The organism is Nitrospirota bacterium (assembly GCA_035516965.1).
Taxonomy (GTDB): Bacteria; Nitrospirota; UBA9217; order UBA9217; family UBA9217; genus MHEA01.
Map to the genome: position 1 here is coordinate 1 of DATIZR010000041.1, position 101,307 is coordinate 101,307.

Here is a 101,307-nt window from a genome sequence, read left to right on the forward strand (position 1 = left end):
TCAATGGTCTCGGCATGACCCTTACCTTCTTCATTCTCGCATCCGTGACGGTGCTCAAATTCCACGAGGGAGGATGGATCACGCTGCTGCTTACCGGGGCTTTGGTCGTCATCGCCCTGCTCACGCAGCGCCACTACCGGAATACCTTCAAGATGCTCCACAGGCTCGACGAGCTCGTGAAGGTGGCCGAGGCCTCCTGCCCCATCAACCCGGAGAAAGCCCCCACCGAACAGGAGCAGAAGGTGAAATATGATCCCCAGGACAAGACGGCCATCCTGCTCGTGAACGGGTTCAACGGCCTGGGCCTCCATACCCTGTTCAGCATCATCCGTCTGTTCGGGGGGACCTTCAAGAACTTCGTGTTCATCCAGGTCGGCGTCGTGGACGCGGGCAACTTCAAGGGAACCGATGAAATGACCCATATGAAGGCCACGGTGAAGAAGGAGCTGGACCGCTACGTGCACTATATGCGGTGCCACGGTTATTACGCCGCCGGCTATTATTCCTTCGGCAACGACGTCGTCGATGAGATCGCACGGCTCGTCCCCGAGATCCTGGAGCGCTTCCCCAATGCCATCCTGTTCGGAGGACAGCTGGTGTTCCCGAAGACCGGCTTCCTATCCGGCGTGTTCCACAACTACACGATCTTCTCGGTGCAGAGGCGGTTCTACAGCCAGGGCCTGCCGGTCGTGGTCCTCCCGATCCGCGTCTGAAGCGTGCCGTGCCCGATCATCACCGCGAACAAGGCTGCGACCACTTTTTTCATTGACCCTCCTTCCTGCCTGGTATAGTATGAAAATCCTATGCTTCCCTGGCGGCTCCACACCAAGTTCCTGTTCCTGGTCCTCGGCAGCCTCGTCCTTTTCCTGGGCACCCTCTCCGTGTACCTCGTGAACCGGGAGGCCCGTCTCCTCCAGCGAAAGGCGGAGGAGAAGCAGCATCTGCTTGCCTTTACCATCTATTCCGATCTGCGGGAAAACATGATCCAGGGGACCCCGCGCAGCACGCTGAAGCTCATGGACAGTCTCCGCGGGACCTACGGGCTCGTTCAGCTCGAAGTGCTCAGAAAGGACGGCACTCCGGCCTTCGGGGTCAAGGGCAGGGACATCGCGCTCCCCCAGCTGGCGCAGGCGTTCGAGACGGGGTCGGAATTCTCGTTCCGGCACTATGAAGGTCAGCCGCTGCATACCATTCTCTATCCGTTGAAGAACGAACGGGTATGCAGCCCGTGCCACGGCAGCAGTCAGCCGGTCCTCGGCGTCCTTCTCGTGTCCCTGTCCTGGGAGGATTCGCTCCGGGAGATCGTCAACAGCAGGCGTACGCTCACCCTTTTGTTCGCGGCGCTCATCCTTGCGATCGGCGGCATTCTGTATTTCCTGGTCCGCAGGGTCGTGCTGCAGCCTCTCGCCATCCTGCATGACGGGGCCAGGCGGATCGGCAGGGGCGAGATGACGCACCGGATCAGCCTGGCGACTGGCGACGAGATGCAGGACCTGTCACGGTCCTTGAACGAAATGGCCGGCCGCCTCGAGGGATCCTACTCGGTGCTGGAACAGCGGATCCGCGAGCGGACTGCGGAAGTCGAAGAGCGGATGATCCGCCTCTACGAGTACAGCCGCGACATGGCCACGATCTCGCGGCTTTCCACCAGGGTTTTCAGCGTCGGGCAGCCCCTCGACGGGATGCTGGACCGTTTCATGTGGGCGGTATCGCGCGGGCTCGGGTATCGAAGATCGTTCCTCTGCCTGGTCGACCGCAGGCGGGCCTGGCTCGAAGTGAAGCGCGATTCGGGACTCGGAGAACTGCTGGGGATCACGAGCCGGCCGCTTTCCGGAGACGATCCTTTCGCCGCGCTCGTCCGCACGGGAAAAGAGCGGCTCATCGAGGACGGCTCACGGGACGAGGTCTTCGGCAGGCGCCAGGCTGGCGGCGAAGGCAGGGGAGAGCAACTCCTCATGGTGCCCATCCGGACCGGCGGTCAGGACAAATTCTGCTGGGAAGCGAACAACTGCATCCGCGCCGACTGCCCGGCATATAAGCGGGAGGATGAATCATGCTGGCTCGTCCCGGACACGAGTTGCGGCAATGATCTCATCGAGTCCTACGGTGACAAGCTGGCCTACTGCATGACCTGCAGCGTCTTCCCGGTTCTCGGCGTCCTGGTGGTCGCCGCGCGCGGGGGCAGGCCCTTCCGGCGAAGGGACATAAGCGTTCTCCGCATTCTGGCCGCTGATATGGGGGCGGCGCTCGAGAACCTCCGGCTCCATGACGACAACCGGCAGATGGTGAGGGAACTTCTCGAACTCCACAAGAGCACCGCTTCAGCGCTCGCCGAGCTCTCCCTGGAAAAGGCGCTCGAGACATTCACCGATGCGGCCCTGAAGTTCTCCGGTCTCGATGCCTGCAATTTCTGGCTTCTTTCCCAGGACCGTCTCGGCCTCGTCCATCGCGCGGGGGGGTGCCCCGGTCCCGGAGACCACGATGCGTGCCCAAAGAGCCTTCCGCTCGATCAGGGCGCCGTGGGACGGGCCTTCCGGGAAAACCGGATCATCACGGAGTATAATCTGCCCTTGCACGATACGACGGAGCTTGGCAGGACCGCCGGTGCACAGGGAATGCCCGCGCTGCTTGCCCTGCCGCTCAAGAGCGAGGGCCGGCCGATCGGCGTGTTCACCGTTCACAAGCGGAGCAGCACGCCATTCCTCGAGAGCGAGATCGCGGCTTTCATGCTGCTGGCCAACCATGCCGCCATGGCCATCAATGTCTGCCAGCTGAACGATGCATTGAAAGCGCAGAACCGGGAGCTGGCAAGCAGCGGCAGCCTGATGAGCGGGATCCTGGGGAGCATGACGAGCGGGATCATGCTGCTCGGCTACGATGGAAGCGTCAAGCTCATAAACGAGGCGGGCGCGGCGCTCCTGGGCAGCCGCCCCGGAGACCTGATCGACCAGCGGTTGGCCGATCTGTTCCCCGATGCCGAAGTGTTCCTGTCGGCGTCCCCGGGGCCCTATCAGGAAACGGAGATCAGGAGACGCGACGGCACGAGCCTCCCCATCGGCTTCACGGCCACGTCTTTCCAGGGAGGAGACAAGCGGGAAGGCACCATCGTGGCCTGGCGCGACCTGACAGAGATCAAGGCGCTCCAGGCAGCAGTGCTCAGCAAGGAACGGTTTGCGGCCGTGGGACAGGTGGTCGCGGGCGTGGCCCATGAGATCAGGAACCCGTTGTTCGGGATCAGCTCCATCGGCCAGATCTTCGAGCGGCAACTGACCAGTCCTGCGCACGTGGAACTGGCCCAAGCCCTTCTCTCGGAAACGAAGCGGCTCAACCAGCTCGTCGAGGAGCTCCTGATCTACGGCCGGCCGATCAAGCTGTCGCTCGTCGAATGTGACCTTGTTGATCTTTGGGAAGAGGTCATCGGTATGCACCGGGAAGAGCTTGTCCGGAAGGGAATTACCGTGCGGGGAGACCAGGACCGTCCGCACGCCCTTGCCTACGTGGACCCGCACCAGATCAGGCAGGTGATCCTGAACCTTCTCAGGAACGCCATCGACGCCTGCGCAACGGGCGGGACGATCAGTATCAGGTTTCTGCTGGAAGACCGGTTCATCATCTTTGTGCTGGCGGACTCGGGAGCGGGGATACCCGCAGAACATCTGGCCCGGGTATTCGATCTCTTCTTTACGACGAAAGCCCGGGGGACGGGCCTTGGGCTCGCGATCTGCAAGAAGATCGTCGAGGACCACGGCGGGTCGATATTCGTGGAGAGCCGGGACGGGAAGAATCCCGGGGAGCAACCGGGAACGACGGTGACCGTCAAGCTTCTCCACCGGGTGATTACCGGCAACCTCGGCACGACAGGCGCGAATTCCTGACGCTCCGGGAAGCAGGCAGAGCCCGAGCGTGTCGATGTCGTCCCCGGGGTGGAGCAAGGCGCGATGCAGGCAGCGTAACCCTCACCTCGCGCTCAACGGGGTCTGACCAGTTGAAGCGATGCGGGATGGTGTGACAGGAGGGCGCCAATGACGGCGCGGGAGTCTCTTTCTTCCGGAGGATGCGGAACATGATGACGCGGACCATAGCCAGTCTGAAGCGATTGAACCCCTGGCATTTCATCTGGGTGTCCGCCGTGATTTCCGAAATATTCACGGCGCTGCTCAATGTCGTCCAGAGCTATCTTTGGTTCGGCAGTGTATCCGGGGACCTGATGCTGATAGGCGCCATCGACGCGCTGTTCGTGCCGTTGATCGCGGCCCCCATTGCCATTTATTTTGTGAAGGAGACTCGTCTCCAGAAGGAAATCAACGCAGGGCTGGCGCGGGAAATTACGGAGCGCAGGCGCGCGGAAGAGGCGCTGGCGCGGAACGAAGCCCGGTACCGCGCCATGATCGACGCTTTTGACGGGTTCATCTATATCTGTTCTGCAGACTACCGGATCGAGTTCATGAACGACCGGCTCAAGGTGCGGACCGGTCGTGACGCCACCGGAGAGTCCTGCTTTACCGCGCTGCATGAGAGGGACTCGGTCTGCCCCTGGTGCGTCAACGAGAGGGTCCTCAAGGGAGAGACGGTCCGGTGGGAGGTGAAAAGTCCCAAGGATGACCGCTGGTACTTCATCACCAACACGCCCATCAGCAACGCTGATGGAACGGTATCCAAACAGGCCATGATCATTGACATCACGGAGCGCAAGATCATGGAAGAAGAGCTGCTGAACGCGCGAAAGCTCGAATCCGTCGGCATGCTGGCCGGCGGGATCGCCCATGATTTCAACAACCTGTTGTCGGGGATCCTGAGCAATATCGAGCTGGCAAAGATGCATTCAGTTCACCTGAACAAGGTCTATGAGCGGCTGGAGGAGGCGGAGCAGGCGACGATCATGGCAAAGGACCTGACCCAGCAGCTGCTGACGTTTGCGAAGGGAGGAGCTCCCGTCAAGAGGACCCTCGCACTGGGAGCACTCATCAGGGAATCGGCCCGGCTTGCCGTGCGGCGGAGAGAGATAAAATGCGAATGTTCGGTCCCGGAAGATTTGTGGCCCATTGACGCCGACGAAGGGCAAATGAATCAGGTCTTCAGCAACATGATCATGAATGCGGACCACGCCATGCCCGAGGGCGGCACGATCAGCGTTCTCTGCGAGAACCTGATGCTCGGCGAGTCCGATGTCCCTCCCCTGCCGGGAGGGAGCTACGTGAGGATTTCCATACGGGACCAGGGCATCGGCATCGCACAGGATTTTCTTTCCCGGATATTCGATCCTTACTTCACGACCAAGAACCGGGGGAGCGGTCTCGGCCTGGCGACGTCATACTCCATCATCAGCAAGCATCAGGGACATATTACCGTTGAGTCGGAACTGGGGAAGGGCACCGTCTTCCACATCTATCTTCCGGCTTCCGAGGCAAAGAACCGGAAAAGCGGGGAGGAACAGGAGTGGCTGACGCCCGGCGAGGGGCGCATCCTGGTCATGGATGACGACGACATCATTCGGGATGCGATCGAGAAGATCCTCCAGGCGCTGGGATACGAGGCGGTCCTCACCCGCGAGGGAAACGAGGCGCTCGCGGTCTACCGGGAGGAGCGGGAATCGGGGCGCGCCTTCGAAGCCATCATTCTGGATTTGACGGTGCCCGGCGGCATGGGCGGCAGGGAAACTGGTGAAAAGCTGCTCGCCCTCGATCCCGCAGCCAGGATCATCATCTCGAGCGGCTATTCAAGCGACCCCGTGATGGCAAACTACCGGAGCCACGGCTTTCACGGCGTGGTGGCAAAACCGTACCGGATCAAGGACCTGGGCGAGGTTCTGCACCAGGTCATCCAGGAAGAGCGGTAGCGTTCGCAGGTCGCATTTTTTCTTGATTTTTTCCCCTGTTCATACGATAATGTCCGACTTGAAACACCCATTCCAATTCATGCTGATGAGGAGGTTAGTTCCATGCGTATCATCTTATTAGGCGCTCCGGGCGCAGGCAAGGGAACGGTCGCGAAGCTTTTGACGGCGCTGGACGGCTCGGTTCAGATATCCACCGGCGACATCCTGCGCGGGGCGGTCAAGGCGGGAACGCCGCTCGGCAGGGAGGCGCAGGGCTACATGGACCGGGGCGACCTCGTCCCCGATTCCCTGATCATGGGCATCATGGAACAGCGGCTCCAGGAGAAGGACTGCCAGAAGGGGTTCCTGCTCGACGGATTCCCGCGCACGATCCCGCAGGCCGACGCGCTTGGCGAGCTGCTGAAGAAGATCAACATCAAGCTTGACCTCGTGGCGAGCATCGAAGTGCCGCGCGATGTGATCCTCGACCGTCTGACGACCCGCCGCACCTGCTCCAACCCCGCCTGCCAGGAGATCTACAACGTCAAGAGCAACCCGCCGGCCCCCGGCGACAAGTGCAAGAAGTGCGGCAGCCCCGTGGTCCAGCGCGCCGACGAGACCGTGGAGGCCATCAGCAAGCGGCTTGACGTGTACAACGAAAAGACCGCACCGCTCATCGGCTACTACGACAAGAAGGGCATGCTCCTGACGATCCGGGAGACGAGCAGCGACGGCGTGGTCAACGCGATCAAGAAGGGCATTGCTGCGAAGAAGTAGCGCCTCTCCGGCGCGGTCCTGAGCCGACAGGATCTTCAGCAGGCATTCGTTGCGTCACCCAGATTGGAATCAGACAGGCGGGATGAAGCCATCCCGCCTGCGTCATCTCGACGCCCGCCGGGATGCTAAACTTGGTTAAACGAGGTTGAAGGAATCGGATCATTATGTTTGGTTTTCCCGGCAAGTCGATACTCGTCGTCGATGATTCGGCGATCATGCGCATGTTCCTCGTCATGAACCTGAAGCGGATGGTGAAGGTGAATATCGTCGAGGCCGTGAACGGGCTGGATGCGCTGGTAAAATTGAAGAGCGGAACCTTCGATCTGCTCCTCACGGACATGAACATGCCCGGGATGGACGGCGCGCAGCTGGTCAGGCATGTGCGGATCGGCTTGAAAAGCGACATGCCCATCGTGATCATCACGACCAAAGGCGAGCGGGGGGACCGGGAGCGGGGGATGTCGATGGGCGCGAACAGTTATCTCACGAAACCGGTCAATCCCGCGGATTTGATCAAAACGGTGCTGAAGCATCTCGGAGGGTACCAGCTGTAGATAGGACGGCGCGGCAGCACGATGAACGGACGCGCTGGATCCTGAAGTCGGTATTCTTTCTGCCTAACCCAGACAAGCCGGATCAAAACCAGAAGCTAAAGGCGTCTCTCGCGGAGCACGCGGAGGACCCGGAGTTTAAAACCAAAACCCGAAAGTCTTTCATGGCGAATTATTTTTTGATTTTCTCTGCGAGCTCTGCGCCTCTGCGAGATATTTTCTTGCCGTTTTGTAAAGAATTTTATTTGTAAGTAACTACGTTACAATCTCACGGGCACTCCCCGCTCCTTTAAATAATCCTTTGCCTGCCTGATAGTATACTCCCGGAAGTGAAAGATCGATGCCGCGAGCGCGGCGTCCGCCTTGCCCGCGGTCAACCCCTGATAGATATGCTCCAGGTTCCCGACGCCGCCCGACGCGATGACCGGGACCGACACCGCCTCCGCGACGGCCCGCGTGAGTGAAAGGTCATAGCCGTTCTTCTGGCCGTCCTGGTCCATGCTCGTAAGCAGGATCTCGCCGGCTCCGTACTCCTCCATCATCCGCGCCCACGCAACCGCATCGATGCCCATGGGCTTTCTGCCGCCGTGGGTGTAGACCTCCCATTTACGTTCGGCGCCTGGAGTTTCGAGTTCTGAGTGTGAGAGGAAGAGCTGCCTGTATTTCGGATCGTCTGCCCACGCAAGCGGGGGCTTGAAGTCCCGGTCATGGGCAACGACCTGCTTTGCGTCGATGGCGACCACGATGCACTGGCTGCCGAAGCGCATGGAGGCCGCCTTGATGAACTCGGGGTCGTGGACCGCGGTGGTATTGATCGAGACCTTGTCGCAGCCGGCGAGGAGGAGGTTCCTGATGTCGTCGAGGGTCCTGATACCGCCGCCGACCGTGAGCGGCATGAAGACCTGCTCCGCGGTGCGGCGGACGATGTCGAGTATGATGCCGCGTTCCTCATGGGACGCCGTGATGTCCAGGAACGTGAGTTCGTCGGCGCCCTGCTCGTCGTAGACCTTCGCGATCTCAACCGGGTCGCCGGCATCTCGCAGGTTCACGAAGCTCACGCCCTTGACGACCCTTCCCGCCTTCACATCGAGGCAGGGTATGATTCGTTTTGTCAGCATGATGAGTTCTACTCCAGAAAAGTAAAATCCCGTTTCTCGCGGAGGCGCGGAGGACGCCGAGAACTGCAAGAACCTTTTCGAGCTTTCAACACAAAGGATTCTTGACGGTCTTCGCCTTGCTTTTCTCTGCGAGCTCTGCGTCTCTGCGAGAAAAAAGGTTTATCTCACGCACCGGTTATCGTTCATCTTGATGAAGAGGATCGCCTCCCGCAGGTCGAGCGAGCCGCTGTAGATGGCCTTGCCGGTGATCACCCCGCTCACGCCGGAATAGCGCACGGTCAGCAGGTTTTCGATGTCCTTCATCGTATGGACGCCGCCGGACGCGATGACCGGGATGTGGAGCGCTTTTGCCAGGGCCTGCGTGGCCTCGATGTTCGGACCCGAGAGCATGCCGTCCCGCCTGATGTCCGTGTAGATGATGGCGATGACCCCGTAGTCCTGCATCTTCTGCGCGAGTTCCACGGCTTTCACCTTCGTGACCTCCGCCCAGCCCTTGATCGCGACCAGGCCGTCCTTTGCATCGATCCCGACGATGATCCTGCCCGGGAATCTTTTGCAGGCATCCCGGACGAAGTCCGGATTTTCGATCGCGGCCGTGCCGAGGATGATCCGGTCGATCCCGATCGACACCAGGGTCTCGATAGTCGCGATATCGCGGATGCCGCCGCCGACCTCGATCGGCATCCTGACCGCGGAGCGGATGGCCTTGATCGCCTCGAGGTTCTTCGGAATGCCGGCGAATGCTCCGTTCAGGTCCACCACGTGCAGGATCTCGGCGCCCTGGGACTCCCAGTGCTTCGCCGTGGTCGCCGGGTCGTCGGAGTAGACCGTGGCCTTGTCCATGAGCCCCTGTTCGAGCCGGACGCACTTGCCTTCTTTCAGATCGATAGCCGGGATAATTAGCATGAAGACCTTTATTTACCACGGAGGCACGGAGGACACAGAGAAGAGCGAGAGACAATTCTATCTTATCCGTGAAAATCCGTGTTCATCCGTGGCGAAGAAGAGATTTGGTTCTCTCCGTGTCCCTGTGTCTCCGTGGTGGATGTTACGCCTTTTGCTCTCCGAAATGCTTCAGGATCGACAGCCCCAGCGCCTGGCTCTTCTCGGGATGGAACTGGACCGCGAAGATGTTGTCCTTCCAGACGCTGGACACGAAGTCGATGCCGTAGCCTGTCGTGGTCGCGATCACGGATTTGTCCTCGGGCACCACATGAAAGGAGTGGACGAAGTAGACGTAGCTGTTCTCGGGCACATCCGCGAGCGCCGGCGGACGCCGCTTGACCGTTATCGAGTTCCAGCCCATGTGAGGAATCTTGAGGTCGGAGAACTCCGGACCCTTGAAGCGGATGACCCGGCCCTTGATGATGTCCAGTCCCTTCGACAGCCCGAACTCCTCGCTCTCGGTAAAGAGCAGCTGCAGTCCCAGGCAGATGCCGAGGAAAGGCTTGCCGGAGCCGATGGATTTGAGGACAGCCTCGATCAGCCCGTACTCCTGCAGGTTGCGCATGCAGTCCGGGAAGGCGCCCACGCCGGGCAGGACGACCTTGGAGGCGCTCAGGATCGTCTTGGCATCGCTCGTGACCACTGCCTCGCGGCCCACGCGTTCGAAGCCCTTCTGGACGCTCCGCAGGTTACCCATTCCGTAATCGATGATCGCTATCATTGATAGACCTTAACCACAGAGGGCACCGAGGTGAGGCCGGCAAACAGCTGCTCTGTGAACTCCGTTAAACCTCCGAGTCCTCTGTGGTGAATAATTAAATTTTCCCCTTGGTCGAGAGCACGCCCCTGATCCGCGGATCGATGCTCGTCGCCTGATCGAGGGCGCGGCCGAAGGCCTTGAAAATGGCCTCGAGCATGTGGTGGACATCGCGGCCGTAGTGGAGGCGGACATGGAGGTTCATCCCTGCATGGTTCACCACGGACTGGAAGAAATCTTCCGCGAGCCCGGGGTCGAAGTCCTTCAGCTTGTATTTCTTCGGCAGTTCCACCTGGTAGGCGAGATAAGGCCTGCCGGAAAGGTCCATGACGACCTGCGCCAGTGTCTCGTCCATGGGAACCGTCACATCCCCGTAGCGGCGGATGCCGCGGCTCTCGCCGAGCGCCTTCTTGAGCGCCTGGCCGAAGGCGATGCCCAGATCTTCCACCGTATGATGATCGTCGATCTCCGTATCGCCCGTTGCCTTGACGGTCAGGTCGAAGAAGCCGTGTTTCGCGATATGCGAGAACATGTGGTCCATGAAAGGGACCGACGTCTTGATCTTGTATGCGCCGGTGCCGTCGAGGTCCAGCGATATCTTGATGTCCGTTTCCTTGGTTTTGCGTTCGATCGTCGCTCTGCGTTTCATAGAAAATCCTCTTTATTAACCACGGATGAACAGGGTAAAAAGAATAGCCACGGAGAGGTTCTCAATCTGCGCTCATCTGCGCAAATCTGCGGCCAAAATGGTTTTCAGTTTATTTAAAAACTCCCGATTCTCTTCCGGCGTGCCGATGGTCACGCGCAGGCAGTTTTTGAGCGGACCCGGCCTGTCCAAGTTCTTGACCAGTATTCCGGACCGCTTTAATTTCTTATGGATGGCCGTAGCGTCCGATTTGCTTCGTATCAGGATGAAGTTGGTCTCAGACGGGTAGGCAACGACCCCCGGCATACGCGAGAGTGCATTATAGAGCTTTTGACGCTCTGAAATCAACAGGCCTATCTGGCGGTCGATGACATCCCTGTGCTCCAGGGCCGCAACCGCGACCGCCTGGGACAGGCTGTTGATGTTGTAGGGCAACCGGATTTTGTTCAGCTCGTTTACGATCTCTTCGGACGCGGTCAATACGCCAATCCGGAGCCCGGCGAACCCGATCTTGGAGAGCGTCCGGAGAATGATCAGGTTCGGATACTTCTTCATCTGCGCCAGCCACGTCCTGCCCGAAAAACTGTAATAGGCTTCATCAATGACGACAGCGGCTCCGCTTCTCTCCATGATCGCTCGGACCGCCCTGTCAGAGAACCGGTTTCCCGTGGGATTGTTCGGGACGGCAAGGAAGATCAGCCTGGCCCGGCTCTTCTTCGCCGCCCGGATCATTGCGTCGGCGTCAAGGTCGAAGTTTTCATCCAGGGGGGCCGTGACGACGCCTTGTGCCAGTGCCCGCGAGGTGATGTCGTACATTGCGAAGGTCGGAACCGGGACCAGCACCGGACCGCCGAAAGCGAGGATAATGGTCTGGATCAGCTCATCGGACCCGTTGCCGAGGATCATCTGTTCCGGCTTCATACGCCAGAGCGACGCGATGGCCTTTTTCAGATCCTTTGCCGAAGGGTCGGGGTACAGGTTGATCCGCGCGTTTCCGGCAACAGCGGCGATCTGTTTCCGCACGGTATGCGGCAGAACGTAGGGGTTCTCCATCGCGTCGAGCTTGATTCGGACCGGCGTTTCATCCACGTGGTATGCTGCGAGCTTCCTGACCGCTGGCCTCACGAGCCTCAGGATATTGCCTGTTCTTGTCGATTTTGTGCTCATTTTCCGATAATATACAGTAAACATGCAGCAGGTACAAGGAGAAAAAATGGCGAAACGCCTGTTATCGCACGCCATTATGCTCGGGATCTTCATCATCGTGCTTGCTCATCAGACGTCCTTTGCCTCGGATTTCCGGTTCTCGCCAAGACCTAACACGGCTCATCTGGTCCAGTGGAGAACCTGGGGCAAGGAAGCACTGGGCGAAGCGCGGAACAGGAACAGGCCGATCCTGCTCTCCCTCAGCGCGGTCTGGTGCCACTGGTGCCACGTGATGGATGAGACAACGTACTCCGATGAGGCGGTTATTCGGTATATCAACGACCACTTCATACCCATCAGGGTCGATGCGGACCTGCGGCCCGACATCGACGGCCTGTACAACCAGGGAGGCTGGCCGAGCACGGTCTTCCTCACGCCTGAGGGCGAGGTGATCTCGGGCGGCAATTACATCCCTGTCGATGCAATGAGGACGCGCATGGAACAGGTGGTGGAGGTCTTCACGAATGACAAGGGGAGGATCTCGAAGAGGATCGAAGCCTTCCGGGAGAGGCGATCGTCGCCGGTATTCAGCGAAGGAGAATTCCGGAGCGCCGATGTCATCGACAATATCATCCAGAAAACGAAGAACTCCTTCGATGAAGAGCACGGCGGTTTCGGTTCAGGCCAGAAGTTCCCAAGCCCCCCGACGCTGGACCTGTTGCTTTCGATCTTCGTGAAGACCAACGATCGGGAAGTCAAAAAAGTAATGACAGCGACCCTGGATCACATGGCTGCGGGAGAGATCCATGACCGCGTAGAGGGCGGGTTCTTCCGGTATGCAACGGAGCCGGATTGGAGCAAGCCTCACTATGAGAAGATGCTCGACGTGAACGCCGGGCTCATCAGGAACTACGCGGATGCAGGGCGTGTCTTTGGCCGGGAGGATTACCGCCGCATCGCGGACCAGACCATTCGCTATGTCAGGGCCAGCCTCTTTGACCGGAGATCAGGGGCTTTCTATGGCAGTCAGGACGCCGATGAGGAATACTACCGGCGCCATGACCGGAAGGGCCTGAAAATTCCCGGGATAGACAGGACCGTATATGCTGATTCCTCTGCGCTTATGATCACCTCGCTAGCAGCGGCCTCGTCATCGACGGGGAATGGCGACTATCTGGCAATGGCGAAGCAGGGCGCTGACTTCCTGCTCGACAGGCTGTATTCCGTTGACCAGGGGGTCTTTCACTCGTACCATGACGGTCACCGGGCATTGTCCGGACAGCTTCTGGACAATGCTCTCGTCGGTTCCGCACTGCTCGACCTGTACGAACTGACCGCGGAAAAACGATATCGTGCGATTGCGACCGCGCTGGGAGTCCTGATCCTGCGGAAATTTTTCGATCCCAAGGCAGGGGCATTCAAACCGAACCTCGGGACGACGGGCGCGGAGCCGGTCACTGCAGGCATCATGGCGGACGTGAGCCGGCCGGCCGCCAATTACCGCGCCCTCCAGTTCCTCGGCAGGCTGCACCATCTGAACAGGGACAAAGAAATGAAGCTCGTGGTCGAAAAGGTTGCCGCGATCTTTTCCGGCGAATACAAGCGGTATCCTCCATACTCCGCGCTCTACGGCAACGCGGTCCTGTGGGTGAATGAAGACATCCCGGAGATCACCATCATGGCGGAGAAGCCACATTTCGGGCCCTACCTGAGGGCATTACAAGGGGTGTTTTTCCCGCTCAAGACTGTTCGGTATCTGTCGCTCTCCGATGATGAGCAGGAGATAAAGGCACTGGGATATCCTATGCAGGAAGCGGCCTATGTCTGCCGGGGAAAACGATGCTCTGCTCCCGTCAGGAAACCCGGGAGGCTCAAGGATGAGCTGGGGCTGGTCGTGCAGCAGGGGGGCGTACCGTGAAGAGCATTCACGTGGCCTGCGCGATCATAGAGCATGACGGAAGGGTACTCTGCACCCAGCGAAGCGAGATCATGAGCCTGCCCCTGAAATGGGAGTTCCCGGGCGGAAAGATCAAGGAAGGAGAAACGCCCGAGGAATGCCTCAAGCGGGAATTGCGCGAAGAACTGGATGTGGAGATCACTGTCGGCCGGGCGCTCACCCTGACGACTCATCGGTATCCGGAGTTCACGGTCACGCTCTATCCCTTCCTCTGCACGATCATCTCGGGAACGATCACGCTGCATGAGCACGCGGCGCTCGCCTGGATGCGCCCGGAGGAAATGCCTAAGCTGGACTGGGCTGAAGCGGACTGGCCGGTGATCGAGGAATACCGGAAAAGAAACCTGACATAGACGGGCGGCGACGGAAGAACTGAGAAGAAAAAAGGCGGCCGTTGGGGCCGCCTTTCTGATTTACGGGATGACTTTGTTCAGGGGATACTCGATGATCCCCGAGGCTCCCCGGCGCTTGAGCCGGGGGATGAGGTTCCGGGCCTGCTTCTCGTCAAGCATGACCTCGAGGCTCACCCACTCGGGGTCGGCCTGGTGGGAGATCGTCGGCGAGTGCATCGCCGGGAGGATGCCGCATATCTCCTTGAGCGCCTTCTTCGGCACGTTCATCTTGAGGCCGACCTTCTCCTCGGCAGCGAGCGCTCCCTGGAGCAGCATGGCCATGTTCTCGATCTTTTTCCGCTTCCAGGGATCCGCCCAGGCCTTCCTGTTCGCGATGAGCCGCGTGGTGGACTCGAGCATCGTCTCCACGATCCTGAGCTTGTTCGCCTTGAGCGAGCTGCCGGTCTCGGTCAGCTCCACGATGGCGTCGGCGAGCTTCGGCGGCTTCACTTCCGTGGCGCCCCAGGAGAACTCGATATCGGCGGTCACGCCCTTGGATTTGAGGTAGCGCTTCGTATACCCCACGAGCTCGGTGGCGATACGCTTGCCCTTCAGCTCCTTGATGGTCTTGATAGGCGAGTCCTCGGGCACGGCCACGACCCAGCGCACCGGGTTCAGCCCGCCTTTGGCGTAGCGCAGCTCGGCGACTTCGACAACGTCGGCGTTCTGCTCCAGGATCCAGTCCTTGCCGGTGAGGCCCACGTCGAAGATCCCGTTGTCCACGTACCGGGCCATCTCCTGGGCGCGGACCATGATGCATTCTATGTCCGCGTCGTCGATGCTCGGGTAGTAGCTCCGCGAGCTCACCTGGATGCGGTAGCCGGCCTTGCCGAAGAGCTTGAACGTCGATTCCTGGAGGCTCCCCTTGGGGAGGCCGAGCTTGAGCTTGGGAGCAACTGGCGCAACCACGGTTTTCGGTGATATTACTTTCGCTTTTTTCGGCATGCAATGCTCCTTCAACCGCTGCTAAAAAGTGACTTCATTTAACCACAGATGAACACGGTAAAGCAAGAAGCTTTTGAATTTTTAAACCGTGTTTATCCGTGGTTACAATCTATTTTTTCGCCATCCGCACCCGGATCGTGTTCCCGTGCGCTTCGAGGCCCTCCACGTCGGCGATCTGCATGACCGCCTCGCTCACCTTGTCCAGCCCGTCCCGCGTATAGAAGATGAGGCTGGACTTCTTCATGAAGCTGTCCGTGGACAGGGGAGAGAAGAACCTTGCCGTTCCCCCGGTGGGCAACACGTGGTTCGGTCCGGCAACGTAATCGCCGACCGACTCAGGCGTGTAGTGGCCGAGGAAGATGGCCCCCGCATTCCTGATCAGTCCGAGCAGCTCAAAGGGCTTTTCAACGGCGAGTTCGAGGTGTTCCGGAGCGATGGAGTTCGAGACTTCGGCGGCCTGCTGCAGGTCCTCGACCAGCACGATGGCGCCGAACCGGTCGATGGCCTTGCGGGCGATCTCTTTCCGGGACAGATTCGCGAGCTGGCGTTCGACTTCGGCGTTGACCTTCTCCGCGAGCTCCCGCGAGGTCGTGATCAGGATCGACGAGGCAAGCTCGTCGTGCTCGGCCTGTGAAAGCAGGTCCGAGGCGACGAACGCGGGGTCTGCGCTCAGGTCCGCGATGACCAGGATCTCGCTGGGTCCCGCGATCATATCGATGTCGACCTGGCCGAAGACGTAGCGCTTTGCGGTAGCAACGTAGATGTTCCCGGGTCCCACGATCTTGTCCACCTTGGGGATTGTGGCGGTCCCGTAAGCCATGGCCGCGATGGCCTGAGCGCCCCCGATCTTGTAGATCTCGGAGACGCCGGCGATGTCCGCCGCCACCAGGATGTAGGGGTTCAAGGTGCCGCCCGGCACCGGCGAGCACATCACGAGCTGATCAACACCGGCCACCTTCGCGGGGATAACGTTCATGAGGACCGACGACGGATAGCAGGCCTTTCCGCCGGGCACGTACACCCCGGCGCTCCGGATGGGGCGCGCGAGCTGGCCGAGGATCACGCCGTCCGCCTCCTGGCTGACCCAGGAGCTGAGCTTCTGCTTCTCATGGAAGGCGCGTATATTCCGGGCCGCGAGCTTGAGCGCCTCAACTTTGGTCGCGTCAACCTTCGTGTAGGCGTCCCTGACATCCTCGGCGGAGACCCGGATATCCTTCAGCGTGAGCCTGACCTTGTCGAACTTCTCCGTATATTCAAGGACAGCGGGGTCGCCCTCCTTGCGCACGCGCTCCACGACCTCTTTCACAGTGACGGCCACTTCCTCGGTCGCGGTCTCGCCGCGGTTCACGATGCGCTTGAGCTCCGCCCCGATGTCCTTCTGCTGCGAGTCAATGATCTTCATGATAATACCTCAAATCAGTATGAACCACGGATGAACACGGATAAACCTAAACTTCTTGTCTTGTCATGAACCGTGAGAATCGGTGGTTGACTAAACTCTCTTAATATCCGCTCCCAGCGCTGACAGCTTTTCCTCGATGCTCTCGTAGCCCCGGTCGAGGTGGTAGATGCGCGATATCTCGGTCTGGCCTTCCGCCGCGAGCCCGGCGAGGATGAGCGATGCGCTCGCGCGGAGGTCCGTTGCCATCACCGGGGCCCCGGACAGTTTTGCGACGCCCTTGACCACGGCGCTCCGCCCCTCGATCACGATGTTCGCCCCCATGCGCCTGAGCTCCGCCACATGGGTGAACCGGTTCTCGAAAATGGTCTCGTTGATCACGCTCGTTCCGCCCGCCAGTGCCATGAGGCTCATGAACTGGGCCTGCATGTCCGTCGGAAACCCCGGATAGGGAAGGGTCTTGACGTCCACCGGTCTGATATCCCTGTTGCCGTGGACCGTGATCGTACCATTGCCCGGCCTGATCTCCGCGCCCGTTTCGCTCACTTTCGTCAGCAGTGCGTCCAGGTGCCCGGCATTGCAGTCCCTGATGGTAACAGCCCCGCCCGTGATGGCTGCCGCGATCACGAAGGTCCCCGTCTCGATCCGGTCCGGCAGGACCCGGTAGTTCATGGGCTTCAGCGTTTCGACGCCCGTGATCCTGATGACATCGGTCCCGGCTCCCTCGATCTTCGCCCCCATCTGGACCAGCGCGTGCGCAAGGTCCACGACCTCGGGCTCCCGCGCCGCGTTCTCGAGGATCGTTTCACCCTCGGCCAGCGTTGCCGCCATCATCAGGTTCTCGGTGCCCGTTACGGTCACGATATCGAAGTAGATATGCGCGCCCTTGAGCCGTTTTGCCCGGGCAACGACGTAGCCATGCTCGATATCGACAACGGCACCCATCTTCTGGAGGCCCATGATATGCAGATTGACGGGCCTGGCGCCGATGGCGCAGCCGCCGGGGAGCGAGACGCGGGCTTTGCCGAAGCGGGCCACGAGCGGGCCGAGAACGAGTACGGACGCCCTCATGGTCCTGACGAGGTCATAGGGCGCCTCCGGGCTCGCGAGCCTGGAGGAGTCGAGGACCGCAGCGTGATCCGTGAGCTCAATGTCCACGCCCATGTTCCGCAGGATCCTTGCGAGCGTTTTCACATCCACCAGCGAGGGCACGTTCGCTATCCGGTGCTCGCCCTCGCACAGCAGGGATGCCGTGATGATCGGCAGCGCCGCGTTCTTGGCCCCGCTGATCGTGACTTCGCCTTCCAGTTTTTTGCCGCCGTTGATGATGATAGATTTCATGGTTTAACCGCAGGGACGCGCGGATGAGTACAGGAATGCTCAAAACCTGTTGATCCGTGCTTCCTACTTCTTTTGCATTCTCATGACCCGGTCAATGCCGGCCAGGTCCTTCAGTATCTCCGTCCCGGCATATGCTCCGGATCGGGCAGCCATGGCGATCAGCGTCTCGGCCTGCCCGATACCCATTTCCATGATCAGCGAGCCATGCCTCTTCAAAAAGGGAGAAGCTTCCGAGATGATCCGTTCATGAAATTCGGTACCATCGGGGCCGGCGATCAGCGCCTGCTCCGGTTCGAAATCCCTGACCTCGGGCTGCAGTGCAGGCATATCCTTTGTCGGTATGTAAGGCGGATTCGCTGTTATCAGGTCAACCTGTCCCCGGATATCGAGCTCTTCGAGAGGTTGGAACAGATCTCCCTCCAGGAAGCGGATCCGTTCTGTTACACCGTGCATCCGGGCATTCTCCCTCGCGATGCCGAGGGCTCGATCTGATGTATCGCTTGCGAAGATGCGCGACGCCGGAAATTCTTTTGCCAGGCTGACCGCAATGCATCCCGATCCCGTGCAGAGATCGATGATTGCCGGCTTGGGAATGTCCTGCAGCGAACGAATCGCCGTTTCCACCACGAGTTCCGTTTCGGGCCGCGGGATCAGGACATCGCGGGTAACAATGAATTCCAGCCTCCAGAACTCCTGTCTGCCGACGATATACTGGAGCGGCTCCCTCTGCGCCCTGCGATCAACGAGCTCCTGATACAGCCTTTCCTCCCCGGCATCCAGGACGTCGTCAATGTGAGTAAAGACCCAGGCCCGGTCCTTGACCAGGATATGGGAAAGAAGGAGCTCTGCGTCGAGCCGGGCTGTACTTATGCCGCTCTTCAAGAAGACCTGTGATGCGTGATGGAGTGCGTCAGCGACTGTCAAAGGATTAAAGGGGACACGGATTCATGCGGACAAGGCGAATAAAAAATGCCTGAAAAAATCAGTTCTGCTCTGCCCGAATGTTCAGACCTGATCCGTGTCCAAAGGGTTCTTACAGGTTCTTCAGCCGTTCCGCATTGTCCGCGGCTGTCAGGGCGTCGATGAACTCGTCGATGTCACCGTCCATGACCGCGTCTATCTTGTACAGCGATACGCCGACGCGGTGGTCCGTCACCCTGCTCTGCGGAAAATTGTAGGTCCTGATCTTCTCGCTGCGGTCGCCGGTGCCGACCTGCAGTTTGCGCGCTGCAGCCTCTTCGGCATCCTGCTTTTCGCGCTCCTTTTCGAGCAGCCGGGACTTCAGGATCTTCATGGCCTTCTCGCGGTTTTTGAGCTGAGACCGCTCGTCCTGGCAGGCCACGACCTCGCCGGTCGGGATGTGGGTGATGCGGACCGCGGAGTAGGTGGTGTTTACGCTCTGGCCTCCCGGGCCGGAGGAGCAGTACGTATCGATGCGAAGGTCCTTCTGCTCGATCTGGACGTCAACATCCTCGGCCTCGGGGATCACGGCAACGGTGACCGTCGACGTATGGATCCTGCCGCTGGCCTCCGTCGCCGGCACGCGCTGCACGCGGTGCACGCCGCTCTCGTACTTGAGCTTGCTGAACACGCCCTTGCCCTGGATCTGGGCGATGACTTCCTTTGCGCCGCCCACGCCGGTCGTGCTCATGTCAAGCAGCGTCACCTTCCAGCGCTTCTTCTCGGCATAGCGGGAATACAGGCGGAAGAGCTCAGCCGCGAACAGGGCGGCCTCGTCGCCGCCCGCGCCCGCGCGGATCTCGAGGAAGATGTTCTTGTCGTCCCGCGGGTCCTTGGGCACGAGCATGAGCCTGAGCTCATGCTCCATGGGTTCGACCTTCGCGCGGAGCTCCTTGAGCTCGGTATCCGCCATGGCGCGGAACTCGGGGTCGGCCTGTTTGTCCTGGACGATCTCCTCGGCATCCCTGATCTGCTTCAGGACGCTCCGGTAGGACCGGTAGTGGGTTACCACGTCCTCGATCTCCGACCGCTCCCTCGAATACTTCTGGTACTGCTGGTGGTCGGCGGCGACGCCGGGATCGGAGAGGAGCCTCGTCAGCTCGTCGAATTTTTCTGCGACAGCGTCAAGTTTGCTCAGCATAATTACGAGAGTTAACCACAGATGAACACGGATGAACACAGATTGAGGCAATAAATAGACTGTTTGGTTTAAACCGTGCTAATCCGGGGTTCAATTGATCTGAACTGTTATTGTTTCCCCAACAAAAAACCCCGCCTCAGCGGGGTTCCATCGCAATGGCTTCTTCGAGGGCCTTGAGGGCTACCTCGATCTGGTCGTCCGACGGTTCCCGCGTTGTCAGCCGCTGGAGCCAGAGCCCCGGCAGCATCAATCCTCTTATGGCCGGGCTGGCGCAGTGCTTCGCGCTGTACTTGATGAACTCGTATCCCAGTCCCGCGATGACCGGCAGCAGGGCGATCCGGGAAAGGGCCTTTGCCCAGAGCGGCCAGGTCCCCGGGATGAGCGAGAAGAGCAGGATCGAGAGCACGACGACGGTCAGCAGAAAACTCGTGCCGCACCGGGGGTGAATGCGGGAATAGGGGCGCGCGTTCTGCACCGTGAGATCCACTCCGGCCTCGAATGCCGCGATGGCCTTGTGCTCGGCACCGTGGTACTCAAAGACCCTGCGGATGTCCTTCATGAAGGAGATGCCGGATACGTAGCCCAGAAAGAGGGCGACCCGGAACGCGCCGTCGGTAAGGTTGAACAACAGGCCGTTCGTACCCACGGCGCCGTACTTCGATCCCAGGAGATTGGTGAGCAGGAGGGGGAGCGCCAGGAAAAGACCGAGGGCGAAGGCGAGGGCGACGACCATGGTGCCTGCCATGGCGAGCGGGCTGATCTCCTCCTTCTTGCCATCCGTTTCCTCCAGCGCCTCGTTCGCCGAGAAATTGAGCGCCCGCATGCCGAGCCACAGCGCCTCGAAAAGCGCGGCCGAGCCACGGATGATCCTTTTCTTGAGCAGCGGGAACCGCTCCCCCAAGGGCTGGAGCGGCTGCGTGTACAGGGCGATGCCGGCTTCGGGCTTTCCGCCTTTTCGTACGGCGACCGTGAAAGCCCGCGGAGAGCGCATCATCACGCCCTCGAGCACGGCCTGGCCGCCTATGGTCAATTTCTCGGACAAGACAACAACCTCTTGTTCAGCCGGAACGCAAATGTCGGATGGTCAGATGACGGACTGGATTCAGAGCCGCGGTCTGCGATCGGGCATCCGTATCCGGTCTGCTCTCGTTTGTCTTACGCCTTGTTGTATTTCTTCCGGAACTTGTCCACGCGGCCTTCGGTGTCGATGAGCTTCTGCTTGCCCGTGAAGAAGGGGTGGCAGACCGAGCAGATATCGAGCCTGATGTCCTGCTTGGTAGAGCGCGTCTCGAACGCTTCCCCGCAGGCGCAGTGAACTTTTGTTACCTTGTAGCCGGGATGAATATCCTGTTTCATGGTCCTGTCTCCTTAGTCCGGTCATTCTCGAATAGAAAAGCCAAGCCACAGCATTCAGCTGTGGCTTGCGCGGTCGAGGCCGAAATAATATACCAAAGGCTCTTAAATTACAAGAGAAAAATTTACCGATGGGACGCAGGGCAGCCACAAGGGACTGCCCCTTGCTCATGGAATCGAGGATGCAGGGCAGCCGCAAGGGACTGCCCCTACTTGTTCATGGAATCGAGAAAATCGCGGTTGGTCTTGGCCTGTTTGAGCTTCTCGAGCAGGAACTCCATGCTTTCCACGGTGGAGAGGGGGTTCAGGACCTTCCGGAGAACCCACATGCGGTTCAGATCGTCCTTGTCCACCAGCAGCTCTTCCTTCCGCGTGCCGGACGCGTTGATGTCGATGGCCGGGAACACGCGCTTGTCCACGAGTTTCCGGTCGAGATGGAGCTCCATGTTGCCGGTGCCCTTGAACTCTTCGAAGATCACATCGTCCATGCGGCTTCCCGTGTCCACGAGAGCCGTTGCCAGGATGGTCAGGCTGCCGCCGCTCTCGATGCTGCGCGCCGCGCCGAAGAATCGCTTTGGCCGCTGGAGCGCGTTGGCGTCGAGGCCGCCGGACAGCACCTTGCCCGAGGCCGGGATGATGGCGTTATGTGCGCGAGCGAGCCGGGTTATGCTGTCGAGCAGGATGACCACGTCTTTCTTGTGCTCGACGAGGCGTTTTGCCCGCTCGCTCACCATGTCGGCCACCTGCACATGCCGCTGCGGGGGCTCGTCAAAGGTGGAGCTTATGATCTCGGCCTTGACCTGGCGCTGCCAGTCGGTGACCTCTTCGGGGCGCTCGTCGATGAGCAGCACGATGAGCTTGATGTCCGGGTGGTTCTTGATGACCGCCTTGGCAATGGCCTGGAGGAGCATGGTCTTTCCGGTCCGGGGAGGCGCCACGATCATGCCGCGCTGGCCCATGCCGATCGGCGTGATCAGGTCCATGGCGCGGGTCGTGTAGTCCGTGGGGGCATGCTCGAGCTTGATCTTTTTTTCGGGATAGTAGGGAGTGAGGTTGTCGAAGAGGATCTTTGACCGTGAGATCTCCGGGTCTTCATAGTTGATCGCGTCCACTTTCAGCAGCGCAAAGTAGCGCTCGCCTTCCTTCGGCGGGCGGATCTGGCCGGACACGGTGTCCCCGGTCCGGATGTTGAAACGCCTGATCTGCGAAGGCGATACATAGATGTCGTCAGGGCCGGGCAGGTAGTTGTAGTCCGGAGCCCTCAGAAAACCGAAGCCGTCGGGGAGAATCTCCAGCACGCCCTCGCCGAAGATCATCCCGTTCTTTTCGGTCTGCGCCTGAAGGATGGCGAAGATGAGCTCCTGCTTTCGCATCCCGCTGACGCCTTCGACCTTCAGATCGTCAGCCATGGATGTCAGCTCGGCAATGCTTTTGCCCTTCAGTTCTACGAGATTCATGAGATTTGCTCCTTGGCCCGCGGTGTTCATGGGCGGATGAGGTCACTACCGTCCAGGGGAGGGGTGATCCGTCTTCAACTCCTGTAGTAATGGCGCAGTAAGATTAAGATAGTGTTTGATAGGCGAGTAGGTTCCTTGACGATGTCCTGTCGCGTGATTGTTAACCGTGGCGCTGCCTAAGGTCGTGATTTATTCCGGAGATCGATGTCCTTCTATAATTCGGTGTCAGTTACGGTATGTTTTCAACCTGGTTGCGTACGCTGGGTTTGACGATAACAGGAGTTGTGTGGTCAGGGTTTACTGAATATGATTCATTTATACCCGAGAAGAGGGGGTTTGTCAACATTTTCTTTCGCGCCCGTGCGCGCTGACCCATTCCCCGATGGCCGCCGCACCGTCTCCGGCGCAGCGACGCCAGACAAATACCGTTGACACTCCCCTGTCCGCTGGCGTACTATGGCGTTCCATGGAAACGAGCAGACGGAAGTTCGTGAAGAGATCGCTGTACGCCGTGCTTGCGCTCTTCGGAATCGGCTATCTGGTCCCGGCCGTGTCCCTCTTCGTTCCCGCGGAGCGCCGGGCCCGGGAGCTTGCTTACTTCCCGCTGTTATCCGAGGACGAAGTTCCCCGGTCGGGAGTGAAGAAAGCCGAACTGGTCTATACGGTATCGGGCAAGGAGCGGAAAGCCCGGGTCTTCATCGTTTCCTCACAGGAAGGCATGATTGTGCTGTCTGCCGTCTGTTCCCACCTCGGCTGTCTCGTGAACTACAATAAAGAGAAGGGGGAGTTCATCTGCCCCTGCCACGGCGGCCGCTACGACCGTACCGGGGCCAACATTGCCGGTCCGCCGCCGGCGCCCCTGAGCCGGCTGCCCGTAAGGACCGTTGCGGGTATGGTCATGGTCGGGATCAAGGCATAGCGCGGATCCGGCACTAACCCATGATGCGCCTATTCGACTATATCAATGTCCGTCTCGGGTTGACGAGGCGGCACCGAAGGATCATTGACCGACCGCTGCCTGCGGGACTCAATTATTTCTTTTGTCTGGGCGGTATAACCTTTACGCTGTTCCTTCTTCAGGTGCTGACCGGACTCCTGCTCTCTATCCACTATACCCCCTCCGAAGCCGAGGCATACCAAAGTATCCAGCGGCTGCACCACGCGGTGCCGCTCGGCGAGACGCTCCGTTCCCTCCATCATTGGGCTGCAAACCTCATGGTCGTCATGGTCGTGCTCCACATGCTGAGAGTGTTCGTCACCGGGTCGTACAAGAATCCCCGGGAATTGAACTGGATCGCGGGAGCGGCCCTTTTGCTGCTCACCCTCGCGTTCGGGTTCACCGGCTACCTTCTGCCCTGGGACCAGAAGGCGTACTGGGCAACGGTCGTGGGGACCAACATGCTGGGGTCCGTGCCGTTCGCCGGTCCCGCTCTCTCCGGGCTCATCAGGGGCGGCGCCGACGTGAGCGGTCAGACCCTTCTCCGGTTCTACAGCATACATGTCCTCTGGCTCCCGCTCCTGACGGGCCTCTTCCTCTGGGTGCACTTTCACATCCTGCGGAGGGTCGGGATCTCGGGAGGGCTGTGATGAGGGCGGAACGAAGAAGAAAGCGCTATAACAGCGAGAAGCTCCTGGCCCCCTCTTGCAATGAATTATGTTGCGCCGCGGACGCCTGATGGCTACTACCGAAAAAAATCAGAAAAAGTTCTTTCCCGATTTCCTGCTCGAGATCTCGGTGATCTCGCTCTTCACCCTGGAGGCGGTCCTGATCCTTGCCGTTCTGTTCCCGTCGTCGCCAGGCAGGGAGATCGATTTCTCGGCGCCATACCAGCCGCGGCCTGAATGGTACTTTCTGTTCCTGTATCAGTTGACCAAGTATTTCCCCGGGCAATGGACCTTCGTGGGCGCCGTGCTCCTGCCCGGTCTTGCCTTCAGCCTGATGCTCCTTGCGCCGTTCCTCGATACCGGACCCGGCACCGAGCTTCGGCAGAGAAAGGCCGCGGCTCTCACCGGCTTCGGCCTGCTCATGGTGGTGATCGTGCTGACGGTCCTCTCGCTGCTATAAGTTCATCGGATGTGCCTATAATGAACGTAAATAGCCGTGTTTCCTGATTTCTAATCTGCGAAATCGCAAAAGGAGTATTGACAGGGAACCGGGATTTTGATAAGGTAACTCACCTTTTCCTCAGGTTAAGGTTGCATCCGCTTTTTGTTCCTCATTGTTACGAACTTACTCACTGGAGGTGATGCTCCGGCACAGTACGTGAGTGAATCTTTTTCGTCATCCCCGATGCAAAGAGGCGGGCTCTTCAGCCCGAATTTGTAGCTATCATATTCCCAAGGAGGATTAACCATGTCAGTCAAGACCGCATCGCCCGATCAGACCCTGGACACGCTCGGAAGAGTTTGCCCCTATCCGTTGCTCCTCACGAAGAAGGCCCTCGAGAAACTTGCGAGCGGTCAGACCCTCAAGGTCCTCTGCGATGCTCCGGCATCGGCCGAGGACAGCATTCCCCGGTATGCCGAAAAGCAGGGCTACAGCTTTGAATCAGTGAAGCTCGACGACAAGGGCTACTGGGAGCTCTTCATCAAAAAATCGTAATACCGGAACACCTGTGCTCAGAAGCCAGATCGTACTTGCAGGAAACCACTGAGGGGGGAAATTTCAAGGAGGGAGAATGGTTTCTACAATTGCGTATATTGTGTCCGGCCTGCTGATCGGAGCGGCCTTCGGGTTCGTTCTGCAGCGCGGACGGTTCTGCGTGAACTCGGCGTTTCGTGAGGTGCTCTTCGAGGATTACACGATGTTCCGTGCGTATCTGCTCGCGGTCGCTGTCGCTATGATCGGTGCCAACCTGATCGAAGACATGGGCTGGCTTGGACATTACGAGAGCGGTGCCTTTGTCGCGGGCCAGCTTTACCGCCAGGGCTTTGCGCCCTTCGCGAACGTCATCGGCGGATTCATCTTCGGCATGGGCATTGTGCTTGCCGGTGGCTGCGGCAGCGGCATCCTGTACCGCGTGGGTGAGGGCAACCTGGCCTATGTGCTGGCGGTATGCGGTTTCTTTTTCGGCATCGCCATGACGAAGTTCGGCATCCTGAAGCCCGTGTACGATGCGCTCACCTCCTACCAGGTGTTCGTGGGCGAGGATACGGTCCCGACGCTCAACAACATCATCGGCATCAACAAGTGGATCGTGATCGCGGTCGCAGCTGCGATTATGCTGTACTTTGTGTTCCAGGGGAAACCGTTCCAGAAGGCAAAAAAGGGATATTCCTGGTCCCTTGCCGGCCTCCTGGTCGGCATCCTTGCCGTCGCCGCCTTCTGGGCCTCGGACTATTTCGGCGGCAGGGCGCGCGGCCTTTCCTTTACCGGTCCGGTCCGTGAGTTCTTTCTTGCCGTGTTCTTCGGAAATTCCCAGGCCGGTGCATCGGACAGGACCATGACGCTCCTCGGGATCACGTTCTCCTGGAGCTCGCTCTATGTGCTGGCCGTGCCGATTGGCGCTTTTATCAGCGGCAAGCTCTTGAACGAAGTGAAGCTCAAGGTGCCGCCGGCCGACGAGCTTCTGAAGGTCTTCCTCGGCGGGGCGGTCATGGGAATCGGCGCGCAGATCGGCGGCGGCTGCAACATCGGCCACAGCCTTACCGGCGTGTCCACGCTCGCGGTTTCGAGCTGGGTGGCGAACCTCTTCATCATCCTGGGGAACTGGACCATGGTTTATTTCCTGCTCATCAGACCCATGCGGGAATTGGAAGCATAGAGAAAGATGTTCGGGGGAGCCGGGCGGGACATCCCGTTCGGCTCTCTTTTTCGGCCAAGGCGCCAGTAAAACAACTGTTAGAAAACCAACAAGGCCGGATTCAGTTGTCCGATCACATTGCGAAAGGAGGTGAGGAGAATGGCTGAGACATTGGGAATCATGATCACCCGTTATGATAACCTGGACCACATTGCCGGAACCGTCAAGGCCGCACGTGCGGCAGGGAAGTCCGTGATGATATTTATGACCGACGAGGGAGTCCGTTTCACGCAAGACCCCAAGTTCCTGGAACTGCTCAAGGTGGAGGGCGTTGATTTCTCGTGCTGCGACCACAGCTGCGAGCGGGTCGGGCTCCATGAAAAGACCGACGGCATTTCGTATGGCAGTCAGTACAATAATGCCGGCATGCTGCATGACAGCGCGCGCGTGCTGGTGTTCTAATCTCATCGGAAAGGAACAAGGGGCTACATAATGGGAGATACGAAAAAAATCGCTGTTATCGTGCGGGACCGTCAGGGCGAGGCGCTCCGCGTAGCCGGCGGATTGACGCTCGCCGACGATACGATCGAAGTCTTCGTGCTGGACAACAAGCTCGACAAGGGCAATCCCGAGATCGCACAGCCGCTCGAACTCGTCACCGAACTGGACCTGAAGGTCTATTCCAACAATCCGGACAATGGCTTCACGATGATCACGCTCGAGGATATGGCGAAGAAGCTGCTTGAGTATGATATCGTGGTGCCTTACTAGCAGGGAGGACATGGTATGAAAATTCTGTACCTGTTAAAAAAAGCGCCTGACGCGAGCACGAAGAAGATCATCGAGGTCCAGGCCGCGGGGAATCAGGTTAAGACAATAGAGCTGTACAAGGGCGGCGTGGCCTATGACGCGCTGGTGGCGGACGTGTTCAGCCACGATAAGGTGTTCTGCTGGTAAGCGGAGCAGCTCCGGCGGCTCCTGAGGGCGGGGCTGTCTCGGAGCGATGAGGGGACCGCTGTTTGCGGGGGATGGAGAGCGGTCCCGTCTTTTTTTTCAATAGGATTGTCTGAACATAACTAGACCTCTGCAGAGCAGTTTCAAGGTGGGCATTGCATGCTGCGACCGTGCTCTCCATGATCGCCTTCAGGCAGTTTGGCGGACGGGCGCACGTGCAGGTGCAGGTGGACCAGGTCAGCCGCGCCTTGTCGGGCCGCTGCTGCGACTGAACCGGACGAAGATCATCGTGATATCTTCTGCGCGTTTCGAGGCCTCTGTCTTTTCTCCTGTCCCGTCTGTATCAAATGACACAGCCTGCTCTACGGGCAACATTTCATCTCTTTGTTTTTCCTCATGATGCTTATCTGGCAGGGTAATTGCAAACTATAATAAATAATTATCGAATTATCGAGCCCTGCAGAAGATGTCCTGCCTGGCATGAGGAGGGAATCTAATGCTTTGCCCACAGTGCAAAATTGAGAACGAACCTGATGCCCGGTTCTGCAGTGAGTGCGGCTCCGCCATGCAGGAAGGACCGCAGGCGCCGTCAACGCTCAAGACGCGGAGAGTCTATCTCTATGCTCTCCTGCTCGTCCCTGTTCTCGCCATTGCGGGCTGGATTGGCTACTATAAATATATTCTGCCCGGCGGAGTCGCGGCCGTTGTGAACGGAGAGACGATCAGCCTCCGCGAACTCGATGCCGAGGCGGCCCGCACAGCAGGCAGCCGCGAAGCGGTGGATGCCAGGCTCAGATACGCGGTCCTGAACTCGCTGATCACCCAGCGGCTGGTCCTGCAGGAAGCGCGCAAGGCAGGGGTCTCCGTCTCGCGCGAGGAGATCGCATCAACAGCGGCCCGAGCGCGGTCGGCGTCGGGTTTCGATGAGGCAGTGTTCAACCAGCGCGTGGTATCGCAGTACGGCAGCATGAAGGACTTCGAGCAGGCGGTCGAGCGAGGTCTGCTGGTCAACAAGTTCATCGAAGAAAAGGTTATCCCGGTGAGCGCCGATCCCCGCACGGGCCGGGCAGCCCTGGACCAGTGGCTGCAGGATCATACTGCTGCGGCTTCGGTCCGCGTCACGCTGGCCGAGCAGTGGTCCGGAGCAGGGTGCGGATGCTGCGGCAGCGGGGCCGGGGCTTCAACAGCCCCCCGGGCAGGGAGCGGCGGATGCCGGACAGCGAGGAGCGGGTGCGGCATGGCGAACCGGGGAGCGGCCCGTTCAACGGACCCGTTGAACGCGGGCGAGGCCGCGGACGCAGCGCTCCGGTACTGGCATGAAAAGCACGGGGCGGAGGCCGTATCCGCGAAGGTCATTGATTTCGGCTGTCATATGCAGGTGGACATCATCAAGGACACCAGAATCATCAGCTCCCTCCGGTATCAGGGGGGAAGCATATCTGAACTGTAGGGGAGGAAATGAAGCATGAGCACGTGTGGAAAATGTGGTGCAGAATTAAAGGAGAGCGCCAGGTTCTGCAAGTCCTGCGGGACCGGTCAGTCGGGCGCATCGTTGCATGATAAAAAGGCCCGCGTCATGGGCCGGGAAAAGACCTGGGTGAAGCCCACCGTGATCGCGGCAGCCGTGGTCGCGGTCGTCGCGGGTGGCATCCTGTTCCAGCAGTTCCGTGCGGCGCGCATGGGAGGTCATCCCCTGTTCCCGCCCCATCGCGATGCATCGGCAAGGCTGACAAAGGCCGTGATGGTCACTCCCCAGAACGGCGACGTGCGCATCCCGATCGCGAGCGTCGAGGACGGCAGTGCCCATTTCTTCGCCTATGCGACGGGAGGCAAGACCGTCACCTTCTTCGTGATGAAGGCCTCCGACGGGAGCATCAGGACCGCCTTCGACGCCTGCGTGGCCTGCAATCATGCCAAGCTCGGCTACCGGCAGGAGGGGGACCTCGTGGTCTGCAACAACTGCGGCATGGGATTCACGCCCGCGGACATCGGCAAGCTGACCGGAGGCTGCAACCCTATCCCGGTTGAAAAGGCCGCAGACGGCCCGATGCTGGTGCTGAAGGCGAAGGATCTCGACTCCGGCGTGCAGTATTTTTAAATGGAACGAGTCAAGGCAAGCTCTTAAAGAGACTGAAACCTGCCACAGAGCACACCGAACGCACAGAGTAAAGAATAATAAAATTATCTCTGTGTCCTCTGTGGTTAATAAAGTGGAGGCTTATCAAGGATAGCATATGAAGCTAATCGACATCTCGCTGAACAACCTCCTCCGCAAGAAAGGCCGCACCTTTTTCCTGGTCTCGGGACTCGCCATCGGCATCGGTGCCGCCGTTGCCATGACCTCGGTCGGCGACGCCATGAACCGCGAGGTGATGCATGCCTTGGACGAGTTCGGGGCGAACATCCTCGTGCTTCCGGCATCGGAGGGCCTGCCGCTCTCCTACGGCGGCCTTACGGTCTCGGCAGTGAATACCGGCGGCAGGGAACTGACCACGATCGACGTGGACAAGATCCGGACGATCAAGAACCGGGAAAACATCAGCACCATTGCGCCGAAGCTCCTGGTCCAGACCGAGGTGAAGGGCACGAAGGTGCTGCTTGCGGGCGTCGATTTCAAGGCCGAGCGGAGGCTCAAGAAATGGTGGCGCATCGCGGCGGGCTTGAATCCCCAGGAGAGCGGCGAGGCGCTGATCGGCAAGGACGCGGCAGCACGGCTGCAGCTCGCACCCGGCGACCGGATCGCTCTCGGCCGGAATGGGTCCCTTCGCGTGGCGGGCGTGCTCGGCGCGACCGGCTCGCAGGACGACGGCCTGATATTCGCGGACATGCAGTGGGTCCAGAAGCAGTTCAACAAGGGCAATTCCGTCAGCCTTATCGAGCTTTCGGCGCTCTGCAGCGGCTGTCCCATCGAGGACATGGTGACGCAGGTGAACAACGTTCTGCCCGGCGCCCGGGCCGTGGCGGTCAAGGAGACCGTCGAGCTCAAGATGCAGGCCATGCATTACTTCCACAAGTTTTCGCTCGGGATCTCGGTGCTGCTCCTGATCGTGGCGGGCATGATCATCTTCTTCGCCATGACGGCGTCCGTGAAGGAGCGCGTGCAGGAGATCGGCCTGTTCCGCGCCATCGGGTTCCGCACCGGGCATATCATCCAGGTGCTGCTGATCGAGGCTTTTATCGTGAGCCTGCTGGCCGGCTTCGCGGGCTCCGTCATCGGGATCATCAGCCCCCGGTTCGTCGCGCCCTACCTCATGAACGCGTACAACCTGAAATTCGAGTTCGACCCGATGCTGGCCGTGGCCGCCCTTGCCGCATCGGTCTCGGTCGGGATCGTTGCGAGCGTTTACCCGGCGGTCCGCGCAGGCCGGCTTGATCCGGTCGAGGCGCTCAAAACGCTCTAAGAACGCGCCAGTTCAGGGCACAGAGTAAAGGAACCGTCATGCCATTCATAGATCTGAACAATGTGAAGAAAATTTTCCACGCCGGCGACGAGGAATACGCTGCGCTCAAGGGCATCTCGCTCGGCATCGATACGGGCGAGTTCGTGGCCGTGATGGGGCCGTCGGGTTCGGGCAAGAGCACCCTGCTTTCGATCATGGGCGGCTTGAGCCACCCGACGTCGGGGTCCATTATTGTCGACGGGATCAGCCTTGGCAGCCTCGGGCAGAACAAGCTTTCAGACTTCCGCCGGGAGTACCTGGGTTTCGTGTTCCAGTCGTTCTATCTCGTGCCCTATCTTACGGCCGCCGAGAACGTGATGCTGCCGCTGGCGATCCAGCCGGGCCTGAACGGGGCCGCAAAGGCGAGGGCGATCGAAGCCCTCTCCCGGGTCGGTCTGGAAAGCAAGGCGGGACGGCTTCCGTCCCAGCTCTCGGGCGGCGAACAGGAACGCGTGGCGATCGCCCGGGCCATCGTGAACAATCCGGCGCTCATCCTTGCCGATGAACCCACGGGCAACCTCGATACGAAGACCGGCGACAAGGTGCTGGAGATGCTGGAGGGCCTTCACGCGGAAGGTCACACCATCGTCATGGTGACGCACAGCAGAGAGAATGCGAAGAGGGCGGGAAGGACCATCGAGATCAGGGATGGGGAAGTGGTGGATGGAACGTGAAGGGGAAGCAGGATGATTTCTTGCTCAGTGGAGCCCCCACCGGCAGGAGCCGGGCGATTGCGAGTCGCGGGATTCGCGCAGCATGAAGCCTGAATTACATATCGTCGTCTAAAACTCGAACAAAAATCCCGCGAGCAGGCTCTTCCCCCCGATATTGACCGACTGGCCTGGCGTGCTCGCCGTACCGGCAGTATCGACCATCACCCGCGTATATTTCGCCTCGAAGAACAGGTAGGTGTGATAGATCCCGTAGTCGCGGACCATGTTATTCGCCGCTTGCGGATCGAGGCCGTCCAACAGCAGCTGAAGCCCGCCCCTGACGTGATAGCCGTTCTCGGCCCCCCGGATAATTTCCTGATCCGTGATATCTTCCCGGTAGAATATCCTCGTCCAGCCTCCTCCTGCATACGGCACCAGCCACTGCTGCTCACTCAAAACGCCGCGGGCGAGCACAAACACATTCAGCGGGTAGAGGTCATACTTCACATTGCCGGAAAGAATGCCATGCACGGGAGCAAAGCCCTGCCCCGAGCCATGAACGAACGAGCCCTCAACACCTGCTTCCACCTGCCTAATTATTTTGTATGCAAGGGTGCCGCCGAATTCGGTCATATTCCTGCTGCCGTAAAACAGGGACCAGTTGTCAAGAGCGGGAATGAACCACCCGCCTTTCATCTCGAGAGACCAATGGGGCCGTTCGTTCAGTTCATCTGCTGCGAAGGCGGCCGCGGGCAGAGCAACGAGGATCAGGACCAATACGAGCTTTTTCAACGCGCGCCTCCGCTTCGTAACGAATTTCTCCTCCGAATGATAAAGACCGGCAGCAGAACCAGACAGAACAGCGTCGCCATCTGGATTGGCAGCGGCGTATAGAGGAGGAAGTAGGCGCCTCCGAGCAGCGGCAACAGTGCGGCCCGGACCACAGGTTTGAGCCAGGGATGATTCGTTATGAAGGAAGCCGCTCCGGGACCGACGCGGTAATACCACTGGACAAAGGCCCTGCCCGGGCCGTTCGTCATCAGGAACCGGTCCCGGAACTCGCGCAACACCTGCACCTGGGGAGCCGAATAGTAACCATAGGCCGCCGTCGCGATGAAACAGCCCTTGTTCGGCAGGTTCGGATAGGGATTAATGCCTTCGGGAAACTCGCTCAGAACGTTTGATATTAAGCTTTCCAGGGGCGAACCGACGGTAAACGGAATATCCGTAGAAAAAACACTCTCGTAGCTGATTCCCGGAACGGGTGATCCGCCGCTGTTGGTCGACGTCATCGCGATATGGTAAGTCGTCTGAGCAACGGCCGACACAGCCACATAATAGGTTTGTAAATTTGTCAGGCCCGGCAAGGTAAAGGGGCTGACGGTAGCGGGGAAAAACGGGGTCGTCGACGTGGGCGCGGAAAACGGCGCGGTATCGTAATAAATTTTATACCCCGATGCTCCCGACGACATAACCCAACTGACCAGGAGGCTGTTGTTCATCGGGCTGAGCGCGAGAATCGTCGGTGGATCAGGCGTCGTCACTGCCAGGGAAACCAGGTTGCTTAAGGTCTGCGATGTCGTAGTAGCGCCGGAAACGGTGATGGGAGACGTGCCTTCCGCGGCGTTGGTGCCAGTGTAAGTGGTGTCCGTTCCATAATACACATGATAGCCGCTGACCAAGTAGCTGTTATTCTGGATCCAGTTCAGAGAGACGGAAAACGATCCCGTCGTTTCCGATTTAAGACCTGCCACGGGGAGCGGCACCGTATCCGTGTCCGGACCGCCAAAGGCGCCCATGTCGAAGGTGCTGCTGTCAAAGAAGTTGGGGTAGCTGGGATTCCCACTGGGATTCCCCGAATTTTTGATGCAAGGTGATGCGGCCAGGAGATGGAAATCGCCGTTCAAGGCATCGACAAAAAGAGGGTCCGTATTCTGCACCTGGGTGTTCGGAAATGAATGAGCATCCAGCAATACCCCGTCAGTCGTATTATTGAAATAATCATTGTACGTGACATTGGCAGTCGGGACACCGGCCGGATTCGATATTGCCAACTGATTGCCGGAAAAAATATTATTCGTGACGATGATATCCTGGTCCCTGGTGATGGCCGAGCCGGCTTGATAAAAAACGTTATTAATGATTGAAGAATTCGGCGAGGCTGAAACCTGAACGCCTGTCGTTAGTCCGGTCCCAAATACATTGTTCGCAACTTTTACCTGGGAATTGTTCAATAAGCTGATGCCTGTATTTGCATTCTTGAACGTGAAATTCTTGATGGTGATGTTGCCCGTCACTCCACTGGCCGTAATGATAGGCCCGCTGCTGGTTCCGATCAGGATCGTCCGCGATGTTTCGCGTCCAATGAGAGGAACATTGCTGATGAGCGTGATTGGGCCGCTGTAAGGAGTAGAGTTATTCGATTCAACGATGACTCGAAACGTGGTTGTCGTGGGGGTCGGACCGGTCAGCAGGTTGTTTGCGTAAGTGATCGCCGATTGAATCGTCGAAAAGTGGGTATTATCAGTCGTGACGTTAGGATCAACGAAGAGGTCAAGGGCCAGTGCTGTGACCGGAGTGAATGCGGCAAGAATAAGGACTGTAATTAACGACCGCCTGAATAGAGTCATCTTCATGAGCCCATCCCTTTTGTGCCAAATTTCCCTCACGATATCACAACATATGATAGAAAGTCAAAAAATTCCCCTTGGAAAGCCGACTATAAACATAAAATTATGTTAAGAAAAATAATTTGGGTATTTGGTACTTTTGTGGTACAATGAATGTGCTTATAACTTATCGAATGTCTCCGGCAGGAGGAGTGACCGGTCGTCACGGTTCTTTTCCCTCTGTCACTTCGGAGGAGCACATGAAGTGGACCACATTCAAGCGCAGCATTCCCATTTTTCTCATCCTGTTCCTTTCCTCACGATCATACGCCTACCAGCAGATCGAGTTTATCCGTGAGGGCGGCGAGCTCGATAAAAAGACAAGGCAGCACCAGCTGAATGAGCCCCGGGCCGTAGCAATTTCCGGAGACAGGCTGTACGTGGCGGACTCCGACGCCCATCGCGTGGTTGTCATGGACCAGGCCGGGAAGACTGTCCTTTCCTGGGGCGCGAAAGGCGACAAGCCGGGCCAGTTCAAATCGCCGGCTGGCATCGCGATCGACGAACAGGGACTCGTCTACATTGCTGACACCGGGAACCACCGGATCCAGGTGTTCGATGCTGAAGGCAGATCCATCCGCAGTTTCGGCGCAAAGGGGAGCGCTCCCCGCGAGTTCAACAGCCCTGCAGGGCTTTTCGCGCAGCGCGGCCTCCTGTACGTCGCTGACCGGGGGAACGGCCGCGTGCAGGTCCTGACCACCAACGGCATATTCGTGAGGCTGATCGAGGTGAAGAACAAGAACGAGATGAAGGCTCCGGTGGCAGTCGCAGCGGATGTCCAGAACAAGATCTACGTGCTCGACCGGGACGGAAATTCGGTCAGGATCTTCGACCATGACGGCGTGCAGCTGGAGCAGTTCGGCACGAAGGGCAAGGGAAGTGAGGGCTTTAACTATCCCCAGGGGCTCGCCGTGGACCAGACCGGCAGCATCTTTGTGGCAGACACCGGGAACTATAAACTGAAGAAGTTCGATCCCCAGGGCAGGCTCGTGGCCTCCCTCGGCTCCGAGGGCAGCGGCCCGGGCCAGTTCCGCGAGGCGGCCGGCCTCGCCGTGGACAAGGACGGCAAAGTCTTTGTGCTCGACGCGGAAAAGCACACGTTCCAGGTGTTCACCTGCGAGATCGAGGGCAAGCCGGTCGTGCCTGCCTCTCCGCCGGCGATCGTTGAATTCGCCCGGGAGATCCCGGGAGAGGTGGCCGCCTTTGGCATGGACAAACGCGTGTATGGCCTGGCCGCCGATTCGATCATCGCGGTCGGGGTGAGCGCGGGGCGCAGGATCGGGTCGCGGGGCAGCGAGCCGGGCATGTTCAACAATCCCCGCGGGCTTGCCCTGGACGCATCGGGAAAGTTCTGGGTCGTCGATACGGGCAATGGCCGCCTGCAGAAGTTCAGCATCGAGGGGAACCTCCTGCAGGTGATCGGGAAGCCGGGTTCAGGGGAGGGAGAGTTCGATTCTCCCGGCAGCGTCGCCATCAGCCGCAAGGGTAATCTTTTTGTGGCTGACACGGGCAACAAGCGCGTGCAGGTGTTCAACGCCAGGGGCATGTTCCTCGGCATGTTCGGCAAGCCGGGCAAGCTCTCCGGCCAGTTCTCGGAACCCGCGGACATCACCGTCGACGCCGGCGAGCATGTCTACATCGCAGACCGCGGCAACAACAGGATCGCGAAATACGACAGCAACGGGACCCTCGTCTGGGAGGCGGGAAGGGCCGGGAAACAGGACGGCGAGTTCAGCAGCCCGTCGAATATCCTGGTCTCCCAGGACAACGAGGTCTTCGTGCTCGACGCCGGGAACGCGCGCGTCCAGGTATTCGACACGGACGGCAAGTTCCTTCGCGCCTTCGGCAGCGAGGGGAAGGGGCCGGGCGAGTTCAAGTCGCCCCAGGGCCTCGCCCTGGAGGGCGGCCTACGGCTCTACGTGGGCGACCGGGGCAACAACAGAGTGCAGGTCTTCACACTCCGCCAGACCCCGTCCGTGCCGCAGGACTTGATGACCCAGGCGCGCGTCAATGAGATACAGCTGGGCTGGAAGGGCGGCGGCGAGAGCTATCTCGAGCAGTATCATATCTACCGGGGCGAGTCGGCCGGGGGTCCGTTCCAGCTCGTTGGTACGGCCACGGACCCCTTCTTTGTAGACAGGGGCCTGCCCAGCGATAAGACCTTTTACTATCGCATCGCGAGCAAGGCAAAGGAGGGACATGAGAGCGCGGCTTCGACGATCGTCTCGGCCGTAACACCGAAGCTCATTCCCGCAGCTCCGAAAAAAGTTCGGATCGAGGCGCTCGAAAAGCAGGCAACGCTTTCCTGGCTCCCGAACCTCGAACCCTTTGTCGCCCACTACCGAATCTACCGGACCAAGCAGCTGGCGTCGGGCTTCGAGCTGCTCGCTCAGGCTGACAGCACCCTGTTCATCGACAGCCCCCTCGCGGACGAGACCGTTTACTACTACCAGGTCACGGCCGTCGGAAAAGAAGGCGATGAAAGCCCGGCAGGCGAGGTCGTGTTCGCGTCCACTCCGAAAGCGTCGCTGACCGTGCCGCCGCTCGAGATCGCAACCATCGAGGTGGGCGCGATCTTCTCATCATCCTACAAGTACTACGAGTCCCATCCCGCGGGCAGGGTCGTCGTCAGGAACAATACGGACAGCGCCTATCCCAAGGTCAAGCTGAGCTTCTCCATCAAGGATTTCATGGATTATCCGAGCGAGATCGAGATCGAACAGGTCCCCGCCAGGGAGCAGGTGGCGGTGCAGCTCAAGCCGGTGTTCAGCAACAGGATACTGGAGGTGACCGAAAACACGCCGGTCCAGAGCGAGATAGCTCTCACGTACTACATAGCGGGAGAAGCAAAACAAGTGACCCGGAGCTTCCCGGTGATGCTGTACGAACGGCATGCGATGGTCTGGGACCAGAAGGCCAAGCTGGGCGCCTTTGTGACGCCCAAGGACCCGCCGGTCGTTGACTTCAGCCGCGCCGTCATACGGCCCTACGTGGACACGAACCCCAATCTGCATCAGTCGCTGGTCTATGCGCGCGCCCTGTATGACGCGCTCGGCGTGCTCGGCCTCAAGTACATTGTGGACCCGACCAGTCCGTTCCAGGAATTCTCCGAGAAGCCGGCGAGCGTCGACTATCTCGCGTACCCGCGCGACACGCTTTCGCGGAAAAGCGGGGACTGCGACGATCTCTCGATCCTGTTCGCGGCGTGCATGGAGGACATCGGGATCTCCACGGCGTTCATTGATGTTCCGGGGCACGTGTTCGTCATGTTCAACACGGGCGTGACGGAAAAGGACAAGGCAACACTGGGCTTTGACGACCAGATGATCGTATCGTACCAGGGAACGATCTGGATCCCCGTTGAGATGACCATGGTCGGGTCGTCGTTCACCCGGGCCTGGCAGAAGGGCGCCGAGGAATACCGGGACTGGTCGGCCAGGGGCAAGATCGACCTCATCGAAACGCAAAAGGCATGGGACGTGTTCAAGCCGGTCACGCTGCCGAACGGGGACTCGAAATCGGCCAGGGTGCCCCGGGAAGCGATCGAGGCCGCGTTCCCCGAGGAGCTCGAAGCGCTCGGAAGCCAGCGGCTTGCCCTCCTGTCAGCAGCATATGTCGCGCAGCTCAAGAAGGATCCGAACGATGTTGCGGCCCTTGCCCAGCTCGGCATCCTGTACGGCGAGAACGGCCTCTATGCCGAGTCTCTCGTACAGTTCCAGAAGGTCCTTGCCCTTGATAAGAACAGCGCGCTCGCGTACAACAATATCGGCAACGTCAGCTTCCTGCAGGAGCGGTATGAGGACGCCAGAAAGGCCTATGAAGCATCCCTTGCGGACTGTCCCGATGACACGGGCATCATGGCAAACCTGACCCGCGTCCTGCTGCGGCTTGGCAGGAAAGAGGAGGCGAAGAAGCTGTTCCAGAACGCCGCGGCTCTGGATCCGCGTGTGCTGCGTCAGTGCGGCGATCTTGTCGCGAGTCTGGGGATCGTGCAATAGAAAAGTAGTGAGTTCGGAGCGTGGAACGAATCGGATGAAAAAGGAGCACTTTGCGGATTATTTTCTCCGGACCTCGAACTCCGAACCTTATGCAAAAAAACGGGAGGCTACTATGAAAAAAGTGTTTTTTGTCATTCTGATGCTCATCCTGTCCGGCAGCATGGTCCTCGCCCTTGAACAGGAAAAGAGATCGGGGTCTGTTATGACCGACTGGCTCAAGAGCCTGCAGCAGAAGATCGCCCAGCTTGTGCCGAAGAAGTCAATGCCGATGAGCACCAGCGTCGCCGGAGTGCGCGGCGGCAGGGAAAACAGCCAGGCGGCGCTCTACTGGAAGGGGAAAAAGGGCGACGAGGCCGTGAGCGAGGAGGAGCTGACCGAGTTTAAGGATGGGCTTGAAGCCATCGAGAAGGGCGATGGCCCAAAGGCCATCCATGAGCTGGAAGAATTTATGAAGCTGTACCCGGACAGCGTGCTGATCCCCGATGTCAAGAAGACGCTGGACCTGGTGAAGGCGGAGCCACTAAAACCGGAAGAGAAGAGGGAAGAGCAGAAGGAAGAGCAGAAGTAATAGAATTGCTTATGGGGAAGAATTCAAAAGGCAGGGACGTCATCCCTGCCTTTTTCTATGGAACTTTGCCGATCATTCTGCTACTCTTACGCCCATGACACGACAGCCCGCCTCCCGCAACCCCTGGACCTTCCTGCCCACGCTCTATTTCGCCGAAGGCCTGCCCTACGTGCTCATCAACACCGTGTCGGTCATCCTGTACAAGCGAATGGGCATCGACAACGCGCACATCGCCTTCTGGACGAGCTGGCTCTACCTCCCGTGGGTCATCAAGATGTTCTGGGGCCCCCTCGTGGACATCACCTCCACGAAGCGGACCTGGATCCTCTCGACCCAGCTCGCCATGGGGCTTTCGCTCTTCGTTGTCGCCTGGTCGCTGCAGACCTCCGGCTTCTTCGTTCTTTCCCTTGCGGCCTTCGTCCTCGGCGCCTTCATTTCCGCTACCTATGACATCGCCACCGACGGGTTCTACATGCTTGCCCTGTCGGAAAAGGACCAGGCGTTGTTCGTGGGGCTTCGGGCGGCCTTCTACCGGCTCGCGATGATCTTCGGGTCGGGGTTCCTGGTCTATCTCGCGGGAAGGTTCGAAACCTCGACGGGGAACATTCCCTTGAGCTGGTCGATCGTGTTCTCGATCGCGGGAGCGCTGTTCCTGATCGCTTTCGGCTACCACCGGCTCATGCTGCCTTATCCACCGGCAGACGGGCGGCGGACCGCTCAGGACCGTTCCTCCGGGGCTTCCTTTGGCGAGGTCTTTGCCGCCTATTTCAGGCAGGAGCGGGTCGGCGTGGTCATCGCGTTCATCCTTTGCTACCGGCTGGGCGAGGCCATGCTGCTCAAACTGGTCCCGCCGTTCCTGCTGGACAAGGCGGGCTCGGGCGGGCTCGGTCTGTCCACATCGGACGTTGGCCTTGTGTACGGTACCGTAGGCGTTCTCTCTCTCGTTACCGGCGGCATCCTGGGGGGATGGGTCCTCTCGCGCTTCGGGTTCCGGCGTGCCGTGTGGCCCATGGTCGCTGCCATGCATCTGCCAGATATCTTCTTCGTGTATTTGGCGTCTTCTCAGCCTTCGATCGCACTGGTGTATCCGCTCGTGGCGCTCGAGCAGTTCGGGTACGGGATGGGCTTTACTGTTTTCACGGTCTACCTCATGTACTCAGCGCAGGGAAACTATAAGACGTCCCACTATGCCATCTCGACGGGGATCATGGCCCTCGGCATGATGGTGCCGGGACTCGTGAGCGGCTATTTGCAGCAAATGGTCGGTTACCGGACGTTCTTCATCATCGTTTGTTTCCTCACCATCCCGGGCATGCTGACCATTCCGTTCCTGCCGAAGAAGGGGATGGAAAAGAACGGCTGAACCGGGAAAGGATAACGGAGGGGTTCTGTTGATCAGGGCGCTCCCCGCTTCATGATGTTCCGCGGTCCATCACGTTCCGTGGCATCGGCCTTCCCGCACAAGAAGGGACAACAAAAAAGGCAGGCCATGGCAGGCCTGCCTTTTTCCAGTAATACCGTCTGAAATCAGCCCTGCGACTCCCTGCCGAAACCCGTCAAGACGAAGCCGATAATGACGCCGATCACCGTACCGATGGTCTCCGCGTGCAGGATCCCGAACAGGCCGAGGACCATCATGAGCGGAAGGATCAGGACGATCGCCGCGAAATGAATGGTCTTGATGCCGAGTGTCGCGTTCTGCTTGATGATAAGGTAATAGATGCCTGCCAGCCCTCCCAGCATGATGAGCGCTCCGATTAATCCGATCCATAATTGCATGTGATATCCTCCCTGGTATTGGATTCATTCCCGGGATGTATGAAGTCCGGGACAGGCGTCATTATAGACAAGGCGGAAGTTTTTGTCAAAGGGATCAAAAAAAATCTTGGAAACTTTTATTGAAAGCGGCTACAATTGTCGGTAGACAGCTACCTTCGGAAGGGGCAGCGCGATCCGGCATCATGATCTCGGGGAGAACGTATCAATAAGGTCCTCTATTCATTCGGCCTGATCATCGCGGCCGGATACGCCTGGCGTTTCTTCGACCCCGGCGGCATCGACCGGCACCGCGTGCGCCACGCCCTGAGCGTAAGCGTGCTGCATTTTTTCCTGCCCGCGCTCGCCTTCGGCCTTGTGGCAACGGCACACGCCGACCGGAGCTTCATCGCCGTGCCCGTGACTGCTGCGCTCGTGACCCTTGCGTCGATCGGCGCCGGCTTCGCGTTGTATGCGCTGCTCCCCCGGTTCAGATCGATGGATCGCCGTGCCCTCGGCGTGCTGATCCTCTCGTCGTCCTTCGGCAACGTCACCTATCTCGGGCTGCCGGTCATCACGCAGATGATGGGGTCCCGCTTCGGCTATGTGGCGATCCTGTACGATCTCCTGGCGACGACACCGGTCCTGCTCACGCTCGGGGTGTTCATCGCCGCGCGGTACGGAAGCGGGGCGTCGGCCTCCCTGGGAGATTCCCTGGGCAGGGTGCTCAGGCTCCCGCCGCTCTGGGCCGTAGCCGGGGGGCTCGTCGTCAACCTCGGCGGCGTACCGGTGCCGGAGATCGTGCTTGATGCGGCGCAATTGATGGGCAGGGCGGTCATCCCGGTCATGACATTCACGGTCGGGCTGGCGCTCGACTTTCAGGACGTGAAACGGCTGCCGTTAGCGGCCCCGGCCCTTGGCGTCAAACTGCTCGCGTCTCCGGTCCTGGCATGGTGGATCGGCTCGCGGGCCGGTCTTTCCGGGGACGCCCTCAGGGCGGTCGTGATCGAAGGTGCGATGCCGGTCATGGTGCTCTCACTCGTGATAGCCGATGAGTTCGATCTCGACGTGCCCCTGGCCGCCGTCTGTGTCGCCGCATCGACCGTTGCGCTGTTCTTCACCCTGCCGGTGATGATGAAAATGCTCTTTTAGCCGCAGAGGCCACGGAGAGAATCAGAACAGGCTGCCGCCGATTTCACCCTTCGGCGGCGGTGCGGTCATCTTCCTTCGATCCGGCCTTTTTCCGTGCACCCTGTGGCAGAAGGAATCCGAGGTATACTATGAACGACAAACACGGTCATTCCCATGAGCACAACGAGCACTGCGGCCATAACGGCCACGATCATCATGATCACAGCGAACACGAGCACGGCCTCGTGGAGGTCACGATCGAGCTCGAGGACGAACACATCCCCGCGCTGGACGAGGTGGCGGCGGAGCTCACGAAAGAGCTGAAACAGCCCTGGGACCGGGGCGCCGTCATCCGCCTCGCGCTGAGCGAGTTCTTTTCGAGGCGCGGGAAGATCACGTAAAGCAAACGCGGAGATGGGAAGACGGGGGGACGCGGTGAGAAGTATGTTGGCCATGTCTCCGAGTCGTTTTTCTGCAGGAGTTAAGTATGGCCTATGTAAAGACGGTGGGGAAACACTATCTGATCGACATCCATGTGCACGGCGCCGATGACTGTGATACGCGCACGAGGAGACAGGACGACATCCTGAGGATGGCGGTCCGCCACGCCGAGCGCGGCACGGCGGCGGTCCTGCCCACGGTCTACCCCAATGCGCTCGAGCTCATGCGCGAGAATATGGGCGCGGTCCGGCGCGCCATGGAATCGCGGCGTCAGGGGGCCGAGATCCTCGGCGTCCACCTGGAGGGCCCGTTCCTGAACCCCGAGCGGGCGGGTTCCCTTGACGGAAAAAGCTTCGCCGACCCTTCGCTGGATGCATTGACGCGGCTGATCGAGGGGTTCGAAGACATCATCAGGGTCATCACCATAGCACCGGAGCTGCCGGGGGCGCTCAAGCTGATCGAGGCATGCCGGGCGAAGGGGATACTCGTCCACATGGGGCACAGCGACGCGTCCTTCGAGCAGGCGGAGGAGGGAAAGCGCGCCGGCGCAACGGGCATCACGCACATCTTCAACGCCATGCGCGGGTTCCATCACCGGGAGCCGGGTCTGGCCGGATTCGGGCTCATGGACGAGGACATCCACGTCGAGGTCATCGCCGACCTGGCCCATCTCCATCCCCAGAGCATAAAAATGCTATTAGAGATGAAGCCGCCCGGGAAGATCATCCTCATCTCCGACGCGATCAAGGGTGCCGGGTGGGGCAGCGGGCCCGTGCGGGGACCGGGAGGGACGCTTCTGGGCAGCGGGATCGCCCTAGCCGATGCGGTCAAGAACCTCATCACCCTCGGTGTTCCTCAGGAGCGGGCGTTCCAGTTCGCTTCTGACAATCCCCGAAAGTATCTGGGCCTGCCGACCGTGGTCTGATCAGGCTCCTTGCGTTCAATCCGTGATTTCAGATTCACCGAAACAGGCTGTTTCCGGCGCATCCGGTGGGAGCGTCTGCCTGGCCCCGGGACCTGTCTTTCTATGCTCTCCGTCAGCCTCTTCATATTCGACCTCGACGGCACGCTCGTGAACACCCTCGAGGACATCACCGCGTCGCTCAACTACACCCTGACAGCGCTCGGCAGGCCGCAGCTGCCTCCGGACACGGTGCGGCAGTACGTCGGGGACGGCCTCACGATGCTCCTGTCCCGGGCCCTCGGCGGCTCGCAGGAGTTGCTCGGCGAGGCCAGGGGCATCTACGCGGCCCATCACGGCCGGAACCTTCTGGCCCGCTCGCAGCTCTATCCGGGCGTGCGCGAGACGCTTGAGCATTTCAAAGCAGTACCGATGGCGGTGATCAGCAACAAGGCAACAGAATTCGTCGAGCCGCTGCTCCGGGGGCTCGGCATTGCGCACTATTTCAGGAGCGTGGTCGGCGCGGACCGCGGTCTCCCGCTCAAGCCCGCCCCCGATGCGGTGCTCACCATTATGGCCGCGTTCGGCGCGCCCCGGGAGCGGACGGTGATGGTGGGCGACGGCACCACCGACGTCAAGGCAGGCAAGGCAGCGGGCGTCATCACGTGCGCCGTGACCTATGGTTTCCGGTCCGAAGCGGAACTGCGGCAGGCCGGCCCTGACCATATTCTCCATGATTTTGCGGGGCTGATGGATTTGTTCCGGCCAGCAACGGGCTGAACGCATGAGACGGGCCGCTTCGCGATGAGTCCGGGAAAAATCCGGCGCCGGGATATTCAGGGAATGTGCCTGTTCTGCGTGTTTCCGGGCGGGTGCTGATGAGGTCGCCGCGCCAGGATCAGCGCCTGGCAGAGAAAGAGCGGTCGCCCCGTGGTCCAATCGGCAGGGTGAATGAAAAAATGCTTCCTTTGCCATAGGCGCTCGTAGCCCAGATCCTGCCGCCATGGTGTTCGACGATCTGCCGGGCTATGGCGAGGCCGAGTCCCGAGCCTTCTACTGTATTGACGAACCGGTCGCCCGACCTTTGAAATTTCTCGAATATCAGCTCAAGATCCGCAGCCCCGATCCCCACACCGTTGTCCGAGATCTCCACGACGATCTGCGAAAGGGGTGCCCGCTCTTCCCTGGCCGTGACATGGATCAAGCCGCCCGCTGGCGTAAACTTGACGGCATTGGAAAGGATGTTCGTCACAACCTGGACGAGACGGTCGCGGTCTCCGGTTACCGTGGGAAGGAGCGGGCTGATTGACGAGGTCACCTGGAGAACCTTGTTCTCAAACAGCGGCCCCATGCTCTCGATCGAGCCCTGGATGATGTCATCGACGGCGATCTCCTCGATCCGCCAGAGCAGGTCGCCTGATTCTATCCTTGCCAGGTCGAGGAGGTCGTTGATCAGCCGCGTGAGGCGGTCGGATTCGATCTTGATGGAACCCATCAGCTTGTCCTTCCTCTGCTGGGCCATTCCCGGCTTCATGATAAGAAGCTCGTTGAACGCTTTGATCGTTGTCAGGGGTGTACGGAGCTCGTGGGAAACGACGGAAATGAAGTCCGATTTGAGCTGGTCGATCTCCTGCAGCTTCCGGTTCGCTTCCTGCAGCTGCTCGTTGACCCGCTGCAATTCCGCGGTCCGCTTCACGGAATAAATGACGACCGAGGCGACGATCAGCGGCACCACGAGAGCGTCCACGGCGCCTATGATCAGGGTCTCGCGGGAAACACCGCCCCACCAGACGCGTCCCTGCGCGAAGCTCAGGACCAGCGTGATTACTTCCGAGCTCACGATCGATATCCAGATGAAATGCCAGGGGCTGACCTGCTTCAGTTTGTCGATCAATCCGGTCGTCATCGTCGAAACGTCCCGTCCTTAGTCGCGAGCGTCCATTCCCGAGAGGAGCCATATAGCCGTGCCTGCCGGGAGAATGGTTCATTATAGCAAAGTAGCACTGGTAAGGAAATGGAGATTGCAGGGAACGGTGGCGCGGCAGGGGACCGGGCGGGCCGTCAATCCCATTTTTCTTTGTCTTCAAAGTGGTCCGGGCGTGTACGCCGCCAGTCATGCCGGACCTCTCCTATTATGAACAAATTCCCCTCGGTGAGGAAGGGAGGCCGGGAAATGTGTTCGAACGTGATGGCTGGTTTTTACGACATCATTTCGGATGCGCTCCTTGCCGCTCCTGGGCAAACCCCGCCGGATATTTGTTGCGCGAACGCAGTTGACTATTCACGCCTGATTGGTTAATATGGTCCGATTCTGACCCCTGTCCTGTTCCGGCAAAGGAGCCCCCATGTCTCATCCTCATACCATGAAAGCGCCCCATGGCCAAGGCCATCCCGGCGGCGAAAAGAAATATCTTCCCCGGCTGATCGCCTGGGAGGTGACCAGGAGCTGCGTGCTGAACTGCGTGCACTGCCGCGCGGCCGCAAAATACGGTCCCTACCGGGGAGAACTCGATACCGAGGCGTGTTACCGGTTCCTGGACGATGTCAAGTCCTTCAGCGACCCCATCATCATCCTGACCGGTGGCGAGCCCATGATGCGGCCCGACATCTACGACATCGCTAAGTACGGCACGAAGCTCGGCCTCCGCATGGTCATGGCGCCCTGCGGCCTGCTCGTGACCGAGGAACTGGCCCGGAAGATCAAGGACGCGGGCATCATGCGCGTGTCGCTCTCGATCGACGGCCTGACCGCCGAGAGCCACAACGCGTTCCGGCGCGTCGAAGGCGCCTTCGAGGGCGTCATGAAAGCCATCGAGAACTTCAAGAAGGTCGGCGTGGAGTTCCAGGTGAACACGACCATCACCAAGCACAACGTGAAGGACCTTCCCAAGCTCCTCGAGATGGTGATCAAACTCGGCGCCGTGGCGTACCATCCCTTCCTGCTCGTGCCCACGGGCCGCGGCAAGGACCTCGCGGACCAGGAGATCCCTCCGGAAGAGTACGAAAGCACCCTGAAATGGTTCTATGAAATGCGCGACAAGGTGCCGATCCAGTTCAAGCCCACGTGCGCCCCGCACTACTACCGCATCTTCCGGCAGGGAGAGAAGGAGAAGGGAAAGACCGTGACCCCCGAGTCCCACGGGTTCGATGCCATGACCAAGGGCTGCATGGGAGGCCAAAGCTTTGCCTTCGTGTCCCACGTGGGCAAGGTCCAGATCTGCGGTTTCCTCGAGGAGGAGGCTGGCGACGTCAAGAAAGAGCCCTTCTCGAAGATCTGGGAGCACTCGACGCTCTTCAAGCAGATGCGCGACCTCGACCACTACCACGGCAAGTGCGGCATCTGCGAGTACCGGAGGGTGTGCGGCGGTTGCCGCGCCCGGGCCTTCGCCATCTCGGGCGACTACCTCGCGGCCGAGCCGTTCTGCACCTACGAACCGGTGAAAGCCCGCTTATAATCTGACCGCCCATGACAGGGGATGATGCAGTTCATCATCCCTTTCTGTGTGCTCGTGCGGGAACAACTGCCCACTACTCGGGATTGTCCGAGTTCATCTCCGCCAATCCGCGTCTCATTCCCGGAAAAGGACGTGTCTCATGATGGAAAGACCCAGGATCGGACATCTCCTCGTCAAGCTCGACAGGCTGCTCGACCGCTACGTGGACGGCGGGCCGGAGGCGCCCGCATTCCCGAAGAACCGGGCCTATGTCTGGGACGGCAAGCGGAAGAGCCTGAAGCCCGTCAAGCGGCCGGCCACCATCTGCCACGATGACCTGCTCGGGATTGACTCGATCAAGCAGGAGATCGTCAGGAATACGAAGAACTTCATCAAGGGGCTGCGCGCCAACAATATACTGCTCTGGGGCGAGCGGGGCACAGGCAAGTCATCGGTCGTCAAGTCGCTCCTCACGACCTTTGCCGGAACGAACCTGCGGCTGATCCAGGTCTACAAGCACGACATCCTGACGATCCAGGACATGTACGACATGATCGTCGGGAGCCGGGACTTCCGGTTCATCATCTTCATCGACGACCTGTCCTTCGAGGAGAACCAGACCGACTACAAGGAAATGAAGACGATCATGGACGGCGGGCTGGAGGAAATACCGGAGAACGTCCTGTTCTATGCCACCTCGAACCGGAAGCACCTGATCCCCACGAAATTTTCGGACAACGACAGCGACGAGATCAGGCCGTCGGACACGGTCGAGGAAAAGGTGTCGCTCGTGGACCGGTTCGGGCTGAGACTCGGATTCTACCATTTTTCCCAGGACACCTACCTCGAGATCGTCGCCTCCTACGCGAAGAAATACGGCGTCCGGCTGGAGGAGGGGAAACTGAACAGCCTCGCAATCCAGTGGGCCACCGCTGCGGGCGGCAGGAACGGACGCATCGCCGAGCAGTTCGTGCGGGCCGTGCTGGACGGCACGGTCTGATGCTTCCCCCGCCTTGCATTTTCCGCTTTCTTTATGCTATTCTATTTCCAGAGGCTGTTCTTGACGAGACGCGAATTCTGGCGTGAACTGAGGGAAAGGGGCTTGAGAATCATGAAAAAACTGCTTATAGCACTGGATGACTCCGCGAGCGCGATGAAGGCCGCTGAATATGCCGCGGCCCAATTGTCCGGCGACAACCTGCAGGTCGGGCTCGTGCATGTGCTTCCGAACCTGCCGGCCATCTTCTGGGACGAGGGGCATATTCTGAGCGACGCGGAGAAGAAGGAGCGGAAGAACGTGGTCGACAAATGGGTCGCTGACCGGAAGGCGAAGATGGATCCGATATTCAAAAAAGCCGTTGAGGTCCTGGCCAGAGCGGGCATCAAGGCGCAGAGCATCACGACGAAATCCATATCCGATTCAACGGACGTGTCGGACAGCATCCTGGAAGAGGCAAAGGACGGAGGATATCAGACGATCCTCGTCGGCCGGTGCAACCGGTCGGCGCGGCATTTGCTCGGGAGCGTCTCGGGCAAGATCGTGAACCACGCCGAGGGCATTGCCGTGACCGTGGTCGGGTAGCGATTGTAAGAACAGATGAGCTTCAAAAGGCTGGTGCTGTCATGACCTGCCTTTTTTTGTGCCTTCAGGCCCCTGTCCCCGTATTGTATGAGGTCGTACATTCTCGATATGGCGGATGTGCTGCGGACAACGGGCAGTACGAGAGGCGAAGAGGTCGACGAACATCCGGACTAAGCGAGCAGCCCGGCGTCGACGATGGGCTTATCAGACCAACTCAGGCGCCTGGAGATGCAAGTGCGGCTTCCACTGCGTCATGCGCTACTTCCGGACAGATCGATCGGACAAGCAACTCGTTCAGATGGTAGACCTTCATGCCGGAAGCCGCCTCCTTGGTGCCGTTCAACAGCCCCTGATAGCATGTCTGACAGGGGGTCACGATCGCTTCAGCCCCGGTTGCTTCGGCTTCGCGGATGCGCGCGGCTGCCATCTTGTGCTGGATCTCCGGACTGACCGCCTTCAGGCCTCCTCCCATGCCGCAGCAGGATGAAAAAGCCCGGTGCCTGGGCATTTCTACGAGATCGATGCCGGGAACGGACCGGAGCACACGCCGCGGCTGGTCGTAGACCTGGTTGTGACGGCCTAAATGGCAGGGGTCGTGATAGGTGACGAGGAGAGGCGTTTCTCTTCTGAAGCGCAGGCGCCCCTCCAGGATCAATTGATCGAGGTACTGGCTGAGATGCACGACCTTCTGCGCTCCCGGCCATAACCGGGCATAGTCCGAATGGAACCCCTTGAAACAGCCGGCGCAGGAGACGATGACCGTGTCGATGCCCATACGGGTAAACTGGTCGGCCCGCTTCCGCGCCTCGTCCGAAAAGGCGCCGTCGCCCATTCTCCTCAACTTGCTCATGCAGCACGGCTCATCCTCGCCCAGGATGGAAAAATCAACGCCTGCCTCCTGCAGCAACCGCGCCGTCTGGACGGCGACCGGCTGGAGCGAAGGCTCAAAGCTTGCCATGCAGCCCGCAAAATAGACGACCGGGGTCTGCCGCTCATGCCAGAGCCGCAGAGGGGATTTCAGCAGCCCTGCCTCCCAGGCCGAACGGGCCCAGCGGGACCGTTCTGCCTGGGGCTTGCCGAAGGGGTTGTTAAACTCCTTGATCGCGGAGAGCTGTTTGATCTGGCCCTCCGGCTGGGGGATGCCCGCATTCACGAGGGACATTCTCGCCTGCTCCCACAGGTCATGGGTATTGATGCGCACCGGGCAGACAACATGGCACTGCCCGCAGGCCGAGCATTCATAGAGGCTCTTGATGAAGTCTTCTCGTTCGGCTTCGGGAAGTGAGCCCTCCACAAGGCGGCGAAGCGAGTGCAGCTTGCCCCGCGCCGTAATGGATTCCCGGCGGTCCTGGGCATAGACGGGACACCACGCCTGGCACTCGCCGCACCGGGCACAGGCGTTCAGCTCGGTGAGCTGTCGCCGGGTCAGTCCCGCGGCGATCTTGTTGCCCTGTATTTTTTCATCTCGGGCCAATAGAGGTCCTCTCGGGTATGTTCTTCGGCGGCGTTGACGGCAATGATGACGGGAGCAAGCAGACTGTGCATCAGTTTGCTGTGGGGCAGATACCCTAACAGCGTTGCTACGAGCAGGAAATGAACGGTCCAGCAGGCCGTAAGCCACGGCTGCAGCTGTACCAGCGCATGCGCTTCCCGGGGCGTGAACAGGCGAGCGACATAAGAATAGCGCGCGATCTCAGCAGGCACGAGGGAGCAGCGCAACCCTTCCAGTGCGAACCCCGAGAGGGCCACTGATAAAAGCAGCGCCAGCAGCAGAGCGTCCATCTGATTGCTGGATTGCTTTGCCTCCCGCTGCACGATGCGCCGGATGCCGGCCAGAACAAGACCGAGGAGCAGCATCAGGCCGAAGCTGTCGCCCCAGACCTTCATCATGACATAGCCTTGCGGATGAATATAGAAGCGGGGGAAGGTGTCGCTGATCGCAAGATAACCCGAGCTTCTCAAGACAAAGGCGACTCCGGGAAGGACTGCGAGGCCGATGAATCCGTAGAATATCAGAATATGGATTAACCACCGGGAAAACGAGAGCGCGTACAATTGCCGGTGGAGAAGAACTTCGGCCAGCCAGATCTTTACCGCTCTTCGGAAATCACGCTCTTCCGAAACCGGCTCGCTGAATCCCCGGGACCATCCTTGCCATTTCCGGAAAAATGCAAAAGCCATGTACAGCAAGGACAGCGTCATTGCCGCGTAAAACAGAAGCCATGGTTTCGGGAAATCAATCAACTCGATCTGTGCCAAACGCTACCTCAGCATGGGGGATTCATGGCAGGAGACCTCATCGCCAAGGGGTCACGCATCAGGGCGTCCCCACCTGTTCTTATCGGCTCAAGGAGGAAATAACTATAGCTTACCCGATTCATCTCTGTCATGCAAGAGATGAATTGAGTCATAACCCGCACTGAGTCAAATCCGGAGTGCGGATCACGCCGGGAATAACGGCGGAGGCGAAGGGCCCTTTGCCCAGAACTCTGATACGTCCTTTAAGATGCTCCGGGAAACCAGTTCGTTCACGTTGGTCTCGAACCAGTCCTTTGGCATGGAACGGGAACAGGCGGATTGGACGAAACGGTTGTCCATCAGAACGATCAAGCCGCGATCGGTCTCGGAACGGATGACCCTTCCCGCAGCCTGGATCGCCTTGGACATGGCAGGGATCGCGTAAGCGTAGTCGAAGCCAGCGTTGTACTGCTTCTGGTAATATGTCCGCATCTCTTCGCGCTCGAGATCGAAGTTCGGGAGCGGCGGGCCGATCACGAAGGCGCCAATGGCCATCTCCCCCGGGTAGTCTACGCCTTCCGAGAACGTGCCCCCCTGGACTGCAAACAGGATTGTCGGGACGGTCCCGCCACGGAGTTGATCAAGGATCTCCTCGACGCGCTTCGCCTTCATTTCACGGTCCTGTTTCAGCACTCCGAAACCCTCAGGAGGCAGGAACAGCGCGAGCACCCGTTCGAGAAATTCGAAGCTCGGGAAGAAGGCAAAGTAATTTCCCCGCTTCAACGCCGTGATCCGGTGAATCCCCTCGGCTATCTTCGCGTAGTTACGCTCACGGTCCGAGTATTTCGTCGAGATCTGGGGAATGATCAAAAGCTTGCGATGCTCCCGGGGGAAAGGACTCTGGAATTCTGCTGTCTTCACCGTATCGGGATCGAGCCCGGAGAGTTTCGTGTAATAATCGAAAGGCTTGAGCGTCGCCGAGAACCCGACGACCTGATCGTACTCGTCGTAGCGGTCCTTCAGCATGGCCGAGGCATCGCAGCAGGTGATCTTGATGAGTCCGCCCGTGGGGTGGGGATGAAAGGTCGAGAAGAACTCATGATGATCGGGGTCGCCGATGAATTCGAGGGCGTCCGTAAATTCGGACCAGTATAAGCAGAGACCCATGACGACGTCCCGCGGCCGGATCTCGACGTCTGAATCAAGATACCGGGAAAGGAACGCCCGGAGTTTCGCGTCCTGCTCGAGAAAGGGGTCCCTCGGCGGGTCGATCTTTGAGGGCGTTGATATTCGCCCGGGGCTGCACGCGGCGATCGTCCGGATGCAGCCGTCGAGGAGCTCTTCCGCCTCGCGATGGAATCGGTCCGGCAGCTGGCGGATCCCGGCGCGCATGCTCTCGAGCGTGATGCTCGAAAGAGCCGGGGAGTAGTAGCCCATGGCGCGGGACGGCAGGTTGTGGGCCTCGTCGATCACGAGGTTCGGCCTGCCTGACTGGTCGATCTCGACCCCCGTCATCCGCCTGAGGGCCGAGCGGGGGGCAAAGACATAGTTGTAGTCGCAGATCACGACGTCGGCATCCCGGGCGGCGTCGAGCTGCAGTTCGAAGGGGCAGACCTGGTACTGCTCTCCAAGGTTGCGGAACGAGCGGGCCGTCAGCTTCTTTTTTTTCGCGAGAAGGTCCAGGATGCCGTGCTCGCGGAGCTTGGTGTAATAATCGTCGCCGTATTCGCAGAAGCCGGGGTCGCAGAGCGGCTCGTTCTTGAAGCAGATCTTGCCCTTCGCGGTGATCGAGAGGGACGTGACCCTGGAGCCGGCCTCCTGGAGCCGCATGACCGCGTCCTCGGCAACGCTGTGCTGGCTGTTCTTCGGCGTGACATAGACCACCTGCTGACCACGGGAAAGCGCATCCTTCAGGACCGGGTGAAGCACGCCAGCGGTCTTCCCTAGGCCCGTCGGCGCCTGGATAAGCATTCTCCGTCCCCCGCCGATTCCCTCCTCCACGTTCTGCATGAGCTCGGTCTGTCCGGGCCGCGGCCGCTCGAAGGGGAAGGCGAATTCGGCTGAAATCTTCCTGCGCCGCGCCGAACGCTTCACTGCTTTTTTTGCCTCCTGAACGAGTTCGTCAAGACGGAGGTCCAACCATTGCTCATAAGCGGGGAGTTCGAGCGCGACTTCGAGGTCCTCGGAGCGCCCGTTCCGGGTCGAGACGAGATGGAACGAGAGCGACGGAATGATGTTGTGTTCGAGCCAGAAAAAGTAGCCGTAGGTCAGGAGCTGCAGGCAGTAGGGGTGGCCCAGCGGACCCCGTGACAGGCGGGATGAAAGGTCGCTGACCGCAAAGGCCGTTTTGATCTCCTCGATGGCAGGCGGGTTGCGTCGGAAGATGCCGTCCATCCTGCCCTCGATCCTGAAACGGCAGCCGGCCCTCTGGAATTCATGCGACACGGGGACTTCGGATTCATAGGAAGGATCGGATTTTGCCCGTTTCCTTTGCACCCGGACGTGGATGTCCTGTCCTTCAGCGGCTGCGCGCCCGTAGCCGGAATGGGCCTCGATGCTGCCAATGCGCGGGCAGGGCAATGCGAAATCGCGGAGCGATACGGTGATGAGTTTGAGGTCAGCATTCATGCCGGTGTACTCTTTTACCCCAGAGGACGCCGGGAAAGCAAATAAAAAAGAAATCATGGCGGCTGATGCACAGTTCATGGTGGGCGGTGGGAGGGTCCTTGCGATGCGTAGGGGTTTGGCGAAGTTCTTTACGGCGGGGCCTCTGCGCCGTCGGCCCGCACGGCCGAAGGGGGAGGCGGCAACTGTCGACCCGTTTCTGAAGGATCTGCGGCGGGGTGCAGCTCTCGCCCGTCAGGTTCCCTTGAAGAACCGCGCAAGCCTTGCCGGGAGCCGCGTCTCGAGGATAACGCGGTGCTCCGCGCGGTCCAGGGCAGCCGTCCGGATCTCTTCCGCGCTGTCGTAGTATGGCTTGTCGTTCACCCGGAGGCCGGCCCGCCTCGCTTCCTCGACGAGGATCTGCATGTATTCTGCGATGTGCTGCGCGGTATGCGAGTTCGTATCGTGGAATGTCACGATGACGGGGATCACGCCGTTCACGACCGGCAATTCGCCGCGTCCTATCCTGCCGCGCACACGCTGGAGTTCGGACAGCATGCTCCCGTGACGCTGGCTGCTTAGAACATTGCTGAACTGAAAGAAGCCGCCGCTCCCGTCGTAGGCCTTAATGTCGGAAAGGACCATGTACAGCCCATTGTTCTCGTACCGCCCGAGGGTCTTGGCGTTGTAACGCCAGAAGGTGGGCCGGACAAAGAGGGGAAGGCTGCCCGTGATCCGGGCGATGTCGTCCATGCCGTCCGTGAGCGACTGCTGGAGCTCTTCGGGCGCCATCAAGGTATGGTTGATGTGGCCGCGAACAGATCCGCTGTGCAGGGCGAGCACATGGCCCTCGGCATGTTCGCGCTTCATGAGCGCCTTGCCCGCCTCTGCCCCGCCATGCTTCGGCTCCCTGGTCTGGACGAAGAAGATGGCTTTGACATTGCGCTGCACCGCGTTGGATCTGAGGCTGTCGAGCACGCTAACCGTCGGGCAGGGAGTAGTCGAGGCAGCCGGACCGTCGTCGAAGGTCAGGAGGAACCTGATCCCGGCATCAGCGCGCGGCAGAGTAAGCGGTCTTTCCGGGGCCAGGGTCTGACACGAGGTTAGCAGGGGGAAAAGGCCTAGAAAGGAAATGGAATATAGAATATTTCGGAAAATATGGTGCATGTTCTCATCCTGTCACAGTAAAGAGGCTCCTATTTTACAAAAAATAGTTATTTTTGGCAAGTATTTTTTGTATGCCCCGTATTCCTGGTATACGCAAGTTCTAAAAGCTTCGCATCTTTTTTCAGGTGACATAAACGTGTCGGAAACGATACACGCCCGCGCAGACGGGGACGGACTGAAGCCATAATAAACGTGAAACGTCAGTCTTGATCATCCTCCATCCGGGGCATGGCATTGACCCTTTCTGGCTATGGTGAGCGGAACCCAGCCCCGATCGGATTAAAGAAATTTCCTATAAAATCCGACAAGAAGACATGCTTGCTCAGCCCGTCAAGCGGCGCCGCGGGAGGATTAGTGCCTTCATCGCCGCGATGCTGCTCGCCTCATGCATGACCATGCCCCAGGGGCAGGTGCGACGCTTCATCGATATGCCGGATCAAAAGGTCCTGCTGGTGGGCAAGGTTGCCATTTCACCGCCGCTTCAGCCCAGGGAGCAAATGTTGAAAACATCCCTCGGCGAGCGTTTTCGAAACAAACTCCTCCTGTACTGTGCAGCACAATTCAGGGATTTCCGGACGTCGCGGCCCGACGCCTACGAAGGATCATACGAGGTTACCCCCGATGAGACATTCTATATCGAGGTGAACAAGGGCACGACGATCTATGTCAGCGGCGTCCTGTTCTACACCGAGTTCGACCCTCCGTACAGCATCGTTTCCCATGTCTATCCCGGACTCTCCCGGGTCGAAATAAGCAGCGATGATGAGGCTGTGTATGTCGGCACGATCCAGTTCTCCCGGGACGAACACGATGATCTCGTCCTGATGGCAATCCGCGACGACTACCGGGGGGCGGAGCAGGAGTTCAAAGAACGCTTCACGACGAGCACGACCCTCCGGAAAGCCCTGCTCGAGCCCGTGAGCATAGGCAAATGATCCGGCTTCCGGCGTGACCGCCGCGGCCGGACGAGCCGTGTTCGCTCCCTCGTGGACGCTCATCGTTTTCATCTTGCCTTTTCAGGCCGCTTATACTATCTTTTCCCCGGGAGAGAGTTCCTGTTCTCAGGGGGGGAGATGAAGATCAACATGCGTCTGGTAGCGCTGTTCACGGCAGCCGTTGCGCTGGCGGCTGGATTCTATATTGTCCAGCAGGCAAGCGCTCCGGAAAGCTCGATCATCGCGCGGGAGAAGAAACGAATCGCAGCGTCGTTCGACAAAAGCCGCGTCGAGAAGGACCCCGTGTATGCGATCGAGTTCCAGGACAAACTCCAGGTCCTGGACTACCGGCTGGCCATGGCCTACAAGAGCGAGGACAAGCCGGACGCAGCCATCGCCGTGCTCCAGAAGTTGATCGCCGACGAAGAGGGCGGGAGCAGCCAGGGCGGCGTGCGGCGGTCCGCCAGCTATCTCAAGGAGGTCCGCTACTATGATGCCCTGCAGGCCTTGTACGGGATGAAGCATGACGAGGCCACAGCGGAACGGGCGATGGAGCGCCGGAACGATCTCATGGCCCGCGCTGAGGCGGCAAAGCGCAGGGAGCGGATGGAAGAGGGAAAATCCATCGGCGTGGGAGGAGAGTAGCGGCAATTGATGCTCCGGGGATGGTCGGAACGGCCCCGGATCTCTTTTTTGCGAACAGGTTGAACGGATATTCAGGCATTGCAGGAAGGGTTGACTCCGCCTGCAGGAACAAACGGTAGCGCCCTCGCGGCTTCTGCCGCGTGTATACATCATACCGGAACAAGGAGAACGCGGTTGACACCCATGATGGAATCGAACCAAGCAAACACCAAGCCATTCTCAGATGCGTCGCCCGGGAGTCCGGCGCGCGATCCCATAGACATATTGCTGAAGCACATGAGGCCCGGCTATAGGGGCGTTATCGGCAGCCCGCTGAACCTTTGCCGCGTTTTATGCGAGATCACGGAAGGCATGATCGGGAGAACGGGCCGGCAGAACGGCCTGCTCTACGGATGGTACGCTGAAGGCGGGAAGAAAAAGGACATCATTCAATTCAGGGCAACCTCGGCCTTCGAGATTTTTCGTGAGATGAACGGAGAGATAGCCCTGCATTCGATCGAGCAGCAGGAGTACCAGCTGTTGCGAAGACGTCTCGCCGTACTTCCCGTGCCTGTGTTGATCAATAAACTGGGGATCGAGAAGGAGTACAAGACGGCGCTGGACATTTACCGGAAGGACCAGTTGAATCTGCGGCAGCGCAGAGAGGCCGAGAAGAAAAGGCTGGAGCGGGAAAACAGCATTGAATCGGTGCTCAAGAGGATCGAGAGCGCCCGCAGCGGCGATATTCTCTTCCCCCTGCGCGGCATGAAGACTATCTCGGCACTCATGGACAGGGGATTCGAGCCCGGGATCTGCGATAATCCCGACCTCTGGGTGGATGCGGAGGAATTCGCAAGCCTCTACTGTAAGAACAAAGCGACCGGTGAAGAACTCTTATTGATCGGCAGGGAAAAACTGCAGGCCGTAACGGAACAGGACAGGATCGAATACAAATTTGTTGTTGCGAAAAGCAAAGACAAACCGGACGACTTCAGGGTGCGGTACAGCAGGTTCAACAGAACGCGGGAGGAGGATTCGCAAAGGAACTGGAGAGAGGAGTTCTTTCAGGGTCTTGCCGTGTTAACCACGTACCCGGAAGAGCTGATGAACAGGACCGTCGCCGACCTGGAAGTCATGGCGAAGGCTATCGACGGCGTGATCGATGAAAGAAGCCGGATCGAGGAGGGATTGCTGCCCTATGACAGTCTGTTCAAGAAGCAAACACGAGCGATCCTGGTGGACATGCTGACGGCCAAGAAGCCGCTCCCCGAGATAAGAAAAAACCTGGACTATTTTGAACACACCGGCATTATCGAGCCGGCGTACCGGGACAGCCTCTATGAATTGATACGACTGGAGCAGGCAGGCGTGACGCTCTACGATCATCTCGCCAGCGGGGACCGGGACAAGACGCTTGAACTCGTACAAACAATGGGGAAACAGCAATCCGTCGATATCAGGAAGATCCTGGAGGGAATCGAGATACGCGGGGTCTCAGAGAACCAGGCGTTCAAAGACTACATTTATTCCCACGGATCGATACGCTCATCGGAAGTCCATAAGAAGCGGGTAAAGGAAATCGTTACGCTCATCCTGAAAAACATTCCCGGCGAGATCAATGCGGAAAACATCATGATAGCCATGCGGCCCTTTGTGGAGGAACTTGGTCTGGAGGAACTGGACCGGATACGGCAAAGAATATTGGAGCTGAAAAAAGTAGTGGCCATGAGGCAGGAACAGCAGCAGGACAGTGGCGGAACGCCGGTTCCGGAAGAACAGCGGAGGTAGTACGCTGAGGAGTGTTCTTTCCGGGTGTTCCCGGCTGCACAGATTCAGGGATGCGTCATCGTATGAGCTTTGGCTTGACTGGTAAGCCCTTCCCGCCGCCCCCCAAGGGCGGCGACACTTCGTCCGCCCTTCGCGCCACATTGTCCCTTTAGCCCATCAGCTGTTCGAACTCCCGGGGAAGGACCGCGAGGCTGAAGTAGAAGCCCTGGCCCATGTCGCATTTGAGCAGGCGTAGTATTTTCCACTGCTCTTCGGACTCGATGCCCTCGGCGATGGTCTTCAGGTTCAGGCTGTGCGCCATGGATATGATGGCCGAGACGAGGGAGGTAGTGTCCGGGTCCACGGCCACGTCGCGGACGAAGGACTGGTCGATCTTGATCGCGTCAACGGGAAATTTCTTGAGATAGCTGAGCGATGAATAGCCGGTGCCGAAGTCATCGATGGAGATGGAGACCCCGATGCCCTTCAGCCGCTTGAGCACCGCCACGGCGAAGTCCTGGTCCCTCATGAAGGTGCTTTCGGTGACCTCCAGCGTGAGCCTGTGGGGGTCGATCCCGTGCTCGCGGACCGCATTCTCCACGGTCTCCGCCAGGTAGTCGTACCGGAACTGGGCCGGTGAAAGGTTCACCGCCACCGGCAGGTGCGACTTCCCATTCGACCATTCCCGGATCTGCCGGCATGCGGTCCTGAGCACCCAGGCCCCCACCTCGTTGATCATTCCGGTCTCCTCGAGCATGGGGATGAACTTCGCCGGTGACACCCTTCCGAATTCCTCGTTGTTCCATCTGAGCAGCGCTTCCGCTCCCGCTACGTTCCGCGTGCTGAGGTGATAGTAGGGCTGATAGGCCAGGACGTACTCCTTGTTCTGCAGCGCGTCGGTGAGGCGGCGCTCCATGAACACGAGCTCCGTCATGCCCTCGTTCATGCCGGGGGTATAGAAGTGGTAGCGGTTCCGGCCGAGGGCCTTTGCCTTGGCCAGCGCCGCGTCGGCGTTCTTCATGAGCGCGAGGGCATTGTTCCCGTCGGACGGGCAAACGGAGATGCCCACGGCAAGGGTCACGGCGATCTCCTTTCCCCCGGACATGACGATCTGGGGGACGTTCTTCATGATCATCTTGACGAACAGGATTGCGTCGGCAGGCTTGGCCACGTCGTGCAGGACGATGCCGAACTCGTCGCTGCCGAGGCGTCCCACGATGTCGCCCTTGTTCACGGAGACCGACAGGCTTTCCGCAACCTGCTTGAGCACGCTGTTCGCCGCCTCGACGCCGTAGATCTCGTTCAGGTATTTGAAGCGGTCGATATCGATCATCAGCACCGCCAGGGTTCTCCGGACCGCGGCATCGCTCATCAGTTCCCGGTTCAGGCGGTCGGTGAAGAGGTCGCGGTTCGGCAGCCCCGTCAGCGTGTCATAGGAAGCAAGGTAGTCGAGCTTGTCCCGCATATGCTTGACCGGGGTGAGATCGCTTCCCGTGAAGACCACATGGGTCACGCTTCCCGAAAGGTCCGTGATAGGGGCGGCGGCCTGGTCGAGGAATATTAATTCACCGTTCTTGCGGACCGCGGTCATTTCGGCATGGAAGGTCCTGCCCGCGAGCGCGGTATCCCACATTTCACGGTAGCGCCGGCCATCATGCTGGTCCATCAGGAGCAGTCCCATGCCCCCGGCAATGAACTCGTCCCGCGTGAACCCCGTCACGTCTTCGACGGCCCTGTTGACGAACTCCACTCTCCCGGAGCGGTCCGTGATCACCACGAGGTTCCCCGCCTGCTCCACGGTCAACGACAGCTTCTTCAGCAGGTCCCCGGTCATTTTCTGCTCCGTCACGTCCCGTACGGAGACCGCATAGCCCCGGAGCCGACCATCTTCCCTCCGCAGCGCGGTGATCATGCTCTGGGCCTGGAACGCTGAGCCATCCTTGCGCCTGCGGGGGCCTGCCTGCTCGAACCGGCCCTCCGTCTCCGCGGTTCTGAGGCCGTGACCGGGACGTCCGAGCTTTACGTCCTCGTCCAGGAAGCAGAGTTCATAGCGCCTTCCGACAATGTCCCGTTCAGAGAACCCGAGCAGGCGCTCTGCGGCCGGGTTCCACGATGATATGGTGCCGTTTGCGGCAACCAGGAACTGTGCCATGTCCTTCTGCCCCTCAAAAAGGATACGGAACTGCTCCTTGAGATCCTGCAGTTCCAGGCGCGCCTGGCGGGAGCTTTTATATTCCCATCCGATAAACAGGAGGGACAGGACGACGATGAGCAGCGCGGCCCCGTAGGCGGCAGCGACCAGGGAGATGTTGCGCTGGACGCCCTGCTCGAGCATGCGGTCCTGGTCGAGGCTTGCCCGGACGCCATTCTGCTCGAGGCCTGAAAGTTCCCTGCCGACCTGACCGGCAAGCCGTTTTTCTTCACCGGCCTTGATCAGGGTCGCGGCCGCGTTCCGGCCTTCCCGGGAGCGCGCGGATACGACCTGTTCCGCCAGCCGGAGCCGCTGGTCCACCAGGAGGGAGACGGCCTCGATCACGCGAAGGCTGTCGACCGAGTCCCGGCAGAGGGCCTTGAGTTCGCTGAGATGCCGCATCAGGTCGCCCGAAGCGGTGCCGAACTCGATGAAGTACGTCTGCTCCCCGGACAGGGCGTAGCCCAATTCGGCTGCCTCGATTTCCTGCAGAGCGGAGCGAAGGAGGCCGATCGTTCTCAGCATCTTGAGATCCTGGGCGTTGGCTCCTGGCGGGCCGGCACGGAGCGGGTTGTGGGTGTACAGAATATAACCGATGGATCCGACGACCAGCAGTCCCAAGACTAAAAGGAGCGCCAGTTTTTTTCTGAAGGCCAGGCTCATGCGGGATTCCCTTTGCGTGCGACGGCGCCATGACGGGCCCTGGTGCCGCAGAACGGGACACCGTATTGTAACGGATAGAGCGGTTTTGTCAATTTTTATTGTTGCCCGCGGAGCGTGATACAGTCGTTGTCGTTGCTCTTTATTTTTCCGCGGTTCTGTTGTATGATTGATCCCAATGGAAAAGCCTGACCCGCAGATACTGTCTCTTGCAGAAAGCGTGAAGCAGCTTTCAAAACTGCTCACGTCGGACCGGGAGAGCCTGCCCGCCGCCTACCTGAAGGATCCGCAGCTCCGCACTGCCTACCTCCGCTACTATCTTCCCGCGAATATGAAGAAGGTCCACCTGGCACTGACGGACCTTTCGCTCCATCCCGAGTGGCTGCTGTCCCGGCCGAGGCTGAGGGTCCTCGATCTGGGGGCCGGACCCGGAACGGCCCTGCTCGGGCTGCTCGCGTTCTTCGCGCAGCGGCAGCAGCGGCCGTCGATCACCTGCGTGGCCGTGGACCGCGTGGCGGAGAACCTCCGCATCGCCGAGGACCTGTTCAATTCGTACCGGACGAACAAGAAGCTCGATGCCTCGCTCAAGACGATCCGGGGAGACATCGAGAGCGCGGAGTTCGCCGCGGAAGAGCCCTTCGACCTCGTCATCTTCTCGAACGTCTTGAACGAGCTGTTCCCCTTCGACGAGGACCGCACCGCCCGGCGGATCGACATTGTCAATACGGCGCTGAGCAAGAGCCTCGCCGAGGGAGGGAGCTGCATCATCATCGAGCCCGCCCTCCGGGAAACCTCGCGTGACCTGCTCGAGGTCAGGGATGGCCTCCTGCAGCAGGGCTTCTTCGTTTTCTCCCCGTGCCTCATCGGCACGAAATGTCCCGCCTGCGAAAACCCGCGCGACTGGTGCCACGAGGACATTCCCTGGGACCCCCCGCAGCTCATCAAGCAGATCGACAAGCTGGCGGGTCTGCGGAAGGATTCCCTCAAGTTCTCCTATCTCGTTCTGCGGAAGGACAGCCGCTCCCTGTCCGACATGTTCGGCCCCGACGCGTACCGTGTCGTGAGCGAGCCTCTGATCACGAAGGGCAAGATCGAATTCTACCTCTGCGGCCTGGAAGGGCGCAAGCTTGTCACCCGGCTTGACAAGGACCGCTCCCCGCTGAACGTCCACTTCGAGAAGCTGAGCCGGGGCGCCATCGTGAGCTTCGAACGGCTGCGCAACGAAGGGACGCGGTTCAAGGTCGAGCAGCTGACCGAGGTCATCATCCACAAGCATTTGCAATAATATTCTCCCCTGTCCTCGTTCTCTCCCGGACGCGGACCGCGCTTGCTTTTCTCCCGCATTTTTTCTATAGTTCACCCATGAGCAGATACCGTCCGCCACAACAACCCGGATCGAAATACATCACGCCGGAAGGGAAGAAGCGCCTGGCTGACGAGTTCGAATTTCTCTGGCGCGAAAAGCGGCCCGAGGTGACCGCGGCGCTGGCTGCCGCGGCTGCGGAGGGAGACCGCTCCGAGAACGCCGAGTACATCTACCGGAAGAAGCAGCTGCGCGAGATCGACGCCAGGCTCCAACACCTCAAGGATCGGCTCGAACACATCATGGTCGTTTCGGGCAGGCCGGCCGATCCATCGAAGGTCTTCTTCGGAGCCTGGGTGCGGCTCGAGGACGGGGGGGGGAACGTGTCGGAATACCGGATCGTCGGTCCCGACGAGTTCGACCATTCGAAGGGGCTTATCAGCATGGACTCCCCCATGGCGAGGGCCCTCATGAAAAAGGGCGAGGGCGACGAGGTGGTGGTAAAACGCCCCAAGGGCGAGGCAGTCTTCACGATCATCGCGGTCCGATACGAGGTACTCGGATAGAGCAACTGTGCTGATTGCAGGTGTACGGGATTAGCAGGAAGAGGGATGTATTGCCCCCTGCTCGTCCGTGCGCATTCGCGACAAACCGGGGCTTCCGGAGCTGAACTGATGAATCTTATCCTGCTGTTCAAAGAAGATTTCGTGGACGGCACATCCCGCGTGCGGCTCGAGGGCCGGAGGCTGAAGCACGTCCTCGAAGTGCACCGGGCGCGCGTGGGCGACGAGCTCTGTGTGGGTCTGGCCGATGACCTAATAGGGACCGGAAGGGTCATTCTGCTCGACCGTGGCAGTCTCGAGATGGAGGTCAGGCTCGAGCAAAAACCGCCTGACCCGCTTCCTGCAACGCTCATCCTCGCCCTGCCCAGGCCGAAAGTTCTTCGAAGGGTACTCCGGTCCGTGACGGCAATGGGTGTGAAACGCATCGTGCTCTTGAACGCCTACCGGGTCGAGAGAAGCTACTGGTCGAGCCCGGTGCTCGGTCCCGGGAGTCTGCGGCAGGAGTTGATCACGGGTCTCGAGCAGTCCCGGGACACGATGATGCCTGAAGTGTTGGTCCAGCCCCTGTTCAAACTGTTCGTGGAAGATGAACTGCCCCGCCTCAGCAAGGACACGCTGACATTGGTCGCCCATCCCGGAGCTTCCTCGCCCTGTCCACGCGGTGCGCAGGGCCCCGTCACCCTGGCCGTCGGGCCTGAAGGCGGCTTCATTCCCTACGAGATCGAGAAACTCGAATCCGCTGGGTTCTCTCCTGTTCATTGCGGCGAACGCATCCTGAACGTCGAGGCCGCGGTGCCCGCCCTGCTCGCGCGGCTGTGGTGACACCCTGCCGGCCCTGTGGCGCCGGTTTTTCTTGTGCATTGGCTCCTCATCGGGTAAAGTACCGTCGTGATCGCTGTCACCAGAAATATCGCACTGGACGAAAAAGAGATCGAGCTTCACTTTGTCCGGGCCTCGGGTCCGGGCGGTCAGAACGTGAACAAGGTCTCGAGTGCGGTCCAGCTCAGGTTCGACATCGGGAATTCGCCCTCCCTTCCCGGAGATGTGCGCAACCGCCTGGTCCGGCTCGCGGGCCGGCGCATCACGCAGGACGGAATCCTCATCCTCGAAGCGCGCCGGCATCGCACGCAGGAGCGAAACCGCGAGGATGCGCTCCTGCGACTCATCGAACTGGTCCGAGAGGCAGCGCGCAGGCCCACGCCGAGGAAAAAGACAAGGCCTTCGAAGGCGTCGAGGGAAAAACGGATCGAGAGCAAGAAGAGAAGGGCAGACGTAAAGAAGAAGCGCAGGCCCGCACCATTCGACTGATGCGCAGCCGGCAAGCAGGTTAACCTGTTACAATCCCGGAGTCCCCGAAAGCTCCCATTCCTGGCTGAAGAACATCGGTGGCTGGCTTTTGAGGTTTGCTTCGAACGTTGAGTATTGAAGGCTGTCCTTTTCCGACACCATGGCCAAGCCCTGGCATACCATAGACAAGGCGGATACACCCGACGGCGTTCTTGAGCTTCGGCAGCGCGGAGAAGGCGATTTCCTGATCCTGATCAACGGACGGGTGCTCATGAACAGCAGCGCCAGCCGGTCGGAGCTTGCGCTTGGCCGGGTTGCCGGGCTTGCCGCGGGAATGCCCCGACCGCGCGTGCTCATCGGCGGTCTCGGCATGGGCCTCACTCTGCGCGCGGCGCTCGATGTCCTGCCTCCTGCCTCACGCGTGGTTGTCGCAGAACTGAACCCCATCATCCTGCGGTGGTGCCAGGGCCCGCTTTCGGGACTGACGAAAAACGCCGTTCACGACACCCGCGTGATGATCCTGCTAGAGGACGTTTCCCGGGTGATTACGCAGGCAGCTCAACCCCATGCGGAAAAGTTCGGCGCCATCCTCATCGATCTGTACGAAGGGCCCCATGCGAAGACAGATCCGGTCAATGACCGCTTCTACGGGTCCGGGGCGCTGGAGGCAACGGCGGATGCTCTTTCAACGGGAGGGGTGTTCGCTGTCTGGTGTGAGCAGGGAGATGCGGCCTTTGAACGACGTCTGCAGAGTGCGGGTTTTTCTGTTGACCGGGAGAGGCCCGGACGCGGAGGTCTGCGCCATGCGGTGTACATCGGGCGGATATCACGCACTGCCCGCCCGCATCCGGCAGGAGACCTGATCCGTTCCTGAGCTATTTGAACGGGAGGTTCTGGTCCGGTGAAGGGACCAGAATATCCACAAGGTTCGCACGCACGGTCAGAACCACCCTTGGCCGTTTCGGGTCGTTGCTCATGACTTCAACGGTTTCCTCCAGGGGATTGCTCTTCGAAAGAGTTTCGACGCGCGTGATGATCGATCCCTTTTCCCCCGGCTTCAGACGGCTCGGACCAGCCGTCACTGCGCCGCAGCCTCAGGTCGTGTTCACTTCCCTGATGATCAAATCCTCGGTTCCGGCATTTCTGAACTCGAAGGCGTGTTCCAGCGTGGGACCCTTCATGACAGTCCCGAAGTCGTGGCGTTCCGCCGTGAATTCGATGGCGGGCTGGGCTGCGGCAAGGACTGGCATGAGAAACAGCAACAGGGTCAAAAGGGGTTTCATGAGCATAGTATAGCATACCGGCTGAGGTCGAAGCCTCGCGGCGCTCCCCCTTGTGCTACAATGGAGAAGAGAAGAAAGGAGGGTGCCATGAAGAGAGGTTCGCTATTTGTTGCCCTGGTGTTCTTCCTGGGCGGCGCCGGTATGCATGCAGTGGCAGCGGAGAAAACGCCGGACCAGATGGTGAAGGATGCGAAGGCGACGATCAGAGAGGTGTCCATCGACGACGTCAGGAAGATGGTCGATGCGAAGGACAGCGTGATCATCCTGGACGTGCGCGACAAAAATGAGCTCGAGGAAGGGAAGATCCCCGGCGCCATGAATATCTCAAGGGGCATGCTCGAGTTCAAGGTCGGGTCAACGATCCCGGACAAGACGGCGCGCATCGTCGTCTACTGCGGCCTCGATCTGCGCGGGCCGCTGGCCACGAAAACGTTGAATGACCTGGGCTATGTGAACGCGGTGAACATGGCGGGAGGGCTCAAGGCCTGGAAGGCGGCCGGGTATCCGCTTGCGAAATAGGAAGACGGTCTCTTCTCCCCTCGTCATGCGGGGCCGGTACCGGGGCCAGACAGCTTGACCGCTATTTTCGCTGCTTTCTCTCGTGCAGCAGCTCAACAATCCGCGGTATGCATTCTTTTCCCTTACAGGAGCCGGTGCCGGCTCCTGTGGCTTTTTGGAGCGCAGCCACGGTCGAAGCGCCGGCCTGGAGGTGCTTGAGGAACACCTTCTTCCTGATGGCCTTGCACCGGCAGATCATCTTCAAATTGTCAAGGATCTCTTCTTCGTTCATCGTTCATCAGATCAGGGGAAATCTTTGGGACTGATCTCCGGCACCACGGGGAATACCGTCTGCGGGTCATGATCAGCCACCCTGATCCGCAAGGGTGTGGCTGATACACCCGCCGGGACCATGCGTTCGCCGCGTAAGCCCCCGTGCTTTCATTCCTCCGGCAAGAACCTGCCATTAAAATCGTTCGTGTACTATACCATAAATCCCGCAGTTCCTGAACTGGCTCCTGAACCTGGATCGTTTTGAAGCCGTCCGGGGACCATATTTCGATTGCAAATCATGTCTGCTCACGGTACAGTACGATTTCCCTGATGCCGGATGGAATGGAGGACGAGGGACGGAGTAAACGCTCCGGGCCCTGAACGCACCAGACATGGCACTTGTCAATTTACAGGATATCAAGGTCAGCTTTGGCGGACCCTTGCTGCTCGAAGGCGTCGATCTTTCGATCGACCGCGGTGAACGGGTCTGCCTCGTGGGCAGGAACGGGACCGGCAAGTCAACGATCATGCGGTTGATCACGGGCGAAGTGAAGCCGGACGGCGGCAGGATCGTGTACCAGCAGGGCGTGCGGATCACGCTCCTGACGCAGGAGGTGCCCCACGCGCTTTTCGGGAGCGTATTCGATGTCGTATCGAGCGCCTTCGGCGAAGAGGGGAAACTGCTGGCGGCGTATCACCACGTGAGCGCAAGGCTGGCCCATGACCACAGCGAGCAGCTTATGGCCGAACTCGAGGACGTCCAGCACAAGTTTGAGTCAGCCGGGGGGTGGCAGATGCAGCAGCGGGTCGAGGAGATCCTGACCCGGCTGCAGCTCCCGGGGGACGCGGAGTTTTCCGAGCTTTCGGGCGGTCTCAAGCGCCGGGTATTGCTCGCCAGGGCACTGGCGGGAGGACCGGACCTCTTGCTCCTTGACGAGCCCACGAACCATCTCGACATCGATTCCATCGCCTGGCTCGAAGAGTTTCTGCTCTCCTTCGGCGGGACCCTGCTCTTCGTGACCCACGACCGGGCGCTGCTGCAGAAGCTCGCGACCCGGATCGTTGATCTCGACCGGGGAAGATTGACGAGCTGGCCCGGAAGTTATCAGGCCTACCTCGAGCTGAAGCAGGCGTCACTCGACGCCGAGGCCGTGGAGAGCGCCAAGTTCGACAAGAAGCTTGCCGCGGAAGAGGTCTGGATCAGGCAGGGCGTCAAGGCACGCCGGACCCGGAACGAAGGCAGGGTGCGGGCCCTGAAGGAACTGCGCAGGATACGGAGCGAGCGGCGCGAAGTGACGGGAACCGTACGCATGCAGACGCAGGAGGCGGAGCGGACCGGCAAGCTCGTGATCGAGGCGTCGAAGGTGAACCACGCTTATGGCGGCCGCCCCGTTATTCGCGATTTCTCAACGACCATTATCCGGGGCGATAAGGTCGGCATCATCGGACCGAACGGATCGGGCAAGACGACCCTGCTGAAAGTGCTGCTGGGGGAACTGAAACCGCAGGGGGGCAGGGTGAAACACGGAACGAATCTCGAAGTCGCTTATCTCGACCAGCACCGCGAGCAGCTCAATGATGAGAAGACGGTGCAGGACAACGTCGCGAACGACAGCGATTATGTGACCATAAATGGGAACAGGCGCCACGTGATCGGGTATCTGCAGGACTTTCTGTTCTCGCCCGAGCGCGCGCGCAACCCGGTGAAGGTCCTGTCCGGCGGCGAACGCAACAGGCTGCTGCTCGCCCGGCTCTTCGCCAAACCGTCGAACGTGCTCGTTCTGGACGAACCCACGAACGACCTCGACATAGAGACGCTCGACCTGCTCGAAGAGCTCTTGATGGAATATCCCGGCACGGTCCTGCTGGTCAGCCACGACCGTACCTTCCTGAATAATGTGGTCACCAGTTCGATCGTATTCGAGGGCGAAGGCCGGGTGAAGGAGTATGTCGGCGGATACGACGACTGGCTGCGGCAACGCGGGAGAAAGGAAGAGGCCCCGGTCAGGAAAGAAGAGAAAAAAGAGCTGCGCCCGCAGAAAGAAAAGCCGCGCAAGCTTACCTTTAAGGAGCAGAAGGAATTCGAAACCCTGCCGCAGAAGATCGAAGCGCTTGAAGCGGAACAGCAACAGATCCTTGCATCAATGGCGGACCCGAACTTCTATCGTGAGAGCGGGGACAAGGTTTCCGAATACAAGGCGAGGCTTGAGGTCCTGGAGAAAGAACTTGCCGGTGCGTATAAACGGTGGGGGGAGCTGGATGCGGCGAAAGGATAGCGAGGCGGACAACAAGCGTCGCCCGATAGGGAAATTTAACCCGCGGGGCAAAAGAGAGAAGCGCGTTCCCCGTTTTTGAGCGCGCTTCTCATGTTGCTCAGGCAGCCTGCCGACGTTTATCTATCTCCTCAAGATACGCTGTTTTACCGGCATCAATGGCATTCTTGACAGCCGTAGTGCCCTCTACATACAGCTCCCTGCCCTTCTCAACGGTCTCGACGACCTTGTCACGGGTGCTCGCCGCAATGTCCGTGATGTCCTTCCTCAGTTCCCTTCCCGATTTCGGCGCCAGCAGAAGCGCGACCCCTGCCCCTACGAGGCTGCCCGCCAGGAATGGTACCAGGAACGAACCCCCTCTTTTCTCAATTTTTTCTCCCATGACCATCACTCCTTCCTTCTTGCAGATTTTTAACCAGGGTGACAACCCCCGTCCTCAGACCGGCCTTTAATCCGGCGATGTTCGCCTCGGCAGCAGAACCGACTCCCTCCTTTACGGAATGGTATAAGGCCCGCACGGTTTTCTTCACGACTGCCACGGAGTCGGAAATCTCCCTGACATCCCGCGTTACCTCGCTCACGTCACCGGTGATCTTCTCCAGGTTCTCGAGCGTGCCCCTGAGCTCGGATAGCGCTGTGCTCATATCGGCCTCCGAGTTTATGAAAAAGGCCGCCATGCGTTCACTCGTCTTCCTGATGCTCAGGATATACATGATGTGAAAGACCGTATAAATGATGAACGTGCCAACACCGATGCCCAAGATGATGTCGGTCATGTTTGCCTCCGGTAAACTTAGTTTAATTATAGCACGCGAAATTTTTCTTCTTGAATATTCGAAGAGGAAGTATCTTTCGAAGAAGGAATCATAGCGGGTGAGGACGTCTGTGCTGCTGGCGGCATTTCGAACAGTGAGTAGATTGAACGCGAGGGATGCGCGCTGCTACTATAGTCGCAATAATTCCGATAAATCGTTCTTTTTGATAATGGTATCACCCATGCGCATAATCTGGCGTCAGAATAATGCCGCACAATAATGACGAATATGAACGGCTCCGTGCATCTGTAGCCGCTTTTGGCATCTTGCAGGGCGATGCGAGAACCCCCGAGAGTGCATCAGGGCCGGTCATGTCTCAAGTGCCACGCACCAACGAGAAGCTCCTTTGACAGGAAATGGGAGCGTTCCCGTATCGGTGCAATGCTCCACGTCCAGGAAGCTTCGGGTTTCGGCAGCTTGAGGCCGTAAATGGTTGACCCGGCACTGACGACCTCTCCCGCCCTGTCCCGCCTCACACAGTCATAATCTGCAATGAGACAGACATCACAGCGCATAGAGCGTAACGATGCATAATGCGCTTCCACGGTCCGTGCGCACCAATCATCGAGCTCGTAGGGGGAGAAGCCGCGCAAATGCCTTGCCGCGAAGGCACGGGGGATGATCGTGAGCTGAGAAAGGATGTTCAGGGAGACGACGAAACCGGCATGGTCGGAGACCGTCGATGCAAGAGGCCTTGCATCGGGAAGTTCAGGGACGCCGCGAAGCTTGTTGCCGAAGAGGTTTTCGGCAATGCCCGTGACATCATGTTCGATGAACCGTACGTTTCTGTATGCGTGGATCCGTCTGCGGACCTCGGGCAGGCAGACGACGTCCATCAGGACGACATCCCGGAACATCGCCGAGACCTCAGGAAGGGGAACATCGAGCAGCAGCCCTGAGCCGAGGACAACGACGGTACTTCTGTCCCGGCATTGTTCGGCTGCATTCAGGACAAATCGGCGGGTGTTGTCGAGATGGGGCTGCCAGGAACCCCGATGGAGACGATGCCTGCGGCGCATCTCGATGGCTTCATTGAGATAGCCGAGCTTGCGGACAAGGGGAGAACAGCGGGTGGTCAGGTGTAAGAACAGATCGCTCAGCATGGCAGAGAACGCGTACAAAAAGCCGGGGCGTCATCCTTCCCTTTTTTCAGACCGGTACGAAGCGCAGGCCCTCGAAATACCGGACGACCTCGTGCCTGACGTCGCCGGCCGATACGAGATGGTTCACCCGCTCCCGGAACTCAGCTCCGCCGGGAATCCCTTTTGTGTACCAGCAGAGATGCTTGCGCATCTCGCGCACGCCGATGTTCTCTCCCGCCAGGTTCACCATGTCGACGAGGTGACCCTGCATCACTGCTTCACGTTCCTCGAACGTCGGGGGCGGAGGTACTGCTCCTGTCCGGAGATACTGCAATGCCTCGCGGAATATCCACGGATTTCCCTGGACGGCCCGTCCGATCATGACGCCGTCGCAGCCGGTCTCGTCCATCATGCGCTTCGCGTCCCCGGCCGAGCGCACATCACCGTTCCCGATAACGGGGATCCCCACGGATTCCTTCACGGCCTTGATCATGCTCCAGTCCGCATGTCCCGAGAAGCCCTGCACCTTGGTCCGTCCGTGTACGGTGATCGCCGCGATGCCGGCAGATTCGGCGGCGCGGGCCATATCAAGGGCAACGATATTCTTCGCGTCCCAGCCGAGGCGGATCTTGACGGTTACGGGAATGCGGGACGCACCCACCACGGCGGACATGATCTCCCGGGCGAGCGCGATGTCCCGCAGCAGCGCAGAGCCGGCCCCGCATTTCAGGACTTTCGGAACGGGGCAGCCCATGTTGATGTCGATGAAGTCCACGTCGCCCCGCGATACGATCCGGGCGGCCTCGGCCAAGGATTCCGGCTTTGATCCGAATATTTGGAACACGACGGGCCGTTCATCCGGATCGGTCTTGAGCATGCCTTTGGTCCTCTTGTGCTCCCTGACCAGGGCCTCGACGCTCAGCATCTCCGAGTATACCAGCCCTGCGCCGAGTCTTTTGCAGATCATCCGGAACGGGAAATCCGTGATCCCGGCCATGGGAGCGAGCACGAGCGGGTTTTGTTGCAGTATTTCTCGGATCGACATGGAGCCATTATAACCGAAAGAGCTCGAAATGAGAAAACTTTTAGGCCGGGATGTTGGCAATAAAGGCGGAGCGCTATGAATCAGCACGGTGAATAAGGCGATTGTCGAGGAGCAGAGGGGCTTTGCTTCACGGGAGGCCAGGCCTGATCGGGTTATAAGGACCGATGAAGAGGCACAGCTCGATCGAGACCGGGCTAATGCCTGAAAATCATGATTTTCTTGAGAGGGCAGGGACAAAATGAATAGCATGGTTTTGAAAAAAACCTTGACAGTGATGGACTTATCTTATATATTCATAGTTCTTTTCTGGCTCTGGGCAGGTGCTTTTCATGTTCGACTCCTTATCCGGCAAATTAGAGACTGTTTTCAAGAAACTCCGGGGCAGGGGCGTCCTGAAAGAGGACGATGTCAAAGAGGCCCTGCGCGAAGTGCGGCTCTCGCTGCTCGAGGCCGATGTAAACTTCAAGGTCGTCAAGGACTTCATCGGCCGCGTCCAGGAACGGGCTGTCGGCCAGGAGGTCCTCTCGAGCCTGACGCCAGGCCAGCAGGTGGTCAAGATCGTCCACGAGGAGCTCGTGGCGCTGCTGGGCGGCACCCAGGCCAAGCTGTTCCTGTCGCCAAATCCGCCCACGGTAGTGATGCTGGTCGGTCTGCAGGGGTCTGGCAAGACGACGACCGCGGGAAAGCTCGCGAAGAACTTCAAGAAGGACGGCCGGCGGGTCATGCTCGTGCCGGCCGATACGAGAAGGCCGGCTGCTGTCCAGCAACTCAAGACCCTGGCAAAGCAGATAGGGGTCGACGCCTATGAATCGGACCAGACCGATCCGGTAATCATTTGCCGCGACGCCGTGAAGCAGGCTGCCTCCTCATTATATGAGGTGGTGATCCTCGACACCGCCGGGCGGCTGCAGATCGACGAGCCGCTCATGGAAGAGCTCCGGCAGGTCAAGGCTGGAGTGAAGCCGCATGAGGTCCTGTTCGTGGCTGATGCCATGACGGGGCAGGAAGCGGTGAACATCGCCTCGAAGTTCAATGCCGACCTCGGTTTTGACGGGGTGGTGCTGACCAAGCTCGACGGCGACGCGCGCGGCGGCGCGGCCCTTTCTGTCAGGGCCGTGACGGGCAAGCCGCTCAAGTTCGTGGGCCTGGGCGAGAAGCTCGATGCCCTCGAGCCCTTCCATCCCGACCGGATGGCCTCGCGTATCCTGGGCATGGGCGACGTGCTTTCGCTCATCGAGAAGGCGCAGGAGACCGTCGACCAGGAAGAGGCGCTCAAGCTTGCGAAGAAGCTCAAAAAGAACTCCTTCGACCTGGACGATTTCCGGAGCCAGCTCAAGCAGGTGAAGAAGATGGGCGGCATCCAGTCCATCATGGGCATGATCCCGGGACTCGGCAAGATGAGGATGCCCGACTCCGACGTGAGCGAGAAGGAACTGACCAAAGTCGACGCCATCATCAGCTCCATGACCCCGAAGGAGCGCGCGGACTATACCACGATCAACGGCAGCCGACGGGCGCGTATCGCGAAGGGCAGCGGCACCCAGGTGCAGGACGTGAACCGGCTCCTCAAGCAGTTCGCCGAGATGCGCAAGATGATGAAGTCTATGACGAGCGGCAAGATGGGAAAGATGGGCAGGATGCTGGGCGGCAGGATGCCGTTGTAACGGCGAACGAAGAGGAAACGAATATCGAAATCCTAAAAGGTTTTATTGAGAGCTTTGAAATTCGAATTTGAGAAATTGCAAGAGAAGAAAGAGGTGAACCAATGTCAGTAAAGATCAGGCTCAAGAGAATGGGAACGCACAAAAAGCCCTACTACCGGCTCGTGGTCGCCGATTCCCGTTCGCCCCGCGACGGCCGCTTCATCGAAATGGTCGGTACCTACGACCCGCTCAAGAAGCCGGCGGAGATCAAGGTGGACCAGGCCAAGGCGCTCGGCTGGCTCAAGAAGGGCGCAACACCGTCCGATACGGTGAAGACCCTGCTCTCCAAAGTCGGCGTGATGAAGCAGTTCGCCGAAGCGGCGAAGTAGCCTTAGTCCAGGCATTCGAACCTCAGCTGACTGCGTTTATGCTCATCACCATCGGCAAGGCGGTCAAGCCCTTTGGCGTCAAAGGCGAGATGAAGATCGAGCCGATGACCGATTTCCCGGAACGCTTCCAGGGACTGCAGCGCGCGTATCTCGTGTCTCCCGCAGGCCGCGAGCTTGCCTGCGAGATCCGTTCGGTCCGTTATGCCGGCGGTGTTCCCTACCTGCTCTTCAGCGGCTATGAGACGCCCGAGAAGGCGAAAGAGCTGAATGGCTGGTTCATCAAGGTGCCCGAAGCGGAGGCGGTCGCCCTCCCCGAAGGTTCCTACTACTGGTTCGAACTGATCGGGATGGAGGTCCTCTCCGAAAGCGGCGAGAAGCTCGGCAGGATCGTCGAAATCTTTCAGACGGGCAGCAATGACGTGTATGTCATGAAGCAGGGGAAGAAGGAGACCTACCTCCCCGCGACGAAGGAAATCATCAAACACGTGGACCGGACACACAAGCGGATGGTCATCCATATCCTTGACGGCTTGCTGGAATGACCCCGGCCATGCGCATATTGAACTTCGAGGTGCTCACCCTGTTCCCCGGTCTCCTTTCGGGACCGCTGAACGAGAGCATCCTGAAGCGCGGCAGGGAAAAAGGGCTCCTGAACGTCGCGGTCCGGAACATCCGCGACTATACGGAAGACAAACACAAGACCGCGGATGACAGCCCCTACGGCGGCGGCGCGGGAATGGTGCTGAAGCCCGAGCCGATCTTCAGGGCTTTCGAGGCGCTCAAGGCAGAGCATCCTCATGATCAGTACCTGATGATCCTGTTGTCACCCCAGGGGAGGATCTTCGATCAGAAGAGGGCCGAAGAGCTCTCCGGGGAACAGCGACGGATCGTCCTGCTCTGCGGCCACTACGAAGCGATCGACGAACGGGTGATCGATGCGCTGGTCGATGAAGAGCTCTCCATCGGCGATTATGTACTGACCGGCGGCGAGATTGCCGCCCTGGCCGTGATCGACGCGGCGGCGCGGCTGCTGCCCGGCGTGCTCGGCGACGAAGAGTCGGCATACCGGGATTCCTTCGGAGAAGGCCTGCTGGACCATCCCCATTACACGCGGCCTGCGGAGTTCCGAGGCAGGAAAGTGCCGGACGTGCTGCTCTCCGGGAATCACGCGGAGATCGATAAGTGGCGGCGCAGGGAGGCTCTCCGGGCCACGCTCGTGAAGAGGCCTGACCTGCTGGAGACCGCCGAACTGACCGGGGAAGACCGGGAAATACTGGAAACGCTCAAACAAGAATTTAAAATTGCAAATGGGAAATCGTAACATGAAGCAAGTATTTTCAATTTGAAATTTTCAATGTACCTTTTGCGATTTTTAATGTCATTTTTGATTTTAGGGGAGGTCCGCAATGAACATCATTCAGTCGTTGGAAAAGGCACAGGTCAAGGAAGGCATCCCGAGCTTCCGCGTGGGTGACACCATCCGCGTGCACGCAAAGGTCGTCGAAGGCGATAAGGAAAGGATCCAGGTGTACGAGGGCGTGGTGATCGGCCGCCAGGGCGCCGGGGCGCGCGAAGTGATCCGCGTCAGGAAGCTTTCCTATGGCGTGGGCGTCGAGAGACTCTTCCCCCTGCACTCGCCCATGATTGACAAGATCGAGCTTGCGAAACAGGGCAAGGTCCGGAGAGCGAAGCTCTACTTCCTGCGCGAACTGCGCGGCAAGGCCGCGAGGATCAAGGAGAAGGAGCGGGCGCTGGCCTCGGCTGCGGGTGCGACGACGGAAACGGCAGCAGAGTCGAAATAAGCCGGCACGCCCTCCATTCCCGGCAACAGGCACCCGATAAATCCCAAACGACGAATGGGCATCCAACGGTCAAGGTTGGAACTTATTTGAGATTTGGGATTTGTCGTTTGCAATTTTTCACGGGGAGGTCACTATGCCCAAAAACCGGCGCGGCAAGGAAGGACCCCGTCACCATGCTTCCGATGACCTCTTCGGAGACGACCTGGCATGCGACCCGTTGTCCTTTGAACGAAGCGCTCAGGCGTCCGGGTTTTCGCTTATCGCGGGTCTCGATGAGGCGGGCAGGGGCCCGCTGGCAGGCCCCGTCGTCGCGGCAGCGGTCATTCTTCCCCCCGGCCTTTCGATCCCCGGCCTGACCGATTCGAAGCAGGTGCCTGAGGCGGAGCGGGAACGGCTGTTCGACGTGATCCGTCAGCAGGCTGTCAGCTACGGCGTCGGGACCGCGGACGAAGCGACGATCGACGAAGTGAACATTCTCCAGGCCACGATCATCGCGATGGAACGGGCGCTCGCGGCAATGGCCCCCCGGCCGGACTACCTGCTGCTCGACGCGATCACGCTGCCCCGCGTGGCGCTTCCCCAGAAACCGCTCATCAAGGGCGACAGCCGCAGCTCCAGCATTGCCGCCGCCTCGATCCTGGCAAAGGTGACTCGGGACCGGCTGATGTTCGGACTGCATCAGAAATATCCCCAGTACAACTTCCAGAAGCACAAGGGCTATGGCACCAGAGAGCATCTCGCGCTCCTGCGGGAGCACGGGCCCTGCGCGGCGCACCGGAAAAGTTTCTCTCCCGTCGCGGAGATGCTGCGGGGCTGCGTCCGGTGAGCCTGCTCAAGAAGTTACTGGGCAGTGAAGGCGAAGACAGGGCTGCGAAGTTCCTCGCCAGACAGGGCTACCGGATCCTGGAGCGGAATTACCGCACGCCAAGCGGCGAGATCGACCTGATCGCGCTGGACAAGGACACGCTGGTGTTCGTCGAGGTGAAGACCAGGACCACCCATGCTTTCGGCGCTCCTGAACTCGCGGTCAATGACCGGAAGCAGGGCAGGATGACAAGGGCCGCGCTGGGATACCTTAAATACAAGAAGCTTCACCAGATGCCCTGCCGGTTCGATGTGGTCGCCATTTCAAAAGACAGGGACCAGGAGCTGAAACTGATCCGGAACGCCTTCGAGATGGACCGGACGAATCTTTAAGACCGCGCTTCGAAGGGCAGGCACTTGATCAGAAACAAGCACGCAGAGCAGCTCCCCCCGTCCGGTTCGTGTAATCGAGCAGCGGGGTCGTATTGGTAATCGGGAATCATTCCCCGCGGGATCTGTTCGGTCCGGAGGTTGCCATGATCGATCTACTCAGGAAAATCCATCTCTTTGAGACCCTGACCGGGCAGGAACTGCGGCAGATCGAGAAGATCTGCGTCCGCGAGAGCCATGCGAAGGACACGATGATGTTCTTCGAAGGCGATCCGGGGAATCGCTGCTACGTCATCATCCGGGGCGAAGTGCGCATCAGTAAATTCATCCCGAACATCGGCGAGGAAGCCCTGGCGGTGCTCAAGGCCGGCGACTATTTCGGCGAGATGGCCCTGATCGACAATTTCCCGCGGTCGGCCCATGCCATTGCGAACACGGAAATCGAGGTCCTTGCCGTAAACAAGTCCGATTTGGATAAGATACTGATCATGGACCGGGATCTGGGCTACAAGTTGCTCTGGTCGTTCACCCGGACACTGTCGAAGCGGCTCAGGGAGACGAATGACAAGCTGGCGGGCTTTCTCGCCATGTCCGGAGGGTTCTGACCACTTCTCTGTTGCCGCCGGCCAGCTCCCGTGGTATAGTATCCCACCGCTCTCTTTTTCTGCAACGGTATCGGTGACAGCAAAACCCTATAAAATAGGCATGGTGAGCTTGGGCTGCCCCAAGAACCAGGTGGATGCCGAGCAGATGCTTGGCGTGCTGGCAGACTCCGGCTTCGAAATAACCCCGGAGCAGAACGAGGCGGACATCATCGTCGTGAACACTTGCGGCTTCATCGGGTCCGCCAAGGAAGAATCCATCGAAGCGATCCTCGAGGCTGCGAAGATGAAGAAAGAGGGCAGGTGCTCGAAGGTGATCGTCGCCGGGTGCCTCGCCCAGCGGTACCGGGACGAACTGCTGAAAGAGCTGCCGGAAGCCGACGCGATCATCGGCACGGCGGAGATCGGCCGCATCGGCGAAATCTGCAGGACGACGCTCGGCGGGAGCGGACGGGTCCTGGAAGTGTCGTCGCCGGCCATGGTCTACGGCCTTCCCCGCCTGAGCACGACGCCGCGCCATTACCGCTACCTCAAGATCGCTGAAGGCTGCAGCAACCGCTGCTCCTATTGCGCCATCCCGATCATCCGGGGCAATTTCACGAGCCGCCCCTTTGTCTCCATTCTTGACGAGGCAAAAATGCTCGCCGATGACGGGGCAAAGGAGCTCGTTCTGCTTGCCCAGGATTCCACGGCCTACCGCGACGGCGAAGCCGGCCTTGCGCTGCTGCTCGAAAGTCTGACGAGGGTCCCCGGGGTAGAATGGGTGCGGCTCATGTACGCCTATCCCGGCAGGATCAGCCGCGAGCTCATGGCCGTGATGGCGGGAAATGAGAAGATCTGCAAGTATCTCGATATGCCGATCCAGCATTTCGACGATAAGGTGCTTGCAGCAATGAACCGAAAAGGGACATCAAAGGACGTCCGGGCAACGATCGAAGAGCTGCGCAAGCGCGTACCCGGGATCGCACTCCGTACGTCGCTCATCGTGGGATTCCCCGGTGAGACCGAGGCCGCGTTCAAGCGGCTGTTTGCCTTCGTGAAGGAGGCGGAGTTCGAACACCTGGGAGTCTTCCCCTTTTCGCCGGAGGAAGGTACGCCCGCAAGCAGGCTGAAGCCCCAGGTGCCGGCCGACAGCGCTGCCGAACGGCTTGACCGGTTGATGAAAGCCCAGGCGAAGGTATCGCTCAGGAAAAACCGGGCGCTCATCGGCACCCGGCACCGGGTATTGATCGACGGCATGGAGGACCTCGCGCTCATGGGCCGGCTTTCGACGCAGGCCCCGGAGATTGACGGGGTCGTGTATCTCTCGGAGACCGAGGCAGAGCCGGGAGAATTCGTGGAGGTGACGATCACGGACGCGAAAGAGTACGATCTGATGGGCGAAGCCTCGTCACATGCCGCAGGGCACTCGGAGAGACTTGAATAATACGAACGACAGGACACGCGGCCCCGGCCAAATCGTTTTTACTGCATAACCAGCTTGTTCCGATTTACTCGGGTACGTTTTTGACTCTTTGGCAATATTATAGTAGTTCGAAAGGGACTGTATGGATATCAACAATCACGCAGGAGATGCACCGAACAGTGAAGAGAACTTCGCCGAAATGTTCGAACAAAGCTTCAAAAAGCTGGGAAAGCTCGGACCCGGCCAGATGGTCGAGACCGTGATCGTCAAGATCAGCCCGGAATGGATCTTTCTCGATCTCGGCGGCAAGGGCGAAGGTTACCTGGACCGGAAAGAGCTGACGGACGAAGCGGGAAACATCAGCGTCCGTGAAGGCGATACGATCCGCGCTTATTTCGTGTCGTCGAACAACAACGAGATGCATTTCACCACGAAGATCGGGTCCGGCCCGGGAAAGCAGAGCCAGATCGAGGACGCCTGGAGGAACCATGTCCCCGTCGAGGGAACGTTCGCGAAGGAGATCAAGGGCGGCTTCGAGATCAAGATCGGCGGCTCGGTGCGGGCCTTCTGCCCCTTCTCGCAGTCGGGCATCCGGCGCGGCGAGAACCAGGCAGACTATATCGGCAGGTCGTTCCCGTTCATGATCATGGAGTACAGCGAGGACGGCAGGAATATCGTTCTCTCACGCAGGCCGATCCTCGAGGAGGAGAAGCGGAGCAGGACGGAAGCGCTCAGGGCTGAACTCAAGGAAGGCATGAAGGTCAAAGGCAAGGTGACATCGATCCAGACGTTCGGGGCATTCATCGATATCGGCGGGATAGAAGGCCTGCTCCCGATATCCGAGATCAGCTACAGCAGAACCGAGAAGGTGAGCGATATCCTTTCGAATGGGCAGGATGTTGAAGTGATCCTCAAGAAGCTTGACTGGGAGAACAACAGGTTTTCCTTCAGCCTGAAGGACACCCTGCCGGACCCCTGGGACCAGGTCGTGGAAGCCTATCCCGCGGGCTCCTATCATTCCGGCAAGGTTGCGCGGCTCGCCCCCTTTGGCGCCTTCGTGACGCTGAAGGAAGGCGTTGACGGCCTGGTCCACATCTCAAAGCTGGGGGCGGGCAGGAAGATCAACCATCCCCGCGAGGTGCTGAAGGAAGGACAGGAAGTTGAGGTGAAGATCGAGGCCGTTGACCGCGCGGCCAGGAAGCTGTCACTCTCGCTCGCCGAGATCAGCCGCGCCGCAGAGGAGGAAGCTGAAACGATCAGGGAGTTCCGGCAGAAGGAGTCCTCTGCGCCCCAGGCCATGGGGTCGCTGGGCGAGATGCTGAAGGCCAAAATGGACCAGAAAAAGAACTAAGAACCCCTCGCCAATGCAAACAGCCGCTGTCCTCCTGACAGCGGCTGTTTTATCTTCGATTTCAATTTCTTCTTTTCATTTACCGGTGCTTGGAGTACAGTTCCCCATGCCCATTTGTCCGGGCATATTCTCTCATTCCCTCACGGGGAGGCCTACCATGAAGAAAGCGGTCTTACTCTTTCTGTTGACCCTTGTCGTCGGCTGCGGACCCATTGTCCGTCATGAATTTCACGGACAGATGGTCGAGCTCAAGGAGCAGAACGATGTCATTGCTGTCGCGGACAGGCTGTTCATCTGCACGGATAACCGTGACTGGCTCTGTGTGAGGGATGTCTTCGCTCCTGAAGTCCTTTTTGATATGACCTCGCTTGCCGGGGGCCGGCCCGAGACAAGGACTCCCGCCCAGATCACCGACGCATGGGACCAGGGCCTGAAGAGCCTCAAGGCGATCCATCACCAGGCGGGAAACTACCAGACCGCGATCAAAGGGAACGAGGCCGATCTGTTCTGCTACGGCATAGCCTTCCACTATCTGCCGAACCCCACGAACCAGAACACTCGAACCTTTGTAGGCAGCTACAATTTTCATCTGGTGAAAGGAGCCTCTGGCTGGAAGATAGACCGGTTCAAATACAACCTGAAGTTCATTGACGGGAACAAGGATCTGGAAGGCTCGGCAGCGAAGGGGTCGTGACACCGGGACAGGACGGCGAAGCGTCGGTCAATCGATCCGCCGGTTCGTTCGATGCTCAAAAAAAATTAGAGATGAAGAGCTGTGCATCGGAGGGGGTCATTGTTTTGAGGTCTGCCCTTTAGGTTTTCTTCTCACTGATCGGCTACCAGTCCAAGGTCGTCGCTCCGGACAGAGCATCCCCCCCCTCAAGCCATCAACCGGGAGAGCGGGAGGGAATAAGAAATTGAACTTGTCCTGCGCGGACTTGAAACCGTCTCCTCAGGAATTACAACCACGCACCGAGAATCGCTCCCATCACCATCAGTGCGATGAAGTGGTGCCCTGCCTGTACCAGGAACAGCGGCAGGAGGAGATCTTTCTCTTTGCCGCTGAAAAGCGCGTTGCCGGCGATGACCGGGATCTCAAACCCCAGCCAGCTCCAGAAGCCTATCGAAATACCTCCCGCCACGCTGGCCGGGCCGAACCACACGATGAACCGCGCCAGCACAGCAGCGCCCATGAAGGTTACCACGAACATAACCACGAAATAGGGACGCACATCCTTCTGCATCTGATCGATCTCGGCCTTCGTCAATTTGTCCTGGCCGATGATCCTCATCCAAAGAGTTCCGAACAGGCTTCTCGAATACCAGAGCGATCCGACCGCCATACCCGCGAGAGAAGCCACGAGCACGGCAAGATAATTTACATGAGCCATATCATCCTCTCCTGTGCAGGGAACGCGTCCGCACCACGTATTAGTAACCTCGAGAAGATGACTGCAGCAGCCTTCGTGATAACCGGCTGCGAAGGGCAATCATCAACGCACGGCTAGGCAGCTTTGCGTATCCTGGAACCCCCTTCTTTTGCACCCAAGTATTCGCGCCAGGGCTTCCAGTAATACTTTTCCCATCCCAGATTCACTCCCTCGTAGTCGTGCTCGGGAACATTCACGTGGGTCAGTTCGATCCTGCCGCCGTCCTTGTCAGGCCAGAAGCTGATGATCAGCGTGGAGTCGAGGTCTTCCTGCTTCCAGTCTCTGGACCTCCAGGACTGGACGATGAGATGCTTGGGAACCGCCTGCAGCGTCCTACCGATGATCATTCCTCCGAACGCGCGGAACGAAGAATCGGCGGTGCGGCTTATGATCACGGGCTGCCCGATGATCTCAGCGTGGATTTTCCGACTCATATACATGTCATAGAGCTTCTCAGGCGGTGCGGGAAGCACGACTGTTTGCTGAATTGTATTCGGCATGGAAAACACCTCCTCATCTTGAATTAACTGGGATAAAATGCCTCCTCTTTTAAGGTAGCGCCGGTTTCAGCCCATGTCAAGGGGCTGATGTTTCCTTGCGCGCCGGCGGTTTCATGCTGTCTTATAGGCTTGAATTTTTCCACCTCGCCATGGTAAAGTGCCTTCGTGATCGCCGCGTTTATAATCTTGCTGTTCGCCGTCCTGCTCAGGCGGACCCCTCGGATCAAGGTCGACGGGACCACCGGAAAACTGGTCGCTCTCCTGGCCACAGCGGTTGTCACGCTGACGCCCGCTGTGGGAGCGGACAAGGCGTACGGGACCGAGCAAGGCGCATATGTTGCCGGAGGTCTGAGCGGAGACAGGCCGGTGCGGCAACTGACCGTGACGGCAATCCCCCGCGGGAAATCCGGGGGCGGCCGAACATTTTCCGTTGTTCTGGTCTGTGATACCTCCCGGATGAGGTCAAAGGGACTGCAGGGATTCCGTCCGCTTAAACCGGAAGAAGCAGCCCTGTTCGTGTTTGACCGGCCGGAGGCGGTGACGTTCTGGATGGGCAGCGTTACCTTCCCGATTGACATCATCTTCGTTTCTTCCGAACATGCTGTTGTTAGCGTCTACGCCGGCTGCAGACCGGGCAGCCGGGACCATTATCCTTCGACCGCGTCCGTGAAATGGGTGATCGAGACCGCAGCCGGCTCCGGCATCGCGGTGGGGGACCGGGTACGCATAGAATAGTGAACAGCATGTCGTTAGGCACGAATGTCGTCATGGTACCTCCGCCTCCTGCGCTGATGAGGAGCGGGAAATGGAAATAGGCTACCGTATCATCCGGCCGTCCGACGTGGGTGCGCAGAACGCGAGCTTCGCACAGATATCACTCTGGCGCAGTGCGAACTGGGGTGTGTCAGACGGCGAGCGCGGTGTGACCGAGGCGATCGAGATCGCGCGCGAGTGCAGGTCCCGCGGCATCCGCACCGTCTATCATCCCCTCGAATACCCAATGTCCGGGGAACTGGCGATGGACTCGGTCGACGTCATGAAAAGGCTGGCTGCGGCGTGCGATCTCGGCATCATCATCCATGACGAAGGCGGTGCACGTGGCCGGATCCTTTCGGGCGCGGAAGCAGAGCGGTACGGGATGAACGTAAGGGACGTGAGCAGCCTCTGCCCGGTCTCGATCGAGAATTCCTACAACTCTGCCGACATCCTCCGGTTCTGGGAGCGATTCGTGATACCCTTGCCCGAGACCGTGTCCATCACGCTCGACATCGGACACCTCGAGCTTGCGGGGATCGACTCACCCGCCTTTGTCAGGGACCTGCCGGAACGCCTGCTCGCACGGGTGCGGTTCGTGCATATCCATCATCATGACAAGACGGCCCGCTCCGGCGTGGCAGACCATCAACCGCTCCGGCCGGGCTGCCGGGAGATCGAGGCCCTGAAGATGCTGCGCGGAAGAAAGCAGGGCCTCCGGGTGATCGTGGAGCTTGACGCGGCCGAGGAGGGGATGCGGGAAAGCCTCGAACTGCTGGGCAGGATGTGACACGAGCCGGAGCGGACACATGGGAGTTTCGGGCGTCATGGTGCTGACCACCGGCCGCCGGGGCGCCCGCATCGGCGCGGGATGAGGTGTATGACACGTGAAGAAATTGACCTACTTGGAGAGTCTCCGGGGGCTGGCGGCGCTTGCGGTCGTGTTCAACCATCTTGCGATCGCATTCTATCCGGCCCTGTTCTTCGGGCCGTCCGCGCCGAGCCACACGGGCCGGGCTCTTGAGGCCGCCATTTCAGGAACTCCGCTGAACCTGCTGTACAACGGCGCCTTCTCGGTTTCGATCTTCTTTGTCCTGAGCGGGTTCGTGCTGAGCTATGGCTTCTTCCGGGACCGCTCCGCCACCGTCGCACTCCTCCCGCTGGCGGTGCCCTTATCACGCGGCGTTCCTCGTCACGTTCCTGGTGACCATGCCGGTCATCATGGTCGCATCGTTCGGCACGTACACTTTCATCGATGAACCGGGAATGCGGCTCTCCCGGATCGTATACGATCACGCGTTGAGCCTGCAGGGGCGCGTCCGCTTTCTCCGCGACCGCCTGGTACCCAGCTCCTTGAAGTCCCACCCGCTGTACCGTGTCCTGTTCGGGCTTGGCTCCGAAGCTGTCGCAGGCGCGAAGTGCCCGGGACCCGATCCGCAAGCCTGATGCCAAAACACCGGAAGCCTCGTGCCTTACCAGTACTTCATCGTGCGGCGCTACCGCAGACAGTCCTTCCCATGGCACAGCAGGCAGATCTTCCTCGGTTGAACACGGAGCATCATGCCGTAGTGGTTCCCCTGCGGATCATGGCAGGTAACGCAGGTCATTTTCCCCTGGAAAACGGGAGGCTTCGGACGGGCATGGACGGGATGATTTCGACCCGTGGCCAGGGTGCCTTCCGGCCGGTGTGACAGTCGAGGCAGAGGTCCGAGAGGGCCTGCACAAGGCCGGTCCCTTCGAGAGATCAACATGACAGAGGCACAGTTCTTTTAATGCCGGGAGGAGCGCCGGTCCCCGGACCCAGGTCCGCAGCCGGCAGTCAGAACGAGAGGGGACAAAAGGAACGGGTCGAACCGTTCAGCGGCTACTTATCGGCGCCCTGCAAGAGCCTCCCAAGGGACAGGTCTGGCAGCCAGCGAGTCCCCCGAAAGATCGGGAGAACGCCCGAAAATTCTTGTGTTCGGCCCCGCCTTTGTTTATAATATACACCCTGTTTACTGTTTTACGAGGAGGGCTGCAATGCCGGTGTATGAATATGAGTGCGCGAGCTGCGGCGGACGCTTTGAGGTGACGCGGAGGTTCAGCGACCCGGAGCTTACCAGCTGCCAGCTCTGCAAAGCTCAATCGGTGCGGAAGGTGCTCTCGCCTGCCGCGTTCGTGCTCAAGGGTTCGGGATGGTACGCGACGGACTATGCCGCGAAAAAGAACGACGAGGCGCAAAAGCCTTCGAGCAAGGAAGATTCCAAGCCCGAGTCCAAGCCCGCCGCGGCGTGCGGCGCAGGGGCCTGTGCCGCGGGGAACTGCGGTTCAAAAGGCTGAGGCCGGATGGAACCGATCCACATCCATATCCCCTATCCCAAGCTGAGAGACTATATCGAGCTCCTGCGCAAGCGGGAATACGATCTCGAGATCTATCTTTCCGCGGCGGTGCTTGACCAGCTCGAGCGGGAGGACCTGGAAAAACTCGGGAAGAACCTGGACTGGAACCCGGCGCTCACGCTGCACGCGCCGTTCATGGACCTGAATCCCGGCGCTGTGGACCCCATGATCCAGTCCGTGACCCAGGTGCGGTTCCGTCAGCTGATGAACGCGGCCGCAATCATGAAGCCGCGGGCTGCCGTGTTCCACGGGTCCTATGACCGCTGGCGGTACGGCGGGCGAAAGGACGTCTGGCTCCATAACAGCCTGGGCACGTGGCACAAGGTTATGGACACGGCGGAGAGCATCGGGATGCGGGTCGCGGTCGAGAACGTGTTCGATGAGGACCCTGAAGCGATCCGGATGCTGATCGAGGCCATCGGGCGTCCCGGCTTCGGGTTCTGCTTCGATACGGGCCACTTCAACCTATTTTCCACCGTTTCGATGGAACGGTGGTTCGAACAGCTCGGCAGGCATCTGGTTGAGGTCCATCTCCACGACAATGACGGGTCGGCGGACTCCCACTGGGCGCTCGGGCGGGGTGATGTGGATTTCGAACACTGCTTCTCGCTGATGCGCGAGCATGCGTCGGCACCCGTCTATACCATCGAAGCGCACGACAAGGACGATATCGAGACCAGCCTCGAGCGCGTTCGCTCATTACTGCAGTGGCAGGGCTCCAAGACAGTCTGATGCGTAACGGCAGTCCGTTCCCCTCGGCACGTCTTCGCTCCCCGGAACGAGGTATCCTGGACCTATGATCATGAAAAAGACCATTCTTCTCCTGCTGGCAATAACGCTTTCGTCGTCCTGCGCAATGAGCGTGCAGAAAATGCCGGAGGTCACCGTGGAGGGCATGAGCGCCGATTCCCGCGTCCAGGCCGATGCCTATTACCACTTCATGCTCGGCAGCCTCGCCGAGCAGGAGGGTGAGTTCGACCGTGCGTTCAAGGAATACCAGGCCGCGGAACGGCTCGATCCCTCCTCCGCGGAGGTGCTCCTGTCGCTGTCGTCCCTCGCGCTCCGGAAAGGCCAGGTCGACGAGGCGGCGGGGTATGCGAAGAGAGCGGCCGAACTCTCACCGAAGCGGATGTCAGCGCTTCTGCTGCTCGGGAACATCGCCGCGGGCAGGAAGAAATACGAAGAGGCTATCGGCATCTATCGCAAGGTGATCGCACTCGATCCGAAGCAGGAGGACGCCTATATCTATCTGGGGTCGCTCTTCGCGACGCTCAAGCGCTATGATGAGGCGATCGAGACCCTGACGCAGCTCGAAAAAGTGAACGCCGGCTCTCTCATGGCCCCCTACTACCTGGGCAGGGTCTATTCGGACCGGCAGATGTACCCGGAGGCCCTGGCGGAGTTCAAGCGCGCCATCGCCCTGCGCGAAGATTTCGAGCCTGCCTACACTGCCATGGCATTCGTCTACGAGGTGACCGACCGGGCCGGCGAGGCCATTGACGCATACCAAAAAGCGCTGGCGATCAATCCCCACGACATGGACATCGCCGCACGCCTCGCGCAGCTCTACATCCAGCAGAATGCGCTCGACAAGGCGCTGGAGCAGTTCCAGCAGCTCGTGGCGAACGATCCGCGGAACTACGACGCCCGGGTGAAGATGGGACTGATTTACGCCGAGAAAAAGGAGTATGCGCGGGCGCTCGAAGCCTTCCGGGACGTCGAGCAGGCAGACCCGAACGATCTGCGTCTGAAGCGGTACATAGCATCCACCCTGGTCGCGCTCGAGCGCTACGATGAGGCGCTCGGGAAGTACCGGGAACTCCTGGCGGCCGCGCCGGACGACACGGATACCCTGCTCCAGATTTCCTATATCTATGCTCAGCTGAAGCGGACCGCGGAGGCGATCCCGCTGCTGGAGAAGGCCCTGAAGGACCAGCCGGGCAAGCCCGAGCTGTACCTGTACCTTGCCAATGCCTACATGGACGTGGGGCGGTACGCGGAAGCGTCGCAGGTGCTGAAGAAGGGCATCGAGCTGGCCCCCGACCGGGATGATCTTCTGTTCACCCTTGCCATTGCCTCCGAGAAACTGGGGCGGCGGGGCGATATGATCGACGCACTCAAGCGGACGCTGGAAGTGAAGCCCGACAATGCCGATGCCCTCAATTACCTCGGCTACTCCTATGCCGAAAAGGGAGAGCACCTCGACGAGGCGATCATGCTCATCAAGCGGGCGCTCCTGATCAAACCGGAGAACGGGTATATCCTCGACAGCCTGGCGTGGGCCTTGTATCAGAAAGGCATGCTGGAGGAGGCCCTGACCTATATGCAGCAGGCGATCGTGAAGACCAAGGATGACGATCCCGTCATGCGTGAACATTACGGCGACATTTTCCTCAAGCTGTCCGAGAACGGAAAGGCCCGGGAGCAGTGGCTGCGATCGCTCGAACTGGACCCTAAAAACCAGGAGCTCAAGGACAAGTTCCGGCAGGCCGGCTTCGGAGATCCTGACGTGCTGCTCAAAGACAAGAAACCGGGGAAGAAGAGCAAGAAGTGAAGACCTCCCGCCTTGTCGCCCTCGTCCTTGTCCCGCTCCTGGCCTCCTGTCTCCCGAAAGTCCCGGAAATTCCCATGACCGAGGCCCCCGCCGGTCCCCTGGTGCAGGCGCTCGAGGAGCACAGCCGCTCCTTTTCAACGCTCAAGGCGATCGCCGGCATCCGCGCCGCCCGGCGGGACCGGCGGCGTTCCTTCGATAACGTGGGCATCCTCGTGAACGGGCAGAAGCAGTTCCGGATCGAAGCGTTCGGACCTCTGGGAGAGAGCCTCGTCACCCTGCTGTGGGACGGGAACCAGGTGATGCTGGACCTTTCCGGCGAACGCCGGATGATGGACCCGAAGAACCCCGCGCTGGAACGCATCCTGGGCGCCGACGTCGATCCCGCCGACCTGTGCACCATCCTGTCGGGGAACGTCCCCGGGATCCTCGCCGATTCCCGGTCCCGGATGCTGTGCGCTCCCAACGGCAGCTGCGTGCTCGAACTGACCCGGGGCGCCACCGTGGTGAAAGTACGCCCCCCGCTTGGATGGGAGCTGCCGCTTTCGATCCTCCCCCCCTTCGAGGTCTACCGCGGCGGAACACTGGTGTATCAGGTGCGATACGAGTCAATCGAGCCCGTTGCCGGTTATTCCCTCCCGAGAAGGATTGTGGTCGAGAATCCCGAAAAACGGGCTTCGCTGGTTGTGGACTATGCCGAGGCCGACGTGAACGGCCCCCTTGACGCGGGGGCATTCACGATCACAGGTGGTGGAGAGCGATGAACGAGATCACGATCCTGGCGCCCGCGAAGATCAACCTCTGCCTGTCCGTGCTCGGGCGCCGTCCGGACGGATATCATGATGTTGAGATGCTGATGCAGATGGTGGGACTCTACGACCGGGTGCGCGTCAGCCGGGCGCGCAGCGGCATCAGCGTGACCTGCGACGATGTCGGCGTTCCCTCCGGGGACGGGAACATCGCATGGAAGGCGGCAGCGGCCGTTCTCAGCCTCGCCCGGGAAGAGGGGGGACTGGAGATCGAGATCACGAAGAGCATCCCCGTCGCCGCCGGTCTTGGCGGAGGGAGCAGCGACGCTGCGGCCGTGCTGACAGCCGCGAACATGCTCCTCGGGACCGGCTTGTCCCGGACTGAACTGGCCGACCTCGGAACGGGTATTGGCATGGATGTCCCTTTTTTCTTCCATGGGCCGCTGGCCCTGGCAAAGGGCAGGGGAGAACTCCTGCAGTCCCTTCCCCCCCTGCCCGGATACTGGGTCTTGCTCGTGAACCCCGGTTTTGCAACCTCGACCGCCTGGGTATACAGGAACCTAAATTTGAGGTTGACAAAAAAAATTGACTGTACTATGATTGCAGGTCTTATGACGGCCCGGGTAATAGCCCAGCGCCTCCAGAACGACCTGGAGACGGTCACCGCCGCCAGCCATCCCGTTATCCGCGAGATCGAGGAGCTGTTGCTCTCGCGCGGTGCGCTGGGTGCACGCATGAGCGGGAGCGGGCCCACGGTATTTGGCATATTCGAAACAGAAAAGGAGTGCAAAAAAGCCGCTGACAGGGTGTCCCGGGAGGGATGGAAAGTCTTTGCAGTTGAGGCATTGACCGCGTCACCGTTCGAGGTGTACCATACTACCAGAGATTCGGCAGCGTCCCGTGACCGCAACGCCGCCCCGAATCCATGACAGATTCACATCATGAGGGGGAACGAGTATGGAAATCACAGAGGTACGGGTTTTCCCGGTCAGCAATGAAGAGCGGCTCAAAGCCTACGCGACGATAACCATCGATAACGTTTTCCTGATCAGGGACCTCCGGGTGATCAACGGCAACGCCGGGCTGTTCGTGGCCATGCCGAGCAGAAAGATGAAGGACGGGACCTTCAAGGATATCGCACACCCGCTGAACAGCGAGACGCGGCAGATGATCGAGTCCAAGGTCCTCGCCGAATACGAACGAGAACTGGCGAATCCGACGAAACGGGAACCGGCCCCGAAAGACGCCGCCCCGAAAGACGCAGCATGAGGGGATGCACACCGGTTGATCCGGGTTCTTGCCGATTCTGCAACTGACAAGGGATAGGCGTGCCTGCCTATCCTTTTCATGTTTATCCGGGCGACAGCCCCCGGGCGCGCCGTTGATCGGGGATCGTCTAATGGTAGGACAGAGGCCTTTGAAGCCTTGAATCGGGGTTCGACTCCCTGTCCCCGAACCAGTAACGGAAAAGAGGACACGTAAGGCGATGGTGAGATCACGGGAACTCAAGATTTTTACCGGCAATGCGAATCAGGCCCTGGCCCGGGAAATCTGCCAGAAGATGAACATCCCGCTGGGCAACGCGCTGGTCGGCAGGTTCAGCGACGGCGAGATCAATGTCCAGATCGTGGACAACGTGCGGGGCATGGATGTCTTCGTGGTGCAGCCCACGGCGAGCCCGGTCAACCGGAACCTGATGGAGCTCCTGATCATGATCGATGCCCTGAAGCGGGCATCGGCCATGCGGATCACTGCGGTGCTCCCCTACTACGGGTACAGCCGGCAGGACCGCAAGGTGCAGCCGCGCGTGCCGATCACGTCAAAGCTGGTAGCGGACCTGATCACCGCGGCCGGCGCGAACCGCGTGCTCACGGTCGACCTGCATGCGGGCCAGATCCAGGGGTTCTTCAACATCCCGGTGGACAACCTGTTCGCGGCCCCGGTGCTCCTGGACTATCTCAAGGGCAAAAAATTCAACAGCCTGACCGTGGTCTCGCCCGATGCGGGCGGCGTGGAGCGCGCCCGGGCCTTCGCGAAACGGCTTGATGCCGCACTCGCCATCATCGACAAGCGGCGCGACAAGCCGAATGTCGCCCAGGTGATGCACATCATCGGCGATGTCAAGGGCCATGACTGCCTGCTCCTCGATGACATGGTGGACACGGCGGGCACGCTGACCGAGGGCGCTACGGCGCTCAGGGCGAACGGGGCGGGCAAGATCTACGCCGCATGCACCCACGCCGTGCTTTCCGGACCCGCGACGAAGCGCATCAACGAGTCGGTGCTGGACGAACTGATCGCCACGAACACGATCGCGCTCGAAGCCAAACAGCAGGAGTGCAAGAAGCTGTCGGTCCTGTCCGTCGCGCCGCTCCTTGCCGAGGCGATCACGAGAATCTACGAGGAGACCTCGCTCAGTTCGCTGTTCGTGTGAACAGCTTAAAATTAACCACGGATGAACACGGATAGACACAAGTAAGGACGAACGCGTAGTATCATGCAAGCCGGTTTTCATCAGTGATAGTCTGTGGTTCATAACGATGTACTAACATGTATCGGAGGAGAAATGGAAAAGATCGCATTGACAGCACAGGTCAGAGAGAAGGCGGGCAAGGGGATCGCCCGGGGCCTTCGGCGGAGCCAGATGGTCCCGGCGGTTCTCTACAGCCACGGCAAGTCCCTGCCCATCGCGATGGGCAATAAGGATGTCACGAAGGTGCTCAGCACGGCCGGCGGCGAGCACGCATTGATCAACCTGAAACTTGACGGGGCCACGGACAAGGCGGACCGCCTGGCGCTCATCAAGGACTACCAGGTGGACCCGATCAACGGCGGACTCATCCATGTCGACCTCATGGAAGTCGCCATGGACGAGAAGGTCAGGATCCCGGTGGGCGTCCATATTGTCGGCAACTCGATCGGCGTAAAGGAGGGCGGCATCTTCCAGTACGGTCTCCGGACGCTCGACATCGAATGTCTTCCGAACCAGATCCCGGATTCCATCGAGGTCGACATCTCGGCGCTCAATGTGAACGAATCGCTCCACGTGCGCGACATCAAGGTCGCCGAAGGCATCAAGATCCTGACGGACCCCGTCGCGACGGTGGCCACCATCCAGCCGCCTATCTCGGCTGAGAAGCTCGAAGCCATGCTTACGGCCACGCCTGCTGTGACGACCGAGGGTGGAGAGCCGGAGCTGGTCAAGAAGCCGAAGAAGGAAGGCGAGGCCGCTGCGGCCCCTGCCGCCGAGGCCAAGGGCAAGGAAGGCGCCAAGGAAGCGGCTCCCAAGAAGGAAGCAGCTCCCAAGAAGGAAGCGGCCCCCAAGAAGTAATTGCGGGAAGCGGGGCGCGCGGTTTTCCGATGCGGCCTGAATCTGCACGATGAAATTCATCATCATCGGCCTGGGAAACCCGGGAAAGAAGTACGAGCGTACCCGCCACAACGCCGGGTTCATGGCCGTTGACGAGCTCGGACGGCGGACCGGGATTCCGCTCATCCAGGAAAAGCACCACGCGCTCATCGGCAGGGGCAGGATCGATTCCCATGAGGCGGTCCTTGCCAAGCCGCAGACCTACATGAACGAGAGCGGCCGGTCGGTCGCGGCGGTCCTTCGCGATTCCTACTGCACGGCCAGCGACCTCGTCGTGCTGCACGATGAACTCGATTTGCCGATCGGCACGGTCAGGATCAAGAGCGGGGGCGGGCACGGCGGGCACAACGGGCTCCGCTCCATCATCGAGCAGATCGGGACGCCGGACTTCATCCGGGTCAGGATCGGCATCGGCCGGCCCCTGCCGGGCATGGACGCGGCCGATTACGTGCTCAGCCCCTTCCTGCCCGGGGAACGCGCAACAGCGGCCGGAGCCGTTGAAAAGGCAGGCGAAGCGGCGCTTGCGATCGTGACCCAGGGGATGACGCGGGCCATGAACCTCTTCAATCAGCAGTGATCTCACCCGGAGCGCACCTCCGGGTTTTTTGTTGTAAAAACTATTGCAACCACGGGTGAACACGGATAAACACGGGTAAACCTGAGTACAGCAGGAAGTGCTTTTAGTTATTTCCTGATTGATTTTTCACCTGTGTCCGTCTGTGTTCATCCGTGGTTATGTCGTTTAAAAGGAGTTCTCCATGGGTTTCAACTGCGGCATCGTGGGTCTGCCGAACGTGGGCAAGTCCACCATCTTCAACGCGCTGACCTCGGCAGGGGCGCAGGCGTCCAATTATCCCTTCACGACCATCGATCCCAACGTCGGGGTCGTGGACATGCCCGATGAACGGCTCCAGACGCTTGCCGGGATCTACCAGCCGAAAAAGCTGACGCCGACCACCATGGAGTTCGTGGACATCGCCGGTCTGGTCAAGGGGGCCGCCCAGGGAGAGGGGCTGGGGAACAAGTTCCTCGCCAACATCCGGGAAGTGGACGCCATCGCACACGTGGTCCGCTGCTTCGAGGACCCGAACGTGATCCATGTGGCCGGCGCGGTCGACCCGAAGGCCGACATCGAGGTGATCGAGGCGGAGCTCATGCTTGCGGACCTGGACGCGATCGAGAAGCGGCTGTTCAAATCGGAGAAGCTCGCCAAGACCGGGGACAAGAAGGTCGCCGATGAGACAGCCTTCATGAAGCGGATCAAGGACATGTTGAGCCGGGGAGAGCCGGTCCGGCGGGCGAGCCATTCAGATGACGAGGCGGCGTGGCTCAAGAGCTACAATCTCCTGTCCGCCAAGCCCGTGCTGTACGTGGCGAACGTGGCCGAGGACATGGTGAACAAACCGAACCCGATGGTAGACGCGGTGAGGCGGATCGCGGCGGAGGAAGGGGCCGTGGTCGTCGTCATCTCCGGACAGGTGGAGGGCGAGATCGCGCAGCTGCCCGCTGAGGAGCGGAAGGAATACCTCGCCGGCATGGGCCTCAAGGAATCGGGGCTTGACCGGATGATCCGTGCCGGCTACGAACTGCTCGGGCTCATCACCTATTTCACGGCGGGGGAGAAGGAAGTGCGGGCCTGGACCATCACGAAGGGCACGAAGGCTCCGCAGGCCGCGGGCAAGATCCACACGGATTTCGAAAAGGGGTTCATCCGCGCCGAGGTCTTCCACTACGACGATCTGATGAAGCTCAAGACCGAGCAGGCTGTCAAGGCCGCGGGACTCCTTCGTTCCGAAGGCAAGGACTACGTGGTCAAGGACGGGGATATCATGCTGTTCCGGTTCAATGTTTAGCCGGACCGGTCACTCCACAGAGATCGCATAATAGGGGCAGATGGTCATGACGCCCTGGTTCTTTTCCAGAACGAACGTGCCGGGATTGATGACCCATGCCTTCCCATCCCGCATCTCGAAGAATTCGGGAAAGGCCTCCGCGCACCCTCCGCACCCCTCGCACTTGCCGTAGTCAATGTTCAGGTACATGCCGCCTTCCATCCTCCCGCGCTGTCATTTCCTGGTGATCTGAACCTTCCATTCCTCCGGGCCCTGGGCCAGATACTCCCAGGTGAACTGATCCTCCCGCTCGTGCAGGAACGAGTAGTAGAGCGGTTTGGGATCATGGTCGTTCACGAGAACGAACGACTCGCCCTTGTTCAGCCCGTCAAAGGTCTTGAAGATGAGCGGATGCCTGTCCCGGGGGATGATCGTGGTTACATTCAATGCCTGCATGGTTCGCCTCCTTGTGGGGTTCATTGCGAGAGAGTCTTCTCTCTTCCGATCCTACAATACTCCTCTTCAGGAAAGGAGACTATGACCTGCATCATGGTCGGCATAGTACCCGCCCGCCAGGAATTTTTCAAGGAGGGGGTCGATTTTTCTTCACTCCATGCTATAATCTACACCGCTGCCAAGGGATCATCACCAGCCAGGGGGCTTCATCCATGGTCATACCAAAGGGAACACTGTGGGAGCGCCTGACATCGTCGACGCTGCGTGCCCTTGCCGCCAACGCCCTTTTTTCCTTTCCCACCGGTCGCGCCTTTGTGGAGGAGAAGGGCGTTCGCTATTTCGTGCGCGTGCTCGAGAGCCTGAGCCGCAAGGACGAGGCGCGCCGGGCGCAGGACAGCGCATCGCAGCAGGGCAGGCAGGCGAACCCCTTTCTTCCGCCGGAACCCGACCTGATCGTAGGAGATGTCGGGCCGGGGCATGTGGCGGTCCTGAACAAGTTCAACGTGGTGGAGAACCATCTCCTGCTCGTCACGCGGAAGTTCGAGGACCAGGACGCGCTGCTCACGCCGCAGGACTTCGAGGCGCTCTGGCAATGTCTGAGCGAGTACGACAGCCTCGGCTTCTACAACGGAGGCCGCGAGGCAGGCGCGAGCCAGCAGCATAAGCATCTTCAGCTCGTGCCGCTTCCGCTCGCTCCGGAGGGGCCCGTTGTGCCAATGGAGCCGCTGCTCGCGCAGGCGCCTCCGGGTCACGGCCTCTCCCGGGTGCCGGCATTTCCCTTTCTGCATTCCTTTGTGCGGCTCGAACCGGGGCTTGCAACCTTTCCCAATGATGCGGCCCGCCAAACCTTTGGGCGGTACTGCGATATGCTGCAGGAGCTCGGCATGCGGACGCCTTCGCCGGGCCGGACGACCAGGCACTCCGCGCCCTATTGCCTGCTGGTCGCCCGGACATGGATGCTGCTCGTCCCCCGGTCCCGGGAGCACGTGCAGGACATCTCGCTCAATTCGCTCGCCTATGCCGGGTCTTTTTTTGTGCGGAGCCATGAGTATCTGGAGCGGCTGAAGGCATACGGCATGATGAGCGCGCTGACGACGGCGGGGGTTGGACCGGAGGGGGATCGGAGCCCGAAGGAGGGCGGACAGCAAGGATGATGCGCGGCCTCTTATCCTATCATGCCGGAGAGGTCATCCTGCAGGGATTCCTCCATATCGATGAAGATCCTCCCGATATACTCTCTGAGCTCGGCCGATGCCTTCCAAAAGGCCTCGATCACCGCAGGGTCATACCGCGTGCCCGAGGCGGCCGTGATCACCTCAGCAGCCTCGTCGAAGGGGACTGCCTTGTGGTAGGGGCGCGTCACGGTCAGGGCGTCCAGGGCATCGGCCACGGCGAATACGCGGGCGCCGGCCGGGATCTCCTCGCCTTTGAGCCCGCGGGGGTAGCCTGAACCGTCGAAGTGCTCGTGATGACAGCGGATGATCTCCGCGGCCCTGCTGAAGTAGCCGATATGGCCGATGATGCGGTAGCCGATCTCGGGGTGCTTCTGCATGGCGGCCAGCTCCGCGGGGTCGAGGGGCCCGGCCTTCATGAGCACGGCATCGGGCACGCCGATCTTGCCGATGTCGTGGAGGAGCGACCCGCAGTACAGGTCCACGAGGTCCCTCCCCCGCATGCCGAAGGCATTGCCGATCACGAGGGCGAATTCGGTCACCCGGAGCGAATGGCTCCCGACCTCATGCTCCCGGGCGTCGATGGCGCTCACGAGCGCCTCGAGCGTGACCAGGTAGCCCGTTTCCATGCGCTGGACGATCCCATCAAGGTAGGTATCGGCGAAGTAGCAGTGCTCGCAGCGATAGGTCCCGTCCCGCCGCTTTACGTACCGGTCTTCCTCGATCGGCATGCCGCAGTTGGGGCAGGTGTGCATCACACGCGTCGTCTCGGTCATGTCATGAGACTATCAGGAGACGGACTGTTTGTCAACGGAGGGCGATGCTGTTTCCGGTACCGCGCCCGAAGAGTCGCCAGTGCACGGGCCCAAACGGCCCGTTCCCGGCCTTCCTTTTCCCATTGACAGGAGGGCCCGGGGAGTGTACAAAAGAGCCTGCATTTCAAACGGAGGTATTGAGCAAACATGGCTGCCGAACCGAACAAGATCATCTACTCCATGGTGGGAGTAGGGAAGTTCTACGACAAAAAGCCGGTGCTGAAGGACATTTATCTGTCCTATTTCTACGGCGCGAAGATCGGCGTCCTGGGCCTGAACGGGTCGGGCAAGAGCTCGCTGCTCCGGATCATGGCGGGAGCGGACAAGGAGTTCGTGGGCGAGGCGGTGCTGTCCCCGGGGTACACCGTGGGATTCCTCGAGCAGGAGCCGAAGCTCGATCCTGCAAAGACCGTCCGCCAGTGCGTGGAAGAGGGCGTGCAGCAGACCGTCGATCTTTTGAACGAGTACAACAAGATCAACGAGTCCTTTGCCAACCCCATGTCCGACGACGAGATGCAGAAGCTCATTGCCCGGCAGGGCGACGTGCAGGAGAAGCTCGACCACGCAAACGCCTGGGAGCTGGACAGCAGGCTCGACATGGCCATGGACGCCCTCCGCTGCCCCCCCGGCGACACGAACGTGAAAGTGCTTTCCGGAGGCGAGAAGCGGCGCGTGGCGCTCTGCAGGCTGCTTCTTCAGAAACCCGACATCCTGCTGCTGGACGAGCCCACGAACCATCTCGACGCGGAGTCGGTTGCCTGGCTCGAACACCATCTCCAGAAATACGAGGGAACGGTCATTGCAGTGACCCACGACCGGTACTTCCTGGACAACGTGGCCGGCTGGATCCTCGAGCTCGACCGCGGCCAGGGCATCCCGTGGAAGGGGAACTACTCATCCTGGCTCGAGCAGAAGCAGGAGCGCCTGAAGCAGGAGGAGAAGACCGAGAGCGACCGCCAGAGGACGCTGTCGCGCGAGCTCGAATGGATCAGGATGTCGCCCAAGGGCAGGCACGCGAAGTCAAAGGCCCGCATCAGCTCCTACGAGGAGCTGCTCAGCAAGCAGGGGGAGGCGCGGGCCAAGGAGCTCGAGATCTACATCCCGCCGGGACCGCGGCTCGGCAAGGTCGTGATCGAAGCGCAGAACGTGACCAAGGCCTACGGCGACAACATCCTCGTCGAGGACATGTCCTTCATGCTCCCGCCGGGCGGCATCGTGGGCGTGATCGGTCCGAACGGCGCGGGCAAGACCACGCTCTTCCGCATGATCACGGGCCAGGATAAGCCCGACAAGGGCGCGATCAGGATCGGCGAGACGGTGAAGCTCGGGTACGTGGACCAGAGCCGCGATGTGCTCGACCCGAACAAGACGATCTGGCAGGTGATCACCGACGGCCAGGAGCAGGTCCAGCTCGGCAAGGCCCTGATGAACTCCCGCGCCTACGTGTCGCGGTTCAACTTCGGCGGCACGGACCAGCAGAAGAAGGTCGGCGTGCTGTCCGGCGGCGAGCGGAACCGCGTGCATCTGGCGCGGATCCTGAAGGAAGAGGCGAACGTGCTGCTCCTCGACGAGCCCACGAACGACATCGACGTGAACACCATGCGGGCGCTCGAGGAGGGCCTCGAGAACTTCGCCGGCTGCGCCGTCGTGATCAGCCACGACCGCTGGTTCCTGGACAGGATCGCGACCCACATCCTTGCCTTCGAGGGGGAGAGCAAGGTGGTCTTCTTTGACGGTAACTATTCCGAGTATGAAGAGGACCGGAAGAAGCGGCTGGGCGCGGACGCGGACCAGCCCCACCGGATCAAGTACCGGCACCTGACGAGGTAGGAAGGCCGGGAGGGGTTGGGAATTAGGAACTTCAAATCAATTTCTTTACAAAACGGCAAGAAAATATCTCACAGAGGCGCAGAGCTCGCAGAGAAAATCAAAAAATAATTCACCATGAAAGACTTTCGGGTTTTGGTTTTAAACTCTGCGTCCTCCGCGTGCTCCGCGAGAGACGCCTTTAGCTTCTGGTTTTGATCCGGCTTGTCCGGGTTAGGAATTAAGAGTCAGGAATTAAGAGGAGTTTGGCGCTTCGTGCTTGTTTGGTCATCGGGACCGTCGGATTTTTGGATTGACAGACTGTCGTGAGAAGTGTACAAAGAGCATTGCAGGCTGCAATTGCACCCGTGCAGGAGATGCAGCGAAAGGAGTTGTCCGGCATGTCGGAGTTCAAGAACGTAACCGTCGTTCGCGAGGCGAACGTCTACTTTGACGGGAAGGTCACGAGCAGGACGGTCCTGTTCGGCGACGGATCGAAGAAAACGCTCGGCGTGATGCTGCCCGGGGAATACGAGTTCGGCACCGGCGACAAGGAGATCATGGAAATATTCTCCGGAGACCTGGACGTGCTCCTGCCGGGAGACAAGACCTGGAAAACGATCGCAGGCGGTCAGTCCTTCGAGGTGGCTGCGAACGCCAAGTTCAAGCTGAAGGTCAGGAAACTGTCCGATTACTGCTGCTCGTTCATAAAAGGCTGAAGCCTCAATCGTTTTGAGATTGAAAGATTTCTCTGTGCGCTCTGTGGTTAATTCTTGACAATACCGTTTCCGGAGGGGGGAGGACTTCATGAAGAGAACATTCCTGTTCGCCGCGCTCGTTCTGGTGGTCTCGGCCGGCTGCACGCAGCAGCGCGAGGAGCCCAAAGGCCAGGCTCCCGTCCCGGGGACGGCGATGACGAAGTCGCCGGATGAGATCAGGCAGCTGGAGCAGCTTGCAAAGCAGGCGCCGACCAACGCCGAGGCCTGGACCATGCTCGGGAACGCTCTCATGGATTCGAGACGGTTCGCCGAGGCAGTAGATGCCTATCAGAAGTCCCTCACCCTGGACCCGCAGAACGTGAACGTGCGCGTTGATATGGGCACCTGCCTCAAGAACTCCGGAAAGCCGCAGCAGGCCGTCGAGGAATACAAGAAAGCGCTCAAGATCGACCCCAATCACCTGAACGCGAACCGCAACTTGGGCGTTGTGCTCGCCTATGACCTCAACGACAAGAAAGCCGCTGCGAAGGCGTTCGAGCGATACCTCGAGCTTGCGCCGACCGCTGCCGACGCCCCGGAGATCAGGCAGCTCCTGCAGAATCTCAAGGCCGGCAAATAAGCCCTCTCCCTCATGAGAACGAAAGGCAGGCATTCATCAACTGAATGCCTGCCTTTTTTGTTTCTTGTGGCATCGGCCCATCGTGTGTGCTGCCCCGGCCGGTCCGTTTATACCAAGGCATTTACGGGAAGGTTTCCGAAAAACTCTCGAAATGTCATTGCGAGGAGCGTTTCTTGCGACGCGGCAATCTCGAAGATATTGATTCCTTTATAACCGGGACTGCGAAGTTTATCCCGAGCCATAAGCGAGATTGCTTCGCCTTCGGCTCGCAAAGACAGCAAGAAGACTTACTCAGGACCTACCTCTTCCAGCGTATCATCGCGAGAAGCGCTGCGACAAAGCAATCTTTATTTTCGCTCTTTCTGATACAGCGCAAAGATGTCCTTGGGCCGGGTGCTCGGATGCCGGTGCTCCCACACCTTCTGCCACTCCGGCTTGACCAGGGATGCCGCCTTTCCGGAACGCTGTTCGAGCAGCAGATCGCAGTCCCCCGTGCCGTAGAGCTCCATCCGCCGCGTCCGCAGGCCTGTAAAGTACTCGAGCATTGCGCGCTCCGATTCTCCCAGGCCGATGCTTGCCACGCAGGAGTATTGCCCGGGCAGGGATTTTTTCAGGTCCAGGAAGTCGGCGCGATAGCTCGAGCCGGCGTTCAGGGCCGGCAGCCAGAGCGTCATGATGAGCGCCCAGGCGAGGATGACCCCGAGGGTCCCGTTCAGCACATAGTGTTCCGGCTTGCTGGTAAGCTTCGTGACGACGAGCAGCCAGGCCAGGCTGTAGCAGACCGCCGCGGCAAGCAGCACGGGTTCGAAAGAAGGCACGTAGTCAGGCTGGAAATCGTGCAGCTTCCCGGCGATCACCGCAGGCGTCCCGGTCATCATTGCGAACCAGCCGAGCCAGATCACGAGCGCCGTGATGCCGAAGAAGAGGATCGCAGCCCAATTTCCCAATGCCTTTACCCGTGCAGGCAGCGGTTCGATCGCAGGCACCGCGATCAGCGAGGCCGGGATGAGCAGCGGCAGGGCATAGAGCACGCGGTTGGTGGTCGACGAGCTCAGCACGGCGATGAGCACGACAAAAGAAACGAAGGGAATCTGGAACACCGGGTGCTCGCGCCAGGATTTCCTGAAGAACCAGAGCGACCAGCAGGTCGGGACCACGACGGGCCAGGCAAGCCAGGCCAGGTTCAGAAGATAGAAACTGTGGGCATCGGGGGAGCCCGGGTTGAACCCCGCGGACCCGACATTGACGCCCAGGAACCGCCCGAGGTTCTGGTTCCAGAACCACTGCACGAACAGCCCGGGAGACCGGTGATGAAGAGCCGTGGGCCAGATCACGAGCCAGGGGAGCGCGGCCGCCAGGGCGATCGCGAGGGAGAGAACATATTCTTTCCGCCGCCATTGCGAAAAGAGCAGGGGAAGGGCCACGGCCGTGATGCCGAGCACGCCGGGAGCGATCAGCCCCTTGGACAGAAATCCGATGCCAACGCCGGTGCCGAGCCAGAAGCCTCCCCAGCTTAGGCGCCGCCGCGCAAGCGCGAGCCCGTACAGGGCAATGGAGAAGCCCGCGAAGAGCGCGGCGTCGGTGATCAGCTTGTGGGCCGTGACCTGGAGGCTGATGCAGCCCATGAGCAGGATGGCGGAGATGGCTGCGTGCTCCCTGCCGAACAGCTCCCCGGCCGCGAGCGCGAAGAACAGGAGAGCAAGGAACATATAGAGTACTGTGGCCAGGCGGGTCGCGACGAAGGGGTCCAGGACGGGCGAGAATATCCGTTCGAACAGGGCCGCGGTCATAAAGTACAGCGGCGGCTTCTCGATGAAGGGCTCGCCCGTGAGCGACGGCACCACGCAGTCGCCCGTCTTGACCATGTCCTGCACGATGCCGAAGGTGTAGGGCTCGTCCGCCTTCCAGGGGTCGCGGCCCACGAGGCCGGGCGTGATCCAGAGGACGAAGATCACGAGCAGCACGGGTATGGTGAGCAGGTTTTTTTTCATGGGAGCACGGGTCGCGCCCGGCACTGGATGCGGTCAGCCGTCAAAGAAATACTGCTGTGTTATAAGGTACCCGGAGAATGTTGTCAAGGTGCAAATACCGGAGGGGCAAAACATAGCAAGAGCAGGTAACCACAGATAAACACAGATGGACACAGATAACAACAGGAAGTATCTGAATTCCGGTGAAGAGCATTTGTGATGATCTGGCAAGAATTCCTCATTGCTGTCATTGCGAGGAGCGGAGCGACGCGGCAATCTCGATTTTTCAGGCTGATACGCATTACGGGATTGCTTCGCTACGCTCGCAAAGACTGCTTTCTTGACTTTATCACGAATGCGGCATTTTAAACATTCTTTCCATCTGAGTTTATCCGTGTTCATCCGTGGTTAAAGTATGTTGCTATCAGTCGGTTCAACGCATCGAACCAGAATTTGCTTGATACAGCCCTTCAATTCTGCTAGATTCGGTTTGCTTTCCAGTACGGTGATGCAGAGGAGCAAAGGAGACATTCTTGGCGCAGGCTGGTGAAAAACGGAGTGAATGGATTTCGTGGGCAGGCTGGGCCGTGCTGTTCCTCGCGACCTCTGCGATCATCCTTCATGACAGCAGCCGGTCCATCTTTCCCATATATCAGTATGCGGCCCTGGCCTGGTTCAAGGGGCAGCAGATCTATGAGATGAGCGGCATCGGCGGGTTCACCTATTTCCCGCAGGCAGCCATCCTGTTCTCACCCTTTGCGATCCTCCCGCGGGCGGCCGGAGAGATGGCCTGGCGGCTCGTGAGCATCGGTGCGATCGCCCTGTCCCTCAGGAGCTTCGGCAGCCTCGTTGCCGAGCGCTCGGGGAAAAACCTCTTTCCCCTGATGACCCTCGTCGCGATCCCGATCGTGTGGGACTGCGCCCGGAACGGCCAGGCAACGCTCCTGATGACGGCAGTGATGCTGATGGCCGTGGTCGACGTCAGCCGTTCGCGCTGGTGGCAAGCAACGCTCTGGCTTGCCCTGGCAGTAGCGATTAAACCGCTCGCGATCGTGCTGGTGCTCCTGATCGCGGCGATCGACCGCCCCATGACCTGGCGCGCATTGCTCGGTATGGTCCTGCTCGCGCTCTTTCCGTTCCTGACGCAGCGTCCCGGCTATGTCGTGGAGCAGTACGTCACGTGCCTCCAGAACATGGCGATCTCGGCGCACGTCGGCGTTGCC

General features: G+C 59.8%; 103 protein-coding genes and 1 tRNA gene. 69 read left to right on the forward strand and 35 right to left on the reverse strand.

From position 1 onward, the window contains the following. The 5 genes from VL197_05190 to VL197_05210 form a co-directional block, all read left to right on the forward strand. Positions 1-713 (forward strand): amino acid transporter (locus VL197_05190; GenBank protein HUJ17369.1); only part of this gene is annotated, 713 nt, incomplete at its 5' end. Positions 714-803: 90 nt separating this feature from the next. Beyond that, positions 804-3,875 carry a GAF domain-containing protein gene (locus VL197_05195; protein HUJ17370.1) on the forward strand — a complete coding sequence of 1,024 codons (3,072 nt, stop codon included), beginning with the start codon at positions 804-806 and terminating at the stop codon, positions 3,873-3,875. Positions 3,876-4,063: 188 nt separating this feature from the next. Then, a complete protein-coding gene (locus tag VL197_05200) occupies positions 4,064-5,836 on the forward strand; it encodes an ATP-binding protein (protein ID HUJ17371.1) in 1,773 nt (590 codons plus the stop codon). A 102-nt stretch (positions 5,837-5,938) separates the two neighbouring features. Beyond that, complete coding sequence (locus VL197_05205; GenBank protein HUJ17372.1) at positions 5,939-6,592, forward strand: adenylate kinase; 654 nt, start codon at positions 5,939-5,941, stop codon at positions 6,590-6,592. 164 nt (positions 6,593-6,756) lie between these two features. Then, a complete protein-coding gene (locus tag VL197_05210; protein HUJ17373.1) occupies positions 6,757-7,146 on the forward strand; it encodes a response regulator in 390 nt (129 codons plus the stop codon). Positions 7,147-7,403: 257 nt separating this feature from the next. Here VL197_05210 and hisF read toward each other — a convergent pair whose 3' ends face one another. From hisF to hisC, 5 genes are all read right to left on the reverse strand, one after another. Then, entirely contained in the window at positions 7,404-8,261 is an 858-nt protein-coding gene (hisF, locus tag VL197_05215) for an imidazole glycerol phosphate synthase subunit HisF (protein HUJ17374.1), read from the reverse strand. 159 nt (positions 8,262-8,420) lie between these two features. Next, on the reverse strand, positions 8,421-9,167 hold the full coding sequence (gene hisA / locus VL197_05220; protein ID HUJ17375.1) for a 1-(5-phosphoribosyl)-5-[(5-phosphoribosylamino)methylideneamino]imidazole-4-carboxamide isomerase: 747 nt from the start codon (positions 9,165-9,167) through the stop codon (positions 8,421-8,423). Between the two features lie 142 nt (positions 9,168-9,309). After that, on the reverse strand, positions 9,310-9,927 hold the full coding sequence (gene hisH, locus VL197_05225; protein ID HUJ17376.1) for an imidazole glycerol phosphate synthase subunit HisH: 618 nt from the start codon (positions 9,925-9,927) through the stop codon (positions 9,310-9,312). Between the two features lie 94 nt (positions 9,928-10,021). After that, a complete protein-coding gene (gene hisB / locus VL197_05230; GenBank protein ID HUJ17377.1) occupies positions 10,022-10,612 on the reverse strand; it encodes an imidazoleglycerol-phosphate dehydratase HisB in 591 nt (196 codons plus the stop codon). A gap of 72 nt (positions 10,613-10,684) precedes the next feature. Then, on the reverse strand, positions 10,685-11,776 hold the full coding sequence (gene hisC, locus VL197_05235) for a histidinol-phosphate transaminase (GenBank protein HUJ17378.1): 1,092 nt from the start codon (positions 11,774-11,776) through the stop codon (positions 10,685-10,687). A 46-nt stretch (positions 11,777-11,822) separates the two neighbouring features. Between hisC and VL197_05240 the strand changes: the two genes are divergently transcribed. Together VL197_05240 and VL197_05245 are read left to right on the forward strand one after the other, a co-directional pair. Next, positions 11,823-13,673 (forward strand): DUF255 domain-containing protein, encoded by a 1,851-nt coding sequence (locus VL197_05240; GenBank protein ID HUJ17379.1) that lies wholly within the window; start codon positions 11,823-11,825, stop codon positions 13,671-13,673. Then, complete coding sequence (locus VL197_05245) at positions 13,670-14,065, forward strand: (deoxy)nucleoside triphosphate pyrophosphohydrolase (GenBank protein ID HUJ17380.1); 396 nt, start codon at positions 13,670-13,672, stop codon at positions 14,063-14,065. The genes VL197_05240 and VL197_05245 overlap by 4 nt, the downstream gene beginning before the upstream one ends. A 60-nt stretch (positions 14,066-14,125) precedes the next feature. On the opposite strand, the gene hisG is transcribed toward VL197_05245, so the two are convergent. The 8 genes from hisG to rho all read right to left on the reverse strand — a co-directional run bounded on the left by hisG (position 14,126) and on the right by rho (position 22,700). After that, positions 14,126-15,049 carry an ATP phosphoribosyltransferase gene (hisG, locus tag VL197_05250; protein HUJ17381.1) on the reverse strand — a complete coding sequence of 308 codons (924 nt, stop codon included), beginning with the start codon at positions 15,047-15,049 and terminating at the stop codon, positions 14,126-14,128. Positions 15,050-15,158: 109 nt separating this feature from the next. Next, complete coding sequence (hisD, locus tag VL197_05255; GenBank protein ID HUJ17382.1) at positions 15,159-16,451, reverse strand: histidinol dehydrogenase; 1,293 nt, start codon at positions 16,449-16,451, stop codon at positions 15,159-15,161. A 90-nt stretch (positions 16,452-16,541) separates the two neighbouring features. Next, complete coding sequence (gene murA, locus VL197_05260) at positions 16,542-17,789, reverse strand: UDP-N-acetylglucosamine 1-carboxyvinyltransferase (protein HUJ17383.1); 1,248 nt, start codon at positions 17,787-17,789, stop codon at positions 16,542-16,544. 63 nt (positions 17,790-17,852) lie between these two features. Further along, the gene (gene prmC / locus VL197_05265) at positions 17,853-18,713 is read right to left on the reverse strand and encodes a peptide chain release factor N(5)-glutamine methyltransferase (GenBank protein ID HUJ17384.1); all 861 of its coding nucleotides are present in this window, start codon (positions 18,711-18,713) and stop codon (positions 17,853-17,855) included. A gap of 109 nt (positions 18,714-18,822) precedes the next feature. Continuing rightward, on the reverse strand, positions 18,823-19,890 hold the full coding sequence (prfA, locus tag VL197_05270; GenBank protein HUJ17385.1) for a peptide chain release factor 1: 1,068 nt from the start codon (positions 19,888-19,890) through the stop codon (positions 18,823-18,825). Positions 19,891-20,026: 136 nt separating this feature from the next. Continuing rightward, positions 20,027-20,932, reverse strand: a complete 906-nt coding sequence (locus VL197_05275) for a DUF1385 domain-containing protein (GenBank protein HUJ17386.1) — start codon at positions 20,930-20,932, stop codon at positions 20,027-20,029. Positions 20,933-21,045: 113 nt separating this feature from the next. Continuing rightward, entirely contained in the window at positions 21,046-21,246 is a 201-nt protein-coding gene (gene rpmE / locus VL197_05280) for a 50S ribosomal protein L31 (GenBank protein ID HUJ17387.1), read from the reverse strand. Between the two features lie 206 nt (positions 21,247-21,452). Beyond that, positions 21,453-22,700, reverse strand: coding sequence for a transcription termination factor Rho (rho, locus tag VL197_05285; GenBank protein ID HUJ17388.1), 1,248 nt, complete (start codon positions 22,698-22,700; stop codon positions 21,453-21,455). Positions 22,701-23,166: 466 nt separating this feature from the next. Here rho and VL197_05290 point away from each other — a divergent pair, with 466 nt between their 5' ends. From VL197_05290 to VL197_05345, 12 genes are all read left to right on the forward strand, one after another. Beyond that, positions 23,167-23,619: a Rieske (2Fe-2S) protein gene (locus VL197_05290; protein HUJ17389.1), complete on the forward strand. Its 453-nt coding sequence runs from the start codon at positions 23,167-23,169 to the stop codon at positions 23,617-23,619. A 20-nt stretch (positions 23,620-23,639) separates the two neighbouring features. Then, complete coding sequence (locus tag VL197_05295; protein ID HUJ17390.1) at positions 23,640-24,287, forward strand: cytochrome b N-terminal domain-containing protein; 648 nt, start codon at positions 23,640-23,642, stop codon at positions 24,285-24,287. Positions 24,288-24,375: 88 nt separating this feature from the next. Continuing rightward, positions 24,376-24,765: a hypothetical protein gene (locus tag VL197_05300; GenBank protein ID HUJ17391.1), complete on the forward strand. Its 390-nt coding sequence runs from the start codon at positions 24,376-24,378 to the stop codon at positions 24,763-24,765. A 288-nt stretch (positions 24,766-25,053) separates the two neighbouring features. Then, a complete protein-coding gene (locus VL197_05305; protein HUJ17392.1) occupies positions 25,054-25,302 on the forward strand; it encodes a sulfurtransferase TusA family protein in 249 nt (82 codons plus the stop codon). Positions 25,303-25,378: 76 nt separating this feature from the next. Next, complete coding sequence (locus tag VL197_05310) at positions 25,379-26,464, forward strand: YeeE/YedE family protein (GenBank protein HUJ17393.1); 1,086 nt, start codon at positions 25,379-25,381, stop codon at positions 26,462-26,464. Positions 26,465-26,602: 138 nt separating this feature from the next. Further along, positions 26,603-26,905 carry a hypothetical protein gene (locus VL197_05315; protein HUJ17394.1) on the forward strand — a complete coding sequence of 101 codons (303 nt, stop codon included), beginning with the start codon at positions 26,603-26,605 and terminating at the stop codon, positions 26,903-26,905. Positions 26,906-26,935: 30 nt separating this feature from the next. Next, on the forward strand, positions 26,936-27,214 hold the full coding sequence (locus VL197_05320; GenBank protein ID HUJ17395.1) for a hypothetical protein: 279 nt from the start codon (positions 26,936-26,938) through the stop codon (positions 27,212-27,214). 15 nt (positions 27,215-27,229) lie between these two features. Beyond that, the gene (locus VL197_05325) at positions 27,230-27,400 is read left to right on the forward strand and encodes a hypothetical protein (GenBank protein HUJ17396.1); all 171 of its coding nucleotides are present in this window, start codon (positions 27,230-27,232) and stop codon (positions 27,398-27,400) included. Positions 27,401-27,893: 493 nt separating this feature from the next. After that, entirely contained in the window at positions 27,894-28,847 is a 954-nt protein-coding gene (locus VL197_05330) for a SurA N-terminal domain-containing protein (GenBank protein HUJ17397.1), read from the forward strand. 15 nt (positions 28,848-28,862) lie between these two features. Further along, a complete protein-coding gene (locus tag VL197_05335) occupies positions 28,863-29,495 on the forward strand; it encodes a Fe-S-containing protein (protein ID HUJ17398.1) in 633 nt (210 codons plus the stop codon). A gap of 136 nt (positions 29,496-29,631) precedes the next feature. Further along, a complete protein-coding gene (locus VL197_05340) occupies positions 29,632-30,798 on the forward strand; it encodes an ABC transporter permease (GenBank protein HUJ17399.1) in 1,167 nt (388 codons plus the stop codon). Positions 30,799-30,836: 38 nt separating this feature from the next. Further along, positions 30,837-31,511 (forward strand): ABC transporter ATP-binding protein, encoded by a 675-nt coding sequence (locus tag VL197_05345; protein ID HUJ17400.1) that lies wholly within the window; start codon positions 30,837-30,839, stop codon positions 31,509-31,511. A 108-nt stretch (positions 31,512-31,619) separates the two neighbouring features. Here the strand turns inward: VL197_05345 and VL197_05350 are convergent, their stop codons facing one another. Together VL197_05350 and VL197_05355 are read right to left on the reverse strand one after the other, a co-directional pair. Next, entirely contained in the window at positions 31,620-32,282 is a 663-nt protein-coding gene (locus tag VL197_05350) for an MXAN_2562 family outer membrane beta-barrel protein (GenBank protein HUJ17401.1), read from the reverse strand. Further along, the gene (locus VL197_05355) at positions 32,279-34,126 is read right to left on the reverse strand and encodes a CFI-box-CTERM domain-containing protein (GenBank protein HUJ17402.1); all 1,848 of its coding nucleotides are present in this window, start codon (positions 34,124-34,126) and stop codon (positions 32,279-32,281) included. Before VL197_05355 ends, VL197_05350 begins: the two co-directional genes overlap by 4 nt. A gap of 233 nt (positions 34,127-34,359) precedes the next feature. Here VL197_05355 and VL197_05360 point away from each other — a divergent pair, with 233 nt between their 5' ends. From VL197_05360 to VL197_05370, 3 genes are all read left to right on the forward strand, one after another. Next, positions 34,360-38,157, forward strand: a complete 3,798-nt coding sequence (locus VL197_05360; GenBank protein ID HUJ17403.1) for a 6-bladed beta-propeller — start codon at positions 34,360-34,362, stop codon at positions 38,155-38,157. A 112-nt stretch (positions 38,158-38,269) separates the two neighbouring features. Then, positions 38,270-38,725, forward strand: a complete 456-nt coding sequence (locus tag VL197_05365) for a hypothetical protein (GenBank protein ID HUJ17404.1) — start codon at positions 38,270-38,272, stop codon at positions 38,723-38,725. Between the two features lie 94 nt (positions 38,726-38,819). After that, entirely contained in the window at positions 38,820-40,088 is a 1,269-nt protein-coding gene (locus VL197_05370; protein HUJ17405.1) for an AmpG family muropeptide MFS transporter, read from the forward strand. A gap of 164 nt (positions 40,089-40,252) precedes the next feature. Here VL197_05370 and VL197_05375 read toward each other — a convergent pair whose 3' ends face one another. Then, positions 40,253-40,504 (reverse strand): hypothetical protein, encoded by a 252-nt coding sequence (locus VL197_05375; GenBank protein ID HUJ17406.1) that lies wholly within the window; start codon positions 40,502-40,504, stop codon positions 40,253-40,255. A gap of 291 nt (positions 40,505-40,795) precedes the next feature. Between VL197_05375 and VL197_05380 the strand changes: the two genes are divergently transcribed. The 4 genes from VL197_05380 to VL197_05395 all read left to right on the forward strand — a co-directional run bounded on the left by VL197_05380 (position 40,796) and on the right by VL197_05395 (position 43,733). Continuing rightward, positions 40,796-41,632, forward strand: coding sequence for an AEC family transporter (locus VL197_05380; GenBank protein ID HUJ17407.1), 837 nt, complete (start codon positions 40,796-40,798; stop codon positions 41,630-41,632). Positions 41,633-41,760: 128 nt separating this feature from the next. Further along, positions 41,761-42,012, forward strand: coding sequence for a hypothetical protein (locus VL197_05385; protein HUJ17408.1), 252 nt, complete (start codon positions 41,761-41,763; stop codon positions 42,010-42,012). Positions 42,013-42,098: 86 nt separating this feature from the next. Continuing rightward, complete coding sequence (locus VL197_05390) at positions 42,099-42,977, forward strand: amidohydrolase family protein (protein HUJ17409.1); 879 nt, start codon at positions 42,099-42,101, stop codon at positions 42,975-42,977. 102 nt (positions 42,978-43,079) lie between these two features. Further along, on the forward strand, positions 43,080-43,733 hold the full coding sequence (locus VL197_05395; GenBank protein HUJ17410.1) for an HAD-IA family hydrolase: 654 nt from the start codon (positions 43,080-43,082) through the stop codon (positions 43,731-43,733). A 118-nt stretch (positions 43,734-43,851) separates the two neighbouring features. Here VL197_05395 and VL197_05400 read toward each other — a convergent pair whose 3' ends face one another. Next, a complete protein-coding gene (locus tag VL197_05400; GenBank protein HUJ17411.1) occupies positions 43,852-44,859 on the reverse strand; it encodes a HAMP domain-containing sensor histidine kinase in 1,008 nt (335 codons plus the stop codon). A 439-nt stretch (positions 44,860-45,298) separates the two neighbouring features. Between VL197_05400 and ahbD the strand changes: the two genes are divergently transcribed. The 3 genes from ahbD (at position 45,299) to VL197_05415 (ending at position 47,969) form a co-directional block, all read left to right on the forward strand. Next, complete coding sequence (ahbD, locus tag VL197_05405) at positions 45,299-46,408, forward strand: heme b synthase (GenBank protein ID HUJ17412.1); 1,110 nt, start codon at positions 45,299-45,301, stop codon at positions 46,406-46,408. A 139-nt stretch (positions 46,409-46,547) separates the two neighbouring features. After that, complete coding sequence (locus VL197_05410; protein HUJ17413.1) at positions 46,548-47,387, forward strand: ATP-binding protein; 840 nt, start codon at positions 46,548-46,550, stop codon at positions 47,385-47,387. A gap of 111 nt (positions 47,388-47,498) precedes the next feature. Further along, the gene (locus VL197_05415) at positions 47,499-47,969 is read left to right on the forward strand and encodes a universal stress protein (GenBank protein ID HUJ17414.1); all 471 of its coding nucleotides are present in this window, start codon (positions 47,499-47,501) and stop codon (positions 47,967-47,969) included. A gap of 214 nt (positions 47,970-48,183) precedes the next feature. Here VL197_05415 and VL197_05420 read toward each other — a convergent pair whose 3' ends face one another. From VL197_05420 to VL197_05435, 4 genes are all read right to left on the reverse strand, one after another. Then, positions 48,184-49,443, reverse strand: coding sequence for a (Fe-S)-binding protein (locus tag VL197_05420; protein ID HUJ17415.1), 1,260 nt, complete (start codon positions 49,441-49,443; stop codon positions 48,184-48,186). Then, a complete protein-coding gene (locus VL197_05425) occupies positions 49,395-50,228 on the reverse strand; it encodes a respiratory nitrate reductase subunit gamma (GenBank protein ID HUJ17416.1) in 834 nt (277 codons plus the stop codon). The genes VL197_05420 and VL197_05425 overlap by 49 nt, the downstream gene beginning before the upstream one ends. A gap of 183 nt (positions 50,229-50,411) precedes the next feature. After that, a complete protein-coding gene (locus VL197_05430) occupies positions 50,412-52,835 on the reverse strand; it encodes an ATP-dependent DNA helicase (GenBank protein ID HUJ17417.1) in 2,424 nt (807 codons plus the stop codon). A 231-nt stretch (positions 52,836-53,066) separates the two neighbouring features. After that, positions 53,067-53,978 carry a polysaccharide deacetylase family protein gene (locus tag VL197_05435; protein ID HUJ17418.1) on the reverse strand — a complete coding sequence of 304 codons (912 nt, stop codon included), beginning with the start codon at positions 53,976-53,978 and terminating at the stop codon, positions 53,067-53,069. Positions 53,979-54,292: 314 nt separating this feature from the next. Here VL197_05435 and VL197_05440 point away from each other — a divergent pair, with 314 nt between their 5' ends. The 3 genes from VL197_05440 (at position 54,293) to VL197_05450 (ending at position 57,325) form a co-directional block, all read left to right on the forward strand. Then, positions 54,293-54,913 (forward strand): hypothetical protein, encoded by a 621-nt coding sequence (locus VL197_05440; protein ID HUJ17419.1) that lies wholly within the window; start codon positions 54,293-54,295, stop codon positions 54,911-54,913. Positions 54,914-55,051: 138 nt separating this feature from the next. Then, positions 55,052-55,558, forward strand: a complete 507-nt coding sequence (locus tag VL197_05445; GenBank protein HUJ17420.1) for a hypothetical protein — start codon at positions 55,052-55,054, stop codon at positions 55,556-55,558. Positions 55,559-55,732: 174 nt separating this feature from the next. Continuing rightward, the gene (locus tag VL197_05450) at positions 55,733-57,325 is read left to right on the forward strand and encodes a hypothetical protein (GenBank protein ID HUJ17421.1); all 1,593 of its coding nucleotides are present in this window, start codon (positions 55,733-55,735) and stop codon (positions 57,323-57,325) included. 148 nt (positions 57,326-57,473) lie between these two features. On the opposite strand, the gene VL197_05455 is transcribed toward VL197_05450, so the two are convergent. After that, positions 57,474-60,158, reverse strand: coding sequence for an EAL domain-containing protein (locus tag VL197_05455; GenBank protein HUJ17422.1), 2,685 nt, complete (start codon positions 60,156-60,158; stop codon positions 57,474-57,476). 175 nt (positions 60,159-60,333) lie between these two features. Here VL197_05455 and VL197_05460 point away from each other — a divergent pair, with 175 nt between their 5' ends. The 5 genes from VL197_05460 to VL197_05480 all read left to right on the forward strand — a co-directional run bounded on the left by VL197_05460 (position 60,334) and on the right by VL197_05480 (position 64,182). Beyond that, a complete protein-coding gene (locus VL197_05460) occupies positions 60,334-61,440 on the forward strand; it encodes a small ribosomal subunit Rsm22 family protein (GenBank protein HUJ17423.1) in 1,107 nt (368 codons plus the stop codon). 77 nt (positions 61,441-61,517) lie between these two features. Beyond that, positions 61,518-62,024, forward strand: coding sequence for a transcription elongation factor GreB (greB, locus tag VL197_05465; GenBank protein ID HUJ17424.1), 507 nt, complete (start codon positions 61,518-61,520; stop codon positions 62,022-62,024). A 108-nt stretch (positions 62,025-62,132) separates the two neighbouring features. Then, positions 62,133-62,843 (forward strand): 16S rRNA (uracil(1498)-N(3))-methyltransferase, encoded by a 711-nt coding sequence (locus VL197_05470; protein HUJ17425.1) that lies wholly within the window; start codon positions 62,133-62,135, stop codon positions 62,841-62,843. A 66-nt stretch (positions 62,844-62,909) separates the two neighbouring features. Beyond that, complete coding sequence (arfB, locus tag VL197_05475) at positions 62,910-63,329, forward strand: alternative ribosome rescue aminoacyl-tRNA hydrolase ArfB (protein HUJ17426.1); 420 nt, start codon at positions 62,910-62,912, stop codon at positions 63,327-63,329. 139 nt (positions 63,330-63,468) lie between these two features. Beyond that, positions 63,469-64,182: a spermidine synthase gene (locus VL197_05480; protein HUJ17427.1), complete on the forward strand. Its 714-nt coding sequence runs from the start codon at positions 63,469-63,471 to the stop codon at positions 64,180-64,182. 1 nt (position 64,183) lies between these two features. Here the strand turns inward: VL197_05480 and VL197_05485 are convergent, their stop codons facing one another. Both VL197_05485 and VL197_05490 read right to left on the reverse strand, forming a co-directional pair. Then, entirely contained in the window at positions 64,184-64,390 is a 207-nt protein-coding gene (locus VL197_05485) for a hypothetical protein (GenBank protein ID HUJ17428.1), read from the reverse strand. Positions 64,391-64,402: 12 nt separating this feature from the next. After that, positions 64,403-64,597 carry a DUF1573 domain-containing protein gene (locus tag VL197_05490; GenBank protein ID HUJ17429.1) on the reverse strand — a complete coding sequence of 65 codons (195 nt, stop codon included), beginning with the start codon at positions 64,595-64,597 and terminating at the stop codon, positions 64,403-64,405. Positions 64,598-64,678: 81 nt separating this feature from the next. Between VL197_05490 and VL197_05495 the strand changes: the two genes are divergently transcribed. Then, positions 64,679-65,110, forward strand: a complete 432-nt coding sequence (locus VL197_05495) for a rhodanese-like domain-containing protein (GenBank protein ID HUJ17430.1) — start codon at positions 64,679-64,681, stop codon at positions 65,108-65,110. A 61-nt stretch (positions 65,111-65,171) separates the two neighbouring features. On the opposite strand, the gene VL197_05500 is transcribed toward VL197_05495, so the two are convergent. Beyond that, a complete protein-coding gene (locus VL197_05500) occupies positions 65,172-65,381 on the reverse strand; it encodes a (2Fe-2S)-binding protein (protein HUJ17431.1) in 210 nt (69 codons plus the stop codon). Positions 65,382-65,754: 373 nt separating this feature from the next. Here VL197_05500 and VL197_05505 point away from each other — a divergent pair, with 373 nt between their 5' ends. Then, complete coding sequence (locus VL197_05505) at positions 65,755-67,638, forward strand: ATP-binding cassette domain-containing protein (GenBank protein ID HUJ17432.1); 1,884 nt, start codon at positions 65,755-65,757, stop codon at positions 67,636-67,638. 97 nt (positions 67,639-67,735) lie between these two features. Here the strand turns inward: VL197_05505 and VL197_05510 are convergent, their stop codons facing one another. The 4 genes from VL197_05510 to dusB form a co-directional block, all read right to left on the reverse strand. Then, the gene (locus VL197_05510) at positions 67,736-68,017 is read right to left on the reverse strand and encodes a YtxH domain-containing protein (protein ID HUJ17433.1); all 282 of its coding nucleotides are present in this window, start codon (positions 68,015-68,017) and stop codon (positions 67,736-67,738) included. Next, complete coding sequence (locus VL197_05515; GenBank protein ID HUJ17434.1) at positions 68,001-68,411, reverse strand: hypothetical protein; 411 nt, start codon at positions 68,409-68,411, stop codon at positions 68,001-68,003. The genes VL197_05510 and VL197_05515 overlap by 17 nt, the downstream gene beginning before the upstream one ends. A 338-nt stretch (positions 68,412-68,749) precedes the next feature. Next, positions 68,750-69,571 carry a hypothetical protein gene (locus tag VL197_05520; GenBank protein HUJ17435.1) on the reverse strand — a complete coding sequence of 274 codons (822 nt, stop codon included), beginning with the start codon at positions 69,569-69,571 and terminating at the stop codon, positions 68,750-68,752. Positions 69,572-69,599: 28 nt separating this feature from the next. Then, the gene (dusB, locus tag VL197_05525) at positions 69,600-70,577 is read right to left on the reverse strand and encodes a tRNA dihydrouridine synthase DusB (GenBank protein HUJ17436.1); all 978 of its coding nucleotides are present in this window, start codon (positions 70,575-70,577) and stop codon (positions 69,600-69,602) included. 329 nt (positions 70,578-70,906) lie between these two features. Here dusB and ffh point away from each other — a divergent pair, with 329 nt between their 5' ends. The 11 genes from ffh to VL197_05580 all read left to right on the forward strand — a co-directional run bounded on the left by ffh (position 70,907) and on the right by VL197_05580 (position 79,657). Beyond that, complete coding sequence (gene ffh / locus VL197_05530; GenBank protein ID HUJ17437.1) at positions 70,907-72,241, forward strand: signal recognition particle protein; 1,335 nt, start codon at positions 70,907-70,909, stop codon at positions 72,239-72,241. 101 nt (positions 72,242-72,342) lie between these two features. Beyond that, positions 72,343-72,609: a 30S ribosomal protein S16 gene (rpsP, locus tag VL197_05535; GenBank protein HUJ17438.1), complete on the forward strand. Its 267-nt coding sequence runs from the start codon at positions 72,343-72,345 to the stop codon at positions 72,607-72,609. Between the two features lie 38 nt (positions 72,610-72,647). Beyond that, entirely contained in the window at positions 72,648-73,151 is a 504-nt protein-coding gene (rimM, locus tag VL197_05540) for a ribosome maturation factor RimM (protein HUJ17439.1), read from the forward strand. Between the two features lie 14 nt (positions 73,152-73,165). Then, entirely contained in the window at positions 73,166-73,930 is a 765-nt protein-coding gene (trmD, locus tag VL197_05545; GenBank protein ID HUJ17440.1) for a tRNA (guanosine(37)-N1)-methyltransferase TrmD, read from the forward strand. A gap of 85 nt (positions 73,931-74,015) precedes the next feature. Continuing rightward, positions 74,016-74,411: a 50S ribosomal protein L19 gene (gene rplS, locus VL197_05550; GenBank protein HUJ17441.1), complete on the forward strand. Its 396-nt coding sequence runs from the start codon at positions 74,016-74,018 to the stop codon at positions 74,409-74,411. Positions 74,412-74,544: 133 nt separating this feature from the next. After that, the gene (locus VL197_05555; protein ID HUJ17442.1) at positions 74,545-75,237 is read left to right on the forward strand and encodes a ribonuclease HII; all 693 of its coding nucleotides are present in this window, start codon (positions 74,545-74,547) and stop codon (positions 75,235-75,237) included. Further along, positions 75,234-75,608: a YraN family protein gene (locus VL197_05560; GenBank protein ID HUJ17443.1), complete on the forward strand. Its 375-nt coding sequence runs from the start codon at positions 75,234-75,236 to the stop codon at positions 75,606-75,608. The genes VL197_05555 and VL197_05560 overlap by 4 nt, the downstream gene beginning before the upstream one ends. Positions 75,609-75,751: 143 nt before the next feature. Next, positions 75,752-76,210, forward strand: a complete 459-nt coding sequence (locus tag VL197_05565; protein ID HUJ17444.1) for a cyclic nucleotide-binding domain-containing protein — start codon at positions 75,752-75,754, stop codon at positions 76,208-76,210. A 100-nt stretch (positions 76,211-76,310) separates the two neighbouring features. Continuing rightward, positions 76,311-77,633, forward strand: a complete 1,323-nt coding sequence (rimO, locus tag VL197_05570; protein HUJ17445.1) for a 30S ribosomal protein S12 methylthiotransferase RimO — start codon at positions 76,311-76,313, stop codon at positions 77,631-77,633. 121 nt (positions 77,634-77,754) lie between these two features. Continuing rightward, on the forward strand, positions 77,755-78,963 hold the full coding sequence (gene rpsA, locus VL197_05575; GenBank protein HUJ17446.1) for a 30S ribosomal protein S1: 1,209 nt from the start codon (positions 77,755-77,757) through the stop codon (positions 78,961-78,963). A gap of 157 nt (positions 78,964-79,120) precedes the next feature. Next, a complete protein-coding gene (locus VL197_05580) occupies positions 79,121-79,657 on the forward strand; it encodes a nuclear transport factor 2 family protein (GenBank protein ID HUJ17447.1) in 537 nt (178 codons plus the stop codon). Between the two features lie 265 nt (positions 79,658-79,922). Here VL197_05580 and VL197_05585 read toward each other — a convergent pair whose 3' ends face one another. Next, entirely contained in the window at positions 79,923-80,354 is a 432-nt protein-coding gene (locus VL197_05585) for a DUF1761 domain-containing protein (GenBank protein HUJ17448.1), read from the reverse strand. Positions 80,355-80,467: 113 nt separating this feature from the next. Then, on the reverse strand, positions 80,468-80,893 hold the full coding sequence (locus VL197_05590; GenBank protein HUJ17449.1) for an SRPBCC domain-containing protein: 426 nt from the start codon (positions 80,891-80,893) through the stop codon (positions 80,468-80,470). 165 nt (positions 80,894-81,058) lie between these two features. On the opposite strand from VL197_05590, the gene VL197_05595 reads away from it, so the two are divergent. The 14 genes from VL197_05595 (at position 81,059) to ychF (ending at position 92,548) form a co-directional block, all read left to right on the forward strand. Further along, positions 81,059-81,628 carry a DUF192 domain-containing protein gene (locus tag VL197_05595; protein ID HUJ17450.1) on the forward strand — a complete coding sequence of 190 codons (570 nt, stop codon included), beginning with the start codon at positions 81,059-81,061 and terminating at the stop codon, positions 81,626-81,628. Between the two features lie 70 nt (positions 81,629-81,698). After that, complete coding sequence (locus VL197_05600) at positions 81,699-82,436, forward strand: hypothetical protein (GenBank protein ID HUJ17451.1); 738 nt, start codon at positions 81,699-81,701, stop codon at positions 82,434-82,436. A gap of 97 nt (positions 82,437-82,533) precedes the next feature. Further along, positions 82,534-82,905, forward strand: coding sequence for an acyltransferase family protein (locus VL197_05605; GenBank protein ID HUJ17452.1), 372 nt, complete (start codon positions 82,534-82,536; stop codon positions 82,903-82,905). A 760-nt stretch (positions 82,906-83,665) separates the two neighbouring features. Then, positions 83,666-83,965, forward strand: coding sequence for a zinc ribbon domain-containing protein (locus VL197_05610; protein HUJ17453.1), 300 nt, complete (start codon positions 83,666-83,668; stop codon positions 83,963-83,965). Positions 83,966-83,971: 6 nt separating this feature from the next. Further along, positions 83,972-84,757: a sugar phosphate isomerase/epimerase family protein gene (locus tag VL197_05615; GenBank protein HUJ17454.1), complete on the forward strand. Its 786-nt coding sequence runs from the start codon at positions 83,972-83,974 to the stop codon at positions 84,755-84,757. Between the two features lie 70 nt (positions 84,758-84,827). Then, positions 84,828-86,579, forward strand: a complete 1,752-nt coding sequence (locus VL197_05620; protein ID HUJ17455.1) for a tetratricopeptide repeat protein — start codon at positions 84,828-84,830, stop codon at positions 86,577-86,579. Beyond that, positions 86,576-87,340 carry a hypothetical protein gene (locus VL197_05625; GenBank protein HUJ17456.1) on the forward strand — a complete coding sequence of 255 codons (765 nt, stop codon included), beginning with the start codon at positions 86,576-86,578 and terminating at the stop codon, positions 87,338-87,340. Before VL197_05620 ends, VL197_05625 begins: the two co-directional genes overlap by 4 nt. After that, positions 87,337-88,254 (forward strand): 4-(cytidine 5'-diphospho)-2-C-methyl-D-erythritol kinase, encoded by a 918-nt coding sequence (ispE, locus tag VL197_05630; GenBank protein HUJ17457.1) that lies wholly within the window; start codon positions 87,337-87,339, stop codon positions 88,252-88,254. The genes VL197_05625 and ispE overlap by 4 nt, the downstream gene beginning before the upstream one ends. A gap of 28 nt (positions 88,255-88,282) precedes the next feature. After that, on the forward strand, positions 88,283-88,594 hold the full coding sequence (spoVG, locus tag VL197_05635) for a septation regulator SpoVG (protein ID HUJ17458.1): 312 nt from the start codon (positions 88,283-88,285) through the stop codon (positions 88,592-88,594). Between the two features lie 116 nt (positions 88,595-88,710). Next, a tRNA-Gln gene (locus VL197_05640) sits at positions 88,711-88,784 on the forward strand. A 27-nt stretch (positions 88,785-88,811) separates the two neighbouring features. Next, complete coding sequence (locus tag VL197_05645) at positions 88,812-89,759, forward strand: ribose-phosphate pyrophosphokinase (protein HUJ17459.1); 948 nt, start codon at positions 88,812-88,814, stop codon at positions 89,757-89,759. A 132-nt stretch (positions 89,760-89,891) separates the two neighbouring features. Next, positions 89,892-90,656 carry a 50S ribosomal protein L25 gene (locus VL197_05650; GenBank protein ID HUJ17460.1) on the forward strand — a complete coding sequence of 255 codons (765 nt, stop codon included), beginning with the start codon at positions 89,892-89,894 and terminating at the stop codon, positions 90,654-90,656. Between the two features lie 49 nt (positions 90,657-90,705). Then, positions 90,706-91,272, forward strand: a complete 567-nt coding sequence (pth, locus tag VL197_05655) for an aminoacyl-tRNA hydrolase (protein HUJ17461.1) — start codon at positions 90,706-90,708, stop codon at positions 91,270-91,272. 181 nt (positions 91,273-91,453) lie between these two features. Further along, positions 91,454-92,548, forward strand: a complete 1,095-nt coding sequence (ychF, locus tag VL197_05660) for a redox-regulated ATPase YchF (GenBank protein ID HUJ17462.1) — start codon at positions 91,454-91,456, stop codon at positions 92,546-92,548. Positions 92,549-92,557: 9 nt separating this feature from the next. On the opposite strand, the gene VL197_05665 is transcribed toward ychF, so the two are convergent. Further along, on the reverse strand, positions 92,558-92,737 hold the full coding sequence (locus VL197_05665) for a ferredoxin (protein ID HUJ17463.1): 180 nt from the start codon (positions 92,735-92,737) through the stop codon (positions 92,558-92,560). Between the two features lie 24 nt (positions 92,738-92,761). Further along, complete coding sequence (locus tag VL197_05670; protein ID HUJ17464.1) at positions 92,762-92,983, reverse strand: DUF2249 domain-containing protein; 222 nt, start codon at positions 92,981-92,983, stop codon at positions 92,762-92,764. A gap of 212 nt (positions 92,984-93,195) precedes the next feature. Between VL197_05670 and VL197_05675 the strand changes: the two genes are divergently transcribed. Next, the gene (locus VL197_05675; protein ID HUJ17465.1) at positions 93,196-94,137 is read left to right on the forward strand and encodes a phosphorylase; all 942 of its coding nucleotides are present in this window, start codon (positions 93,196-93,198) and stop codon (positions 94,135-94,137) included. 11 nt (positions 94,138-94,148) lie between these two features. On the opposite strand, the gene VL197_05680 is transcribed toward VL197_05675, so the two are convergent. Continuing rightward, positions 94,149-94,931 (reverse strand): HD domain-containing phosphohydrolase, encoded by a 783-nt coding sequence (locus VL197_05680; GenBank protein HUJ17466.1) that lies wholly within the window; start codon positions 94,929-94,931, stop codon positions 94,149-94,151. Between the two features lie 186 nt (positions 94,932-95,117). On the opposite strand from VL197_05680, the gene ettA reads away from it, so the two are divergent. The 3 genes from ettA (at position 95,118) to VL197_05695 (ending at position 98,114) form a co-directional block, all read left to right on the forward strand. Further along, positions 95,118-96,800: an energy-dependent translational throttle protein EttA gene (ettA, locus tag VL197_05685; protein HUJ17467.1), complete on the forward strand. Its 1,683-nt coding sequence runs from the start codon at positions 95,118-95,120 to the stop codon at positions 96,798-96,800. 377 nt (positions 96,801-97,177) lie between these two features. Then, on the forward strand, positions 97,178-97,495 hold the full coding sequence (locus tag VL197_05690) for a pyrimidine/purine nucleoside phosphorylase (GenBank protein ID HUJ17468.1): 318 nt from the start codon (positions 97,178-97,180) through the stop codon (positions 97,493-97,495). Between the two features lie 88 nt (positions 97,496-97,583). Next, positions 97,584-98,114: a tetratricopeptide repeat protein gene (locus tag VL197_05695; protein HUJ17469.1), complete on the forward strand. Its 531-nt coding sequence runs from the start codon at positions 97,584-97,586 to the stop codon at positions 98,112-98,114. Positions 98,115-98,461: 347 nt separating this feature from the next. On the opposite strand, the gene VL197_05700 is transcribed toward VL197_05695, so the two are convergent. Then, on the reverse strand, positions 98,462-100,105 hold the full coding sequence (locus VL197_05700) for a glycosyltransferase family 39 protein (protein HUJ17470.1): 1,644 nt from the start codon (positions 100,103-100,105) through the stop codon (positions 98,462-98,464). A 512-nt stretch (positions 100,106-100,617) separates the two neighbouring features. Here VL197_05700 and VL197_05705 point away from each other — a divergent pair. Further along, positions 100,618-101,307: glycosyltransferase family 87 protein (locus VL197_05705; GenBank protein ID HUJ17471.1), on the forward strand; the 690-nt coding region annotated here is incomplete at its 3' end.

Coding starts and splice junctions, on each gene's coding strand:
- VL197_05195 (HUJ17370.1), top strand. CDS start 804: ATGCTTCCCTGGCGGCTCCACACCAAGTTCCTGTTCCTGGTCCTCGGC.
- VL197_05200 (HUJ17371.1), top strand. CDS start 4,064: ATGATGACGCGGACCATAGCCAGTCTGAAGCGATTGAACCCCTGGCAT.
- VL197_05205 (HUJ17372.1), top strand. CDS start 5,939: ATGCGTATCATCTTATTAGGCGCTCCGGGCGCAGGCAAGGGAACGGTC.
- VL197_05210 (HUJ17373.1), top strand. CDS start 6,757: ATGTTTGGTTTTCCCGGCAAGTCGATACTCGTCGTCGATGATTCGGCG.
- hisF (HUJ17374.1), bottom strand. CDS start 8,261: ATGCTGACAAAACGAATCATACCCTGCCTCGATGTGAAGGCGGGAAGG.
- hisA (HUJ17375.1), bottom strand. CDS start 9,167: ATGCTAATTATCCCGGCTATCGATCTGAAAGAAGGCAAGTGCGTCCGG.
- hisH (HUJ17376.1), bottom strand. CDS start 9,927: ATGATAGCGATCATCGATTACGGAATGGGTAACCTGCGGAGCGTCCAG.
- hisB (HUJ17377.1), bottom strand. CDS start 10,612: ATGAAACGCAGAGCGACGATCGAACGCAAAACCAAGGAAACGGACATC.
- hisC (HUJ17378.1), bottom strand. CDS start 11,776: ATGAGCACAAAATCGACAAGAACAGGCAATATCCTGAGGCTCGTGAGG.
- VL197_05240 (HUJ17379.1), top strand. CDS start 11,823: ATGGCGAAACGCCTGTTATCGCACGCCATTATGCTCGGGATCTTCATC.
- hisG (HUJ17381.1), bottom strand. CDS start 15,049: ATGCCGAAAAAAGCGAAAGTAATATCACCGAAAACCGTGGTTGCGCCA.
- hisD (HUJ17382.1), bottom strand. CDS start 16,451: ATGAAGATCATTGACTCGCAGCAGAAGGACATCGGGGCGGAGCTCAAG.
- murA (HUJ17383.1), bottom strand. CDS start 17,789: ATGAAATCTATCATCATCAACGGCGGCAAAAAACTGGAAGGCGAAGTC.
- prfA (HUJ17385.1), bottom strand. CDS start 19,890: ATGCTGAGCAAACTTGACGCTGTCGCAGAAAAATTCGACGAGCTGACG.
- rpmE (HUJ17387.1), bottom strand. CDS start 21,246: ATGAAACAGGATATTCATCCCGGCTACAAGGTAACAAAAGTTCACTGC.
- rho (HUJ17388.1), bottom strand. CDS start 22,700: ATGAATCTCGTAGAACTGAAGGGCAAAAGCATTGCCGAGCTGACATCC.
- VL197_05290 (HUJ17389.1), top strand. CDS start 23,167: ATGGAAACGAGCAGACGGAAGTTCGTGAAGAGATCGCTGTACGCCGTG.
- VL197_05295 (HUJ17390.1), top strand. CDS start 23,640: ATGATGCGCCTATTCGACTATATCAATGTCCGTCTCGGGTTGACGAGG.
- VL197_05300 (HUJ17391.1), top strand. CDS start 24,376: ATGGCTACTACCGAAAAAAATCAGAAAAAGTTCTTTCCCGATTTCCTG.
- VL197_05305 (HUJ17392.1), top strand. CDS start 25,054: ATGTCAGTCAAGACCGCATCGCCCGATCAGACCCTGGACACGCTCGGA.
- VL197_05310 (HUJ17393.1), top strand. CDS start 25,379: ATGGTTTCTACAATTGCGTATATTGTGTCCGGCCTGCTGATCGGAGCG.
- VL197_05315 (HUJ17394.1), top strand. CDS start 26,603: ATGGCTGAGACATTGGGAATCATGATCACCCGTTATGATAACCTGGAC.
- VL197_05320 (HUJ17395.1), top strand. CDS start 26,936: ATGGGAGATACGAAAAAAATCGCTGTTATCGTGCGGGACCGTCAGGGC.
- VL197_05325 (HUJ17396.1), top strand. CDS start 27,230: ATGAAAATTCTGTACCTGTTAAAAAAAGCGCCTGACGCGAGCACGAAG.
- VL197_05330 (HUJ17397.1), top strand. CDS start 27,894: ATGCTTTGCCCACAGTGCAAAATTGAGAACGAACCTGATGCCCGGTTC.
- VL197_05335 (HUJ17398.1), top strand. CDS start 28,863: ATGAGCACGTGTGGAAAATGTGGTGCAGAATTAAAGGAGAGCGCCAGG.
- VL197_05340 (HUJ17399.1), top strand. CDS start 29,632: ATGAAGCTAATCGACATCTCGCTGAACAACCTCCTCCGCAAGAAAGGC.
- VL197_05345 (HUJ17400.1), top strand. CDS start 30,837: ATGCCATTCATAGATCTGAACAATGTGAAGAAAATTTTCCACGCCGGC.
- VL197_05355 (HUJ17402.1), bottom strand. CDS start 34,126: ATGAAGATGACTCTATTCAGGCGGTCGTTAATTACAGTCCTTATTCTT.
- VL197_05360 (HUJ17403.1), top strand. CDS start 34,360: ATGAAGTGGACCACATTCAAGCGCAGCATTCCCATTTTTCTCATCCTG.
- VL197_05365 (HUJ17404.1), top strand. CDS start 38,270: ATGAAAAAAGTGTTTTTTGTCATTCTGATGCTCATCCTGTCCGGCAGC.
- VL197_05370 (HUJ17405.1), top strand. CDS start 38,820: ATGACACGACAGCCCGCCTCCCGCAACCCCTGGACCTTCCTGCCCACG.
- VL197_05375 (HUJ17406.1), bottom strand. CDS start 40,504: ATGCAATTATGGATCGGATTAATCGGAGCGCTCATCATGCTGGGAGGG.
- VL197_05385 (HUJ17408.1), top strand. CDS start 41,761: ATGAACGACAAACACGGTCATTCCCATGAGCACAACGAGCACTGCGGC.
- VL197_05390 (HUJ17409.1), top strand. CDS start 42,099: ATGGCCTATGTAAAGACGGTGGGGAAACACTATCTGATCGACATCCAT.
- VL197_05395 (HUJ17410.1), top strand. CDS start 43,080: ATGCTCTCCGTCAGCCTCTTCATATTCGACCTCGACGGCACGCTCGTG.
- VL197_05400 (HUJ17411.1), bottom strand. CDS start 44,859: ATGACGACCGGATTGATCGACAAACTGAAGCAGGTCAGCCCCTGGCAT.
- ahbD (HUJ17412.1), top strand. CDS start 45,299: ATGTCTCATCCTCATACCATGAAAGCGCCCCATGGCCAAGGCCATCCC.
- VL197_05410 (HUJ17413.1), top strand. CDS start 46,548: ATGATGGAAAGACCCAGGATCGGACATCTCCTCGTCAAGCTCGACAGG.
- VL197_05415 (HUJ17414.1), top strand. CDS start 47,499: ATGAAAAAACTGCTTATAGCACTGGATGACTCCGCGAGCGCGATGAAG.
- VL197_05430 (HUJ17417.1), bottom strand. CDS start 52,835: ATGAATGCTGACCTCAAACTCATCACCGTATCGCTCCGCGATTTCGCA.
- VL197_05435 (HUJ17418.1), bottom strand. CDS start 53,978: ATGCACCATATTTTCCGAAATATTCTATATTCCATTTCCTTTCTAGGC.
- VL197_05440 (HUJ17419.1), top strand. CDS start 54,293: ATGCTTGCTCAGCCCGTCAAGCGGCGCCGCGGGAGGATTAGTGCCTTC.
- VL197_05445 (HUJ17420.1), top strand. CDS start 55,052: ATGAAGATCAACATGCGTCTGGTAGCGCTGTTCACGGCAGCCGTTGCG.
- VL197_05455 (HUJ17422.1), bottom strand. CDS start 60,158: ATGAGCCTGGCCTTCAGAAAAAAACTGGCGCTCCTTTTAGTCTTGGGA.
- VL197_05460 (HUJ17423.1), top strand. CDS start 60,334: ATGGAAAAGCCTGACCCGCAGATACTGTCTCTTGCAGAAAGCGTGAAG.
- greB (HUJ17424.1), top strand. CDS start 61,518: ATGAGCAGATACCGTCCGCCACAACAACCCGGATCGAAATACATCACG.
- VL197_05470 (HUJ17425.1), top strand. CDS start 62,133: ATGAATCTTATCCTGCTGTTCAAAGAAGATTTCGTGGACGGCACATCC.
- VL197_05480 (HUJ17427.1), top strand. CDS start 63,469: ATGGCCAAGCCCTGGCATACCATAGACAAGGCGGATACACCCGACGGC.
- VL197_05490 (HUJ17429.1), bottom strand. CDS start 64,597: ATGCTCATGAAACCCCTTTTGACCCTGTTGCTGTTTCTCATGCCAGTC.
- VL197_05495 (HUJ17430.1), top strand. CDS start 64,679: ATGAAGAGAGGTTCGCTATTTGTTGCCCTGGTGTTCTTCCTGGGCGGC.
- VL197_05500 (HUJ17431.1), bottom strand. CDS start 65,381: ATGAACGAAGAAGAGATCCTTGACAATTTGAAGATGATCTGCCGGTGC.
- VL197_05505 (HUJ17432.1), top strand. CDS start 65,755: ATGGCACTTGTCAATTTACAGGATATCAAGGTCAGCTTTGGCGGACCC.
- VL197_05510 (HUJ17433.1), bottom strand. CDS start 68,017: ATGGGAGAAAAAATTGAGAAAAGAGGGGGTTCGTTCCTGGTACCATTC.
- VL197_05515 (HUJ17434.1), bottom strand. CDS start 68,411: ATGACCGACATCATCTTGGGCATCGGTGTTGGCACGTTCATCATTTAT.
- dusB (HUJ17436.1), bottom strand. CDS start 70,577: ATGTCGATCCGAGAAATACTGCAACAAAACCCGCTCGTGCTCGCTCCC.
- ffh (HUJ17437.1), top strand. CDS start 70,907: ATGTTCGACTCCTTATCCGGCAAATTAGAGACTGTTTTCAAGAAACTC.
- rpsP (HUJ17438.1), top strand. CDS start 72,343: ATGTCAGTAAAGATCAGGCTCAAGAGAATGGGAACGCACAAAAAGCCC.
- rimM (HUJ17439.1), top strand. CDS start 72,648: ATGCTCATCACCATCGGCAAGGCGGTCAAGCCCTTTGGCGTCAAAGGC.
- rplS (HUJ17441.1), top strand. CDS start 74,016: ATGAACATCATTCAGTCGTTGGAAAAGGCACAGGTCAAGGAAGGCATC.
- VL197_05555 (HUJ17442.1), top strand. CDS start 74,545: ATGCCCAAAAACCGGCGCGGCAAGGAAGGACCCCGTCACCATGCTTCC.
- VL197_05565 (HUJ17444.1), top strand. CDS start 75,752: ATGATCGATCTACTCAGGAAAATCCATCTCTTTGAGACCCTGACCGGG.
- rimO (HUJ17445.1), top strand. CDS start 76,311: ATGGTGAGCTTGGGCTGCCCCAAGAACCAGGTGGATGCCGAGCAGATG.
- rpsA (HUJ17446.1), top strand. CDS start 77,755: ATGGATATCAACAATCACGCAGGAGATGCACCGAACAGTGAAGAGAAC.
- VL197_05580 (HUJ17447.1), top strand. CDS start 79,121: ATGAAGAAAGCGGTCTTACTCTTTCTGTTGACCCTTGTCGTCGGCTGC.
- VL197_05585 (HUJ17448.1), bottom strand. CDS start 80,354: ATGGCTCATGTAAATTATCTTGCCGTGCTCGTGGCTTCTCTCGCGGGT.
- VL197_05590 (HUJ17449.1), bottom strand. CDS start 80,893: ATGCCGAATACAATTCAGCAAACAGTCGTGCTTCCCGCACCGCCTGAG.
- VL197_05600 (HUJ17451.1), top strand. CDS start 81,699: ATGGAAATAGGCTACCGTATCATCCGGCCGTCCGACGTGGGTGCGCAG.
- VL197_05610 (HUJ17453.1), top strand. CDS start 83,666: ATGCCGGTGTATGAATATGAGTGCGCGAGCTGCGGCGGACGCTTTGAG.
- VL197_05615 (HUJ17454.1), top strand. CDS start 83,972: ATGGAACCGATCCACATCCATATCCCCTATCCCAAGCTGAGAGACTAT.
- VL197_05620 (HUJ17455.1), top strand. CDS start 84,828: ATGAAAAAGACCATTCTTCTCCTGCTGGCAATAACGCTTTCGTCGTCC.
- ispE (HUJ17457.1), top strand. CDS start 87,337: ATGAACGAGATCACGATCCTGGCGCCCGCGAAGATCAACCTCTGCCTG.
- spoVG (HUJ17458.1), top strand. CDS start 88,283: ATGGAAATCACAGAGGTACGGGTTTTCCCGGTCAGCAATGAAGAGCGG.
- VL197_05645 (HUJ17459.1), top strand. CDS start 88,812: ATGGTGAGATCACGGGAACTCAAGATTTTTACCGGCAATGCGAATCAG.
- VL197_05650 (HUJ17460.1), top strand. CDS start 89,892: ATGGAAAAGATCGCATTGACAGCACAGGTCAGAGAGAAGGCGGGCAAG.
- pth (HUJ17461.1), top strand. CDS start 90,706: ATGAAATTCATCATCATCGGCCTGGGAAACCCGGGAAAGAAGTACGAG.
- ychF (HUJ17462.1), top strand. CDS start 91,454: ATGGGTTTCAACTGCGGCATCGTGGGTCTGCCGAACGTGGGCAAGTCC.
- VL197_05665 (HUJ17463.1), bottom strand. CDS start 92,737: ATGTACCTGAACATTGACTACGGCAAGTGCGAGGGGTGCGGAGGGTGC.
- VL197_05670 (HUJ17464.1), bottom strand. CDS start 92,983: ATGCAGGCATTGAATGTAACCACGATCATCCCCCGGGACAGGCATCCG.
- VL197_05675 (HUJ17465.1), top strand. CDS start 93,196: ATGGTCATACCAAAGGGAACACTGTGGGAGCGCCTGACATCGTCGACG.
- VL197_05680 (HUJ17466.1), bottom strand. CDS start 94,931: ATGACCGAGACGACGCGTGTGATGCACACCTGCCCCAACTGCGGCATG.
- ettA (HUJ17467.1), top strand. CDS start 95,118: ATGGCTGCCGAACCGAACAAGATCATCTACTCCATGGTGGGAGTAGGG.
- VL197_05690 (HUJ17468.1), top strand. CDS start 97,178: ATGTCGGAGTTCAAGAACGTAACCGTCGTTCGCGAGGCGAACGTCTAC.
- VL197_05695 (HUJ17469.1), top strand. CDS start 97,584: ATGAAGAGAACATTCCTGTTCGCCGCGCTCGTTCTGGTGGTCTCGGCC.
- VL197_05700 (HUJ17470.1), bottom strand. CDS start 100,105: ATGAAAAAAAACCTGCTCACCATACCCGTGCTGCTCGTGATCTTCGTC.